This is a genomic window from Streptomyces sp. NBC_00385, from assembly GCF_035917155.1.
In the GTDB taxonomy this organism is placed as follows: Bacteria; Actinomycetota; Actinomycetes; order Streptomycetales; family Streptomycetaceae; genus Streptomyces; species Streptomyces poriferorum.
The window spans coordinates 4,200,258-4,315,600 of the sequence record NZ_CP107951.1 but is presented as its reverse complement, the minus strand read 5'-3'; the positions used below and the strand labels follow the sequence as shown (position 1 = coordinate 4,315,600).

Genomic DNA, 115,343 nt, shown 5'->3' with positions numbered 1-115,343 from the left:
ACAGCGCCGCCCAGAAGGCCGCGTTCGAGGGCCTCGGCAACAAGAAGGGCGCCGTCGCCGCCCTCGACCCGCAGACCGGCGCCATCCTGGCGCTCGCCAGCACGCCTTCGTACGACCCCTCCACCTTCGCGGGCAACTCCGACAAGGACTCCAAGGCCTGGCAGAAGCTCCAGAAGGACAAGGACAAGCCGATGCTCAACCGGGCATTGCGCGAGACCTACCCGCCCGGCTCGACCTTCAAGGTCGTCACCGCGGCAGCCGCTCTGGAGAACGGGCTCTACACCGACATCGACGCGGCCACGAAGTCGCCGCTGCCCTGGCGGCTTCCGCTGACCACCGGACAGCCCCTGGCCAACGAGGGCAACATCCCGTGCGAGAACGCCTCGCTCCGGGAGGCCCTGCGGATGTCCTGCAACACCGTCTTCGGCAAGATCAGCGATGACCTGGGCAACCAGAAGATGATCGACCAGGCCGACAAGTTCGGTTTCAACAAGGAGATCTTCACTCCGGTCCGCTCCGCCGCGAGCATCTACCCCAAGGACAACCGTCCGCAGAACGCCATGGCCGGCATCGGCCAGGCGTCCAACCGGACCACCCCGCTCCAGATGGCCATGGTGGCCTCGGCGGTCGCCAACGACGGCAAGCTGATGCAGCCGTACATGGTCGCCAAGCGGCAGTCGCCCAGCCTGGACGACATCTACACCCACGAGCCGGAGCAGCTCAGCCAGCCCATCTCGGGTGAGAACGCCCAGAAGCTCCAGCAGATGATGGAGACCGTCGTCAACTCCGGCACGGGCACGAACGCCAAGATCGCCGGCGCCACCGTCGGCGGCAAGACGGGCACCGCCCAGCACGGCCTCAACAACAGCGAGAAGCCGTACGCCTGGTTCATCTCCTACGCCAAGACCGATGACGGCTCCCCCGTCGCCGTGGCCGTGGTCGTCGAGGACGGCGAGGCCAACCGTGACGACATCTCCGGTGGCGGCCTGGCCGCTCCCATCGCGAAGGCGGTCATGAAGGCAGTCATCGACGGCAAGAAGTGACACCGCTCACACTCGACCCCAATTCCGCGCCCGCGGATACCGGTCGGATATCAGGTATTGCCTGCGGGCCGATCAGCTAGTGCGCGGCCGGTAGCGTATGCGCGAACAGCACACCGCCGGACCGCACACCGGTGCGGTCAGGACTGACGGAGAGGGCTGGAACAGTTATGGAAGAGCCGCGTCGCCTCGGCGGCCGGTACGAGCTGGGCTCGGTGCTCGGCCGTGGTGGCATGGCCGAGGTCTACCTCGCCCACGACACCCGGCTCGGCCGCACCGTAGCTGTGAAGACGCTCCGGGCGGACCTCGCCCGCGACCCGTCCTTCCAGGCCCGGTTCCGCCGTGAGGCCCAGTCCGCCGCCTCGCTCAACCACCCGGCGATCGTCGCGGTCTACGACACCGGTGAGGACTACGTCGACGGGGTCTCGATCCCGTACATCGTCATGGAGTACGTCGACGGGTCGACGCTCAGGGAACTGCTCCACTCCGGCCGCAGGCTGCTGCCCGAGCGCACCCTCGAGATGACCGTCGGGATCCTCCAGGCACTGGAGTACTCGCACCGCGCCCAGATCGTGCACCGCGACATCAAGCCGGCGAACGTCATGCTGACGCGCACCGGCCAGGTCAAGGTCATGGACTTCGGCATCGCCCGCGCCATGGGCGACTCCGGCATGACGATGACCCAGACCGCGGCCGTCATCGGCACCGCCCAGTACCTCTCCCCGGAGCAGGCCAAGGGCGAACAGGTCGACGCGCGCTCCGACCTGTACTCCACCGGCTGCCTGCTCTACGAGCTGCTGGCCGTCAGGCCGCCGTTCGTCGGGGACTCACCCGTCGCGGTGGCCTACCAGCACGTACGGGAAGAGCCTCAGCCGCCCAGCAACTTCGACCCCGAGATCACGCCCGAGATGGACGCGATCGTGCTGAAGGCCCTCACCAAGGACCCCGACTACCGCTACCAGTCGGCCGACGAGATGCGCGCCGACATCGAGGCCTGCCTCGACGGTCAGCCGGTCGCGGCGACCGCGGCGATGGGCGCGGCCGGTTACGGCGGCTACGGCGGTTACGACAACGACCAGCCGACCACCGCCCTGCGGGCCGCGGACCACAACGGCCCGCAGACGTCGATGCTGCCGCCGGTCAACCCGGACGACGGCGGCTACGGCTACGACGACCGCCCCGACCGCCGCCGGCAGAAGAAGGGCAACACCTCGACGATCCTGCTGGTCGTCGCGGGCATCCTGGTGCTGATCGGCGCGATCCTCATCGGCAAGTCCGTCTTCGGCGGCGACGGTGACAGCGGCGACGGCACGTTCGCCGCGCCGAACATGGTCGGTTCGACGGTCCAGGAAGCGAAGCTGCTCGCGGACAACACCAACACCGTCCTCAAGCAGGGCCCGAAGGAGGAGTGCGAGCAGCAGCCCGCGGGCAAGATCTGCCGGCAGACGCCCGCGAAGGGCGCGCAGGTCGAGGAGAACGACACCATCACGGTCTTCGTCTCCAGCGGTGCGCCGAAGGTCAAGGTGCCGGACGTCACGGAGAAGTCCGAGGAGAACGCCCGCAAGCTCCTTGAGGAAGAGGGCTTCACGGTCACGGTCAACTCTGTCGAGTCCTCCGACGCCGACCCGGGCACGGTCCTGGAACAGACGCCGACGGGCGGCGCCAAGGCCGAGAAGAACTCCGAGGTGAAGCTCTCCGTCGCCACGGAGAAGCTGATCTCGGTGCCTTCCGTGACCGGCCGGACGTGGGACCAGGCGGTGGCTCAGCTCACCCAGCTCGGCTTCACCAACATCGGCAAGTCCGAGGTCGACAACGAGAAGCCCGCGGGCGAGGTCGTCGAGCAGAACCCGGTGGCCGACGAGAAGGTGGGCAAGGACACCTCGATCATCCTCAAGGTGTCCAAGGGCCCGACGCAGCCTGCGACGGTCCCCGTGCCGGACGTCAGGATGAAGCCGGTGTCCCAGGCCAAGCAGGAACTCGCCGCGGCCGGCTTCACCAACATCCAGTTCGCGGAAGGCAACTCGGGTGACGACAACGCCATCGTGACCGGCAGCGACCCGCAGCCGAACACGCAGGCCGACCCGGCCGCCACCACCATCACGCTCACCACCATGGGCGGGAACGGGAACGGGAACGGCCTCCTCGGCGGCGGGAACGGCCGGTAGGTCACACCACGGTCCAGCAGCACAGGGCCCCGGTCACCTCAACGGTGACCGGGGCCCTCTGTCTGTCGTCGCCCGGATCAGAGCAGCTCCGCCGGCTTCGTACGGTCGTGGTCGACCTTCTCCGTACGCACCAGCTCGCCCCACACGATGTAGCGGTACTTCGACGTGAAGACGGGGGTGCACGTCGTCAGCGTGATGTAGCGGCCGGCCTTCTTGGCTCCGGAGCCCTTCGGAACGGACTGGAGCACGTCGACGTTGTACTTCGACGTCTCGGGAAGCTCCTTGAAGACCTTGTAGACGTACCAGGTGTCCTTGGTCTCGAAGACGATCGCGTCCCCGGTCCGCACCTTGTCGATGTTGTGGAACTTCGCCCCGTGACCGTCGCGGTGGGCGGCCAGGGTGAAGTTGCCCTCCTTGTCGGACGGGAGCGCCGACTTCACCGGATCGGTGTAGTAGCCGGCGATGCCGTCGTTGAGGGTCTCGGTGTCGGTGCCCTTCTTGACGAGCACCTCGCCGTTCTTCATCGACGGGACGTGCAGGAACCCGATGCCGTCCTTGGTGTCCAGCGCGCCCGGCCCGTCGGCCCAGCGGTCGCGGACGGTGTGGCCCTGCTTGGTGGCCTCGCGGTCGGCCAGGACGTTCGTCCACCACAGCGAGTAGACGACGAAGAGGCCGAGCACCAGGCCCGCGGTGATCAGCAGTTCGCCGAAGACGCTGACGGCGGTCGCGACGGGATGACGGCCCCTGGGCCGCACCGGGGGCGCGGACTCGCCGATCTGCTCTTCGTCCTCGGTCCTCGCTGCCACCGCACCGTCCCTGTCGTGATGTCGTTCGGCCCGCTCAGTCCAGGAGCGCGTCGGGCTTCCCCTCGCTGCGCGGCCGTTCGTCGACCATCTTGCCCCAGACGATCAAACGGTACGTACTCGTGAATTCGGGCGTACAGGTCGTCAGGGTGATGTAGCGGCCGGGCTTCTTGAACCCCGACTGCGGCGGCACCGCGCCGATGACCGACACGTTGGACGGCGAGGTCTGGGGAAGGACGCTCGTCATCTCGTACGTGTAGTAGGCGTCCTGCGTCTCGACCACGATCGGGTCACCCGGGGTCAGCCGGTTGACGTAGCGGAAGGGTTCGCCGTGGGTGTTGCGGTGGCCGGCCAGGGCGAAGTTGCCCTGCTTGTCCGAGGGCATCGCCGTGCGCAGCGGTTCCTCGCCGTAGTGCCCGACCATGCCGCGGTCGAGGACCTTCTCCTTGCTGATGCCTTCGGCGATGGGCGTGACCACGTCGAGTTTCGGGATGTGGATGATGGCGAAGCCCTCACCCGGTGCGAACACGCCGGGGCTGCGTTTGCCCTTGGCCCAGTCGTCCTGGATCTTGTGCGTCTCCTTGCCGGCTATCTGGTCGGCGCGCACGTTCGTCCACCACAGCTGGTACGTGACGAAGAGCAGCATCAGGACGCCCAGCGAGATGAACAGCTCGCCGACCACCCGGCTGACGACGACCGCGGGGCTGTCCTTCGCCGCCTTGGCCGCCCGTCGCGCCTCGACGCGCGACATCGGCTTCGGGGGCGTGGCGTCCGCGCCGCCGGCCCCCGCCGCCGTCCCCGTCTCCGGCTGCCCGTCGCCGCGCCTGCGCCCGCGGCCCTTCGCCGCCCGGCGCCGCTCGGCCCGTCCACCGGTGGCCGGAGCGGAGGCGTCCGTTCCGTCGGCGTCCCCGGGGCCGGCATCGCGATCGGGCTCCGGCTGCGGACGGATCGTCGTCACCGGCAGGACCGCGGTCACCGCCTGGTCGGCGACGACTATGCGCCGGGGTTCCGCCTTCCGCAGCGCGACGGTCTCGTCGTGGCGGGGCAGCGGCTCGGCAGGGGTGACGGGCGACACGGTCACGGGCGGGGCCTGCGCGGGCTCCTGGCGGCCGTACCAGTCCCGTTCATAGCCTTCGGGGTCGTACCACTCGCTCGGAGGCCCCTGGGCCGCCTGTGGCCCGTGTGGCGCCTGCACCGGCGTCGCCCCGTCCCCGTCCGCGGCCGCCTCCCCGGCGGGGGTGTTCTCCGCCCGGAACCACGGCGACGCGTGCCGCCCGGGCAGCGGGTCGTTCAACGGGTCCGCCAGGTGATCCACCGCCGCCTCGAACCCGCCCGGTTCGTACGGGCCGTCCTGTCCGGCGCCGGATCCATGGCGGGGTGGCGTCACGCGACGGCCTTGCCCACCACCGGCGCGAGTCCCGCCGACCTCTCGACGGCTCCGGCGTCACCGCACTGCGCCAGCCAGTTCGCCAGCATCAGATGGCCGTGCTCGGTGAGCACCGACTCCGGGTGGAACTGCACCCCTTCGACCGCCAGCTTTCGGTGGCGCAGCCCCATGATGATGCCGTCGGCCGTCCGCGCGGTGACCTCCAGCTCCTCGGGGACCGTGTCCGGTTCGGCGGCGAGCGAGTGGTAGCGGGTCGCGATGAAGGGCGAGGGCAGACCGGCGAAGACGCCCCTGCCCTCGTGGATCACCGGGGACGTCTTGCCGTGCAGCAGCTCCGGGGCGCGGTCCACCACGCCGCCGTACGCCACCGCCATCGACTGCATGCCCAGGCAGACGCCGAAGACCGGGACGCCGGTCGCCGCGCAGTGCCGCACCATGTCGATGCAGACGCCCGCGTGCTCGGGGGTGCCGGGACCGGGCGAGAGCAGGACGCCGTCGAAGCCGTCCTGGGCGTGGGCCGTGGTCACCTCGTCGTTGCGGAGCACCTCGCACTCGGCGCCCAGCTGGTAGAGGTACTGGACGAGGTTGAAGACGAAGCTGTCGTAGTTGTCGACGACGAGGATGCGGGCGCTCATCGGCCGGCCCCCATCGCGCTCGTGCCGTCGCCGTCCACCGTCACATCGCCGAACGGGAGCAGCGGCTCCGCCCACGGGAAGACGTACTGGAACAGGACGTAGACGACCGCCAGGGCGAGCACGAGCGAAATGAACCCACGCACCCACGCGTTGCCCGGCAGATGCCGCCAGATCCAGCCGTACATGCTGACCCCTCCATTCGGTACGGGACCAGACTAAAGGGCCGGGGCATCGCCGTGGGTCAGCTGTGGAAAGCTGCGGGCTTCCCGTCGGTGACGGGCTGTGTCGCGTCCAGGTGCGCCCAGGCGATCAGCCGGTGGCTGCTGCCCCACTCGGGCTCGCAGGTGGTCAGCGTCAGATAGCGGCCCGGTCCGTCGAAGCCGGATTTGCGGGGAACCGGGTCGATTACACCGACATCGCTCGGCACGGTCCGGTAGGGCTTCTTGTCGATGCGGTACGTGAACCACGTCGTCCCGTCCGTCACGATCACCGCGTCACCGGGCCGCAGCTTCGGGAAGTCCTTGAACGGATCGCCGTAGGTGCGCCGGTGCCCGGCCACCGCGAAGTTGCCGGTCGCACCTGCCGCCGCCGTGCCCCGGTAGTGCCCCAGCCCCTTCTGCAGGGTCTTGACCTCCGTGTTCTCCAGGACGGGCCACTCCCAGTCCTTCCCGAAGCGGGGTATGTAGAGCATCGCGAACGGCTTCCCGTCGCGGTACGCCTTCGGGGCCGCGGCCGGGGCCGTCGGCTTCGGGGGCTCCGGCTTCGGGGGCTCCGCGGGGGCCTGCGGGGCGGGTGCGGTCACCGCTCCGTGCGCCCACTGGTTCTGCAGGTCGTCGATCTGACCCTCGGTCGCGCCCGCCGCCTTCACTCCGGTCCAGAACAGGACGTAAACCACAAAGAGGATGATCAGGGCGCCGACGGTGATACACAGCTCGCTGAACGTCCTGACGATCAGTCGCACCGACACCGGTCGGCCTCCCCGCAGCTGCTCGCTACTTCACCGGCTCCGCATAGTGGAGATCCACTGTGCCCGAGTAGCCGGGAAGAGTCACCGCCTCGCGCTCGTCGACTTTCCAGCCGAGCCCGTACGCCTTGACGTACAGCAGGTAGTTCTGGATCGCCGGCGAGGCGTCGAGCGCCTGTTCCAGCTTTCCGGGATCACCGACAGCGGTGATCTTGTAGGGCGGCGAGTAGACCCGGCCCTGGAGGATCAGGGTGTTGCCGACGCAGCGCACGGCGCTGGTGGAGATCAGCCGCTGGTCCATGACCTGGATGCCACGGGCGCCGCCCTGCCACAGGGCGTTGACGACGGCCTGGAGGTCCTGCTGGTGGATGACCAGGTCATTGGGCTGCGGATCGGGGTAGCCGGGGCTCGCCGTGGCGTTCTGCGGGGCGTCGTTCAGCGTGACGGAGACGGCACGGCCGGAGAGCTTCGCGGTGCCGGCGGCCCGCTCCAGCGCCTTGAGCCTGGCGTCCTCCGCCTCGGTGCTGCCGCCGTCGCGCTGGGCGAGGGTGTCGATGTCGTCGCGCACGGCGGCCACGGACTCGTCCAGGACGGCGTTCTTCTCACTGCGTTGCTGAATGAGATCGGAGAGTTTCAGCAGCGAGGAGTCCGTACGGATATTGGTGCCCTTGGCGGTATTGGCACTGGTGACGAAGATGAGGCCCGCCAGGGCGAAAACGGCAGCCGTGAGCACTTTGGCCGGATGCCGGAAGGTGCGCCGGACCGGGCCTGGGGGAGAGTCGGCAGAATTGCTCAACGTACCCTTATCTCCTTCGGCGCCACGGAAGCACTACGCTAACGGACGCCCGGGGGAGGCAGCATTCCCCCTCGCGCCCAGCCCCGGCGCCAGCCACAGTTCCCTGCGCGGTCACGCAGCGCATCGACAGGAGAGTTCCTCGTGCCGAAGTCACGTATCCGCAAGAAGGCCGACTTCACGCCGCCTCCGGCGAAGCAGGCAACCAACATAAAGCTGACCAATCGCAGTTGGGTCGCGCCGGTGATGCTGGCGCTGTTCCTGATCGGACTGGCCTGGATCGTCGTTTTCTACGTGACCGACGGCGACCTGCCGATCGACTCGCTGGGGAACTGGAACATCGTCGTCGGCTTCGGCTTCATCGCCGGCGGCTTCGGCGTCTCGACCCAGTGGAAGTAGCTCCGCGGACCGCGTAGCACCACAGCGGACCCTGGTCACGCAACCCTTGCCCTGAGTTACCCACAGCGTTATCCACAGGCGGGGGAAAAGGTCAGACGATCTGTGGATAACTCCCCGGCCGTTGACGCCGGTGTGACTGCAGCCACCCCTCGACGCGAGTGGCACGCCCCTTGTCCTGGCTGGAAAAACCCAGCTCAGCGACAAGGGGCACAGCTGTACCCGCATCATGCACAAGATCAGGTACACACTGTGGACAACTTCGATCACAAACGGTCCATATCGGGCTGACCGTGCCCGCCTACGTCAGCGCGGCCGTTCTCGCCACCACGATCAGGACCACTGCGACCAGCACCGCGGCACAGGTGCCGAACTGCACGAGGTTCCGCCGCTCCCGTGGCGCGTGCACCATGCCGATCCCGATCAGCACGCCCGCGACGAGTCCGCCCACATGCGCCTGCCAGGCGATTCCGCCCCAGGGGTTGAAGGTGATCACCAGGTTGAGGGCGAGGATCATGAACACCGGGCGCATGTCGTAGTTCAGCCGGCGCATCAGGACGACCGTGGCGCCCAGCAGGCCGAAGATGGCGCCCGAGGCACCCAGCGAGGGCTGATTCTGCGGAGCGAGCCAATAGGTCAGGGCGCCGCCCGCGAGCCCGGAGATCAGATAGAGCGCCAGATAGCGGGCGCGGCCGAGCACCGCCTCCAGCGGTCCGCCCAGCCACCACAGCCCCAGCATGTTGAAGGTGAAGTGCCACACCGCCTCGTGCAGGAACATCGACGTGAACAGCCGGTACCACTGACCCTCCGCGACTCCCTGGACCGGGCCGTACGGGTAGTACGGAGCCTGCCCCAGCAGCGTCAGGTCGTTGATCAGCGCGTCGTTGGCCAGCACGGCGAGGAACACCGCGGCGTTGATCCCCAGCAGGATCTTGGTGATCAGCCGGGGGTCGGCCGCGACCGCACCGCCGGCGATCGTCCGCGGCCGGGCGGCGGCCGGGTGGTGTCCCGTACCCGACCCCTGGCGCACACAGTCCGGGCACTGGAAACCGACCGAGGCACTGACCATGCAGTCCGGGCAGATGGGCCGGTCGCAGCGGGTACAGCGGATCGCCGTCTCACGGCCGGGGTGGCGGTAACAGCTGACCGGGCCGCCGGCGGGCGGGGTCGGGCCCTGGCCGCCCGGCGGCTGCTGGTCCATCGGTCCCATGCGCGGTCCCCTCGGTCCTCGTCGTGGCGACAGCGCACACGGCACCGCCCTGCGCGTCCGCCCTCATATCAAGTACGGACGGACAGGGCGGTTGGTTCCCGACAGGAGGACCGGAGAGTGACCGGACGGTGACGTCAGGCGATCAGCGCTTCTCGACGACGACCGACTCGATGACCACGTCCTGCACCGGGCGGTCGGTGCGCGCGTTCGTCGCAGTGGCCGCGATGGCGTCCACCACCTTCTGGCTCGCCGGGTCCACCACCTCACCGAAGATGGTGTGCTTGCCCGTCAGCCAGGCGGTCGGCGACACCGTCACGAAGAACTGCGAGCCGTTGGTTCCCGGACCGGCGTTGGCCATCGCCAGCAGGTACGGCTTGGTGAAGGCCAGGTCGGGGTGGAACTCGTCGCCGAACTCGTACCCCGGGCCACCGGTCCCGTTGCCCAGCGGGTCGCCGCCCTGGATCATGAAGCCGCTGATGACCCGGTGGAAGACGGTGCCGTCGTACAGCCGGTCCTTGGACTTGGCGCCGGTCGCCGGGTGGGTCCACTCGCGCTCACCGGTGGCGAGCTCGACGAAGTTCTTGACCGTCTTGGGCGCGTGGTTCGGCAGAAGCCGGATCTCGATGTCGCCCTGATTGGTCTTCAAGGTGGCGTAAAGCTGCTCGGCCACGGTCTGCCTTCCGTAAGTCTGATCTGACGTCAGCCGATCCTCGCACGGACCACCCCGCCCGGCGCCCGGCCCGGCCGCGCCGCACCCGGCCCGCGCACCGTTGCGCCCCCTCACGGCCTCACCCCCGACCGGCAGCCGTGCGAGAACAAATGCGGCCAAGTGCGTGACGAACCAGCGCGGGGCGGACCGAACCGTGGCATTGTCGTCGGCAGGCTCCCCTTGCACCTGCTTGCCCCGGGGCATCCCTGATGGCCTGAATGACCCGGATGCCCGCTCCGCGTGCCGCACAGGTCCCCTGCAGGCATGATCTCGAACTGGGTGGATAGGCGGAGTACCTACCCGCCACCAAGGAGGAGGATCCCGTGACCCGCATCGACAGCGTGCGCGCCGCAACCGACTCGGCGAGGGACAGCGTGCAGCACGCCGCGGTAGTGGTGGCGCCCTACGCCGACTCGGCCAAGGAGCAGGCCGTTCACTATGCGCACGAGGCACGCACACTGCTCGCGCCGAAGGTGTCGAAGGCAGCTCAGCAGGCCCGTGTCCAGTACGACGCGCACCTTGCACCACGTCTCGAACTCGCCCTCACACACGTACCCCCCAAGGTCGACGAGGCGGCCCAGCGCGCGGCGCTGCGCACCCGTCAGGCCGCCCGGAGCGCCGCGGACTACACCGTCCCGCGCGTCGAGCACGCCATCGCCGCCGCCCAGCCCGTGGCCGAGGAGGCCACGGCCCGCAGCACGGCCGCACTGGCGGCACTGCGCGGACAGGTCACGCCGAAGGAGATCAGGAAGCTGACCCGGAAGCACGACCGGCGGGCCAAGTGCGGACGCGCGTTCAAGGGCCTGGCCGTGGCCGGCCTCCTGGCGGGCGCCGCCTACGCCGCCTGGCGGTGGTGGGACAAGCAGGCCAACCCCGACTGGTTGGTCGAGCCTCCCGCCCCCACCGAGGTCGACGACCGCGCCCCGCTGACCTCGGTCGACGGCAGCGATCCGGCGGTCCTGGACCCGGAGGTACAGGCCAAGCAGGCCGAGGCGGAGGGCACCCTGGACGGCCAGGACCCGGACGAGCGCCCCTGACCCGCGACCTGACCCGACCTGCCTGACGCCGACGGGCTCTCCCCGCGGCCGGACAGGACGACGAACGGGCGCCGGAAGACCTTGAGGTCTTCCGGCGCCCGTTCGTCGGATGGCCTGCGAGTTCCGTCTGCAGAACCGGGATGGACGCCCATCGTTTCCAGTCACCGGAGCCGTCCCCTCCAGCGTGGCCCCCGCAGTCGTCCGAGCCCACTCCTCGAGCCAGGCATCCATGCCCTCACCACCAGGATCCGGGGCGGAGACCGTCAGGAAGTGGTGACCCGCGTCGTACGGCTCGGCAAGGATCTCGGGGTACTCGAGCGAGAACATCCCGTCGTCCGCCCGCGCGGCCGCCCACTGGCCGAAGGCGGTGACAAGCAGCCGCACGTCCGAAACTGCCACCTCCCGCTTCTCGCGGGTGGCGCCTTCCTCAAGACGGTCGGCGAGCCCATCGCGCAGCTCACGTTCCTCTGTCTCCGGCTCCGCCCCGATCCGGATCGGAGCGGAGCGGCCGCGACCCCTCGTCCAGATCGACCGGCGCCTGGTGCAGATCCCAGCGGCCCCACTCGTACCGGGGGCTGTGCGCTCCGCCAAGGAGCCCGGCACACGCCGCCCGGCCGGTGGGCACTGCCAGATGCTCAGTGGGACGAGGGCAGGGACGCTGCCCACGCCCGGGCAGCGACCGGCCGAAGCCGAACACCGGCGCTCCCGTGCCGGCATGTCAGCACGGGAGAACGGGACAAAAAAGACCCCCCTGTCTGCATTACTGCAGTCCAGAGGGGTCTAACGATGTGGAGCCTAGGAGATTCGAACTCCTGACATCTGCCTTGCAAAGGCAGCGCTCTACCAACTGAGCTAAGGCCCCGAAAAACAGGCAGCACCCGACGCTTCGCGCCGTGGGCCACCGCCGCAGACCAGAGTACCGGGTGACCCCCTGAAACCTCCAAAAAGATAGGGACTCCCGGTAGGCGACCACTCTCCGTAAGATGCACGACGAGGTTCGCAGCAGCGAAGCCGCAGCGAAGGGGAGACGCCATGGATGCAGCGCAGCAAGAGGCAACGGCCAGAGCCAGGGATCTTCAGCGCAGCTGGTACGGGGAGCCGCTGGGTGCGCTCTTCCGACGGCTGATAGATGACCTCGGCCTGAACCAGGCCCGGCTCGCCGCGGTGCTCGGGCTGTCCGCCCCCATGCTCTCCCAGCTCATGAGCGGCCAGCGGGCGAAGATCGGCAACCCTGCGGTGGTCCAGCGCGTCCAGGCGCTCCAGGAACTGGCCAGTCAGGTGGCGGACGGCAGCGTCAGCGCGGGAGAGGCGACCGACCGCATGGAAGAGATCAAGAAGTCCCAGGGGGGTTCCGTGCTCACCGGCACCGGCCAGACCACGACGACCGGCGGCGCGCCCACCGTGCGCCGTGTGGTCCGCGAGATCCAGTCGCTGCTCCGGTCCGTCGCGGCGGCCGGTGAGATCATCGATGCCGCCGACTCCCTCGCCCCGGCCCACCCGGAACTGGCAGAGTTCCTCCGGGTGTACGGCGCAGGGCGCACCGCGGACGCGGTGGCGCACTACGAGGGCCACCAGAGCTAGACGGCCGGACAGGACCGGGCACCCGCCCGGCAACCGGAGGATCCGGGTCCGGGCGCAGGAGCAAGGACACGCACGGGCCGACACAGGAACGGGGAGCGGGCGCAGCGCAATGGGTGAGGTCTTCGCTGGTCGGTACGAACTGATCGATCCGATCGGACGTGGTGGGGTCGGTGCTGTCTGGCGTGCCTGGGATCACCGGCGCCGTCGTTACGTGGCGGCCAAGGTCCTCCAGCAGAGCGACGCGCACACGCTGCTGCGCTTCGTCCGCGAGCAGGCGCTGCGGATCGAGCACCCGCACGTGCTCGCCCCGGCGAGCTGGGCGGCCGACGACGACAAGGTCCTGTTCACCATGGACCTGGTCAGCGGCGGTTCGCTGGCCCATGTCATCGGTGACTACGGCCCGTTGCCCCCGAGGTTCGTCTGCACGCTGCTCGACCAGCTGCTGTCGGGGCTTTCGACGGTGCACGCCGAGGGGGTCGTGCACCGGGACATCAAGCCGGCCAACATCCTGATGGAGGCCACCGGCACCGGCCGGCCGCATCTGCGGCTGTCCGACTTCGGGATCTCCATGCGCAAGGGCGAGCCCCGCCTCACCGAGACGAACTACGTGGTGGGGACGCCGGGTTACTTCGCACCCGAGCAGATGATGGGCGCCGAGCCCGACTTCCCCGCGGACCTCTTCGCGGTCGGTCTCGTCGCCCTGTATCTGCTCCAGGGCCAGAAGCCCGACTCCCAGGCACTCGTGGAGCACTTCGCCTCGTACGGAACGCCCAGCGCGCCGCAGGGCATCCCCGAGCCGCTGTGGCAGGTCCTCGCGGGGCTGCTGCAGCCGGACCCGCAGGCCCGCTTCCGCACCGCCACGGGCGCGCGCAAGGCCCTGACGGCCGCCGTCGAGATGCTGCCCGAGCCCGGGATCGACGACGAGCCCGTTGAGGTCTTCGACCAGATCGGCCCGCTGCCCGCCGGATTCGGCCCCGCCGGTCCCGTAACGGACCAGCAGGCCCCACAGGCCCCGCAGGCCCCGCAGGCCGGACAGCCGACGACAGGGCAGCAGGCCACGGGACAGCCGCCGTACACAGCGCCCCCGGCCGCCATGTCGGAGACGGGCAGCTTCCACCTCCCGCCGCCCCCTCAGCCCACCGCGCCCACGCCCCGGGCCGCGCACCCTCTCGCCCCGCACCCGGCGACCCGCACGACGGCCCCCTTCCCCGCCGCCGTACCGGATCCCTCGCAGGCCCCCACCTCCGCGGTGCAGCACGAACAGCCGCTCACCCGCGCCTACACCGCCCAGCACCCGCAGGCTCCGGCGGCGCACCGCCCGCCCGCCCCGGCGCCCGCCCCGCACGCGCCGCGAACGCGTCCGGGACCGCCCCCGAAGGTGGCGGTCCCGGTCCTGCTGGTGGCGCTGATCTGCTTCGCCGTGGGCATCTGGGCGCTGACCCAGGCCTGAGCTACCAGGCCTGCGGCGGCCCTCCGTACGGAGGCTGACCGACGCCGTCGGTGGTGGTGGCCGCGCGGCGCCGCGCGAGCAGGGTCCACACGCCCAGCGCGAGGACCAGCACGGCGCCCGCGCCGATGCCGGCCGCGCCGACGAGCTTCATCGTGTTGCTCTCGCTCTCGGCCGCCTGCGGACCGCTCTGGCCGCTCCTGGCCAGGTCCTTGTCCTTGTCCGTGACCGCGAAGATCCCGGCGTCGCCCGCGTACGGAGTCCCTTCCGCCTTGCCTTCGACCTTGACGGACAGCGTCAGCGGGAACGGCTTGTCGCCGTAGGCCTCGGCGACCTTCGGGCTCAGCGTGACGGACAGGTAGTACCAGCCCGCGAAGCGCATGGCGCTGACGCTGCTGCCGGCGTCGAACCTGTTCCGGTAGGCGACCGGAGGCACCGGGTCCAGGGAGACGGAGGCCGGCTTGCCCGAGTACGCCATGGGCGACACGTTGCCGACATGGCCCAGGGCCGGGTTGTCCAGGGCCATCGCGAGCGCGCCGCTGATGTACTCGTCGGAAGCGGTGCTGTTGCCGAGGCCGGCCGTGGCGAAGATCTGCTGCCCCCAGTCCACCGGCACCCGGTAGAAGAGGGTCTGCCCCGGCGTGATCTCGTCCTTCCACTCACCCGTCTCCAGGCTCGTGGCGTCGTAGTAACCGGAGCCGCCCTGCCTGCGGTTGTCGGTGGCCGGCGTCGGCGGCGCGGGTGACGCCGACGGCCAGTCCTCCGGCGCCTCCGTGGGCATCGCGGCGTCATCGGCGAGTGCCGGCTCCGTCGCGTACCGCAGCTCCAGCTCCCAGTCCTCCGGTCCCGAGGTGGCCTTGCTCTCCCGCTCGACGAGGACGTTGTACGTACCCGGACCCTGGCAGGTGCCGCTGTCCTTCTCCACGACCCGGTAGGCGTACGCGGCGATCGGACGCGGGTACTCCGCGGACTCGAACCGGGCGTCCTCGGAGCTGCACCGCAGATCCGAGGAGTCCCTGACGCTCACCGTGATGCCGTCCCCGTAGGCGACCTTCCCGCCGCTCTTGGGTACGGCGACGGCCGAGACGTACGCGTTCGTCGTCGCGTCCAGGTTCAGCCGGTAGTACAGCTTCTCGCCCGCCTTGATCGAACTCCTGTAGACGGAACCCGCCTTGAGTGCCTTCGCGTCGGTGTTCACCACCGCGCCGGCCACCGCCTCGGCACCCGGGTCGAAGGTGTACGCAGCCGTCTCACCGTCCGCCCACGCCGGTCCCGGCAGCGCCGCCACCGCGCACATCGCCGCGACCGCGGCCAGCGTCACCCGGCCCCTGCTGCGCTGCCTCTTCACGCGCTTCCCCTCGTCGTCCGTGCGGCTGCCCCGCGGCGGCTGCGTACATATACGAACACGGCGACCAGCGCGGCCATGACGGCAGCCCCGGCAGCAGCCGCGATGCCGGTCCATCCTGCCCCTCCCGCACCACTGCTGTCTGCGGACGCGATCGAATCGCCCGCCTTGTCCCCATCCCGAGCGGCCTCTCCCTCGGCCACGGGGGCGCCGTGCTCCGGGCCGGCACGTTCGTCGCCGAGTACCGACACCCGCAGCACCAGACCGATCTGCGGGTTCTCCGCGATCTCGGCGGCCTGCCCGCCCAGCGTCACCGAGAGGTAGAAACCGCCCCCGGCATGCACCGGCCACACATCGGTCCGGTCCTCGTAGCGGTTGGTCCAGGCGACCGGCACTGCGCCCATCGCCACCGCGGCGGGGCGGCCGTTGTACATCGCGCTCGGATGGAACTCGCCACCGCCGGTGAGCGGGTGGCGGGCAGGCGTGTACAGCTCGGTCGCGCCGTACGAATAGGTGGCCGTGCCGCCGTCCACCGTGGGCTCGTTGGCGAACTCCACCTCGTATCGCACCTGCTGGCCCCAGCCCGCCGGAACCCTGTACCAGAGCGTCTGGGACGGCAGGATCCGGTCGCGCCAGACGCCCTCACCGATCGTCTCGGCGTCGTTGAACCCGGTGCCGCCGCTTACGTCACGGGGATCGCCCGCGGGCAGGGCGGCCTCCTTGCCGCCCCGGCCGTACTCCGTCTGCGACTGGGCGGGCGTCACACCCTTCGCCAGCGGCGCCTCGACCCCGTACACGAGCTCGAGGGGCCAGCGCGCGGCGTCGGAACCCCTCTTGCTCTCGCGCTCCACCACCAGCCGGTAGCGGCCGGCCCGGTCGCAGGTGCGGGTGCCCTCCTCCGAGCGGATCCGGGCGACCGCCGAAGTCAGCGGGACCGCACCCTCCTTCTGCAGGAAGCGCGCGGTGTGCGTCCCGCAGGAGCCGTGCTCGTCGTACTCGATCCTGGTGCTCAGCGCGTCGAACGTGTCCACGGCAGCCCCGGGCTGCGGCACCGCCGTCGCCGCGAAGTCCGCCGTGGACACGGCGTCCAGGTCGACCGCGTAGTACCGCTTCTCACCCGGCCCGATGGTGTCCAGGTACTGCCCGGGTACGAGCACGGGCGCCCGGTCGACGGTGGCCGCGCCCGCCACCCGCTCGCCCCGCAGGCGGTAGCCGTCGGCGGAGAGCCGGGAGGCGCGCTGGAGCTGACGGGCCAGCGCCTCGGCGTCCGGTGCGTCGTAGTAGCGGCCGTTGCCCGCGTTGGCGATGCACTCCAGCTGTTTGCGGGCCGCGCCCTTCACCTGGAAGCCGACGGTGTCGATGCGCAGCCCGACGCCCTCCTCGCCGAGCTGCTCGGCGACCTCGCACGGCGGCGGCGTACCGCAGTTGTCCTCACCGTCGGAGATCAGCAGGATCGTGCGCGTACCGATGGAGCCGCCCGCGGGTCGCGGCAGGTCCTGCGCCGCCTTCCGGAGCGACAGGCCGATGGGGGTGTCCCCCCGGGGCCGTACCGCCGCCACGGCCTGCTTCGTCGCGGCCCGGTCGAGGGGGCGCACCGGGCGTACGAGCCGGGTGTCCGTGCAGCCCTGCGGCCGGTCGGCGCCGTACACGCGCAGACCCGTCGGATAGCCGTCGGGGAGGCCGTCCACGACCGTGCCGACGGCCGTCCGGGCGCTCTCCATCCGGGTACGCCCCGTACCGTCGTCGTCCGCCATGGAGCCGGACGAGTCGAGCACCATGACCAGGCTGCCGCTCCCGTCGGACCGGGCCTCGGCCGGTGCGTCAGGGGCGGCCGGCGGGTCCGCCAGGGCCGGCAGCGCGCCTGCCACCAGGGCGAACAGCGCCCCGCCGATCAATGTCCCCACCCGCGCGGTGCGGTGGTGATTGCGTGCGTTCACCCGTGCCCCCTCGACCCGAACCCCGGTTCCTTTGCTTAAGCAAGTTATTGATTTGCTTAAGGGAACTCAAGGGCACAGGCGTCACGGTCCCGCAACAGCACGAAGCCCCGGCCGCATCTGCGACCGGGGCCCGCGACAGGCTGTTCTGTCTCACACACCCGAACCTGCGGGCACGGAGTCAGTCGCCTCCGTCCACAGATCCTGCTCGGCGCGATCCGCCTGGATCTGGCGGTACACGAGGAGCCCGCCGATGGCGGCCAGTGCGACCAGGAGAAGCTTCTTCACCGCGCGACCTCGTCTTTCCTTGGCATTGGGGAGTTCTGCTGCCCGACTATACACATCGGCCGATATCGACCGGTGACCTCCCCGCAACCCAACTGGCGCCTACGAAAGAGCGTTCATCGCCGGACTGTGCATCGACGGCCGGGGTGCCGACAGCACCCCGGCGCGACGCCTGGACACCTCATATCCCCACCGGTTGCACCATACGAGTGGTGTTCATCTGAAGAACGGCATATCGGTGGCGTCGCTCCCCGGAATCGCGAGCCGGATCCACATCATCAGAAAGGTAAGCAAACCGGACCACCCGAAAGTGAGGGGCCATGAGCACCTTCAAGGCCAAGAGCATCTGGACCGCCTTCATCACCGCGTTCTTCGCACTCCTCGCGGCGCTGGGCCTCGCAAGCTCCACCGCCGCGGCCACGGAAGCCACGGTCACGGAGCCGGCGACCACGAGCCACGAGCACAGCGCCCGGGCCGCCGCAACTCCGACCGCCCCGTCGGTGCGATGGACCCTCCCGCGTGACCGGGCGCTGCCGCCCACGATGAAGCAGCGCATCCGCGCCGAGGCCCACGGTTCCTCACCCTCCGCCCGGACGCTCGCCCCTGACACCCTGGACACCGCCCGCGCCCCGCACGGCACCCGCACCGCCCTCGGCAACGCCCAGGCCCAGGACGGCGTCCCCCTGCCACCCTGAGCGCGCCGCGCCTGACACACGCGAGGCCCCTGGACCGGGATCCCCGGCAGGGGCCTTCTTCATGCCCGCAGGCCGGTGTCACGCCCCGCAGGCCGCCCGCGGGGCCGGCGTCACAGAGCCCCGCGGATATCCCGCGGGCCGGTGTCACGCCACCGACGGGACCTTGGGCTTGCGCAGGGCCAGCACCAGGGCCACCACCCAGCCCAGGAACGTCGCGCCGAAGATGACGTTGATGACCAGAACCAGCCACCGGTTGTCCGTCCCCCGGTGGAAGGCGATCAGAGACGGCAGCAGATAGACCGCCAGGCCTATCAGGGAGAGCAGCCCCGTCATCACGTATTCCATGCGGTCCCCTGCACCTTGATCGATCGAGGCGCTCGACGTACCCGGCGGAGCCCCATGGCCGTACCCACGCAGAAGGCCGGTAGATCCTGAGATCTACCGGCCTTCTGACCTGCTACGTGCTGCTGTGGGGCTAACAGGATTTGAACCTGTGGCCTCATCCTTATCAGGGATGCGCTCTAACCAACTGAGCTATAGCCCCGCCGCGCTTTTGTGTCGCGCTGACGTGAAGAAGATTAGCGCACGTCGGGGCCAGTCCCAAAATCGATACCCGTACCGCTACTCGTCCTCGGCCAGTGTGAGCTCGACTCCGCCCACGAAGCCTGCCGACAGGTTGTAGATGAAGGAGCCCAGCGTCGCCAGCGCGGTCGCCAGCACCACGTCGATCACCGCGATGACCGAGGTGAAGATCAGCACGCGCGGCAGCGAGAGGAACGACTGCAGGTCGAAGCCGTTGCCCTCGTTGGAACCGGTCGCCTCGCTGATGGTGCCGCCGACGGTCTCGAAGACACCCATGGCGTCCATGACCATCCACAGCACCGCGGAGGCGACCACCGTGCAGATGCCGAGCGCGATGGACAGCAGGAAGCTGACCTTCATCACCGACCACGGATCCGCCTTGGCCACCCTCAGACGCGCCTTGCGGGTACGCGGAGTCGTCCGCGCGCCCGTGCGGGGTCTACGGGTCGCCTGAGCCGTTCCCGCGCCCTGCTGGCCCCCGTGGGACCGGCCGCCGCCCTGGGTCCCGCCCGGGGGCGAGGGGTAGGCCTGCGGCGGGTGGTACGGGCCCGCCTGGCCCGGTGCGGGTTCCCGCTCACCGGGCAACGGCCCGGTCGCGTAACCCTCGTACTGGGGCTGAGGGCCCCGGGTATCCGTCACAGTGCCCCCTTGGGAGTCCGTGGCAGAGCCACGGGCACCGTTCCCGCCGGCTCCTGAAGCGGCCGAACCTGCGCCCGTGGCTCCACTCACGCTCTACTCCTCGTGCTCCCCGGTCGAGGACGTGTTGCCCTCGACTGTGCCGTCGTCCGTGCTCTCGGCAGTCGCGTCGGCCGCGGTGGCCTCCGACACTGCCTCGGTCGTCCCGCCTTCGGCATCGGCGTCGACGGATCCGTCGACCTCTTCGGCCTCGCGACCTGCCTCGGCGTTGCGAGCGATACCGACAACGGCGTCTCGCTTGCCCAGATTGATCAGTTGGACGCCCATGGTGTCACGGCCCGTCTCCCTGACTTCATTGACTCGCGTACGAATCACACCACCGCCGAGCGTGATGGCGAGGATCTCGTCCGTCTCCTCGACCACCAGCGCGCCGACCAGCGAGCCCCGGTCCTCCACGATCTTGGCGGCCTTGATGCCGAGGCCGCCGCGACCCTGGACGCGGTACTCGTCGACAGGGGTCCGCTTCGCGTACCCGCCGTCAGTGGCAGTGAACACGAAAGTACCGGGCCTGACGACATTCATCGAGAGCAGTTCGTCTCCCTCGCGGAAACTCATGCCCTTGACACCCGAAGTGGCGCGGCCCATCGGGCGCAGCGCGTCGTCCGTAGCGGTGAACCTGATCGACTGGGCCTTCCTGCTGATGAGCAGCAGATCGTCCTCCGACGACACCAGCTCGGCGCCGATCAGCTCGTCGTCCGATCCGTCGGCCGTCTCGCGCAGGTTGATGGCGATGACGCCGCCGGAACGCGGCGAGTCGTAGTCCTTCAGCGCGGTCTTCTTCACCAGACCGCCCTTCGTGGCCAGGATCAGATACGGCGCCGCGTCGTAGTCACGGATCGCCAGGATCTGCGCGATCTGCTCGTCCGGCTGGAAGGCCAGCAGGTTCGCCACGTGCTGACCGCGGGCGTCGCGGCCGGCGTCAGGGAGCTCGTAGGCCTTCGCCCGGTAGACGCGGCCCTTGTTGGTGAAGAACAGCAGCCAGTGGTGCGTCGTCGACACGAAGAAGTGGTCGACGATGTCGTCTTCCTTGAGCTTCGTCCCGCGCACACCCTTGCCGCCGCGCTTCTGCGAGCGGTAGTCGTCCGTCTTCGTGCGCTTCACATAGCCGCTTCGGGAGATCGTGACGACGATGTCCTCCTCGGCGATCAGGTCCTCGATGGACATGTCACCGTCGAAGGGCACCAGCTTGGATCGCCGGTCGTCGCCGAACTTCTCGACGATCGCCGCCAGCTCCTCGCTGACGATCTGCCGCTGCCGCTCCGGCGAGGCGAGGATCGCGTTGTACTCGTTGATCTTCGCCTGGAGCTCGTCGTGCTCGGCGGTGATCTTCTGGTGCTCCAGCGCGGCCAGCCGGCGCAGCTGCATCTCCAGGATCGCGTTCGCCTGGATCTCGTCGATCTCCAGCAGGCCCATCAGGCCCTCGCGCGCGATCTCCACGGTGTTGCTGCGCCGGATGAGGGCGATGACCTCGTCGATGGCGTCCAGGGCCTTGAGCAGACCGCGCAGGATGTGCGCGCGCTCCTCGGCCTTGCGCAGCCGGAACCTCGTACGCCGGACGATGACCTCGATCTGGTGCGTCACCCAGTGGCGGATGAACGCGTCGATCGACAGGGTGCGCGGCACCCCGTCCACCAGCGCCAGCATGTTGGCGCCGAAGTTGGTCTGCAGATCGGTGTGCTTGTACAGGTTGTTCAGTACGACCTTGGCGACCGCGTCCCGCTTCAGCACGACGACCAGGCGCTGGCCCGTGCGCGACGAGGTCTCGTCACGGACGTCCGCGATGCCGCCGACCTTGCCGTCCTTCACCAGGTCGGCGATCTTCTGCGCGAGGTTGTCGGGGTTGGTCTGGTACGGAAGCTCCGTCACGACCAGACACTGGCGGTTCTGGATCTCCTCGACCGCCACGACCGCGCGCATCGTGATCGAGCCACGGCCCGTGCGGTACGCCTCCTCGATGCCCTTGCGGCCCACGACGAGCGCGCCCGTCGGGAAGTCCGGGCCCTTGATCCGCTCGAGGAGAGCGTCCAGCAGCTCCTCCTGCGTGGCCTCCGGGTGCTCCAGGTACCACTGGGCGCCGGACGCGACCTCGCGCAGGTTGTGCGGAGGGATGTTGGTCGCCATGCCGACCGCGATGCCCGCCGAACCGTTGATCAGCAGGTTCGGGAAGCGCGCCGGCAGAACCACCGGCTCCTGGTTGCGGCCGTCGTAGTTGTCCTTGAAGTCGACGGTCTCCTCGTCGATGTCACGGACCATCTCCATGGACAGCGGCATCATCTTGCACTCGGTGTACCGCATGGCGGCGGCCGGGTCGTTGCCCGGGGAACCGAAGTTGCCGTTGGAGTCCACCAGCGGCATGCGCATCGACCAGTGCTGCGCCAGGCGCACCAGGGCGTCGTAGATCGAGGAGTCGCCGTGCGGGTGGTACGTACCCATGACGTCACCGACGACGCGGGCGCACTTGTAGAAGCCCTTCTCGGGCCGGTATCCGCCGTCGTACATCGCGTACAGAACCCGGCGGTGGACGGGCTTGAGGCCGTCCCGCACGTCGGGCAGGGCGCGCGACACGATGACGGACATCGCGTAGTCGAGGTAGGAGCGCTGCATCTCCGTCTCGAGCCCGACGGGCTCGACACGCATGCCCACGCCCTCGACGGGCGGGACCTCTTCGGGCGTCACGGGGGCAGGGGTGTTCTCGTCGGCCATTGCTGGTCAAAGTCCTTTCGCGCTGCGGCTGCGGCTTGGAGGGTCGCCGGACCCTCCTCCTTGTACGGCCGACTCAGATGTCGAGGAAGCGGACGTCCTTGGCGTTGCGCTGGATGAACGAGCGCCGCGCCTCGACGTCCTCACCCATCAGCACCGAGAACAGGTCGTCGGCCTGCGCCGCGTCGTCGAGCGTGACCTGGCCGAGCACACGGTGGTCGACGTCCATCGTGGTGACACGCAGCTCCTCGGCGTTCATCTCGCCGAGGCCCTTGAAGCGCTGGATCGAGTCTTCCTTGATCCGCTTGCCGTTCTCCTTGCCGAGCACCACGAGGGCGTCGCGCTCGCGGTCCGAGTACGCGTACTCGAAGTCGTCCCGGCCCCACTTGATCTTGTAGAGCGGCGGGCGCGACAGGTAGACATGCCCGGCCTCCACCAGCGGCCGCATGAAGCGGAAGAGGAACGTCAGCAGCAGGGTGTTGATGTGCTGACCGTCGACGTCGGCGTCCGCCATCAGAATGATCTTGTGATAGCGGAGCTTCTCGATGTCGAAGTCCTCGTGGACCCCGGTGCCGAAGGCCGAGATCAGCGCCTGGACCTCGGTGTTCTGCAGGATCTTGTCGATCCGGGCCTTCTCGACGTTAAGGATCTTGCCGCGGATCGGCAGGATGGCCTGGTACATCGGGTTACGGCCGGACTTCGCCGAACCGCCGGCGGAGTCACCCTCGACGATGAAGATCTCGCACTTCGTCGGGTCGTTGGACTGGCAGTCGCTCAGCTTGCCCGGCAGCGAGGCGCTCTCCAGGAGCCCCTTGCGGCGGGTCAGATCACGCGCCTTGCGGGCCGCCACACGGGCGGTCGAGGCGGCGATGCCCTTGCGGATGATGTCGGCGGCCTCGTTGGGGTTCCGGTCGAACCAGTCCGTCAGCTGCTCGTGGACGACCTTCTGCACGAAGGTCTTGGCCTCCGTGTTGCCCAGCTTGGTCTTCGTCTGCCCCTCGAACTGCGGCTCGCCCAGCTTCACCGAGATGATCGCCGTCAGACCCTCGCGGACGTCCTCACCGGTGAGGTTGTCGTCCTTCTCGCGCAGCAGCTTCTTGTCGCGCGCGTACCGGTTGACCAGCGAGGTCAGCGCCGCACGGAAGCCCTCCTCGTGCGCACCGCCCTCATGCGTGTGGATCGCGTTGGCGAAGGAGTAGACACCCTCGCTGTACTGCGTGTTCCACTGCATGGCGATCTCGGCCGAGAGGAGACGCTCCTTGTCCTCGGCCTCGATGTCGATCACCGACTGGTGAATGACGTCGCCCTTGCGGGAGTTGAGGTACTTGACGAAGTCGACGATGCCGTTCTCGTAGTGGTAGGTGACCGTGCGGGTCGTCTCCTCCTCGGGGACGTCCACCGCCTCCGCGCTGTCCGCACCGGCCGTCGCCTTCGCCGACTCGCGCTCGTCGGTCAGCTTGAGGGTGAGGCCCTTGTTGAGGAAGGCCATCTCCTGGAAGCGCCGCGCGAGGGTCTCGAAGGAGTACTCGGTCGTCTCGAAGATGTCGCCGTCGGCCCAGAAGGTGACCGTCGTGCCCGTCTCCTCGGTGGCCTCGTTCTGCGCCAGCGGGGCCGTCGGAACGCCGAACTTGTAGTCCTGGGTCCAGCGGTAGCCGTCCGTCCTGACCTCGACGGCCACCCGCGTGGACAGGGCGTTGACCACGGAGACACCGACGCCGTGCAGACCACCGGAGACGGCGTAACCGCCGCCGCCGAACTTTCCGCCCGCGTGCAGGACGGTGAGGACGACCTCGACGGCCGGCTTGCCCTCGGAGGGGACGATGCCGACCGGGATGCCGCGGCCGTTGTCGATCACACGGACCCCGCCGTCGGCGAGGATCGTGACGTCGATGGTGTCCGCGTGCCCGGCCATGGCCTCGTCGACCGAGTTGTCGACGACCTCCTGCACGAGGTGGTGGAGACCGCGCTCACCGGTCGAGCCGATGTACATGCCAGGTCGCTTGCGGACCGCGTCCAGACCCTCGAGCACGGTGATCGCGTTGGCGTCGTACGAGGCTTTCACCTCACCCGAAGCCTTCACCTCGGCCGGGGCGGGAGCAACGCTGCTCTCACCGGGGGTGGACGGAATGTTCTCGTTGGGGTTGCCGGAATCGGCCACGAAGCGCCCTTTCTGGCACAGCACAGGCCGTTCTCCGGGCAGGCGGGAGCGGCTGCGTCGTTCGGCTTGTATCGACGAATCCCGCAAGGACGCGGGATTGTCCACCAGTCTACCGGTAGCGCCGACCCGAATGGGGGTTTGCCGGTACCTGAGTCCGCATGTGCCGCCCTGAATGAGCGCCTGACGACTCCCCATATCCGGGAAGGGGCCTCAAGAGGCTCACACGGGCATTGAGCGCTTCGGCCTGTCAGCCTCCCGCTACGGTGAGGGACGCCCGCTGCCCGCCGTACGGTTTCAACCACCGCACACCCTCACAACACGGGTACCCCGGTCATCGGCGGCAACAGGGGCATACCCCGCACCCGGGCCCTCGCGCACAGCGCCGGAACCCTCGTGAATCAGGGGAGAAAGACCTGGTCAGTGCCGGTCATCCATAGGTGTCGCCCGGGCCCGTGCTGCCCGGCGCGCGCAGCGGACCGTATCTCCGCGCGGGCCCTCCCGGCCCCAGGACCTTGATCATCCGGACGGTGCCGTGCCCCAGATCCGCGTTCAGCCGGGCCACCAGCTGCGGCGCCAGCAGCCTCAGCTGCGTCGCCCACGCCGTGGAGTCGCACTGCACCGTCAGCACCCGCTCGTCGGGGTCCTCGTCGTAACGCAACGGCACACAGTGATTCGCCAGATCGTCACCCACGATCTGCGGCCAGCGGCCCATCACACCGCCCACCGCGGCCGGCGTCTCCCAGCCGCGCTCGGTGATCAGACGGTTGATCGCGGCGCCCAGCGGCAGCGGATCCCGGCCGTCGGCGCGCGCACCGGAGCGCAGCCCGCCGCCCCGCCGGGCCTGCTTCTTCTGCTGGGCGGCCGCACCGCGCGCCTTCGCCTGCTCCTTCGCCGCGCGCAGGGCCACCCGCGCCAGGTCCACGCCCGAGGGCTCCGGCTGCTTCGCCGCGTCCCCGGCCGGGTCCTTGCCGTCTCCGTCGCCGCTCACAGCCGGTCCACCTCACCGGCGGACACCGCGTACCGCGTCCCCGCGAGCACCCCGGGGACGTCGTCGTCCACCGCGGCCGTCACCAGCACCTGCTCACCGGGAGCCACCAGCTCGGCCAGCCGCTCCCGGCGCCGTGCGTCCAGTTCGGCGAAGACGTCGTCCAGGACCAGCACCGGCTCATTGCCCTCGGATCGCAGCAGATCGTACGAGGCCAGCCGCAGGGCCAGCGCGTACGACCAGGACTCCCCATGGCTGGCGTACCCCTTGGCCGGCATGGAGCGCAGGCCCAGCACCAGGTCGTCGCGGTGCGGGCCGACCAGCGTCACACCGCGCTCGATCTCCTGCTTGCGCACGTCGGCGAGCGCCGCGATCAGCTGCCCGTACAACTCCTCGCGCGTGCGCGCGGGCTCCACCTCGGCGCCCACCGAGCTCCGGTACTCGAGCGTCACCGGACCGCCGCCGGGCGCCACGTCCGCGTACGCCTTGTCGGCCAGCGGCTGCAGCGTCGCGATCAGATCCAGCCGCTGCGCCAGCAGCTCGGCGCCCACGCGGCCCAGATGCTGGTCCCATACGTCGAGCGTCGACAGGTCCATGGACCGTCCGCCGTGGCGGCGCGCCATCGCCGCGGACTTCAGCAGCGTGTTGCGCTGTTTCAGCACCCGCTCGTAGTCGGAGCGCACCCCGGCCATGCGCGGCGAACGCGCCGTGACCAGCTCGTCGAGGAACCGCCGGCGCTCACCGGGGTCGCCCTTGACCAGCGCGAGATCCTCCGGCGCGAACAGCACCGTGCGCACTATCCCCAGCACATCGCGGGGTCTGACCTGCGACGATCTATTGATCCGGGCGCGATTGGCCTTGCCCGGGTTCAGCTCCAGCTCGACCAGCTGGGACCGCTCGCCCTGGGTGACGGCCGCCCTGATGACGGCCCGGTCGGCACCCATCCGCACCAGGGGGGCGTCGGAGGAGACGCGGTGGCTGCCGAGCGTCGCGAGGTAGCCGACGGCCTCTACGAGGTTGGTCTTGCCCTGCCCGTTGGCGCCCACGAACGCGGTGACGCCCGGGTCGAGAGGGACCTCGACCCGGGCGTACGAGCGGAAGTCGGCCAGCGACAGATGCGTGACATGCATGGTGTACGCCGACCTTTCCGGCTTTCCGCTCCGTGCTCTGTGCTTCGTTGCGGCTACTGCTTGTTCTCGACCGCTACTTCTTGTTCTCGACCGCGTGGCCGCCGAACTGGTTGCGCAGCGCGGCGATCATCTTCATCTGCGGGGAGTCGTCCTGGCGCGAGGCGAAGCGCGCGAAGAGCGACGCGGTGATCGCGGGCAGCGGGACGGCGTTGTCGATGGCCGCCTCCACCGTCCAGCGGCCCTCGCCCGAGTCGGCGGCGAAGCCACGGAGCTGGTCCAGGTGCTCGTCGTCGTCCAGCGCGTTGACCGCCAGGTCGAGCAGCCAGGAACGGATGACCGTGCCCTCCTGCCAGGAGCGGAAGACCTCGCGCACGTCCGTGACGGAGTCGACCTTCTCCAGGAGCTCCCAGCCCTCGGCGTAGGCCTGCATCATGGCGTACTCGATGCCGTTGTGAACCATCTTCGCGAAGTGGCCGGCGCCGACCTTGCCCGCGTGGACGGAGCCGAAGTCGCCCTCGGGCTTCAGGGCGTCGAAGACCGGCTGGACCTTCGCGACGTGCTCGACGTCGCCGCCGTACATCAGCGCGTAGCCGTTCTCCAGGCCCCAGACGCCGCCGGAGACTCCGCAGTCGACGAAGCCGATGCCCTTGATGCCCAGCTCGACCGCGTGCTTCTCGTCGTCGGTCCAGCGGGAGTTCCCGCCGTCCACGACGATGTCGCCGGGCGAGAGGAGCTCGGCCAGCTCGTCGATCGTCGACTGGGTCGCGGCACCGGCCGGGACCATGACCCACACGACGCGGGGGCCCTTCAGCTTGCCCACAAGCTCTTCGAGGCTGTGGACATCGGCGACGTCCGGGTTGCGGTCGTAACCGATGACGGTGTGGCCAGCGCGGCGGATGCGCTCGCGCATGTTGCCGCCCATCTTGCCGAGGCCGACGAGACCGAGCTCCATCAGAGATTCCTTAAGCGTTGTGCCGATTCGTACCCAGGACCGAGCCTACGCCCGGCGGGGGACAGGACGCCGGGCATGCTCGGCGCTGAACATGCCCGTCGGGTCCTGCCGCGATTCCTTGAACGACGGCAGGACCGGTGACCGGGTCAGCCGGAGAGGCGCACCGGCATGATCAGGTACTTGTACGCATCGTCCGCCTCGGCGTCCACGGCGGGCCGGCCGCTGAGCAGCGCGGGCTTGGTGGACGTCGTGAAGGAGAGCTGGGCGACCGGCGAGTCGATGGCGCTCAGGCCGTCGAGCAGGAAGGTCGGGTTGAAGGCGATCGAGATGTCGTCGCCCTCCAGCACGGAGTCGACGCGCTCCACAGCCTGTGCGTCGTCGCTGGAACCCGCTTCGAGGATCAGGACACCCTGCTCGAAGCTGAGCCGCACCGGGGTGTTGCGCTCGGCCACCAGCGCCACGCGCTTGACGGCCTCGACGAACGGGGCCGTCTCGATGACCGCGACCGAGTTGAACTCGGTGGGGAAGAGCGTGCGGTACTTCGGCAGGTCGCCTTCGAGCAGTCGGGTGGTCGTCCGCCGGCCCGCGCCCTCGAAGCCGATGAGGCCTTCACCCGCGCCGGAGCCCGACAGGGCGAGCGTCACGGTGTCACCGCTGGTCAGCGCCTTGGCCGTGTCGAGCAGCGTCTTGGCGGGGACGAGCGCGACGGCGGAGGCGTCGGCGTTCTCCGGCTTCCAGAGGAACTCGCGGACCGCGAAGCGGTAGCGGTCGGTGGAGGCGAGGGTGACGGTGTCGCCCTCGATCTCGATGCGCACACCGGTGAGCACGGGCAGCGTGTCGTCGCGGCCCGCGGCGATGGCGACCTGGGCGGCGGCGGAGGCGAAGACCTCGCCGGGCACGGTGCCGGTGGCGGTCGGCATCTGCGGAAGGGCGGGGTACTCCTCCACAGGAAGGGTGTGGAGAGTGAACCGCGAGGATCCGCAGGCGACCGTCGCCCGTACACCGTCTGTGGAAATCTCCACCGGCCGGTTGGGCAGGGCGCGGCAGATGTCGGCAAGCAGCCGGCCGGAGACGAGCACCGTGCCGTCCTCCTCGATCTCGGCATCCACCGAGACCCGGGCCGAGACCTCGTAGTCGAAGCTCGAGAAGCTGAGGGCTCCGTCCTCAGCCTTCAGCAGAAGGCCCGCAAGAACGGGCGCCGGCGGACGGGCCGGGAGGCTACGGGCCACCCAGGCCACAGCCTCCGCGAGTACATCGCGCTCCACCCGGATCTTCACCGGAACCGCCTCCTGCTGTTGCTCGCTCGCCCTGCTGGCCTTCGTCGTCTGGTCGGGTCGCTCCACCGATGCCGGGGGGAGGACGCCGGGGACCAGTCTGACGTACGGCACCGACACTCGGTGCTGCTCGGGGTCAAGTCGCGACGAGAGGTTCGGAGAGCTCCGGCACCGAGTTGTGCACAGGCCCCACTTCGAAGCGGATTCCGGGCTAACTATAGGTGGCAGTAGTAGTAGGGCCTGTGGAAACGGTGGATAACGTCGTTTTCGCAGGTCAGGCCCAGTTTTTTGTCCACCGACCCTGTGGGTGGAACCGGTGGACAACCCGGTGTTTCTGTGGACACCCGAAAGTTGTGCACATCCGATACACAGGGCAGGGGGGTTTCTCCCCAGGGCTGTCCCCAGCTTTACCCACGTTCCCCACAGCCCAATCGACCCTCTCGGTGTGACGCCTTTCACTCGGGGCGGTGAAAGCGGGTGTTGCGTTGCCGAACAGTGGACAGCGGTGTGGAGAAGCCCGTCCTTCCTGGGGAAAACGGCCGCCGTCCTGTGGGCCGACGGTGGACAACATCGAAGGCCCCCTGTGGACGAAAAACTTGTCCACAGGCTGTGGATCATTGTTGACCACAAATCCCCAGGCCCCTGAGCTGGCCTGATGGAGTATCGGCTGCCTCGCCTGTGGAAGCAGTATGGACAACTTTTGGATCCCCAGGCTGTGGAGGGAAAATTCTCCCCAGATCTGTGGAGAACACCCGTGTCCTGGCAGGTATTCGAACAGCGAGGCCGGGCGGAAGCGCTCGTGATCGTCGTGACGACGGCCTGTGGGCGCCTCGCCGGCGCCGCCGACCGGGGTTGCCTGGCGTTCCACGGGGAACGGAGAAGGGCGCTGTGCGGACTCCTGACGAGTCCGCACAGCGCCCTTCGGTCGCGTGCGTGGGCCGACTGCGGGAGGGCCGTCAGCCGTTCTTGATGCGGTTGGTGAGCTCGGTGACCTGGTTGTAGATGGAGCGCCGCTCCGCCATCAGCGCGCGGATCTTGCGGTCGGCGTGCATCACCGTCGTATGGTCCCGGCCGCCGAACTGCGCACCGATCTTGGGCAGTGACAGGTCCGTCAGCTCGCGGCACAGATACATGGCGATCTGGCGCGCCGTCACCAGCACGCGGCTGCGCGAGGATCCGCAGAGATCCTCCACCGTCAGACCGAAGTAGTCCGCGGTCGCCGCCATGATGGCCGTCGCCGTGATCTCCGGAGCGGAGTCCTCGCCGCCGGGGATCAGGTCCTTCAGCACGATCTCGGTCAGCCCGAGGTCCACCGGCTGACGGTTGAGGCTGGCGAAGGCCGTCACCCGGATGAGAGCGCCCTCCAGCTCACGGATGTTGCGGGAGATACGGGAGGCAATGAACTCCAGGACCTCCGGAGGGGCGTTGAGCTGCTCCTGTACCGCCTTCTTGCGCAGGATCGCGATGCGCGTCTCCAGCTCCGGAGGCTGCACGTCGGTGGTCAGACCCCACTCGAAACGATTCCGCAGCCGGTCCTCCAGGGTCACCAGCTGCTTGGGCGGGCGGTCCGAGGACAGCACGATCTGCTTGTTGGCGTTGTGGAGCGTATTGAAGGTGTGGAAGAACTCCTCCTGCGTCGACTCCTTGCTCGCCAGGAACTGGATGTCGTCGACCAGCAGGATGTCCACGTCGCGGTACCGCTTGCGGAAGGTGTCGCCCTTGCCGTCACGGATCGAGTTGATGAACTCGTTGGTGAACTCCTCGGAGCTCACGTACCGCACGCGGGTGCCCGGGTAGAGGCTGCGGGCGTAGTGCCCGATGGCATGCAGCAGGTGGGTCTTGCCGAGCCCCGACTCCCCGTAGATGAAGAGCGGGTTGTACGCCTTCGCGGGCGCTTCGGCCACCGCGACGGCCGCGGCGTGCGCGAACCGGTTCGAGGCCCCGATGACGAAGGTGTCGAAGAGGTACTTCGGGTTCAGCCGCGCGTGCGGTTCACCGGGGCCGGGCGCCGGTGCGGGCTGGGCGCCCATGGGGCCGGTGCCGCCGCCGGGCCGTCCGGTGCCGCCGCCCTGCCGGTGCTGGGGCTCCTGCATGTCGTGGCGCTCGGGGCGCTGGGACTCGTACCCCTGGCGCTCGGGCGGTTGCGGACGGTAGTCGTGCTGCGGCTGCTGCTGGGGGCGGCCGGCTCCGTACGGCTCGCGCCACTGCTCGGGGGACGGTTCGCGGTCCTGGAACCCGCCGAGCCGGGGCTGCTGCCAGGAGAGGTCCTCCTGGGTGCGCGGCCAGGCGCCCGGTTCGGGGCGCTGCTGCTGATAGTCGGGGTAGGCGGGCCGGGCCGTCGGCATGCCGTCGTCCGAGGGGCGGTGGCCGTATCCGTCGTAGCCGTCGTTGTGCTGCCGCTCGTCGTGCTGGGGTCCCTGGTAGCGGTGCTGCTGAGGCTGCTGGGACTGGTGCATGGGGGGCGCCGGAGGATTCGGGGGTTCGCCCGCGGAGTCGTCGACCGTGATCGCGATCCGGATCGGCCGCCCGCACTCGCGGCTCAGGGTCTCGCTGATGAGCGGGGCGAGCCGGCCCTCCAGGACGCGCTTGCCCCATTCATTGGGGACGGCGAGCAGCGCGGTGTCGGCGACCAGGGCGAGCGGCTGGCAGCGCTCGATCCACTGCTTGTCCTTCGGCTCGATGCCCTGCTGGCCCTCCCCGAGGAGTTGCTCCAGCACGCGTGGCCACACTGCGGCAAGATCGGCAGGTACGTCAGCCACAAGGCACGCTCTCTCGCTGGTCCCACGAATGTGTGGTTCTCGGGACGTATGGGTCGGGATGGGTGAGGACCGGCAGGCGGGAAGAAAAAGAACCGGAGTTCAGCCACGGTAGGCGGGCCGACCCATGCGGTTCAAGTCGTTGTCCACAGGCTGTGCACAATGGGGGGTCCGACAGGGTCGGTTTGACCGGATGGCGTAGCCGCGCGTACCGTGACCAGGTCGAGTTGTCGATGGCTGCTGCCGCCTGCCTCCGATGGGCAAAGATCACGATCTGTGATTGTGAAGCGGTGCAACTAGGGCGTTTACGCGAGTCTCTCGTGGGCGCACGGTGACAGCCAGGCGATGTCCCGCCAACAAACGATCATTACTGGAGCCCCCGAGTGAGCAAGCGCACCTTCCAGCCGAACAACCGTCGTCGCGCGAAGACCCACGGTTTCCGTCTGCGTATGCGGACCCGTGCCGGCCGCGCGATCCTCGCGTCCCGCCGTGGCAAGGGCCGCGCCAGCCTGTCCGCCTGATCGCGTACAGGTCGTCATGACGTGCTGCCTACCGAGAATCGGCTGAGGCGGCGCGAGGACTTCGCGACCGCGGTACGACGAGGACGCAGGGCAGGCCGCCCGCTACTCGTCGTTCATCTACGCAGCGGTGCAACGGACCCGCACGTGACTGGGGAGACTGCTCCCCCGCCGCGTGCGGGTTTCGTTGTCAGCAAAGCAGTGGGTGGCGCGGTCGTCCGCACAGCGGTGAAGCGAAGGCTTCGCCATCTGGTCCGTGAACGGCTGGCCCTGCTGCCCCCCGGTAGCCTGGTTGTCGTACGCGCGTTGCCCGGTTCGGGTGACGCCGACCATGAACAGCTGGCCCGAGACCTGGATGCCGCTCTCCAGCGGCTGCTGGGAGGGGGCGCGCGATGAAGTACCCGCTGCTGGCTCTCATCAAGCTGTACCAGTGGACGATCAGCCCACTACTCGGGCCTGTCTGCCGTTACTACCCGTCGTGTTCCCACTATGGATATACGGCGATCGACCGGCACGGAGCGATCAAGGGCACGGCGCTGACAGCCTGGCGCATCCTGCGATGCAATCCGTGGTCACCCGGCGGCGTGGATCACGTTCCACCACGCAAACGTCCGCGTTGGCACGAACTGCTGCGTAGTGCCGTACGCGGCAGCAAGGGCGGGGACTCCGCCGCTGATGTGCCTTCCGGGAAGTCGGCCACCGACCTCCCGGGCCCGGCCGCAGAGACTTCGCCCAATGCTCAAGGAGCCTGATTAGTGGACACGATTGCCAGTCTGTTCAGCTTCATCACGTGGCCCGTTTCCTGGGTCATCGTCCAGTTCCACAAGTTGTACGGGGCGATCTTCGGCCCCGACACGGGATGGGCCTGGGGTCTTTCCATCGTGTCCCTCGTGGTGCTGATCCGTATCTGTCTGATCCCGCTGTTCGTCAAGCAGATCAAGTCGACGCGGAACATGCAGGTGCTCCAGCCGAAGATGAAGGCGATCCAGGAGCGCTACAAGAGCGACAAGCAGCGTCAGTCCGAAGAGATGATGAAGCTGTACAAGGAGACGGGTACCAACCCGCTCTCCTCGTGCCTTCCCATCCTGGCGCAGTCGCCGTTCTTCTTCGCCCTGTACCACGTGCTCTCGGCCATCGCGTCGAACAAGAAGATCGGTGTCATCGACCAGTCGCTGCTCGACAGCGCTCGTCAGGCACACATCTTCGGTGCTCCGCTGGCCGCCAAGTTCATGGACAGCGCCGAGAAGGTCGAGGCGCTCGGCGCCTCGCTGACCGATGTCCGGGTCGTCACCGCGGTCATGATCGTGATGATGTCGGCCTCGCAGTTCTTCACCCAGCGCCAGCTGATGACGAAGAACGTCGACCTCACGGTCAAGACGCCGTACATGCAGCAGCAGAAGATGCTCATGTACATCTTCCCGCTGATCTTCGCCGTCATGGGTATCAACTTCCCCGTCGGTGTCCTCGTCTACTGGCTCACCACGAACGTCTGGACCATGGGTCAGCAGATGTACGTGATCAATCAGAACCCCACCCCGGGCAGCAAGGCGCAGGAGCAGTACCTCGGGCGTCTCCTGAAGAGCGTCACCTCGCACGGTGAGGTGAAGGGCCGCACCCGGCGCAACACGGTCAAGCGCATCGTGGCCAAGGGCACGGACCGCAACGACATCGAGCGGAAGTTCGTGACGGGCCTGGCCAAGCTCGGCCTCGCTCCCCAGGAGGACGGCACGGTGGCCAAGAGCGACACCGCCGTCGCCGAGGCCGAGGGTGGAGCCGCACAGCGGCGCCAGCAGCCCAAGCGTCAGACGAAGGCGAAGCGCCAGACCACCGCGGGCCACCCGGGCGGGGCCAAGGATGCCGAGGCCGGCGAGTCCGAGTCGGATTCGAAGACCTCCCTGCAGAAGAGCGCACCGCAGGACGACAAGCCCAAGCCGGCGGGCAAGCCCGCGTCCGGCTCCTCACGCCAAGCCAAGTCCGGACAGCGCAAGGGCCCGCAGCGGCCCAAGCACCCGTCCAAGAAGTAAGAAGGAGTCCATCCGTGACGGAAGGCACCACCACCACGGCCGCTGAGGGCAGCGACACCTTGACCCGCCTTGAGCAGGAAGGGGAGATCGCAGCGGACTACCTTGAGGGCCTGCTCGACATCGCCGACCTGGACGGCGACATCGACATGGACGTCGAGGCGGACCGGGCCGCGGTCTCGATCATCAGTGAATCGGCACGTGAACTGCAGAAGCTCGTGGGCCGCGACGGTGAGGTGCTGGAGGCACTCCAGGAGCTGACGCGGCTGGCCGTGCACCGGGAGACCGGTGACCGCAGCCGTCTGATGCTCGACATCGCCGGATTCCGGGCCAAGAAGCGCACGGAACTCGCCGAGCTGGGTGCCAAGGCCGCGGACGAGGTCAAGAGCACCGGCGAGCCGGTGAAGCTCGACCCGATGACGCCCTTCGAGCGCAAGGTTGTGCACGACGCGGTCGCGGCCGCGGGTCTGCGCAGCGAATCGGAGGGCGAGGAGCCGCAGCGCTTCGTCGTCGTCCTTCCGGCCTGACCGGATCCTCTCGTGTCGGCCCCGTCTGTTCGCAGACGGGGCCGATCTTTGTCAGCCTGATAGTCAGCCACCCATGGTGCGGTAATGCGGTATGGAAGGACGGTTCCCGTGACGGAGGAAGTAGCGCTTCCCCAGGCGCCCGACGAGGCCCGGGAGGTGTTCGGTGAATGCTTTCCCGAGGCCGTCCGGTACGCGGAACTGCTGGCCGATGCAGGGGTCAAGCGTGGGCTGATCGGTCCGCGCGAGGTTCCGCGGCTGTGGGAGAGGCACCTGCTGAACTGTGCGGTGCTCTCCGAGGTCGTCCCTGACGGCGTCACGGTCTGCGATGTGGGCTCCGGTGCTGGCCTTCCGGGGATTCCTCTGGCGCTGGTGCGTCCGGATCTGAAGATCACTCTGCTGGAACCGTTGCTGCGGCGTACGAACTTCCTCCAGGAGGTCGTCGAACTGCTGGGGCTCGATCATGTGACGGTCGTCCGTGGCCGGGCTGAGGAGGTTCTGGGCACGCTTCAGCCGGTGCATGTGGTGACGGCTCGGGCGGTCGCACCGCTGGATCGCCTGGCGGGCTGGGGAGTGCCCCTGCTGCGCCCGTACGGGGAGATGCTGGCGCTCAAGGGTGACACCGCCGAGGAGGAGATCAACGGAGCGCGAGCGGCCCTCAGCAAGCTTGGCGTCGTGGAGACGGAGGTGCTCCACGTAGGTGAAGGCGTCGTTGACCCGATGTCCACCGTGGTGCGTGTGGTGGTGGGCGAGAGTCCTGGCGGTGTGAGGTTCGCCGCAAAGCGCGCCAAGGCCGCGCGGGTCAGCCGGACCCGTCGTCGCCGCTGAGCGCAGCTGTACGTACCCCGCGCGGAGTGTCGTGCCCCTGTAGCTACGCTGCAGGGGCATCGTGTTTCACGTGAAACGTCGCTCTCTGCTGCATGGAATCATCGGCCGTGGTCGTGCGGCCGCCACCCCTCGCCATCGCAGGCCCGTTAGGGCTACGGAGTTGTCCACAGAAGTGGATTCATCCACAGAAGAGCGGGCCTCGCTGGTTCGCGACCCCGAAACCATGGCAGGCTCTGCTCATTGCGAGCCTGAAGTCGAGGAGAGTGAATCCTTGCGGTCCGACGCCAACATCGCGGGACCGATGACCGATCCGGTCCCCGGTCCCCGAACCGAATCGGCGGGGGACGGTGTTTCACGTGAAACACCGCCGCCGATGGATGACACACCCATCGGCCGTGCGGCCCAGCTGGCGGTGGAGGCCCTCGGCCGTGCCGGCGAGGGGCTGCCGCGGCCTGACCAGACACGGGTCATGGTGGTGGCCAACCAGAAGGGCGGGGTAGGTAAGACCACCTCGACGGTCAACCTTGCCGCCTCGCTTGCGCTTCACGGCGCACGTGTTCTGGTGGTCGACCTCGACCCACAGGGGAACGCCTCTACGGCTCTGGGGATCGACCACCATGCCGAAGTCCCCTCCATCTATGACGTCCTGGTGGAGAGCAAACCGCTCTCTGACGTGGTCCAGCCGGTTCCGGACGTCGAAGGTCTGTTCTGTGCCCCGGCCACCATCGATCTTGCCGGTGCGGAGATCGAGCTGGTGTCGCTGGTGGCGCGGGAGAGCCGGCTGCAGCGAGCGATCCAGGCGTACGAGCAGCCGCTCGACTACATCCTGATCGACTGCCCGCCCTCGCTCGGCCTGCTGACGGTCAATGCTCTGGTAGCCGGTGCGGAGGTGCTGATCCCGATTCAGTGCGAGTACTACGCGCTGGAAGGGCTGGGACAGCTGCTGCGCAACGTCGACCTGGTGCGGGGGCACCTCAACCCCGATCTCCATGTGTCGACGATCCTGCTCACCATGTACGACGGCCGGACCAGGCTCGCGTCACAGGTCGCGGAGGAGGTGCGCAGTCACTTCGGCAAGGAGGTGTTGCGGACCAGCATTCCCCGGTCGGTGCGGATCTCGGAAGCGCCGAGCTACGGGCAGACCGTGCTCACGTACGACCCCGGTTCGAGCGGGTCCCTGTCCTACCTCGAAGCAGCCCGTGAGATCGCGTTGCGCGGGGTCGGGGTCCAGTACGAGGCCCAGCACGCCCAGACGGGCAGCCGGAACAGCCAGCAGAATACTTCGGAGGGGATCCAGTGAGTGAGCGTCGCAGAGGTTTGGGGCGAGGGCTAGGCGCCCTGATCCCCGCCGCTCCGCAGGAGAAGCAGGTGCCGCCCGCCGGGATGGGTACGTCCTCGCCCGGGACGATGCCGGTGCTGACGTCCGAGCGGGGTGTGGCCGTCGCAAAGGTGACCACGCTTGGCTCGGGTGGCCCTGTGGTGCCGGAGCCGAGCTCACCGGTCTCGGTGTCCGACGGTACGGCCGGTCCGGCAGAGGTGGCCGGGGCGTACTTTGCCGAGCTTCCCATCGACTCGATCACGCCGAACCCTCGTCAGCCGCGTGAGGTGTTCGACGAGGACGCGCTCGCGGAGCTGGTCACCTCCATCAAGGAGGTGGGTCTTCTCCAGCCCGTCGTCGTACGGAAAGCGGCATCCGGGCGCTTCGAGCTCATCATGGGCGAGCGGCGCTGGAGGGCCTGCCGTGAGGCCGATCTGAAGCAGATCCCGGCGATCGTCCGGGCGACTGACGACGAGAAGCTCCTACTGGACGCGCTTCTGGAGAACCTTCACCGGGCTCAGCTGAACCCCTTGGAGGAGGCGGCTGCGTACGACCAGCTGCTCAAGGACTTCAAGTGCACCCATGACCAGCTGGCCGACCGGATCGGGCGTTCCCGGCCGCAGGTGTCCAACACCCTGCGTCTGTTGCGGCTGTCTCCGCCGGTTCAGCGCCGGGTCGCGGCCGGGGTGCTGTCGGCAGGACACGCACGGGCGTTGCTGTCGGTGGACGACTCCGAGGAGCAGGACAAGCTGGCGCATCGCATCGTGGCCGAAGGGCTCTCCGTGCGCGCGGTCGAAGAGATCGTGACGCTCATGAGCTCCAGGCCCACGAGCACGGCGCGGTCGAAGGGGCCTCGAGCCGGGGGCCGGCTGTCGCCGGCACTGACCGACCTGGCGTCCCGGCTGTCCGACCGGTTCGAGACCAGGGTGAAGGTCGACCTCGGGCAGAAGAAGGGAAAGATCGTCGTCGAGTTCGCCTCGATGGAGGATCTGGACCGCATCCTCGGCAGCCTTGCGCCCGGAGAGGGGCGTGTCCTGGACCGCACGACCGCGGAGGAGACGGCCGAGGACGACGAGAGCTGACGTTCTTGCGTGGTGAGTGGCGGGCTGTGCTCCGGCGGATGACGGAGCACAGCCCGCTTTTCGTTTTCCGTAGGTGACGGACTGCCCTTTGCTTTTTCACGGTGTCGGCGTGATCCCTCGGTGGATACGATGCGTTCTGGTAGGGCGCATCCATTTGATCCACCTCCGCGAGCGGAGTGCACCGGCCGTCGCATGATGCGGTGGGTGAGGGAAGTGAGGAACAGCCTTCATGGGGCGTCGGCTCGTACCGCTCACGCTGGACAACCTGCCTGATCTCCCCCAGCGCTGCCGCTCGTGTGTGTTCTGGGAGCTCGATCCGGTCAGGGGAGACGCTGCGGTCAAGGGTGGCAGAGCCGAACGGGAGAAGGAGTCCTGGATCTCCGCCGTTCTGCTGGAGTGGGGATCCTGCGGCCGCGTGGTCTATGTCGACGACGTTGCGGCCGGCTTCGTCCTCTACGCTCCGCCCGCCTACGTGCCGAGAGCGACTGCCTTTCCGACGAGTCCTGTCTCCCCCGACGCGGTTCAGCTGATGACCGCCCTGATCCTGCCCGGATACCAGGGCCAGGGACTGGGCCGGGTCATGGTGCAGACGGTGGCCAAGGACCTGATCCGCCGGGGGTTCAAGGCCATCGAGGCCTTCGGGGACGCTCGCTGGAAGGAACCCGCCTGTGTGCTGCCCGCAGATCATCTGCTGTCAGTGGGCTTCAAGACCGTACGGCCCCACCCGGTGCACCCGCGGTTGCGACTGGAGCTCCGCACGACGTTGTCATGGAAGGAAGACGTAGAGATGGCCTTGGACCGGTTGCTGGGGGCCGTGCAGAAGGAGCCCGCGCTGCGGCCTCTGTGAGCAGAAACGTGAAACGGGCCCATCCCTCCGGGATGGGCCCGTTTCACGTGAAACAGCGGGACTGCTGTCCGGCTCTACTCGGTGATGAAGCCTTCGAGGTCGCGGAGGATCGCGGCCTTCGGCTTGGCACCGACGATGGTCTTGGCGACCTCGCCACCCTGGTAGACGTTCAGCGTCGGGATGGACATGACGCCGTACTTGGCAGCGGTGGCCGGGTTCTCGTCGATGTTGAGCTTGACGATCTCGATCTCACCGTGCTCGGCCGCGATTGCCTCCAGGGAGGGGGCGATCTGACGGCACGGACCGCACCAGGCAGCCCAGAAGTCCACCAGCACGGGCTTGTCGCTCTTCAGGACGACCTCGTCGAAGGAGTCGTCGGTCACGTTCTTCAGGGCGCCGGCCACGGCGGCCTCCTTAACTTCGCGGGGGTGTGGGTGAGGCGTGGATCAGACGGTGGCTGCGGCGGCCTTCTCGTCGTCGGCGAGCGCGGCCAGGAAGCGTTCGGCGTCGAGGGCGGCGGAGCAGCCTGTGCCGGCAGCGGTGATGGCCTGCCGGTAGGTGTGGTCGACGACATCGCCGGCGCCGAAGACACCGGTGAGGTTGGTGCGCGTCGAGGGAGCGGCGACCTTGAGGTAGCCCTCGTCGTCGAGGTCGAGCTGGCCCTTGAAGAGCTCCGTGCGCGGGTCGTGGCCGACGGCGATGAACAGGCCGGTCACGGGGAGCTCGGACGTCTCGCCGGTCTTCGTGTTGCGCAGGGTCAGCCCGGAGAGCTTCTGCTCGCCGTGGACACCGGCGACCTCGCTGTCCCAGGCGAACTTGATCTTCGGGTCGGCGAAGGCGCGGTCCTGCATGGCCTTGGAGGCACGCAGGGAGTCGCGGCGGTGGACGATGGTGACCGACTTGGCGAAGCGGGAGAGGAACGTGGCCTCTTCCATCGCGGTGTCACCGCCGCCGACCACGGCGATGTCCTGGTCCTTGAAGAAGAAGCCGTCGCAGGTCGCGCACCAGGAGACGCCGCGTCCGGAGAGGGCGTCCTCGTTGGGCAGACCGAGCTTGCGGTGCTGCGAACCGGTGGTGACGATGACGGCCTTGGCACGGTGCACCGTGCCGGCGGTGTCGGTGACCGTCTTGATGTCACCCGTGAGGTCCACGGAGATCACGTCGTCCGGGATGAGCTCGGCGCCGAAGCGCTCAGCCTGGGCGCGCATGTTGTCCATGAGCTCCGGGCCCATGATCCCGTCCTGGAAACCGGGGAAGTTCTCCACGTCGGTGGTGTTCATCAACGCGCCACCGGCGGTGACGGCGCCCTCGAACACCAGCGGCTTCAGCGAGGCACGCGCGGTGTACAGGGCGGCTGTATAGCCCGCGGGGCCGGAGCCGATGATGATCACATTACGCACGTCGCTCACGGGTTTCTTCCTCGTCTCTGCAGACTGCCTACTGTCCACGCCTACTGGGGTCGGTTCAACGACTCTCACCCCACCCAACGGATCCTACGGGGGATGCATTCCCGACGTGCCGGGGCAGCATCCGGCGTGATTCTCAGGGGCGCGCGTAGACGTGCGTCAGCAGGAGTTTCCCCTTGACCGCAGGCTCGGCGCCGACGCATGCCGCATCGACGACGTAGGCCTGAACCCTGGCGGAGTCCGTGGGGTGCGGCAGCACGACGAGGAAGGCGTCGGAACCTTCGTAGGTGCCCCGCTCGATGGCGAGGGCGGCGGTGTTCCGGCCGGTGCCCTGCTCGATGCAGGGGGGGACGGTCACGGAGGGAGCGCGGAGCGGGGTTTGAGGTGACGCGGAGGTGGGCGACGTGGATTCCGTCGAAGACTTCGTGTCGGCGGAAGGATCCTGCTTTTCGCCGCTGGATTCCTGCGGGCCGACGGTGTCCGTGCGGGAGCCCAGAAGGCTGTGAACCCGCTCTTCCAGAGTGGACTGCGAGAACGACTGTGATCCGTCCCTCGAAGCGCTGACGCCTTGGTCGGCTGCCTTGAGTCCGTCGGAGCTCCCGGACGAGGTGACGTTCTGCAGAAGCAGGACGCTCACGCTGACGACAGCGGCGCCGAGTGCGGCACCGAGCACGGCGTTTCGGCGCCGCCGGCGGACGGCACGGCGGCCGGGACCGGTTGCGGCACGTGAGCGCCCTGCGGGGCGGTCCGCGAGCTCCTTCGTCGTGCCAGCGGGCTCTGTTTCACGTGAAACATCTGCCGTGGAGGCAGGCGATTCGAAGGGAGCGCGCCCTCGTGCTTCGTCCGCGAGTGCGGCGTCTATGCGGTCAGCGACATCGGCGGGCATGGGTACAGCGGCGGGCAGAGTGCCCAGGAGACCACGGATCTCCTCCAGTGAGGCGAGGACGTCGGAGCAGATCCCGCAGTCGGCCAGATGGCTTCGGACACCCTCGGCACGGGACGGGGAGAGCAGGTCCTCGGTGAGGTCGGAGATCTCCGAGACTTCCGGGTGCCGGGTCGCGTCGGTCGTTGATGTCATGTGCGTCCACCTCCGCCCTTCGCTGCCGCTGGATCACTCGTGTCCGCGTCCCTTGGTCCCGCCGCCGGTGGGACGGATGCTCTCGGCGTCCGGTTCCCTTCCGTTCGTGGTCCCTCACTGTCGCCGGTCCCGCTGCGGAGATGGGTGAGCTGAGGGGCCAGCCTGGCGCGTCCGCGCGCGCAGCGGCTCTTCACGGTACCGACCGGCACATCGAGGATGCGGGCCGCTTCCGCCACCGGGTACCCCTGCATGTCGACGAGGACGAGGGCGGCACGTTGTTCGGCGGGAAGCGTGGCCAGCGCCGCGAACAGCTCGCGCTGGAGGTCCTGGCGCTCGGCCGGCGCCTCGGCGGACTCGTGGGGCTCCATGAGCTGGTCGAGCCGCTCCGCGTCGTCGACCGGCGCGGTCTTCCGGGAGGAGGCCTTCCGGACCCGGTCGAGACAGGCGTTGACCGTGATCCGGTGCAGCCAGGTCGTGACGGCGGACTGGCCACGGAAGGTGTGGGCGGCGCGGAAGGCGGAGATCAGGGCGTCCTGCACGGCATCGGCCGCTTCCTCGCGGTCGCCCAGGGTCCGCAGCGCCACGGCCCACAGCCGGTCGCGATGACGTCGTACGAGCTCACCGAAGGCGTCCGCGTCGCCTGCTACATGGCGAGCGAGGAGGTCTGAGTCGCTGAGTGGTCCGGACGGCTCGGCGGCCACCTCCCCCTCCCTCCCTCTGTGAATCAAGGTCCGTCTGTCTATCACGGTTGAGGCAGGCAAGGGGAGGGGCGGTCAGCCGAGAACGGAGATCTCTGAAATTCCTCCGCGGAATCCGCTGCCCGTGTCGTCCTGAGGAAGCTCCGTGATGTGGATCAGGATGTAGCGGGTCCGCACCGGTTTGGCGAGGGATTCCTTGAGACTGCTTCCTGCCGTTCCCAACTGGGTGAGGTGCTGTGGGAAGTCGGAGAGGGACGAGGGTGCGGAAGCGTTCTCGTCGGCCGCCAGAACCTCCGCCTTCTGCCCGCTGCGGTACATGGTGACGTCGACGCCCGAGACGTCCTGCACGCTCCCCAGATCCACGACTACCCCGCTGCCGTCCTTGCGGGCATCGATGTTGCCGAAGTTCGGGAAGCCTCGGTACTGCGGGGTGATCCAGGAGGTACCCGGTTTGCCGTCGACCGTGTTGGGAGCCTCGTCCTGGCTGATGCCTGACCCGCTGGGCGTGAACTCCGTGGCACCGGCGATTTTCAGGGGTACGGCAGGCCGAGGCTTCGGCTCGTCGCCGTTCTCCGGGTTGGTCTGCGTCGTGCCCGGGTCGTCGGAGCCCTTGTCGCGGTCCAGGAGCGTCTCCGCCAGCTGCCAGCTGCCCAGACCGAGCGCGGCGATGAGCAGCGCGGACACGGCCCACTTGAGCGCCTTCCCGGTGCGGCTCTGGAGCGGGGCGGGAGGTACGACGACGGGCGGGGTGACGACGCCGTTGCCGGGTCCGGCCGGGCGCCCGTAGGTGCCCTGCTGGTACGTGGTCCGCTGGTACTCCGGCGGGGCGGTGAACGTGGGCTCGGGCGGGCGGATGCGCGGCATCGCCGCGACGGCCTTGGCGAGCTCGTCCGGGGTGGTGCACGGCTGCTCCTGGCGGGAGGCCGTGGCTCCGTCGTTGGCGAGCGCCCGCATGGCGATCTCGGAGAGGCCGCGGTGGACTCCTGCCCGCACCTGGTCGGGTGCGATCAGCCCGACGCCCTTGGGGAGCCCGGTGAGGCCGTAGGCATCGCTCTCATAGGGCCAGCGCCGGGTCAGCGCCGCGTACAGCAGGGCCCCGATCGCCTCGGTGTCAGCACGCTGGGGACCGTCGGAGGTGATCCCCCGCAGCGCGGCGTTCACGGCGAGGCCGCGGATGCGGTACTGGCCGGAGGAACTGCGCAGCACCGCCCCGGGCGTGAGCCTCAGATGGGCCAGGCCCTCGCGGTGTGCGGCAGCCATCGCCTGGGACAGCTGACTGACGAGCTGGTAGGCGTCATGGGCGTCCATCGGCCCCGCGCCCAGGAGGGCCGTCAGCTCGGTGGCGTCCGGAAGCCACTCATGGACGACGTAGACGAGATCGTTCTCCTCCACGGCGTCGAGGACCTGCACGAAGCGGGGGTCGCCGAGCAGGGCGGACGACCGGGCCGCGGCCAGCACGGAGCGGGCCCGTGGGTGGTCGGCGGGCAGGAGATGCACTCCCACCGCGCGGCGCAGTTTCTCGTCGACAGCGCGCCAGCTGCTGAACCCGTCCAGACGGGTGACGCACTCCTCGAGCCGGTAGCGCCCGGCAAGCTTGTGACCGCTGTGCAGATCAGGGGTCGGCACGGTGGTTCCGGAGCCGCCCGGCTCGCTCTCCGCGTCCTGAGGGCTTGTACCCGTTGAATCCTGAGCTTCTGCCGTACCGTCGCTCGTGGCCTCGTCCGCCTTCGCGGCCAGCGGCTTGTCGCCACTGTTGTCGGCCACGTCGACGGCAGCCGTGCTACGTTCCGCCACCGTCGTTCCTGCCTCCCCATCCGTTGGGCGATGCCAGCCAGCCCCGCACAGTCACGCCAATTGTGCCCACACTCCGGCACCATGCACGACACGCGGGAACCGACGATGGTTGTGCGGGCCGGTGATCCTCAGCGACCGAGCCTTCCCCTGATCATGCCGACCATGCCGTTGATCTCTTCGATCCGCATCCGCTTCGCCGCGACGACGAAGACTCCCAGCAGCACGATCCCGCCGCATAGCAGGGCCAGGAGCGAGCCAGAGGCGCCGTCGCCGAGCACGTGGAGAAGGCCGAACCCCACCCCGCCGGCGATCACTGCCGCAGGGATCGCCGCGAGGCACAGGCGGGCGTAGGTACGCAGGACGTGTGCACCGTCCAGGTCGCCGCCCAGACGGTTGCGGAGCCGGCGCCACGCGATGCCGACGCCGACGGCGTAGGCCAGCCCGTAGGAGGCGGCCATGCCGACCACGGCCCACTGGGCGGGCAGCACGACGTAGCAGATGGCCGAGGCAGCCGCGTTGACGAGGGCGACGATGACGGTGTTGTAGAAGGGCGTCCGGGTGTCCTCGTACGCGTAGAACCCGCGCAGCACCACGTACTGCACGGAGTAGGGAATCAGTCCGAGGCCGAAGGCCATCAGGATGAATCCCATGGAGCGGGCGGCCTCGGGGCCGCTGGAAGCATAGAGCAGGGTGCACATCGGTACGCCCAGGGCGAGGAAGCCGAAAGCGACGGGGACGATGGCCACCGCCGAGTTGCGCAGGCCCTGCGAGATGTCGTCGCGGACCGCGCCCGGGTCGTTGTCGTGGGCGGCACGGGAGATGCGCGGCAGCAGAGCGGCCATGACCGACACGGTGATGATCGCCTGCGGCATGCCCCAGATCAGCTGAGCGTTGGAGTACGCGAGGAAGCCCGCCCCGTTCTGGCCGGACGCCTTGCCCGCAGAGGTCGCGAGCTGGGTGACGACCAGCACACCGGCCTGGTTGGCGAGGACGAACAGCACCGTCCACTTGGCCAGCTTGACCGTCTTGCCGAGCCCGTGGCCCCTCCAGTCGAAGCGAGGACGGAAGCGGAACCCGGCCTCACGCAGATACGGGATCATGGCCAGGGCCTGGACGACGAGGCCGAGCAGGGTGCCGATGCCCAGCAGCCGGACGCCCTCCGGCGGGATCGTCGTGACACCCATCTGGGACTCGTGCGAAGTGCCGTACACCCAGATGAACAGGCCGAACGTGACGATCATGACGATGTTGTTGAGGACCGGGGTCCACATCATCGCGCCGAACTTTCCGCGGGCGTTGAGGATCTGCCCCATGACGACGTGCACACCCATGAAGAAGATGGTGGGCAGGCAGTACCGGGCGAACGTGGTGGCCACGTTGTTGGCCGCGGGATCGCCGGCGATCGTCGAGGACATCAGGCGGATGAGGAAGGGCGCGGCGAACACCGCCACGGCGACGATCAGCGCGAGCGCCACCATCACCAGGGTCAGCAGTCGGTTGGCATAGGCCTCGCCGCCGTCCTCGTCGTCCTTCATCGAGCGGACGAGCTGTGGGACGAAGACGGAGTTGAGGCCGCCGCCCACGGTGAGGATGTAGATCATCGTCGGCAGCGTGTACGCGATGGTGAAGCTGTCGCCGAGCAGGGCCGCGCCGAGCGCGGCGGTGATCACGAGGCTGCGGACGAAGCCGGTGAGCCGTGAGACGAGGGTGCCGGCGGCCATGACCGCGCTGGACTTCAGGAGGCTGGACGCCCGCCCGCCGCCCGACTTCGGCGGTGCGGGTGCGGGGACCGGCTCGGGGCGGTCCGGGGCCGGGGTCCCTGCCGGGCCCTCCTGGTCCCTGAAGAGGTGCGCGAAAGCGTCCGGCTCCTCGCGGTTCGTCGACGCCTGGGTGACGAGATCGTCGATGCCCACGAACTGGGTGGTCGCGGCATCGTCCCCGTACGGCAGGTGGCGCGACGGGCCGTCCGGCTCGGGGGGCGGGGTCTGCGCCCAGATCCGCGGATCGGGCGGGTACTGGGCGGCCGGCGGCTGCTGGTACAGCGGCTGCGCCTGCTGATAGGTCCCAGGGGGCGGCGGCGGGTGCGCGGCGCGGTCGTACAGCGCCTCGCTCACCGGGTCCTGGGCGGAGAGATCCTGGGACCGGTAGGGGTCGTAGTCATACGCGTCCTGCAGATACGGGTCCGGGGCCGGGGGTACCTGCTCCGGTCCCGGGGGCACGGGCGGCCCCCCGGGATACCCAGCTCCGCCCGTACCCTGACCGCGGTCACCGTCGTACGGCGCGTTCATCGAAACCCCACCTCATCGTCCCCGGCCGACCGGCCACGACAGACATCGCTCAACGGTCCACTTTCTCACCCGTGCCCGACGGCTCCGTGCTTTCGGGACCGGTGTCCGGCGTCGGGTCACTCGGCTGCTCGGGTTCACTGCCGTCGTCACCCGCCGCGCCGCCCGCGTTGGCACGCTTGCGATGTGCATACATCCGGATGCCGGCGAGGACCAGGAGCAGGAGGCCACCGGCGATCACGAGCAGCACGGTGGGGGTGAGCTCGGACACCTTCACGGTGAACGCCATCTCCGCGCCGTACGGCCTGCCGTCATCCGTGTAGAGCTGCGCGGTCATCTGTACCTGACCGTTGATGTTGGCCGCGGCATCGAACTTCACGGACTGGCTGTGGCCGGCGCCGATCTGGATCGGCTGCTCCGCCACGGCGCCGCCGTCGTTCAGCTCAAGGCGCGTCGCGTTCTCCGACTTCAGCCGGAGCACCAGATGATCGACGTCCTGGAGAAGCCTGTTCTGCACCGTCACGGGAATCGTGGCGCTGCGGCCGGACAGGGTGACGTCCGACTTCGAGATGAGCTGGACCTCGTTGATGAGGCCCTGGAGGTAGGTGCGCACCGAGTCGCGGTACTGCTGGGCCTCCAGAGGCTTGCCCCGCCACGACGTGGACATGGACCGGTTGACGGCGTTACCGAAGGGGGTCACCACCCGCTCGGGCTGGGTGAGGATGACCTGGAAGTTGTCGAGGGAGGCCTGGGTGGACTTGATGTCCTGAAAGGCCTGGGTGGGCAGCTCCTGGCTGCGCAGCTTCTTCGGGTACTGCGATGTCCGGGGGACCGTGGTGGTCGCCTCGGCGTCAGGCTTCGCCGCCGCTGCCTCGATCAGGCTCTGGGACTCGGTCCAGCGCCCGTCGTCGAGGGCGTGAAGCGCGCGGGCCATCGACTGGGCCTGGGCGATGGTCGGCATCCGCTGGGGAGCCACGACGATGCTTCGGTCCTTGTCCGTGTCCTGCTCGGACAGCGCGAGCGTGAGGGCGAGGAACTTCTGCACGGCGAGCGTGGAGTCCCCGGCCTTCGCCATGTCGCCCTGGAAGGCCTTGGAGAGCCGGGCGTCGGACACCACCGCGGTGGTGCCGCCGCCGATGGGCCGCGCGGCAGTCGGTGTGTACGAGAGGCCGGCGGTCTCCTGGAGGCTGTCGCTGCGGGCGATCACGTTGTGGGCACCCGTCGAGGTGGCGACATCCACGATGGACGGATCGATCGCACCGTCGACGGGCCAGGCGAAGTCGGTCGACGGCTTCAGATGGAGGATCGTCTCCACCGTCACCCCGGCGACCTCGCTGGCCGTCTGGAGGTGGCTGAGCGTGCCCGATACGTTCTTGCCGCGGTGTGCGATGGAAGCCAGATCGGGGTCCCCGAAGGGCAGCGCGACGACCTTGCCGTCGGCCACGGCAGCTTCCAGCGAGCTGAGCCACTTCTTGGCCACTGCCTGGTTCGTCCCGGCGACCGTGGTGTCACCCGACTTGACGCGATAGCTCTTGGTCATGGCGTCGACGCTGGCGAGCAGGTCCGGGTCGATGACCCAGGTCACGGGCAACTGGCTGCCGAGCGACACCATCCGTTCGAGGCGGCCGCCCGGTGCGATCTCGGCGGCCAGGTCGTCATCGGCGAACACCGGGGTCTGCTGCTCGTCGGAGCCGGTCTCCGCGGTGAGATGCGCCGACGCGATCAGCGGCCACAGGTAGCTGATGCCGGTCTTGGAGTCACTGTCCTTGTTCTGCCAGGGCAGGAACGTCCGCTGGATGCCGAGCACGTGGTCGTACTGAGCGCCGGCCGTCTGACCCGACAACGAGACGCCCAGCTGATAGACCCCGTCGTCGCCGAGGTCCAGCTTGCTGACCGGCACGGACAGCGTGAAGTCCTGGCTGATGCCCGAAGGCAGCTTGGCGATCTTGACCGTGTACTTGCCGCCGACCGGGTACGGATCCGCCCCCGGGACGTACCCCGTGCGCTGAGCAGCCGCGTCGATCGAGGTCCTGTTGTAGAGCCGCGGGCCCACGCGCAGATCGACCTGCGCGTCGGTGACGGTTTCCTTGCCCCGGTTGACCAGGGTGCCGGAGACGGTGAGCGTGTCCCCCTTCACCGGGGCGCTCGGCGTCAGGGTGTCCAGGGACACCGAGACGGTGCTGGAGCCCGTGGGAGCCTTGCTCGTCCCGCCGGCCTGCGCCTGCGGAGCGGCCACCCCGGCCAGCAGAGCGGCAACGAGTGGGGCCCCGGCGAGCACGGCGGCTGTGCGCCGCAGCCACCGACGGGCAGGAGAGGGACTCGTCCCCTGGTTGTCTGCCGCCTCGGCCACGCGTATCCGTCCCTCGTCGTCGTCAGCTGCTGTCGATCGTTGTCTCCGTCGCTGCGTCCCCGCATGGTAACGATCTGCGCCGCGGTCAAGTGCCAGGGAGTGGGTCACATGAGTGGGAGCGTCTCGCAGGGTGAACGGAAACCATGACGCCCGGGCCGGTCCGGGCACGTACCCTTTTCTGTTGTGCCGAACGCCAATGAAGACAACTCCAGCGCCCTGACCCAGGTGCAGCTCCGCGCAGTCAGCGAACTGCTGCGGGTGTCCCCGGTCGCCGACGATCTCGCCCGCCGATTCCAGGATGCCGGATTCGGTCTCGCCCTGGTCGGCGGGTCGGTCCGGGACGCGCTCCTCGGCCGGCTGGGGAACGACCTGGACTTCACGACCGACGCGCGTCCCGAGGACGTGCTGAAGATCGTCAGGCCCTGGGCGGACTCGGTGTGGGAGGTCGGGATCGCCTTCGGCACGGTGGGCGCGCAGAAGGACGGCTACCAGATCGAAGTCACCACATACCGGTCCGAGGCGTACGACAGGACCTCGCGGAAGCCCGAGGTCTCCTACGGTGACTCGATCGAGCAGGACCTCGTCCGCCGCGATTTCACGGTGAACGCGATGGCCGTCGCGCTGCCGCAGAAGGAGTTCGTCGATCCGTACGGTGGCCTCGATGACTTGGCGGAGCGAGTGCTGCGCACCCCGGGGACGCCTGAGGACTCCTTCTCGGACGACCCGCTGCGCATGCTCCGCGCCGCGCGCTTCGCCGCGCAGCTCGACTTCGAGGTGGCCCCGGACGTCGTCGCCGCGATGACGGAGATGGCGGGCCGCATCGAGATCGTCTCTGCCGAGAGGGTCCGGGAGGAGCTCAACAAGCTGCTGCTCTCCTCGCACCCCCGTGAGGGGCTCGCGCTCCTCGTCGACACGGGACTGGCCGACCAGGTCCTTCCCGAGCTCCCCGCGCTCCGGCTGGAACGTGACGAGCATCACCGTCACAAGGATGTGTACGAGCACTCCCTGACCGTCCTGGAGCAGGCGATCGACCTGGAGCAGGACGGCCCGGATCTCGTTCTGCGCCTTGCCGCTCTCCTCCATGACATCGGCAAGCCGAGGACCCGGCGGTTCGAGAAGGACGGGCGGGTCTCGTTCCATCACCACGAAGTGGTGGGCGCCAAGATGGTCAAGAAGCGCATGACCGATCTCAAGTACTCCAACGACATGGTCAAGGACGTTGCCAAGCTGGTGGAGCTGCACCTGCGCTTCCACGGGTACGGCGACGGGGAGTGGACCGACTCGGCGGTCCGCCGCTATGTGCGTGATGCGGGCCCCTTGCTGGAGCGGCTGCACAAGCTGACCCGCTCGGACTGCACCACGCGCAACAAGCGCAAGGCCAGTGCTCTCTCGCGGACCTATGACGGACTTGAGGAGCGCATCGCTCAGTTGCAGGACCAGGAGGAGCTGGACTCGATCCGGCCGGACCTGGACGGCAACGAGATCATGCGGATCCTGGACGTCGGACCGGGGCCGGTCATCGGCAAGGCGTATGCGTTCCTGCTTGAACTGCGTCTGGAGAACGGGCCGATGGAGCACGACACGGCAGTCGCAGAGCTCAAGAAGTGGTGGGCGGCACAGAGCTGAAGTCGCGACGATCCGGTCCGCGGGCTGCTGGTCATGTTTCACGTGAAACATGACCAGCAGCGGACGCGTCGAGGGCGCTGTTTCACGTGAAACAGCGCCCTCAGTCGAATCAGCGCCCTCGGCCGGTCCTGCTCCATCGCCACAGCATCGCGGCCACGAGGGCGTAGAGCAGAGCGACCCCGATCACCACCGTTGCCGATCTCCCGTCTATGGGCAGCAGGAGCGCAGAGGCTGCTGCTGCGCCCACGAAGGCCACGTTGAACAGCACGTCATAGAGCGAGAAGATCCTGCCGCGGAACGAGTCGTCCACCGTCGTCTGCACCACGGTGTCCGTCGCGATCTTCGCTCCCTGGGTCACCAGGCCGAGGACGAACGCTGCGACGAGCATCGGGGCGGGCCTGAACCAGAGGCCCAGGGCCGGTTCAAGGACAGCTGCCGCCGCAGCACACACCATCATCCAGCGGAACCTTCCCAGTCGGCCGGCGGCCCAGGGAGTCAGTACGGCGGCCGCGAAGAAGCCCGCACCGGACACCCCGACCGCCAGGCCGAGCAGTGCCAGCCCGTCGGAATCGTTGTCGGTCCAGGCGTACCGGCACAGCATCAGGACCATGACTGTCAGCGCCCCGTAACAGAAGCGGATCACTGTCATGGCGGCCAGGGCCCGAGCAGCGTTCCTTCGCTCTGCCAGATGGTGCAACCCGTGGCGCAGACCACGTGCGGTGGTGGTCAGCGCCGCACGCAGACGAAGGTGGCTTTCGCTCCGGTCCGGACCCAGCAGGCCGGAAGCAAGGCTCAGGGACGCCAGCGCCGAGGCGAGGTAGAGCCCGGCGCCCAGGAGTACCACCGCAGCGTCCGAGTCCGAGAGGACCAGACGGACGGCGAAGGCGAGACCGCCGCCTGCCGTGGCGGCGAGGGTGCCCGCGGTCGGTGACAGCGAGTTGGCCAGCACCAGCAGGTCCCGGTCGACGACGCGCGGCAGCGCGGCGGAGAGGCCGGCCAGGACGAAGCGGTTGACCGCGGTCACGCAGAGCGCCGAGGCGTAGAAGAGCCAGTCGGGGGCTGAGCCGAGGATCAGGAGGGCTGTGCAGCAGGCGAGCGCGGCGCGCAGCAGATTGCCATAGAGGAAGACCTGCCTGCGTGGCCAGCGGTCCAGCAGTACACCGGCGAACGGGCCGATGAGCGAGTAGGGCAGCAGGAGTACGGCCATCGCGGAGGCGATCGCACCGGCGGAGGCCTGCTTCTCCGGGGAGAAGACGACATGTGCGGCGAGGGCCACCTGATAGACGCCGTCGGCGGACTGGGACAGGATCCGCACGGCCAGCAAGCGGCGGAAGTTCCGAAGGCGCAGGAGTACGCGCAGGTCACGCACGACGGGCATGGGAGCAAGGGTCACATACGTTGAGGGTCCCCGGGCGGATTGCCCGGGGACCCTCAAGGGTGCGTGAGTCAAGAAGCGTTGCCGCTCCTCACTGCGCCGCGCCGATGCACCGTGTCAGGTGACGTTACTGGGAGACCTCACCGCGGATGAACTTCTCGACGTTCTCGCGGGCCTCGTCGTCGAAGTACTGAACCGGCGGCGACTTCATGAAGTACGAGGACGCGGAGAGGATCGGGCCGCCGATGCCGCGGTCCTTCGCGATCTTCGCAGCGCGGACGGCGTCGATGATGACACCGGCCGAGTTCGGGGAGTCCCAGACCTCGAGCTTGTACTCCAGGTTCAGCGGAACGTCGCCGAACGCGCGGCCCTCGAGGCGCACGTACGCCCACTTGCGGTCGTCCAGCCACGCCACGTAGTCCGACGGACCGATGTGGACGTTGTCCGCACCGAGCTCACGGTCGCGGATCTGCGAGGTCACGGCCTGGGTCTTCGAGATCTTCTTGGACTCAAGGCGCTCACGCTCGAGCATGTTCTTGAAGTCCATGTTGCCGCCGACGTTCAGCTGCATCGTGCGGTCCAGGACGACGCCCCGGTCCTCGAACAGCTTCGCCATCACGCGGTGCGTGATGGTGGCGCCGACCTGCGACTTGATGTCGTCGCCGACGATCGGGACACCGGCCTCGGTGAACTTGTCCGCCCACTCCTTGGTGCCGGCGATGAAGACCGGGAGAGCGTTGACGAACGCGACCTTGGCGTCGATGGCGCACTGCGCGTAGAACTTCGCAGCGACCTCGGAACCGACCGGCAGGTAGCAGACGAGGACGTCGACCTTGCGGTCCTTGAGGATCTGGACGATGTCGACCGGGGCCTCGGCCGACTCCTCGATGGTCTCGCGGTAGTACTTGCCCAGGCCGTCGTGGGTGTGGCCGCGCTGGACGGTCACGCCGGCGCTCGGCACGTCGCAGAGCTTGATGGTGTTGTTCTCGCTGGCGCCGATGGCGTCCGAGAGGTCGAGGCCGACCTTCTTCGCGTCGACGTCGAAGGCGGCGACGAACTCGACGTCGCTGACGTGGTACTCGCCGAACTGGACGTGCATCAGACCGGGCACCTTGCCGGCCGGATCGGCGTCCTTGTAGTACTCGACGCCCTGGACCAGCGAGGCGGCGCAGTTGCCCACGCCGACGATGGCTACGCGAACCGAACCCATTCCGGTTGCTCCCTGTGTGTAATGGATGTTCCTGATGAGGCCCCCGCGGATCTGCGGGGAACTCACTTGGCGGTGTCGCCGGACGGATCCGGCGGGTTGTTACCCCGCCGGGGCAGGCCGTCCGGCTCTCCTGCGGTGTTCTGCTGAGCTGAGCCCTCGGGCGAGGATCGTCGCTGATCCCGTCCCGACCGCTCGCTCTCGATGAGCTCGTTCAGCCAGCGCACTTCGCGCTCCACGGACTCCATGCCGTGTCGCTGAAGCTCAAGTGTGTAATCGTCGAGGCGCTCGCGGGTGCGGGCCAGAGAGGCGCTCATCTTCTCGAGGCGCTCCTCCAGCCGGCTGCGACGGCCTTCCAGCACCCGCAACCGCACGTCGTGCTCCGTCTGACCGAAGAAGGCGAAACGAGCAGCGAAGTGCTCGTCCTCCCAGGAGTCGGGGCCCGTGTGCGAGAGCAGTTCCTCGAAGTGCTCCTTACCTTCTGCCGTCAACCGGTAGACGATCTTGGCGCGGCGCCCTGCCAGTGAAGAGGCGGGGGCGACCGCACGGCCGGCGCCGGGCGGAAGGTCTGCCGGAACATTCCCCGGCTCCTCGATCAACCAGCCATTGGCGACCAGCGTCTTGAGGCAGGGGTAAAGGGTTCCGTAGCTGAAGGCACGGAAGATCCCCAACGAGGTGTTGAGGCGCTTGCGCAGCTCGTAGCCATGCATCGGGGACTCGCGGAGCAGTCCGAGAACGGCGAACTCGAGGATGCCTGAGCGTCTGCTCAACCTCGCCTCCCCCTTCTCCTGGTGCTCTCACGTGACCCTGGGCCGAGCCGATGTACCGAGTCGATGTACCGAGCTGATGTATCGACTCGATACATCAGCACGATAGATCGGAGTCGGGGCTGCGACAAGGGGGGCCTTAGTGAGCGGCGTCACATCGCTAATTCGTAGCAACCGACTTGCGTAATTTGGGGTGAAGTTCGGCTCCAGGAGGGTTTTGACCGTGCGTAGTCTGTGCGGCATGCAGACCACCGGGAACCGTGTGACGTCCGAACGCGTCAGTTTTCGCGGACTGACCGGATGCACTGCGGATGAGCCTGTCGCAGGGCTGGTCCGTAATTCGGGGGGACCGGATCTCAACTGCCGCTTCCAGGCGATCTCGCCTGCCCGAGGAGTAGTCGTTCGATGAGCGAGCACCGTCGCAAGATGCCGCAACCGCAAGGTGGCGGGCGTGCCGCGGCCAGACGAGCCGCCCAGCAGTCCCCTGGACGCCGCTCGGCACCGTCACGCGGAGTAACGTCCGAATCACCTTCCGGTTCCTACGGCGAGGATTCCCCGTACGGCGGGCGCGCCGCAGCCAGACGGGCCGCACAGCGCGGCGGCGGTGGCCGCGGCGGCTCCGACGGCGGGGGCGGCGGCCGACGTCGCGGAGGCGGGGACGGTGGCCACGAGGGGCCCGGCCGCGGGCGTGGACGCGGAAGCCAGCGTCCGGCCAAGAAGCGCTTCATCGACTACCCACGCGCCGGCAGGTACGGCGTGCGGCGCTGGATGCCGTCGTGGAAGCTGGTCTCCGGGCTGTGCATCGCCTTTCTCGGCCTTCTGATGGGGCTCGCCGGCCTTGCGTACGCGATGGTCGCCAAACCGGAGGTCCAGGCGGCCGCGAAGGCGGAGAACAACGTCTACTTCTGGAAAGACGGCTCGCAGATGGTGGCCACCGGCGGTGATGTCAACCGCCAGATCATCGACTACGCCCAGATCCCGGAAGCGATGCGCAACGCCGTCATCTCGGCGGAGAACAAGACCTTCGACACCGACCACGGCATCGACCCGATGGGTATCGCCCGGGCCGTGTTCAACATGGCCAAGGGCGGCCAGACCCAGGGTGGATCAACGATCACCCAGCAGTACGTGAAGAACTCTCGGCTCTCCCAGGACCAGACCCTGAGCCGCAAGTTCGAAGAACTCTTCATCACGCTGAAGGTCGGCAGCGAGATGGACAAGAAAGAAATCATGGCGGGGTACCTCAACGTCTCGTACTACGGACGTGGTGCCTCCGGTATCCAGGCGGCGGCCCGTACTTACTACGGCAAGGACGCCAAGGCGCTGAATCCGAGCCAGTGCGCCTTCCTGGCCACCCTGCTCAAGGGGGCCAGCTACTACGACCCCGCAGGTGCCACGGAGGTCGACCCGGTCGAGGCGACCCCGGCGAAGAACACGGAACGGGCGATCAAGCGCTGGAAGTGGATCCTTGACGAGGAGGTCAAGGACGGCCGCCTGGAGCAGTCGGAACGCGACAAGTACACCGAGTTCCCGATGCCCGACAAGCCGAAGAAGGACGCTCAGCTGGGCGGCCAGATCGGCTACCTCGTCGCGATGGCCCGGTCCAACTTCCTCAACAACTACGACATCACCCGCGACCAGCTCGACCAGGGTGGCTACGAGATCCACACGACCTTCGACAAGAAGAAGGTCGACCAGCTCAGCAAGGCCGTCAAGAAGGTCTACGACGAGAAGATCGACCCCAAGAAGCGCCCCAAGACGGACACCCACGTCCAGTTCGGCGGCTCGTCGGTGAACCCGAAGACCGGTGCCATCGAGGCGATCTACGGCGGTGTGGACGCGACGAAGCACTACACCAGCAACGCGGATCCCACCGGCGCCGCGGTCGGCTCGACCTTCAAGCCGTTCGTGCTGGCGGCCGCGATGGAGTACGGCAAGCGGAACCCCTCGGGCGGCCCTGAGCAGGACGAGTCGCAGCGTACGAAGGTCTCGCCGAAGAGCATCTACAACGGCGACAACAAGTTGAAGATCAAGAAGTACAACGGCGACGTCTGGACTGACGAGAACGGCAAGGAGTGGCTCCAGGTCAACGACGGGGACGACTCGCTGGGCAACGTCACCCTGCGCGAGGCGATGCGGGTGTCCGCCAACTCCCCCTACGTGCAGCTGGGCATGGACGTCGGCACCGACAAGGTGAAGGACGTGGCCATCGCGGCCGGCCTGAAGGACGATGAGTACATGGCGAACGCGAGCGTTCCGTCGTTCTCCATCGGCACCTCCTCGCCCAGTACGACCCGCATGGCCGGGGCGTACGCCACCTTCGCGGCCAGTGGCCAGCAGCGTGAGCCCTTCTCGGTGACCGAGGTGAAGAAGGGCGGCGAGGTGGTCTACCAGCACAAGGAGGTCGCCAAGAGCGCCTTCTCCAACATCATCGCCGACAACGTCACCGACGTGCTCAAGAACGTCGTCGACAAGGGAACCGGCACGCCCGCCAAGCTTCCCGGACGGGACGTCGCGGGCAAGACGGGTACGACGGACGACAACCTGTCCGCCTGGTTCGTGGGCTACACCCCGCAGTTGTCGACCGCGATCAGCATGTACCGGCTGGACGACAACGAGAAGAACAAGGACCGCAAGTTCCTGAAGATGTACGGCACCGGTAATGAGACGTCGATCCACGGTGCGTCGTTCCCCGCGCAGATCTGGCACGACTACATGGCCGACGCGTTGGAGGGCCAGGAGAAGCTGTCCTTCCCGAAGCCGGAGCCGATCGGGGAGAAGGTCTACGGCGGCGGCGCGAGCCCCAAGCCGACGCCCACGCCCACGCCGACGCCCACGCCGACGCCGAGTGACACGGCGACCGTCACACCGTCGCCGACCACTCCCGAGGTCCCGACACCCGACCCGACCGACACCTGCGGTACGTGGGACCTGAACTGCCAGAACAACAACGGCGGAAACTCCACCGGCTGGACCGACGGGGGCACCGACGCCGGGACGACCGAAGGCGGCACCACCGGTACGGACGGTGGGACCACCACCGGGACCACGGGCGAGACCGACGGGGGCGTCAGCCCGTCACCCGACACAGGTGGCAACGGGAACGGGAACGGAAACGGCTGGATCGGCGGCGGCGGGTAACGCCCTGCCCGTACACCCCGCGCGTCCCATCAGGGCCCGCGCGAGGTGATCCGAGCAGCATGACGAGGGCCGCCGCACCCCAGGGTGTGGCGGCCCTCACCGTTTCCACAGCCCGGTACGGCAGGATGTGCGGCATGCCAAGCGCAGAGGACACGAGCGTGCACCAGGAACGGTCCGTCGTACGGCCCACGCACCAGGACGAGATCGCCGCGGCCGGCAGCGAGCTGATCGGTGGAAGGTCGGGGCGCTGGACCCGGCTCGGCAGCACCGCGCTCACCCCCGTGGGAGCCGTCGCCCTGGTGGCGATCGGGATGTTCGCGCTCGGCATGGTGCAGAAGCTGCCCTGCTACAACTGGGCGTGGTTCAGGGGCGCGGGCTCGCAGTACACCCATGCCTGCTACTCCGACATCCCGCACCTGTACTCCGGACGCGGCTTCGCCGAGGGCCTGGTGCCGTACTTCGACCGGCTGCCCGGCGACATGCAGTTCCTGGAGTACCCGGTCCTCACCGGCGTGTTCATGCAGATCGCGGCCTGGTTCACCCCGGGCGGATCCATCCAGGAACAGGAACAGGCCTACTGGCTCGTCAACGCGGGCATGCTGATGATCTGCACCGCCGTCCTCGCCGTGTGTGTCGCACGCACGCACCGCCGCCGCCCCTGGGACGGCCTGCTGGTGGCGCTGGCGCCCGCGTTCGCCCTCACGGCCACCATCAACTGGGACCTGCTGGCTGTCGCCCTCACGGCCGCGGCGATGCTCATGTGGTCCCGGAGCCGCCCCCTCGCGTTCGGCATCCTGATCGGTCTTGCCACGGCCGCCAAGCTCTACCCCGTGTTCCTGCTGGGCCCGGCCTTCGTGCTGTGCTGGCGGGCCGGAAAGTGGCGGGAGTTCTCGGTGGCGACGCTCGGCGCGGCCGCCTCCTGGCTGGTGGTCAACCTGCCGGTGATGGTGTTCGCGCCCGAGGGCTGGAAGAAGTTCTACACCTTCAGCCAGGAGCGCTCGATCGACTTCGGCTCCTTCTGGCTGGTCATCACCCAGCGCACCGGCGAATCCATCGAGGTCTCCACGGTCAACACCGTCTCCACGCTGGCGACGGTAGGCCTGTGCGCCGCGATCGGGGCGCTGACGCTGACAGCACCGCGCCGGCCGCGCTTCGCCCAGCTCGCGTTCCTGGTTGTCGCGGTGTTCATCCTCGTCAACAAGGTCTACTCACCGCAGTACGTGCTGTGGCTGATCCCGCTCGCCGTGCTGGCCAGGCCGCGCTGGCGGGACTTCCTGATCTGGCAGGCGTGCGAGGTCATGTACTTCCTGGGCATCTGGATGTACCTCGCCTACACGACGAGCGGGGACAAGCACCAGGGACTGCCCACGGAGGGCTATCAGCTGGCGATCGTCCTGCACCTGCTGGGCACGCTCTACCTCTGCGCCGTGGTCGTACGGGACATCCTGATGCCGGAGCGCGACGTGGTGCGGCGTGACGGCTCGGACGACCCGTCGGGCGGGGTTCTCGACGGGGCCGAGGACGTCTTCGTCCTCGGGCACGCGGCGGCGCATCCGCCGCGCCATGCCGCGTTCGCCGAGACGGGTCCGCGGGTGGAGTGGGGCACGACGGGCTCACCGGTCGCCGACTGAGCGACCGGCGGCCCGGGGCCTCAGCGGTCGACGAGCCGGTCGAACTGGGTCGTCGTGTGACGCAGATGCGCCACCAGTTCGTCGCCCACCCGCGGCTCCTCCGCGTCCGAGGGGACGAACAGGATCGACACCTGCATGTGCGGCGGCTCGGCGAACCAGCGCTGCTTGCCCGCCCAGACGAACGGCGACAGGTTGCGGTTGACGGTGGCGAGACCCGCCCGGGCCACCCCCTTGGCGCGCGGCATCACACCGTGCAGCGCCTTCGGGGCCTCCAGGCCCACGCCGTGCGACGTACCGCCCGCGACGACGACCAGCCAGCCGTCGGACGCGGCCTTCTGCTGCCGGTAGCCGAACCGGTCGCCCTTGACGACGCGCGTGACGTCGAGCACCGCGCCCCGGTACTCCGTCGCCTCGTGGTCGCCCAGCCACAGCCGGGTACCGATGCGGGCACGGAAGCGGGTCTGCGGGAACTGCTGCTGCAGCCGTCCCAGCTCCTCGGCGCGCAGATGGCTCACGAACATCGTGTGCAGGGGCAGCCGGGCGGCCCGGAGACGGTCCATCCAGGCGATGACCTCTTCGACCGCGTCCGAGCCGTCCGTGCGGTCCAGCGGCAGGTGCAGGGCGAACCCCTCGAGGCGTACGTCCTCGATGGCGGCGTGCAGCTGCCCGAGCTCCTCCTCCTTGACGCCGTGGCGCTTCATCGAGCTCATGCACTCGATGACGACACGGGCGCCCACCAGGGCGTGCACACCGTCCACGGAGGAGACGGAGCGGATGACCCGGTCGGGCAGCGGAACCGGCTCCTCGCCCCGCCGGAACGGCGTGAGCACCAGCAGATCACCGCTGAACCAGTCCTTGATGCGGGCCGCTTCGTAGGTGGTGCCGACCGCGAGGATGTCGGAGCCGAAACGGATCGCCTCGTCGGCCAGCCGCTCGTGGCCGAAGCCGTACCCGTTGCCCTTGCAGACCGGTACGAGGCCGGGGAACTGGTCGAGCACGGATTTCTGGTGCGCCCGCCAGCGCGCGGTGTCGACGTACAGGGAGAGCGCCATGGCCGGTCCGGAACCTTTCTGGTGGCTGCGGTGGTATCGGTGGTGTGCGGTGCTCCGGAAGTGCCTTCTCAGGTCCTGCCGGAAGAGCCCATTGAAACGAATAAAGCCGGTTTCGTCAGCCTTGCCCGGCGGATCAGCGGCGTGACATGTAGATGTCGAGAGCCTTGTGCAGCAGCTTGTTGAGCGGGAAGTCCCACTCGCCGAGGTACTCCGCGGCCTGGCCGCCGGTGCCCACCTTGAACTGGATCAGGCCGAAGAGGTGATCGGTCTCGTCCAGCGAATCGGAGATGCCGCGCAGGTCGTAGACGGTGGCGCCCATCGCGTACGCGTCGCGCAGCATCCGCCACTGCATCGCGTTCGAGGGACGGACCTCGCGCTTGTGGTTGGCCGAGGCGCCGTACGAGTACCAGACGTGCCCGCCCACGATCAGCATGGTCGCTGCCGCGACGTTCTCGCCCTCGTGACGGGCGAAGTAGAGCCGCATCCGGTTGGGGTCCTCGTTGTTGAGGGCCGTCCACATGCGCTGGAAGTAGCCGAGCGGACGCGGGCGGAAGTGGTCGCGTTCCGCCGTGATCTCGTAGAGACGCTGCCACTCGGCGAGCTCCGCGTAGCTGCCCTGGACGACCTCGACACCGGCCTTCTCGGCCTTCTTGATGTTGCGCCGCCAGAGCTGGTTGAAGCCCTTGTGCACGTCTTCGAGGGAGCGGTTGGCCAGCGGCACCTGGAAGATGTAGCGAGGCTGTACGTCACCGAATCCGGCGCCGCCGTCCTCGCCCTGCTGCCAGCCCATCTTCCGCAGCCGGTCCGCGACTTCGAAGGCACGCGGCTCGATGTGGGTGGCCTCGACGTCGCGCAGACGCTTCACGTCCGGGTCCTGGATGCCGGCCTTGATGGCTGCGGCGTCCCAGCGGCGGATGACGACCGGCGGGCCCATCTTCACGGAGAAGGCGCCCTGCTGCTTGAGATGCGCCAGCATCGGCTGCAGCCAGTCGTTGAGATTGGGGGCGTACCAGTTGATGACCGGGCCCTCGGGCAGATACGCGAGGTATCGCTTGATCTTGGGCAACTGCCGGTAGAGCACCAGACCGGCGCCGACGAGCTGGCCGCCCTTGTCGAACCAGCCCAGGCTCTCCGAGCGCCACTCGGCCTTCACATCCGCCCATGCCGGGACCTGCATGTGACTGGCCGCGGGCAGACTCTGGATGTACGCCAGATGCTGCTCTCGGCTGATGGTCCTCAGGGTCAGGCTCATGCGGGGCGCTCCTCGGCAGGTGTGTCCCCATGGGTCAGGGGCTCCGGCTCTCGCGCCGAAGCCTACTGTGACCGGGAAGCGCGCGGTCTGGCCCCGTCGTACCCATGCGGTCCCGGTACGGCGTACAGGGCGGCCCCGTCCGTGGACGGCGCCGCCCCGCAGGCTGCCGGGACGCTGCTGCCCCGCGGTCAGCTGATCACGCCGCCGAAGAGTCCGCCGTGGGCCATACCCAGGAAGAACCCGAGGCCGGCCGCACCCATGCCGACCAGCAGCGGGAACCTCTCCCGCGTGGTGGCGGAGATGTACAGCCCGTATCCGCCTGTGATGATGCCGACGAGTCCGGCCCACGAGCTGATCAGATGCAGGCTGTGGAACATCGCCGTCACGAACGCGAGGGCGCCGAGGGCCACCGTCACAGCCACCAGGGTGTCCTGGAGCGGATGGGGCTTGCCGTCCGTCGCGAAGAGGGAGACGGAGGAGCGGGGGCGGGATCGCATTGCTTGTGCCATGGAGTACCTCCTGGCCGAAAGGCGGCGCGTCGTGGCGCCGCTCACACCCGATGTGTACAGATTGCGTCTCCTGACCACCGGATTTCAACCGGAAGCCTGTCTGCGGGTACTCTGTACGGTCTGCACCCGTGTCTGCCCAGGCCAGCACAGTCAGCCCCTTCTCGAAGGAGGGCGTTGTCAGTGGCGGCTGTTTTACTCGGAGACACTGTTGCTTACGCATCACGACCCTCCTGCCACGGAACGACCGTGGCCGCTGAGTCCAAAGGAGGTGGGTTCCACATGCGTCACTACGAGGTGATGGTCATCCTCGACCCCGATCTCGAGGAGCGAGCAGTCTCCCCGCTGATCGAGAACTTCCTTTCCGTCGTCCGTGAGGGCGAAGGAAAGGTTGAGAAGGTCGACACCTGGGGCCGTCGTCGGCTCGCTTACGAGATCAAGAAGAAGCCCGAGGGCATCTACTCGGTCATCGACCTGCAGGCCCAGCCTGCGGTCGTCAAGGAGCTCGACCGCCAGATGAACCTGAACGAGTCGGTCCTCCGGACCAAGGTCCTCCGTCCCGAGATCCACTGAGCTTCTAGCTCAGTGGTCATCGGGTTCGAGTAGCAGCAAGCAGCCAGAAGCAATCCCCGCCGAGAGGTTCATCCATGGCAGGCGAGACCGTCATCACGGTCGTCGGCAATCTCGTCGACGACCCCGAGCTGCGCTTCACCCCGTCCGGTGCGGCGGTCGCGAAGTTCCGCGTCGCGTCCACACCCCGCATCTTCGACCGGCAGACCAATGAGTGGAAGGACGGCGAAGGCCTGTTCCTCACCTGCTCGGTCTGGCGTCAGGCGGCGGAGAACGTCGCCGAGTCGCTCACGCGAGGCATGCGCGTTGTCGTGCAGGGCCGGCTGAAGCAGCGGTCGTACGAAGACCGCGAGGGCGTCAAGCGCACGGTCTACGAGCTGGACGTCGAGGAAGTCGGCCCCAGTCTCAAGAGCGCGACTGCCAAGGTCACCAAGACCACCGGTCGCGGTGGCCAGGGCGGCGGCCAGGGTGGATACGGCGGCGGTCAGCAGGGTGGCGGTAACTGGGGCGGCGGTCCCGGTGCTGGTGGCCAGCAGGGTGGTGGCGGTGCTCCCGCCGACGACCCGTGGGCCACGAGCGCGCCGGCCGGCGGCCAGCAGGGCGGGGGCCAGCAGAGCGGCGGAGGCGGTTGGGGCGGAAGCTCCGGCGGTTCCGGCGGTTCTGGCGGCGGCTACTCGGACGAGCCTCCCTTCTAGGGCAGCTCGTACCCCCACTTCTTGATCACACAGGAGAAACACCATGGCGAAGCCGCCTGTGCGCAAGCCTAAGAAGAAGGTCTGCGCGTTCTGCAAGGACAAGACCCAGTACGTGGACTACAAGGACACGAACATGCTGCGGAAGTTCATTTCCGACCGCGGCAAGATCCGTGCCCGCCGCGTCACCGGCAACTGCACTCAGCACCAGCGTGACGTCGCCACAGCTGTCAAGAACAGCCGTGAGATGGCGCTGCTGCCCTACACGTCCACCGCGCGATAAGGGAAGGGTGACCGAATCATGAAGATCATCCTCACCCACGAGGTCTCCGGCCTCGGTGCTGCTGGCGACGTCGTTGACGTCAAGGACGGGTACGCCCGTAACTACCTGGTTCCGCGTGGCTTTGCCATCCGCTGGACCAAGGGTGGCGAGAAGGACGTGGCGCAGATCCGCCGCGCCCGCAAGATCCACGAGATCGCCACGATCGAGCAGGCCAACGAGATCAAGTCCAAGCTCGAGGCCGTGAAGGTCCGTCTGGCCGTTCGCTCCGGCGACGCCGGCCGTCTCTTCGGCTCTGTCACCCCGGCCGACATCGCTGCGGCGATCAAGGCTGCCGGTGGCCCGGATGTCGACAAGCGTCGCGTCGAGCTCGGCTCGCCGATCAAGACGCTCGGCGGACACCAGGTGTCCGTGCGTCTGCACCCCGAGGTCGCTGCGAAGCTCGGCGTCGAGGTTGTTGCTGCCTGATTGGGCCGCACCTCAGCAGAACAGTGAAGGGCCGCACCCCCAGGGTGCGGCCCTTCGCCGTTGCCGGGCGACTTCGTTTCACGTGAAACGGGACGGTCTTTACGAAATCAGGACGGCTCTCCACGTGAAACAAGTCCGGCGTGGTGGGCTCAGCGGGTGGCGCCCGTGACCATCCATCTGCCGGAGCGGGCGCGAAGCCAGAGCGTCGCCATGCGCACGAGCATCATGAGGGCCATCGCACACCACAGTGCGGTCAGACCGCCCCCGAGGGCGGGAACCAGCAGGGCCGCCGGGGCGAAGACCGCCAGGGTGACGAGCATGGCCCAGGCCAGATAGGTCCCGTCTCCGGCGCCCATCAGGACGCCGTCCAGGACGAAGACGACTCCGGCGACCGGCTGGGTCAGCGCAACCACCAGCAGGGCGGGGAGCAGCGTGTCCTGCACGGACTGGTCGCTGGTGAAGAGCGGGACGAACAGCGGACGCGCAAGAACGATCAGGGCTCCGAACACGACACCGGAGACGATGCCCCACTCCACCATGCGGCGGCAGGCCTCACGGGCGCCCTTGGTGTCACCGGCCCCCAGATACCGCCCGATGATGGCCTGGCCCGCGATGGCGATGGCGTCCAGCGCGAAGGCCATCAGGCTCCACAGCGACAGGATGATCTGGTGCGCGGCGATGTCGGTGTCGCCGAGCCGGGCGGCGACGGCGGTGGCGATGAGCAGGACGGCGCGGAGCGACAGCGTACGCACCAGAAGGGGCACGCCCGCCCGGGCGCTGGCCTTGATGCCGGCGGCATCAGGGCGCAGTGAGGCCCCGTGGCGCCGGGCACCACGGACCACGACCACGAGATAGGCGACCGCCATGCCGACCTGGGCGAGGACCGTGCCCCAGGCCGATCCTGCGATGCCGAGTCCGGCGCCGTAGACGAGAACTGCGTTGAGGGCCCCGTTGGCGGCGAATCCGCCGATGGCGACGTAGAGCGGGGTGCGGGTGTTCTGCAGGCCACGGAGCACCCCGGTGGCGGCCATCACCACCAGCATCGCGGGGATGCCGAGGCTGGAGATCCGGAGGTAGGTGGTCGCGTAGGGGGCCGCGGTGTCGGAGGCGCCGAACACCTCGACGAGCCAGGGGGCCAGGGGGAGCGCCAGGGCGATGACGGCGATGCCGAGCAGGATCGCCAGCCAGATGCCGTCCATGCCCTGGCGGATGGCGGACGGCAGATCGCCGGCGCCGACCCGTCGTGCGACGGCTGCGGTGGTGGCGTAGGCGAGGAAGACGAAGACGCTCACGGCGGTCGTCAGCAAGGCCGCGGCGACGGCCAGACCGGCCAGCTGAGGAGTCCCGAGATGGCCGACGATGGCACTGTCGACCATCACGAAAAGGGGCTCGGCCACGAGGGCGCCGAAGGCGGGGACGGCGAGCGCGATGATCTCGCGGTCGTGTCGCCTGCGACGGGACGGCGGGGTCGCCGGTGCCTGGATCATGGGAGTCAATCTAATCTTCCACAGGTAATGGATGCAAGCGGTTTGCGATCCTTACAAATACCGCGGAGTGACGTTCTGGCATGTGCCGGTTGCCGCGATCTTGCGCCGACTCGGAAAGTTTTTCTCCCCCACAGCCCGTGGATGGAGAAAGTGCAGGTCAAGCCGCTGATGGTGGCGTGGTTATGAGTTTGTCCACAGTGCTGTCCCCCGGTCCGTGCACAGGTTCTGCGGACTTCTCCACAGCATCTGGTCCGTCGTCCACATGCCCTGTGGATAACCAGATTGGCTGACGGTGCCCAGGCGCCTACCGTGGTCCGGCGCCCCCACCTCGTTTCGGCCCTGGAAACCCGCAGAACCCGACACACCGGAACCGGAGTCGGGCGTCTTGTTTGTCGGTGCCGTGCCGTAAGAAAGAGTGGCACGGCTAGGTCCGCGGAGCGGACGGGAGGAGGTGGCCGGATGAGCATTCCCGAGCCTTTGGACGACCCCTGGGCCGACACCGGTCCCAGCGACCGGCTGCCCGTTTCCCGCCAGCGTCGAGGTGAGAGCAGGGACCGCGGCGAGCAGCACGAGCGAGGCCGGGAGAGCAGTGGCTGGGAGGGTGGTTCCCCCGGGTTCGAGCGGGTCCCGCCCCAGGACCTCGACGCGGAACAGTCCGTTCTCGGCGGCATGCTCCTGTCCAAGGACGCCATCGCCGATGTCGTGGAGATCATCAAGGGCCACGACTTCTACCGGCCCGCGCACGAGACCGTCTACCAGGCGATCCTCGACCTCTATGCCAAGGGCGAGCCGGCCGACCCGATCACGGTGGCGGCCGAACTGGTCAAGCGCGGCGAGATCACCAAGGTGGGTGGAGCCCCGTATCTGCACACCCTGGTCCAGTCGGTGCCGACCGCGGCCAACGCTTCGTACTACGCGGAGATCGTCCATGAGCGCGCCGTCCTGAGACGGCTCGTCGAGGCCGGCACGAAGATCACGCAGATGGGATACGCGGCCGACGGCGATGTCGACGACATCGTCAACTCCGCCCAGGCCGAGATCTACGCCGTCACCGAGCAGCGCACCAGCGAGGACTACCTGCCGCTGGGCGACATCATGGAGGGCGCGCTCGACGAGATCGAGGCGATCGGCTCACGCAGTGGCGAGATGACCGGTGTGCCGACCGGTTTCACCGACCTCGACGCCCTGACCAACGGCCTTCACCCGGGCCAGATGGTCGTCATCGCGGCCCGCCCGGCCATGGGTAAGTCCACGCTCGCCCTGGACTTCGCCCGCGCCTGCTCGATCAAGAGCAATCTGCCCAGTGTGATCTTCTCCCTCGAAATGGGGCGAAACGAGATCGCGATGCGTCTCCTCTCCGCCGAGGCGAGGGTGGCGCTGCACCACATGCGCTCGGGCACCATGACGGACGAGGACTGGACGCGGCTGGCTCGGCGGATGCCCGACGTCTCCGCGGCCCCGCTCTACATCGACGACTCCCCGAACCTCTCCATGATGGAGATCCGGGCCAAGTGCCGTCGTCTGAAGCAGCGCAACGACCTCAAACTGGTGGTCATCGACTATCTGCAGCTGATGCAGTCCGGTGGCTCCAAGCGTGCCGAGAGCCGTCAGCAGGAAGTCTCGGACATGTCCCGAAACCTCAAGCTGCTGGCCAAGGAACTCCAACTCCCGGTCATCGCGCTTTCCCAGCTGAACCGTGGCCCCGAGCAGCGCACCGACAAGAAGCCGATGGTCTCCGACCTTCGTGAGTCCGGATCGATCGAGCAGGACGCCGACATGGTGATCCTGCTGCACCGTGAGGACGCCTACGAGAAGGAGTCACCGCGGGCGGGCGAGGCGGACCTGATCGTGGCCAAGCACCGTAACGGTCCGACGGCTACGATCACCGTCGCCTTCCAGGGGCACTACTCGCGCTTCGTGGACATGGCGCAGACCTGACCGGCCTTGTACGCGTGGACTTCTCAGCGCCTCGTCTCGTACCTGTTCAGGATCACGCCGCCGGGAAGCGTCCGCGTCTCCACCAGGTTCAGGTTCACCCAGTTGTCCAGCGCGGCGAAGAAAGGCGTTCCACCGCCCACCAGGACCGGCGCGGTGGCCAGCACGTACTCGTCGATCAGCCCGGCCCGCATGGCCGCCCCGGCCAGCGTCGCGCCGCCGATGTCCATCGGGCCGCCGTCCTCGGCCTTGAGCCGGGTGATCTCGGCGACGGCGTCGCCAGTGACCAGGCGAGCGTTCCAGCCGACCTTGTCGATCGTCGAGGAGAACACGACCTTCGACATGTCCCGCCAGCGGCGCGCGAACTCGATCTGCGCGGGGGTGACGTCGGGCTGTTGGTCGCCGGTCGGCCAGTACGAGCTCATCGTCTGCCACAGCTTGCGCCCGTACAGTGTCAGGTCCGTCGCCTGCAACTGGTCTGACCAGAACTGGAACAGCTCGTCGCTCGGTACGCTCCACCCGATGTCGTCGCCGGGCGCTGCGATGTAGCCGTCCAGGGTCAGGTTCATGCCGTAGATCAGTTTCCGCATGGCGCCAGCCTTCCGCGAGTCGGTCTCACGCCTCCAGACCAACACGGCCCGGGAAACTCATCGGTGCGCGATCCGAGCTCGGATGCAGTACTCCTGCTAGGTGGCCCTTCCGCAGACGCGGGGCGCGGTGGCCGCCGGGAATGAGGTCGCCAAGGGTCTGTGCGGAAGGTAGTTGTTGACGATGACTTCTTCTGACGAACAGTTGCTGCCGACTACCCGGCGCGCCTTGCTGCACCGCATCGCCACCGCCCAGGCCGAGGGCCGCTCGCCTTCTCTGGCCGCTGCCGTGCAGCGGCAGGGCCAGGTTGTCTGGAACGGTTCTCGCACCTGTGTCGACGGGCAGGCCCCGGATGCCGATACACAGTTCAGGATCGGTTCCCTCACCAAGACGTTCACCGCCGTGCTGGTCCTGCGCCTGCGGGACGAAGGTCTGCTGGATCTGGCCGACCCGCTGGAGAAGCACCTGCCCGGTACGGGTGCGGGTGACGTCACCATTCATCAGCTGCTCGGCCACAGTGCGGGGCTCGGTGCAGAGTCGCCCGCACCCTGGTGGGAGCGGACTCCCGGAAGCCTGCGTCCCGGACTCGAGGACGTGCTCGGCGAGCAGAGCCGGGTGCATCCCGCCGGCCGTCGGCATCACTACTCCAACCCCGGCTACACACTGCTCGGTGCCCTGGTCGAAGCGGCACGTGGAGCGTCGTGGGCGGAGGTGCTGCGGAACGAGATCCTGGAGCCTCTGGGCATGCACCGTACGAGCCCGCAGGCACAGGCCCCGCACGCAGGCGGCTGGGCCGTGCACCCGTGGGCGGACGTCATGCTGTCCGAACCGGCCGAGGACCTCGGTCTGATGGCGCCGGCCGGGCAGCTCTGGTCCACCACTGCCGATCTTCTCCGGTTCGCCGCGTTCCTTGCCGAGGGAGACGACCGGGTGCTCGCGGCCGCGTCCGTGGCAGAGATGAGGGCGCCGGCCGCGCCGTCCGAGCCGGGGGACTGGGACGGCCACTACGGCCTGGGCCTTCAGGTGGTCCGGAGGAAGGGCCGCACGCTCATCGGGCACACGGGGTCACTGCCCGGCTTCGTGGCAGCGCTCTGGTTCAGCACCGAGGATGATGTGGCCGCCGTCGCGTTCGCCAATGTCACGTCCGGGGTGCTGGTGGGAGAGGTGGCTGCGGAACTCGTGGACATCGTCGCCGAGTCGGAGCCTCGTATCCCGGATCCGTGGCGCCCGCTGCCCGAGGTGGACGACGAGCTTCTGGCGCTGACCGGCCCTTGGTACTGGGGCGCGCGTCCGAACATTCTGCGGCTGACCCCCGGCCGTGGGCTCGAACTGCAGCCGCTGAACGGCCAGGGTCGCGGTGCCCGTTTCACCGCCCGCCCGGACGGTACCTGGATCGGGCTGGACGGCTACTACGCGGGGGAGACCCTTCGGGTGGTGCGGAATGACGACGGCAGCGTGAACCATCTGGATCTCGGGTCGTTCGTCTTCACCCGCGAGCCGTACGATCCCGCAGCGGCCGTTCCGGGGGGTGTGGACGAGGACGGGTGGCGCGGCCTGGGGAGTTGAGCAGCCTGAGGAGTTGAGCGGCGGCGTGGGGAGTTGACGGCCTGACCGGCCCCTCGCGCCGTTTCACGTGAAACGGCGCGAGGGGCCGGTCAGGCCGTCAACTCCCTTTCCAGCGGCGTGCGGAAGCGCGGTGTGATCCGGACCTCGCCGACCCAGTGCCCCAGCCTGGATGCCTCCGCCTCGATCGCAGTGGAGGCATCCCGGCCGACGTCGGTGAGCAGCCGCCAGACCGGCTCGCCGTCGGCGCGCAGAGCCCATCCGCCCACGATCCGGCCGTTCCACCACACGGTGGGGCCGATGTTGCCGGAGCGGTCGAAGAGCGCCGCCCGGTGTTCGGCGGGGAGGTGGAATCCTCGATCGGCCCAACCCATGGCGCTGGGGTCGAGCGCCGGCAGCAGGGCGGCCCAGGGCTCGGGTGCCGGCTCGGGCCCCTGGTCCTCGGGTGCGATCCAGGCCGTGGCGCCGTTGTCGAGCCGTACCTCTTCCGCCCCCGCCTCGGCCAGCGCCCTGCGGACCTGGCCGAGTCCCCAGCCAGTCCACCACTTGAGGTCTCCCTCGGACGCGGGGCCGTACGAACGGAGCCAGCGCAGGGCCAACTCCGCCTGCGCCCAGTCGGTTTCGAGTCCGGAACGTGGCTCGGAAGCGGTCCACCGGAACTGGCTGGAGGTCCAGGATCCTCGCGGCCGGTCCCGCCGGATCCTTCCTTCGGCGGCCAGCACGCGGATGACCCGTGAGGCCACGCCCTGTACCGCCTCCTGCTTCTTCCCGGGGAAGATCGTGATCTTGGTGCGCAGGGCGGGTACGGCGGCGGAGAGCTCGCTGCCCGTGGCGGAGCCGCGGGCAGCGAGAGCCGCGAGGACGGACTCCTCGGTGGCGGCCAGCCATCGTTCCTCCAGTCCGTTGCCATCCTCCGTCAGGTGTTTCAGGAGGGTCCGGCGTTCCTTGGCGGCGACGGCGCGCGCGTTCGACGCCTCGACCAGAGGCGCCATCTCCTCCGACACGACGAAGAGGGTGTTGCGCATGGAGAGCAGCCGGACCAGCGAGACGTCCTCTTAGAGGTGCTTCTCCACGGCGGCGACCTCAGGGGCCCTCAGCCGAGCGCACACGGACAGGAACACGGTGGCTGCGTCGGTGGCGTGCAGGGCGACGAGCGCGTCGGCCACGGCGACGGGGGACTCCGGCCGCATCGGCGGGGCCAGGAGGTGGCGTCGACCGAGTCTGATGCGGCGTTGCTCGTCGCTGATGCGGTGCACAGTCGCTCCCTTGGATGCCGGGCTGCGGTCAGAGGGTGAGCTTGAAGCCCACATGGCTGGCCACGAAGCCGAGCCGTTCGTAGAAGCGATGCGCGTCGGCCCGGGTCGCATCGGATGTCAGCTGCACCAACTGGCAGTCCTGGCGCCGTGATTCATCCACGGCCCACTGGATCAGCTGCGTGCCGAGACCGCTGCCACGCTCGTCCGCGTGGACACGGACGCCCTCGATCACCGACCGGGTGGAGCCGCGCCGGGAGAGACCGGGGATCACGGTCAGCTGGAGCGTTCCGACGACGCGGTCCGCCCGCACGGCGACCATCACATGCTGGTGGGGATCGTGGGCCAGCCGCCGGAAGGCCGCGAGATACGGGGTGAGGTCGTCCGGGGACTCACGCCGGGCGCCCAGCGGATCGTCGGCGAGCATGGTCACGATCTCTGCGAGATCGCCGACGGCCGCGGGGCGGATTTCCAGATCGCTCATGATCGGCAGCCTACGCCGCGCCCCGGGCCGGGTCCTCTATACGGGGACCTTCAGCTCCTCGACCGCACGGACGAGCGGGGCCAGTTCGGGGTTCTCGGCAGCCTCGTCCAGGGCGGCCCGCAGAGCGGTGTCGTTGGTCGGCCGGGCCTCGGAGAGAAGCGCGAGACCGGCTTCGGTGACATCGGTGTAAATGCCCCTCCGGTCGGTGTCGCAGAGGTACCGGGTCAGCAGGCCCCGGTCTTCGAGGCGGGTGACCAGACGGGTGGTCGCGCTCTGGCTGAGCACGACGGCGTCGGCCACCTGCTTCATCTGAAGGTGTCCGCCGGGTCCGTTGTGCTGTCGGCTCAGGACGTCCAGCAGGGAGTACTCCCTGACGCTGAGGCCGTGCCCGGCCTGCAGAGCCCGCTCGATACGGGCCTCGATCTGCCCGTGGAGCAGGGAGAGCGCGCACCAGCCCTGGGAGAGGGCGGTCAGTGCCGGATCGGTCGCTGTCATGGGTCTCTCCTCCGTGCCGGAGCTGCTTGCGTCCAGGATAGGCGACGGACGCAATAGCCCGCGCTTGCAATTAACCAGCGTCTGCAATTATTGTCGACGCTTGTAAGGCGCAGACGCAATCTCCAGGGAAGGTGAAACCCATGCCGCTCGCGCTCCTCGCCCTCGCCATCGGGGCATTCGGCATCGGAACGACCGAGTTCGTGATCATGGGGCTGCTGCCCGAGGTGGCCGCGGACTTCCAGGTCTCGATTCCGGCCGCAGGCTTCCTCGTCACCGGGTACGCGCTCGGTGTCGTCATCGGAGCGCCTCTGATGACCCTCCTCGGCACCAGGGTCAGCCGCAAGCGCATGCTGATGATCCTGATGGCCCTGTTCGTCATCGGCAACGTGGTCTCCGCGACCGCCCCCGTGTTCGGAGTGATGCTCGCGGGCCGGGTGGTCGCCTCGCTCGCCCACGGTGCCTTCTTCGGCATCGGTTCGGTGGTGGCAGCCGATCTGGTCGCCCCGCACAAGAAGGCCGGCGCGATCGCCATGATGTTCACGGGCCTCACCGTCGCTAACGTCGTCGGTGTGCCGCTGGGCACCTACATCGGCCAGAGCGTCGGCTGGCGGAGCACGTTCTTCGTCGTCGCAGCGCTCGGTGTCATCGGTCTGCTCGGTGTGGCCAGGCTCGTTCCGGACCGGCCCCGCCCGGAAGGCGTCCGGCTCCGTCACGAGCTCGCCGCGTTCCGCAACGTGCAGGTGCTGCTCGCCATGGCGATGACCGTGCTGGGCTTCGGCGGGGTCTTCGCCGCGATCACGTACATCACACCGATGATGACCGAGATCGCCGGCTACTCGGCCTCGTCCGTCACCTGGCTGCTGGTCCTCTTCGGCCTCGGAATGGTCGGAGGCAATCTGCTCGGCGGCACGTTCGCCGACCGCCGTCTGATGCCCCTGCTGTACGTGTCGCTGGGCGGCCTCGCCGTCGTCCTGTCGCTGTTCACGCTCACCGCCCACAACAAGATCGCGGCAGCCGTCACCATCTTCCTGATCGGCGGCCTGGGCTTCGCGACAGTCCCCCCGCTGCAGAAGCGGGTGCTCGACCAGGCGGCCGGCGCCCCGACGCTCGCCTCCGCGGTGAACATCGGCGCCTTCAACCTCGGCAACGCCCTGTCCGCGTGGCTCGGCGGCATGGTCATCGCCGCCGGTCTCGGCTACACCGCGCCCAACTGGGTCGGCGCGGCGCTCGCCGCCTCAGCCCTGGTGCTCGCCGTCGTCTCCAGCACGCTGGAGCGCCGCACGACCGCCCGGAGCCGTCTCGTGGCCACGCACGTTCCGGAGCCGGCCGCCGCACCCGCGATCCGGCACTGACCACCCCTGATCCCCCCACACCCATTCCACCGCACCACATCAAGGAGCCCCCCATGAGCACCCTCTCCGCCGTAGCCCCGCTGACCACGCAGGACGCGGAAGCGCTGATCGAAGCGGCCCGTTCCGCCGCCGAGACCGCGGACGTCGCGGCAGCCGTCACGGTGCTGGACGCTGGCGGTCACCTGCTGGCCTTCCGCCGCGACGACCGGGCTGTCCTCATTGCCGGCGAAACCAGTACCCGCAAGGCGTACACAGCGCTGCAGCTCAACACCCCCACGGCCGACCTCGTCGACGCGGTGCAGCCGGGTGGCCTCTTCCATACCCTGCCGACCGCGCTGGACAGGCCGCTGCTCTTCATCGCCGGCGGGGTCCCGGTCCACCGCGACGGCCGGCTGATCGGCGCGATAGGGGTCGGTGGCGGTGCTCCCGAGCAGGACCACGGGTTCGCGTCGGCTGCCGTCGCCGGTCTCCTCTGAGCTCTCATCTGCCCTGCGCACAGAAGTAATTCATTGGTGTCGGCTCCCATCCGGCCGGAGAATCTCCGCACATGGGAGCTGACATCCACGGGTTCATCGAATGCCGACCGCGATGGGCGGATACGGAGCACGCCTGGTCGGCGGCAGTCGATCTCGACCTGCTGTACCTGGGCCGGGACTACGACGCGTTCGGGTGCCTGTTCGGCGTGCGCAATCACGCGGGCTTCATTCCTCTCGCCCCGGAACGAGGGCTGCCCGAGAGGATCTCCGACGCAGCGCGCGCGGAGTTCGACGACTGGGGCTCCGACGCGCACAGCCACAGCTGGATCTCCTGGAGCGAACTGAAACGCGTGGACTGGGACGAGCACGCCGAGACCGCGGACCGGCGGATCCATGAGTACGAAGTGGTGAACGGTGCGTGGGCCCTCGTCGGCAAGGCGGGCTGGAGCGCCCGTTTCGCCCGGGCTGCGGGGCTCTCGGCCGATCCCGCGGCGGGTTACGGCAGCCACGACTGGGCGGAAGGCACCGAGTGGCGGGACGGCGACCGTCTCTACCGGGTGGAGCGGATGACCCGACGCGAGGCAGTGCCTGCAGAGGGCGAGTGGAAGCCGGTCTGGTCCGTGATGGCAGTCCTCGCCGCCCTACACGGTGACGAGAACGTTCGGCTCACCGTGTGGTTCGACAACTGAGCAGGATGCCCGCCCGGAGCGGTGTGACCCCGGAGACCCGGATCGTCCTGCCGTCTCTCAGCCCGTCGCCACGCTCAGCGGCGCGAAGCGGTGTTTCCAGTCCCCCGGCTGTTCCGGGTTCCCGAGGCTCATCACCGTGGTCGCCGGTCCGGACCCCAGCCCGCACTCCCTGAACCAGTGCAGCAACTCCTCGTGGCGGGCGTCGATGTCCGCACGCAGCGGCCGGTCCGTCGCCGCGGCCAGTGAGGTCACGAGCAGCTTCGCGGTGGCGGTGTCCCGCGCGATCAGCGGACCGACCACATGGCTCTCCGAGCTGGGCCACAGCGCGGCGTAGCCGACCAGCTCCCCGTCTTCCTCGGCCACCCGCAGATGGTCGGCGAAGGCCGGGAGGCGGACCAGGATGTGCGTCCGGTCGAGGCCGAAGGCTCCCGCGTCCAAGCGGAGTATGGCTTGCAGATCTCCCGCCGAGGCCGGGCGAACCGTCAGCCTCGCACCGGCTGCCGTACCCGGGTGCCCCGCCATGTCGGAACGGCCCTGCTCCGCGACGGGCCGGAAGGGCCCGCTCACCCGCTCGGTCCGTCCCACGGCAAGGAACCCGAGCTCTTCGTAGAGCGGCCGGCCCGCATCCGTCGCGTGGAGGCTGAGGGGAACGCCCCCGGTCGACTCGACCACCTGCTGCATCAGGTACCGCCCGACCCCCTGCCGGGCGTAGCGTCCGGCGACCAGCAGCATGCCGATGGCGGCCATGCGGGGGCCGTACGCGGTCACCACGCACGTCGCCATCAGGCCCTTGCTCTCCGGATCGTCGATGCCGTAGGCCGTGCCCGCGGCCAGCAGCAGGCCCCACCGGTGTTCATCGCGGGGCCAGCCGCGGTCCTCGCTGAGGTCGGCGCACGGGACCAGATCGTCCCGGGTAAGACGCCGTAGGGGCAGATCGGCGAGCGGGAGGGGCAGTGAGCGGGACATAGGGGTCAGGCTGTCCGACGCAGTGATCGCTCGTCCACCGCTTTAACGGATCTGGCTGAGACGCGCAGCCGTCGGCCCCGCCGGGTCGGCCCCCATGGCTTCAGCACGGAGATCGCGGTCATGAAGAGATAGGCCGCCGAGGCGACCGAGGGAGCGACGATCAGGCTGATGTCGACGGCTCCCCGTTCCGCGGCTTCGTTGATGCCGGGGCGCAAGGAGAAGACCGACAGTCCGGTCGTCACCAGGGTGAGCCAGAACTTCGTCCAGACCCAGCGGTGCCTGGCCAGCCCCCAGCGGGTGCCGAGGGACAGGATCAGGCCGCTGAGCAGGGTGGCCGACGCGACCGGGATGACCAGCCAGTCGCCGAAGACCTTCATGGCCCGGGTGGCGGCCCGGGCGGTCGCGGGATCTCCGGTCGAGAAGGCGGTAATGCCGAGTGCCAGCAGACCGACGGTGAGACCGAGCCAGCTGACGGATACCGATACATGGGCAACCAGGAGGCCTCTGCGGGTGTGGCGCTTGAGTGGTTTCACGTGAAACACGCTGCCGGGAACCGCGTGGCAGGTCATCTGACGAGGGGAGTATCCCCATGTACTGACCTCGGCGTACGCGCGGCCTGTGCCCACGACGTGGCACAGGCCGCAGGTCCTGGACCGGCAGGGGTCAGCCCAGGTCGGGCGCGTGCATCGCCCGGACGCCTTCGATGTTGCCGTCCAGGTAGTGCCTCAGTGACAGCGGCACGAGGTGCACGGCAGCGATTCCGACCCGGCTGAAGGGCACCCGGACGACGTCGTACTCCCCGCAGGGGTCATCGATCTCGGGGCCGTGGCGCAGGGACAGGTCCATGGATTCGAGACGGCAGACGAAGAAGTGCTGGACCTTGACGCCCTTCACGCCGCCACCCTCGATGTGTTCCACGGTGTCGACGAAGCAGGGCACCACATCGGTGATCTTGGCGCCGAGTTCCTCGTCCAGTTCACGATGCAGGGCGTCGACGACGGTCGCGTCCTCGGGCTCGACCCCGCCGCCGGGCGTGAGCCAGTACGGATCCACCCCGGGTTTGGTGCGCTTGATGAGGATCAGGTCGTTGCCGTCGAGCAGGACGGCGCGTGCGGTGCGCTTGACCACAGGACGTTCGGTCATGGCAAGAGAGTGGCCCGCAGAACAGGTTCTGAAACACCTGGCGGCTTCCGGCCTCTCCTGCGGTCACCAGGCGACCGCTGCACGCAGCAGTACCTCGTGTGCCCGTGCGAGATGCGGCAGTGCGAGCGTGCCGGTCCGCGCGGCCAGGAAGTACGTGCGCAGAGGAGGCACCGGTGGATCGAGGAGCGCCACCAGCTCTCCCCGCTCCAGCGCGTCCTCGCACAGATACCGGGGCAGCACGGCCAGCCCCGCCCCGGCCACCGCGCATTCCAGGACCGCCCGCAGATCAGGTGTGATGACGGCCCCTGCCGCCGCGGGCCGGCTGTCGAAGACCGACGCCCAGTACCGGGAGACCAGGGGCAGGCTCTCGTGCACCTCCACCACCGGCAGCTGTTCCAGGACCACGGGGCCGTTGCGCCGCAGCGTTCCCGGGCCCAGGCGCCCCGCCCAGCGCGGTGCTGCGACCAGGACGTGCTCCTCGTCGCAGAGCGGGGCCGCGGTCAGCAGGCCGCCGCGCGGCCGGGCCGTCACGATGGCCAGGTCGTGGTGGCCGGCGGCCAGACCGTCGAGCGTCTCGTCGGTGTCGGCGCAGAACGAGCTGCGCAGGGCGAGCCCCTGGGTGATGAGCGGGGTGAGCGCGGGCAGGGCCCGCAGCGAGGTGAACTCCGGCGGACCCGCCAGATGGAGCGTCCGTACGCCCGACTCCTCGTCGAGTTCCGTCTCGGTGATCTCGACCAGTGCGTCCAGGTGGGGAGCGGCCCGGTGTGCGAGTTCGTCGCCGATGGTGGTGGGTGTCACGCCGCGGGCCCGGCGGAGGAAGAGCGGGCGTCCCAGCTGCCGTTCCAGGGTGCGGATCTGCGAGGTCACGGCGGGCTGGGAGAGGCCGAGGAGCGCGGCGGCGCGGGTGAACGAGCCCGCGCGGTGCACGGTGACGAAGGTGCGCAGCAGGGCCAGGTCCATGTCCGTTCCCTCTCACCGTGCGGCCCGTCGGACTCCGGCAACTATAAATATGTCGATAGGTCGCTGCCGCTACTGTGATTGGACACTGACGCAGAGTCAACTAGCCTTGTCGAGGCGGTTCTTCGCGAGGAGAAGGCGGGAACCGGGACGGTCCGAGCCACGAGGGGGGAGGCTCGGACCGTCCGTACCGCACCGGTGCGGGCCCTCAGCTCCCGGTGACGGCCTCGGTCAGCGCGCGCTCCACGTCGGCTACCAGGTCCGCGGCGTTCTCGGCGCCGACGGAGAAGCGGATGAAGCCCTCCGGCACGGCGTCGCCGCCCCAGCGGGCCCGGCGTTCGGCGGTGGAACGCACGCCGCCGAAGCTCGTGGCGTCCTCGGCGAGACGAAGCGCAGACAGGAACCGCTCGGCGGTGCCGCGGTCCGCCAGCACGAACGACACGACGGATCCGAAGCGCCGCATCTGCCGCACCGCGTTCGGATACGAGGCGTCGGCCGGCAGCCCGGGGTAGCGCAGCCCGCTCACCTCGGGGTGCTTGGCGAGGGTCTCGGCCAGCAGCAGGGCGTTCGCGCACTGCCGCTCGATACGCAGCTCCAGGGTGGCCAGGGAGCGGTGGGCGAGCCAGGCCTCCATGGGCCCCGGGATGGCACCCACGACCTTGCGCCAGCGCCGCACCCCCGCTGCCAGCTCGGAATCCCGGCAGGTCACATGGCCGAGCAGGATGTCGCCGTGGCCGGTCATGCCCTTGGTGTCGCTGGCCACCGAGAAGTCGGCGCCGAGCTCCAGCGGGCGCTGGCCGAGCGGGGTGGCGAGGGTGTTGTCGACGGCGACGAGCGTGCCGCCCGCGTGCGCCGCCTCGACGAGCCGGCGCACGTCACAGACGTCGAGCCCGGGGTTCGACGGGGTTTCGATCCACAGCAGCCGCGCCCCCTCCAGAAGGGCCAGCTGGGCATCGCCCCCGGTCGGGGCGGTGCGCACCTCGACGCCGTAGGCCTCCAACTGCGCACGTACCAGCGGGAGGGCCTGGTAGCCGTCGTCGGGCAGCACGACGACGTCGCCGGTGCGTACCTGGGACAGCAGGACCGCCGAGATGGCCGCCATACCGGACGCGAAGACCGTGGTCTCGACGTTCTCGCCCGGCGCTTCGAGCTCGCCGATGGCCCGCTCCAGGTGGGTCCAGGTCGGGTTGGTGTCACGGCCGTAGGTGTACGGCCCGGTCGGCTCGCCGGACAGGTGGAAGTGCGCGGCGAAGACCGGACCGGGGAGAGTGGGCTCGTACTGCTGCGGTTCCGGCAGACCGGCACGTACCGCCCGGGTTCCGTCGCCCATGGTGCTCATCTTCGTGTCCTCGCTTCTCTCTCCGGTCTGTCACCGGTCCTGCCGTCACTGTCTCAGGCACCAGGTGGTCAGTCCTCGTCGGGCAGGACGACGTTCAGTGCCCAGGACACGATCGAAATGATCAGGCCGCCGAGGACAGCGGTCCAGAAGCCGTCGACATGGAAACTCAGATCCAGCACATCGGCCAGCCACGAGGTCAGCAGCAGCATCAGGGCGTTCACCACGAGGGTGATCAGCCCCAGGGTGAGGATGAAGAGCGGCAGCGTGAGCAGCTTCACCACCGGCTTGACCAGGAAGTTGACCAGACCGAAGATCAGCGCGACCACGATCAGGGTCAGTATCTTGCGGCCGGTGCTGCCACCGGTCAGCGTGATGTCGTGGAGCAGCCAGATGGCTACGGCCAGCGCACCCGCGTTGGCGATCGTCTTGACTACGAAATTCTTCATGTGTCTGATCGTGGCAGACATGATCGGTGGCTGACACCGGCTGGACAGAGGCAAGGGGCGGACGGGCCATGAAGGCATTCAGACTGGACGAACTGGAGGCGGAACGGGCCGCCAACGACGGTGCCTATCTCCAGTTCGTCCGCGAACGGAACATGTCTGTCGGTCTGTACGCACTGGACGCCGGTGAGCTCGACCCACAGCAGCCGCACCAACAGGACGAGGTCTACTTCGTCGTCAGCGGGCGCGCTTCGATCACCGTGGGCATGGAAACGACGCAGGTGGGCAGAGGGAGTGTCGTGTATGTACCTGCCGGCACCGCCCACAAGTTCCATCACATCACGGAGGACCTGCGCGTGATGGTGGTCTTCTCGCCGCCCGAGGGCTGAGCCGCACTCGACGAGGGCAGGGGCAGGGAAGCGTCTCGGGGATCCCTAGGGGATCGATCAGGGGAGTTCAAGGGATCGGAGCCCCCGCAGCCGGTCCCGACACCTCTAGCATCGAAGCAGGAACTCACAGAGACGAGGTATGGACGATGGCCGTGCGGGAGATATTCGCGGGAATGCCCTGGTGGGTGAAGTGGATCGCGGTGCCCGTCATCGCGATCGTCGTGTTCGGCGGTCTGATCGCCAGCATCGTCGGCTTCGTGATCGGTCTGCTGTTCAAGGTCCTGCTCTTCGTGATCCTGATCGGTGGGCTCGTCTTCGTCGTGCGGAAGTTCATGTCGTCCTCCTCCTCGCGAGGCGACTGGTAACCGCACGGGCGGCCGGGCGATTAGCCCAGCTGAGCTAAGCGGAAGGCGAAACGGCACTCGGCCCGGATGCTCCCGATACAGTGGCAGTCCGCTGCCGCCACCTGGGAAAACACCGTCAGTCACCACCCTGACCAGTGGTTTGTACGGCATCCGGCCTTCTGGACCCCAGGCCTGCGGCAGATCTGTGGGGGCGGCCCCCACAGGCGGGCTGACCGCCCGTCACCATGCCTGGGGGTGACCGTTGACCACGGCATCGAGTACAGCCGTTCCGACGCTGATCGGATCGGTGCAGCGGGCGCTGAGGCTGCTGGAGGCTGTGGGCACCCATCGCGACGGGGCACCGGCCAAACAGCTCGCACGGGAAGCGGGGCTTCCCCTTCCCACCGCCTACCACCTGCTGCGCACACTGACCCATGAGGGATATCTGCGCCGGGAGAACGGCGTCTTCCTCTTCGGCGCCGCCGCGGAGCGGCTGGTGGACGACGGAGCGCTGCAGAATCGTCGCAGCAGAATGACGCAGTCCCTGGGGCGATGGCGGGACATCATCGGTGCCCCGGTGTACTGCGCCGTCTACCGCGACGGCGAGATCGAGCTCGTCGCGGTCGCGGACACCCCGGCGGCGCCGGCGGTGGAGGAGTGGGCGGCGTTCGGTGAGACGGGGCATGCCCACGCGATCGGTCAGTGTCTGCTGAGCCAGCTCGACGAGCAAGCCCGCGAGGATCACCTGGACCGGCATCCGGTGCGCCCGCTGACGCGCTACTCCGTGCGCGATCGGCCGGCACTTCTCGAGCGGCTGCGGTCGATCGAGCGTACGGAACCTGTCATCGAACGGCAGGAGTACGCGCTCGGAACGGTCTGCGCGGCCATCCCGATCGCGGCCGGATTCACGGCCGCCGCGATGGCCATTTCGGTCCCTCTCGACCAGGAAGAACGGTTGCTCCCCGCAGTCGAACGACTACGTGGCGAAGTGGCCAGCCTCTTGCGTTCGTTCGTGTTCTCTATCAGTATCTGAAAAATCACTCCTTGTGATCTGCTATCGCGTGCACCACGATGGCGTCAATAGGGCCATGGGGGATCATTCCTGGCCAGATTCATCTACTGCGGGGTTGAACGATGCGCGAGTCGGTTCAAGCTGAGGTCATGATGAGCTTCCTCGTCTCCGAGGAGCTCTCTTTCCGTATCCCGGTGGAGCTCCGGTACGAAGTGTGCGATCCGTACGCGATCCGGATGACCTTCCATCTGCCCGGCGACGCCCCCGTCACCTGGGCTTTTGGCCGCGAGCTGCTGCTCGACGGTCTCAACAGCCCCAGTGGTGACGGCGATGTGCACATCGGGCCGACCGAGCCCGAAGGGCTGTCCGATGTCCACATCCGGCTCCAGGTGGGGGCTGACCGTGCGCTCTTCCGGGCCGGTACGGCGCCTCTCGTGGCGTTCCTCGACCGGACGGACAAGCTCGTGCCGCTCGGGCAGGAGTGCACGCTGGGTGACTTCGAGGGCAATCTGGAAGAGGCGCTGGGGCGGATTCTGGCCGAGGAACAGAACGCCGGCTGACGAAGCCCGTGTCCCTGGCCTGCATGGCGGTCGAACAGCACACCTGCCGAACGGGTGAATCGCTCTCCGTGTCCGGGCACTCAGGACTTCGCCCGACGACGGCGTCCCCTGCCGCTGCGTACGAGGGCCGGAGTTTCGGTATCCGGGGCGGGCCCGGCGCGGTCGGCGGAGACGACCAGTGCCGCGAGCGCGGTGGTCACCGGCACCGAGGCGACCAGTCCGATCGAGCCGATCAGAGTGCGCACGATCTCCTCCGCCACCAGTTCGCTGTTGGCCACCGTCCCCACGCTGCTCTGGGCGATCGAGAACAGCAGCAGCAAGGGAAGTGCGGCACCCGCATAGGCGAGGACCAGGGTGTTGACCACCGAGGCGATGTGGTCGCGTCCGATCCTGATCCCTGCCCGGTAGAGCTTCTTCGCGCTCATCGTCGGGTCCGCCTGGTGCAGTTCCCAGACCGCCGAGGTCTGGGTGACCGTCACATCGTCGAGTACCCCGAGGGAGCCGATGATGACGCCGGCCAGCAGCAGCCCGCTCATGTCGATGTGCGGATACAGGCCGTGGATGAGGCCGGTGTTGTCGTCGGTGTTCCCGCTCAGACTCGCCCAGCCGACGAAGAGCGAGCCGAGCAGCCCGATCAGCAGCAGTGAGATCAGGGTGCCGATGACCGCGACCGAGGTGCGGGCCGTCAGCCCGTGGCAGATGTAGAGCGCGATCAGCATGATGGCGCTCGCCCCGACGACCGCGACGACCAGCGGGTTCGAGCCCTGCAGGATGGCCGGAAGGATGAACAGGGTCAGGACGGCGAAGGACAGGGCGAGCGCGACCAGGGCCATCACCCCGCGCATTCTGCCCACGGCCACCACCACCAGGGCGAAGATCCCGGCCAGCAGCATCAGCGGGAACTTCCGGTTCACGTCGGTCACGGAGTACTGGAGGTCATGAGGGGCGTCGGGGGCGTACGCGACGACCACCCCCTGCCCCTCCCGCAGTTGCCGCGGTGCACCGGGCTGGACGACCTCGACGAACTTCCGGCCCTTGTCCTGACCGCTCGTGATCTCGATGGTGGCCTTCCCGCAGAGGTCGGACCCGTCGTCCTTCTCGGCCTGCTCGCCGGTGGGCGGCGTGCTCCCGCCGCTGACGGGCAGCTGGGAGGCGTTCACGTCCTTGCAGTCGACCTTGTCGATGTTCACCACCTTTGCCTGTTGGGTCTGCCGGTCGAATCCGACGCCGGTGCGCTCGTGCGCCGGCGCACCACCGGGCCAGAGGACCACGAGGCCGACGACGACCGCGGCCGCGAACGGGATCAGCACGGCGGCGATCACCTTGCGCAGATGGCCGGAGACGGGTGCGGCTGGGCCGTGGCTGTGGGAGTGCCCGTGCTGATGGCCCTGCGGTTCGGGGTCGTTATGGGGGGACGTCACCGGCCGATCATCGCAAGAAGAGGAGGGCCCTCTGTTCAGTTCGTCGGCCGGGGCGCTAGCGTGGTGGCACCTTTGCACACGCGGGAGCTCGGAGCACCGGGCTGAGAGGGCGCTGATCTCCGTACGTCCGTACGGGACACGCTGCGCCGACCGCCGAACCTGTTACCGGGTAATGCCGGCGTAGGGAGTAGGTCTCATGACCACATCGGACACACGCATGCCTGCCTCGAACCAGAGCGACGAGGCCGGGAAGTCCATCGGCTGGCACAAGGGTTATGTCCAGGGCTCACGTCCGGACCTTCGGGTGCCGGTCCGTCAGGTGCACCTCACCAACGGCAACGACGTGACGCTGTACGACACGTCGGGGCCGTACACCGACCCCACCACCGAGACCGACGTCCGTCGCGGACTGGCACCTCTGCGGGAGAACTGGATCATCGCCCGCGGCGACACCGAGGAGTACACGGGACGTCCCGGGCGCCCCGAGGACGACGGGCTCAAGCACACCTCACCGCGCGGTGGGCTGCGCAACCTGGACGCGGTCTTCCCCGGCCGCCCCCGCCAGCCGCGGCGCAGCCGGAACGGCCGCCCCGTCACCCAGCTCGCGTACGCCCGCCGGGGCGAGGTCACACCCGAGATGGAGTACGTGGCGATCCGGGAGAACGTCGATCCGGAGGTGGTGCGCGAGGAGATCGCCGCCGGCCGGGCCGTGCTGCCGGCGAACGTGAACCACCCGGAGATCGAGCCGATGATCATCGGCAAGCGGTTCCTGGTGAAGGTGAACGCCAACATCGGCAACTCCGCGGTCTCGTCCTCCATCGAGGAGGAGGTGGACAAGATGACCTGGGCGACCAAGTGGGGCGCCGACACCGTCATGGATCTGTCCACCGGCCGCAACATCCACACCACCCGTGAGTGGGTTCTTCGCAACTCCCCCGTGCCGATCGGCACCGTGCCGCTCTACCAGGCCCTGGAGAAGGTCGACGGCAGGGCCGAGGAGCTGACCTGGGAGGTCTACAAGGACACGGTCATCGAACAGGCCGAGCAGGGCGTCGACTACATGACGGTGCACGCCGGCGTACGCCTGCCGTACGTGCCGCTGACGGCCCGCCGCAAGACCGGCATCGTCTCCCGGGGCGGCTCGATCATGGCGGCGTGGTGCCTCGCGCACCACAAGGAGTCGTTCCTCTACGAGAACTTCGAGGAGCTCTGCGAGATCCTCGCCTCGTACGACGTGACGTACTCCCTGGGCGACGGGCTGCGCCCCGGGTCGATCGCGGACGCCAACGACGAGGCCCAGTTCGCCGAGCTGCGTACGCTCGGCGAACTGAACACGATCGCCAAGCGGTTCGGGGTCCAGACCATGATCGAGGGGCCGGGCCACGTCCCGATGCACAAGATCAAGGAGAACATCGACCTCCAGCAGGAGATCTGCGAGGAGGCGCCGTTCTACACGCTCGGGCCGCTGACGACCGATGTGGCGCCCGCCTACGACCACATCACCTCGGGCATCGGCGCCGCGATGATCGCCTGGTGGGGAACGGCGATGCTCTGCTACGTGACGCCCAAGGAGCACCTCGGCCTGCCCAACCGGGACGATGTGAAGACCGGGGTCATCACGTACAAGATCGCGGCCCATGCGGCGGACCTCGCCAAGGGGCACCCGGGGGCGCAGGAATGGGACGACGCGCTGTCGGACGCCCGGTTCGAGTTCCGCTGGGAGGATCAGTTCAATCTGGCCCTCGACCCGGACACGGCGCGGGAGTTCCACGACGAGACGCTGCCCGCCGAACCGGCGAAGACGGCCCACTTCTGCTCGATGTGCGGACCGAAGTTCTGCTCGATGAAGATCTCCCAGAAGATCCGTGACGAGCACGGCGACGGGGCCACGGCCGTCCACACCGAGTTCGACGCGGAGGCGCTGGCCGGCATGGCGGTGAAGTCCGAGGAGTTCGCCGCCCGGGGCAACCGGGTGTACCTCCCGCTGACGGACTGACGCCCGGCTGAGCAGGCGCTGTTCCGGACGGGCCGGGGGCCGTCCGGAACAGCGCTCGGGCGCCTGGAGAAATGATCCGACGGCACGTCAAGATGTGTGCATGGCAAACGAATCGGTCACCCCGCGCAGCATCGCCGACCGCCACCTCGATCAGGTGGCCGCACATGACCCGATGACCTCCGCATGGCTGGGCCTGAACCCGGGCGACGACCGGCAGCCGGACCTCTCCCCGGACGGTTTCGAGGCCCACGCCGAGCTGGCCCGGCGCAGTCTCACCGCGCTCGATGCCGCTCCTGTGCCCGGCGACCCCGCCGAGCAGGCGTGCGCCCGGCTGCTGCGGGAACGGCTGACCGCCGAGCTCGCGATGCACGACACCGGCGAGAACTACCGACAGCTGCGCACGGTGGGCGCGCACGTCGAGCAGGTGCGGTCGATCTTCACCCTCATGCCCACGGCCACCGACGAGGACTGGGCGGCGGTGGCCGGCCGGCTGCGCAACCTTCCCGGGGCACTGGACGGTTATCGGAGCACCCTCACCGAGGGCATATCCCGTGGCCTGCTCGCCGCTCCCCGGCAGGTTGCCGGCGTCATCGGCCAGCTCGCCGACTGGACCGGGGAGTCCGCCGGCCAGGGCACGGGCAGGGGCGCGGGCTGGTTCGCCGGCTTCGTCGCGGACGGCACCGAGCGGATGCGGCCCGAGCTGGACGCCGCCGCACTGCGGGCCACCCGTGCCGTCTCCGAGTTCCGTGAGTGGCTGCGTGACACCTACCTACCCGCTGCGGCGGGCACTCCGGACGCGGTGGGCCGGGAGCGCTATCTGCGGGCCGCCCGGCACAACACCGGCGCGGAACTCGACCTGGACGAGGCCTACAGCTGGGCCTGGGACGAGTTCCACCGGACGCTCGCCGAGATGCGCGTCGAAGCCGAACGCATCCTGCCCGGCGCCGGCCTCCTCGAGACCATGCACCACCTGGAGGAGCACGGCCACGCGGTCAAGGGCGACGAGGCCGCCCGCGACTGGTTGCAGCAGCTGATGGACGAGGCGATCAGCACGCTCGACGGCAGCCACTTCGACCTCTCCGGTCCGCTCCGCAAGGTCGAGTCCCGCATCGCGCCGGCCGGCAGCGCCTCCGGGCCCTACTACCAGGGCCCGAGCCTCGACTTCAGCCGCCCGGGACGTACCTTCCTGCCGGCTCTGGAGCAGGGCAGCTACCCGACCTGGCAGCTCGTCAGCATCTGGTACCACGAGGGCGTCCCCGGCCACCACCTCCAGTTCGCCCAGTGGGTCACGGTCGCCGACCGCCTCAGCCGCTACCAGGTCACCGAGGGCATGGTCAGCGCCAACATCGAAGGCTGGGCGCTGTATGCCGAACGCTTCATGGACGATCTGGGCTGCTTCTCCGAACCCGAGCGCCGGCTCGGCTTCCTGGACGGGCAGATGCTGCGCACCATCCGGGTGATCGTCGACATCGGCATGCACCTCGGACTCGCCGTCCCCGCCGACTCGGGCTTCCACCCGGGCGAACGCTGGACGGGTGCCCTCGCAGCGGAGTTCATGGCCACCTACAACGGCAGCCCGGCTGCCCGCCGTGACGCGGAGATCGACCGCTACCTCGGCTGGCCCGGTCAGGCCATCGGCTACAAGCTCGGCGAACGCGCCTGGCTCCAGGGCCGCGCGGAGGCGAAGCGGCGCCAAGGTGCGGCCTTCGACCTCAAGGCCTGGCACATGAAGGCACTGTCCCAGGGCTCGTTGGGCCTCGATGACCTGGTCGGCAGTCTGGCGGCGCTGTAGGTCCGGAAACGGCCGGGCCCACGCCCCGGGGATCTGTCGCGGATCTTCGGGGAACCGGCGCCCGGTGAGCGGACCTCCCGAGCACCGGCCCCTGTCATTCCAGTTCGTGCTCGGGCCCGCCGAAGTCGGGGCTGGTGAAGTCCGGGCTCGTGAACGTCGGGCGGGGCGCGGCGGCCGGGCCGTCGTCCGGGCTGGTGAAGTCGGGCCTGCTGTAGCCGATCTTCGGGATGCGGTTGGGCGAGCGCTGCGGGATGCGCGCGGCCGGGGCGGCCCCGGGGTCGGCGAGGGCGTCCCGCAGGAACGGCAGGATGCCGCGCTCCAGCAGGGCGTGGCGCCAGGCCTCTCTGGCGCGGGCCACGTCCTCCGGGAACTCCTCGCCATGTTCCTCGGCGGGCACCGATGTCGAGCCGTTGCGCAGAGCCGTGACCAGCAGGCCGACGGCGGCCACGAGGATGGCGGCCGCCATAGCCGCCGCGAAGAACCAGCCCGCTCCGACCATCGTGCGCGCGAACGACGGGGGCGGGTCGAGTGCCTTCAGGATGTAGCCGATGAGCAGGAAGATCACCGCGGCGGTGCCTGCCAGCACCGGTGCCAGGACGGTGATGACGACTCCCACGCCGGCGCCCGACTGGCGGGGGCCGAACGCGCCGGGGTCGGCGTCCTCGTCCGGTCCGGAGGCCGCGGCGGCGCGGATCTCCTCGCGGGCCTTCACGTAGTGCTCGTACTCGGTGGCCGCCGCGGCGGTGATCAGCGCGGTGGCCGCCATCGCCATGGTGCGCAGCTGCACCGGATTGAGCCGTTCGCCGACAGCGGCCAGATCCGGTCGTTCATGGGCGTGACGCAGTGCGTCGTCGAGGATCCGCTCGTACTCGGGCCGGTCCTCGGTCAGCAGGTGCGGAGCGCTGTTCATGTGCATCCCCCGATGCTCCGTAGGGCCTGTTTTGCCCGCTCGAAGCGGGCAGTCGGGCGGAAACGGAGGAGAGCCTGCTACTGATACGCCGATGGTAGAGCGCCCACGGCACGGGGTGACAGGGGGTTTCCGGAAATAGGCCCAGTGGTCCGCGTGTTCAGGTCGGGGTGCGTCTTCCCCGAAGAACGTCAGTCATGCAGCGGGAGCTGAACGACCAGTAGCTTTCCGGCCATGGTCACTCCGCCGTCCATGGCGATGGCGAGCCCGTCCGCGTACACGTGCGGACCGTCCACCAGCGGTCCCGACCTGTCCTCGCCGTCCTCGGAGCCGACCTCGCCGAGAAGGTAGGGAATGGGGCTGTGACCATGGACGACGCGTCGGCCGCCGTAGGCCGCCATGAGCTCCTGCACGGCCTGCGGACCCGACTCGTCGCGGAAGGCGAACCGCTTGGTCAGCTTGCGGAAGAGGTCCCAGCACTCATCGGCGTCGTTCCGCGTGAGAATGGCGTGCACTGTGTCGTTGACGTCCTCGATGGTGGACCCGTAATCGAGGTACGCCGTCGTGTCCGAGTGCATCAGGAGGTGCTCGTCCTCCTCGACGACGGCGTCGAGCCGGGACATCCACTGGAGGTGGACGTCCTGGAGCCGCTCCATGTCCGTCTTCTGGCCGCCGTTCAGCAGCCAGGCGGCCTGGAAGGTCGCGGTGCCGGCGCCGGAGTTGACGGGGGTGTCACCGAAGCGCTTGGCGCCGATGAGCAGCAGTTCGTGGTTGCCCATCAGGGCCTTGCAGTAGCCACCGGCGGCCGCGGCCTCGGCGGAGAGCCGCATCACGAGGTCGATGACGCCGATTCCGTCGGGTCCCCGGTCGGTGAAGTCGCCGAGGAACCAGAGCCGCGCGTTGCCCGCGGACCAGCTGCCCTCGGAGTCGACGAGGTCCTGCTCGGTGAGGGCGGCGAGGAGCTCGTCGAGATAGCCGTGGACGTCACCGACGACGTACAGCGGGCCGAGCCCCGACTCCTGTGCGGGACGCGGCTCGGGCACGGCCCGTACCTGGACGGTGTCCTCGCGAGTGATCACGGGGAGGTCGCGCGCGGTCGGGGTGTACCCCTCCGGCGGCTCGCCCCCCGGGAATCCGTTGCCCGGGTGCGGTGGGGCGGGCGGCGCAGGGGACTGCGCATAGGGCGGTACGCGGAAGTCGCGCAACGTCGCCGTCCGCACCACGGGTTCCTGACCGGCCCCCTGTGTCATCCGACCCCTCCACCACCGTCGCGCCGCCGTACACCTGACGGGCCCTGCTGGTCGGGGTGGTCCGCGGTGTCGTGCGCCCATCATAGGAATGAGGATCGTGCTCTGTGACGCACCAGGGGTGGTGAATCCTTGCGCACGCCAGGTTCGTCGGTCGATTGGTCCCAATTCGCCTGATCAATCCCCTGCCGGGGAGCGCGGCGCACTGACCGTGGTGCGTGGTGGACGGCGTTGCGAGGAGGTCCGGACGATGAGTTCCGTAGGTATGACCTGCTCCACCGGTCCGTCCTGGTCGACGCCTTCGATGGCGTCGATGAGCAACTGGACGACCGCGGTGCCGATGCGGCGCGGTTTCAGCGAGAGCGTCGTGATGGGCGGCTCGGTCGTCGCGTACACGGTGGACTCGCTGCAGCAGACCAGCAGCAGGTCCTCCGGGACGCGCAGGCCGTACCGGCGGGCGGCCGCCAGCAGATCGGTGCCGTTGGGGTCGAAGAGGCCGTACACGGCGTCAGGGCGGTCCGGGCGGGCCAGCAGGCGGTCGGCTGCCACTGCGCCCGCACACGGGTCGTGGGCGGGGTACGACTCGTACACCGGGTCCTGGCCGACGCGCTCGCACCAGTGGAGGTACGCGGTGGTCGAGAGCCGCGTGTACGTGTCGGTGGTGGTGCCGGTGAGCAGCCCGATGCGGCGCGCCCCGGCGGCGGCGAGATGGTCGAGGAGGTCGAGGACGGCGGCCCGGTGGTCGTTGTCCACCCAGGCGGTGACCGGAAGGGTCCCGGCCGGCCGGCCGTCGGACACGACGGGCAGCCCCTGGCGTACGAGTTCGGTGACGACCGGGTCCTGGTCGGAGGGGTCGATGACGACGGTGCCGTCGAGCGCGACGTTCGACCAGACGTCATGGCGTGAGGTGGCGGGGAGGATGACGAGGGCGTAGCCGCGGGCGAGTGCGGCGGAGGTGGCGGCCCGGGCCATCTCGGCGAAGTACGCGAATTCGGTGAAGGTGAAAGGTTCATCCCCGTAGGTCGTCACGGTCAGGCCGATGAGGCCGGACTTTCCGGTACGGAGGGTTCGGGCCGCGGCGGACGGGCGGTAGCCCAGACGCTCGGCGACCTCGCGGACATGGCGGCGGGTGGCGTCCGGGAGCCTGCCCTTGCCGTTGAGCGCGTCGGAGACGGTCGTGATGGAGACCCCGGCGGCGGCGGCCACGTCCCGGATTCCTGCTCGTCCCTGCCGGCCGCGCCGGGGGGTCTCCGTCCGGCTCACCTGGTGCTTCCCTGCTGCTGTCATGGCGAGCCGATAGTAGGGCTCGGGCGGGCACTTGGCCCGGTCGCATATTCACTCGTTGACAGGCACGTTTCTGCATGGTTATCGATGATCAATCGCCTTGCTAATCAAGGGTGTTACGGGGTCGGGCCATCATGTGTCACGCGTCGGGCCGGATGGGCCTGGCGATAGGTGGATGTCTCGAAGAGGTCTCAACTCACCTCTTCGGGGGACGCGCGCCACGGAGTGAGCCACCGGCGCGCGCCACGGTGCGGAGCGCTCCCCCTCATTCCGGGGCTCATCCGGCGAATCCACGGCCTGCCATTCGCAGCGGCGCCCAATCCTCATAAGGTGAGCAGTATTGATGTGTACGGACGGTCGAGGAGGACCTGCGGTGAGCGAGACGAGCCCCAAGCTGCGTGCCGAACTGGATGGCGTTCCCGCATATGTGCCGGGCAAGCCGGCCGCGGCGGACGGACCGGTCGCGTTCAAGTTGTCCTCCAACGAGAACCCGTATCCGCCGCTGCCCGGGGTGATGGAGTCCGCGCTGGCCGCGGCCGCTCACTTCAACCGCTACCCGGACATGGCCTGCACCGCTCTGATGAACGAGCTGTCGGACCGTTTCGGTGTGCCGCTCTCGCACCTGGCCACCGGCACCGGTTCGGTCGGCGTGGCCCAGCAGCTGCTGCAGGCCACGTCGGGCCCGGGTGACGAGGTCATCTACGCGTGGCGTTCCTTCGAGGCGTACCCGATCATCACCCAGGTCAGCGGTGCCACGTCGGTGAAGGTGCCGCTGACCGACGGTGAGGTGCACGATCTGGACGCGATGGCGGCCGCGATCACCGACCGGACCCGGATGATCTTCGTCTGCAACCCGAACAACCCGACCGGCACCGTGGTGCGCCGGGCGGAGCTGGAGCGGTTCCTGGACCGGGTGCCGGGCGATGTGCTCGTGGTGCTCGACGAGGCGTACAAGGAGTTCATCCGCGACCCCGAGGTGCCTGACGGCATCGAGATCTACCGGGACCGGCCCAATGTGGCGGTGCTGCGGACGTTCTCCAAGGCCTACGGCCTGGCGGGGCTGCGGGTCGGTTTCGCCGTGGCGCATGAGCCGGTGGCCGCCGCGCTGCGCAAGACGGCGGTGCCCTTCGGCGTCAGCCAGCTCGCCCAGGACGCGGCGGTGGCTTCGCTCCGGGCCGAGGACGAACTCCTGGGCCGGGTGGGTTCCTTGGTGTGCGAGCGGCAGCGGGTGCATGAGGCGCTGGTGCGACAGGGGTGGACGGTGCCCGAGTCCCAGGCGAACTTCGTCTGGCTGCGTCTGGGAGACCGTACCGCCGACTTCGCCGCTGTCTGCGAGAAGGCCGGTGTGGTGGTCAGGCCGTTCGCGGGCGAGGGCGTGCGGGTCTCCATCGGCGAGGACGAGGCGAACGACCTGTTCCTGAAGGTCACGGAGTCGTACCGCAAGGATCTGTAGCGCCACGAGCTCCGGCCGGCGGCCCCGTATCTCGTTCGCGAGGTACGGGGCCGTTCGCGTGGCCGGGAGATGTCTGCTTCGGGGGGAATGATCGCTACGTCCCGGAGGGGTACCCCGGTCGCGTCTCCCGAATGCCTGTGCGCCATAATTGCTTGTGAATGTGAACGCGTTCACAAGCGTGTCCTGCTTCCTCCCGTGATCGGTCGGATTTAAAGGACAAACTGCCGGTGTATCGGCGGCGACGTAAGGAGAAGACGACGTGGAGCTGGCTCTGGCGCCGGAGACCCTGGCGCGATGGCAGTTCGGAACGACGACCGTCTACCACTTCCTGTTCGTTCCCCTGACGATCTCTCTCGCCGCGCTCACCGCCGGCCTGCAGACCGCCTGGGTGCGGACCAACAAGGAGAAGTACCTCAGGGCCACCAAGTTCTGGGGAAAGCTCTTCCTGATCAACATCGCGATGGGTGTCGTCACGGGCATCGTCCAGGAGTTCCAGTTCGGAATGAACTGGTCCGACTACTCACGGTTCGTCGGCGACATCTTCGGTGCCCCGCTCGCGTTCGAGGCGCTGATCGCGTTCTTCTTCGAGTCCACGTTCATCGGTCTGTGGATCTTCGGCTGGGACAAGCTGCCCAAGAAGATCCATCTCGCCTGCATCTGGATGGTCTCGATCGGCACCATCCTCTCCGCGTATTTCATCCTGGCTGCCAACTCCTGGATGCAGCACCCGGTCGGCTACCGCATCAACAAGGAACGCGGACGCGCCGAGCTCACCGACTTCTGGCACGTGCTCACGCAGAACACCGCGCTCGCCCAGTTCTTCCACACCATCACGGCGGCCTTCCTGGTCGGCGGCGCGTTCATGGTCGGCATCGCGGCCTTCCACCTCGCGCGCAAGAAGCACATCCCGGTGATGCGGACCTCGCTGCGGCTGGGCCTGATCACCATCGTGATCTCGGGGCTGCTCACCGCCGTCAGCGGAGACCAGCTCGGCAAGGTGATGTTCAAGCAGCAGCCGATGAAGATGGCGGCGGCCGAGGCGCTGTGGGACGGGCAGAACTCCGCGCCGTTCTCGATCTTCGCGTACGGAGACGTCAGCAAGGGGCACAACTCCGTCGAGATCTCGATCCCCGGGATACTGTCCTTCCTCGCCGACGACAACTTCAACTCGTACGTTCCCGGCATCAACGACATCAACAAGGCCGAGCAGGAGCGGTTCGGTCCAGGCGACTACCGGCCCAACATCCCCGTCGCCTTCTGGAGCTTCCGGTGGATGATCGGCTTCGGCATGGCGTCCTTCGGTCTCGGGATCCTCGGCCTGTGGCTGACCCGGAAGAAGTTCATGCTGCCGCCGGGGATGCGCACCGGTGAGGACGAGGTGCCGCATCTGGTCCTGTTCAAGAACAAGGCGCTCAGCCCGAAGCTCGCCAAGTGCTACTGGATCGTCGCGCTCTGGACCCTTCTCTTCCCGCTGATCGCCAACTCCTGGGGCTGGATCTTCACCGAGATGGGGCGTCAGCCCTGGGTCGTCTACGGAGTCCTGCAGACCCGTGACGCGGTCTCCCCCGGCGTCTCCCAGGGCGAGGTGCTCACCTCGATGATCCTGTTCACGGTGCTGTACGCCGTGCTCGCCGTGATCGAGGTCAAGCTGCTCGTGAAGTACATCAAGGCCGGACCGCCGGAGCTGACCGACGCCGACCTCAACCCGCCCACCAGGATCGGCGGCGACCACGACGACGCCGACCGGCCCATGGCCTTCTCCTACTGAGAGCACAGGGAGCCGAGAGATGGAACTCCACGACGTCTGGTTCGTGTTCATCGCCGTTCTCTGGACCGGCTACTTCTTCCTGGAGGGATTCGACTTCGGGATCGGTGTCCTGACCAAGTTGCTGGCGCGGGACCGCAAGGAACGGCGGGTCCTGATCAACACGATCGGGCCCGTCTGGGACGGCAACGAGGTCTGGCTGCTCAGCGCCGGCGGAGCGACCTTCGCCGCGTTTCCCGAGTGGTACGCCACGCTGTTCTCCGGCTTCTACCTGCCGCTGCTGATCATCCTGCTCTGCCTGATCGTGCGGGGCGTCGCCTTCGAATACCGGGCGAAGCGGTCCGAGGCGAAGTGGCAGACCAACTGGGAACACGCGATCTTCTGGACCTCGCTGATCCCGGCCCTGCTCTGGGGCGTGGCCTTCGGCAACATCGTCCGCGGCGTGAAGATCGACGCGGACATGGAGTACGTGGGCAACTTCTGGGACCTGCTCAACCCGTACGCGATCCTCGGCGGACTGGTCACGCTCACCCTCTTCACCTTCCACGGTGCGGTGTTCGCCGGCCTCAAGACGGTCGGGGACATCCGGGCCCGGGCGCGCAGGCTGGCGCTCAAGCTGGGCGCGGTCACCGCGGTCCTCGCGCTGGGGTTCCTGATCTGGACCCAGATCGACCACGGGGACGGCTGGAGCCTGATCGCGATGATCATCGCCGTGGTGGCCCTGGTCGCCGCGATCGGCACCATCGCGGCCGGGCGCGAGGGCTGGTCCTTCGCCTTCTCCGGAGTGACCATCGCGGCCGCGGTCGCCATGTTGTTCCTGACGCTCTTCCCGAACGTCATGCCGTCCTCGCTGAACGATGCCTGGAGCCTCACGGTCACCAACGCCTCGTCCAGTCCGTACACGCTGAAGATCATGACCTGGTGCGCGGGGATCGCCACCCCTGTCGTTCTGCTCTACCAGGGCTGGACGTACTGGGTGTTCCGCAAGCGGATCGGTACGCAGCACATCGCCGACGCGCACTGAACGCAGTGAGTGCCTTGACCGAGCCGAGCCCCGTGGGGTGTTTCACGTGAAACCGATCGATCCGCGTCTGCTCCACCACGCCCGTGCAACCCGCCTGTTCCTGGCAGCAGTGGTGGTACTCGGAGTGGCCGGAGCGGCGCTGGTCATCGCCCAGGCCATGCTCGTCGCCGAAGTGGTGGTGGGCGGTTTCGAGGACGGGCTCACGGGCGGGGGCCTGCGCACTCCGCTCCTGCTGCTCGCCGCGGTCGCGCTCGGCCGGGCCCTGGTCGCGTGGCTCACCGAACTGGCCGCCTACCGGGCCGGCGCGGCCGTCAAGTCCGAGCTGCGCGGGCGCCTTCTCGGCCGGGCGGCAGAGCTGGGGCCGGACTGGCTGAGCGGGCAGCGCACGGGCTCACTGGTAGCTCTCGCCACGCGGGGAATCGACGCGCTCGACGACTACTTCGCGCGCTACCTTCCGCAGCTCGGACTGGCGGTCGTGGTTCCGGTGGCCGTGCTGGCCAGAGTCGTCACCGAGGACTGGGTCTCGGCCGCGATCATCGTCGTCACGCTGCCGCTCATCCCGCTGTTCATGATTCTGATCGGCTGGGCCACCCAGTCGCGGATGGACCGGCAGTGGCGTCTGCTCTCCCGGCTCTCGGGGCACTTCCTCGACGTGGTCGCGGGACTGCCGACGCTGAAGGTCTTCGGCCGGGCCAAGGCCCAGGCCGAGTCCATCCGCACCATCACCTCGCAGTACCGGCAGGCCACGCTGAAGACCCTGCGGATCGCGTTCCTGTCGTCCTTCGCCCTGGAACTCCTGGCGACGCTTTCGGTGGCTCTCGTCGCGGTCACCATCGGCATGCGGCTCGTGCACGGGGAGCTCGACCTCTACACCGGTCTGGTCGTGCTGATTCTCGCCCCCGAGGCCTACCTGCCGATCCGGCAGGTAGGCGCGCAGTACCACGCGGCGGCCGAGGGGCTCTCGGCCGCGGAGGAGATCTTCGCCGTCCTGGAGACCGAACCGCGCACGAGCGGTACGCGGGACGTCCCCGGCTCGTTGCGGCTGGAAGTGGAAGAAGTGACCGTCCGGCACGCGGGGCGCGCCGAACCCTCGCTCGCCGCGGCCTCACTGGTGGTGGAGGAGGGGGAGACCGTCGCGCTGGTCGGTCCGAGCGGCGTCGGCAAGTCCACCCTCCTGAACGTGGTGCTGGGGTTCGTGGCACCCGACGAGGGGCGGGTGCGGGTCGGCGGGACTGATCTGGCGGCCCTCTCCCCCGAGGGCTGGCGCGAGCGGATCGCCTGGGTGCCGCAGCGCCCGCACCTCTTCGCGGGCAGCATCGCGGAGAACGTCCGGCTGGCCAGGCCGGGGGCGGACGACAGCGCGGTGACGGCCGCGCTGCGCGAGGCCGGGGCGTACGACTTCGTGGCCGCGCTGCCGGACGGTGCCGGCACGCTCCTCGGCGAGGACGGCGCGGGGCTCTCCGCAGGACAGCGCCAGCGGCTCGCACTCGCCCGCGCGTTTCTCGCCGATCGGCCGGTCCTGCTGCTCGACGAGCCGACCGCGAGCCTGGACGGCGAGACGGAGGCGGGCATCGTCGAGGCGGTACGACGGCTGGCGGTGGGCCGGACCGTGCTGCTGGTCGTCCACCGGCCGGCGCTTCTGTCCGTGGCAGACCGGGTGGTGACCCTGTCACCTGACGGAGTGGCCTCGCCGGCATCTGCGGCGGCCGAGCGGGCGGGGGCGCGGACAGCCGCTGTGGTGCCGGAGCCGGTGGAGGCCCGGGCAGCGGTCGTCGCGAGCGATACGCCGAAGGAATCCAGCACGCTGCGGGACACGACGGCGTGGACCGGACATGTGCTCGCCCGGGTGAGGGAGGCCGCCGGAGCCCAGCGCGGCCGGCTGCTGCTGGCTCTGCTGCTGGGAAGCCTCGCACTGGGCTCGGCCGTCGGCCTCATGGCCGTCTCCGGCTGGCTGATCTCCCGTGCTTCCGAACAGCCCCCGGTGCTCTATCTCATGGTGGCGGTGACGGCGACCCGCGCGTTCGGGATCGGCCGGGCGGTCTTCCGCTACGCCGAGCGCCTCGTCTCGCACGACGCTGTGCTCCGGATGCTGGCGGAACTTCGCGTGGGCGTCTACCGGAGCCTGGAGCGCATCGCGCCCGCGGGCCTGCGCCGGACCCGGCGGGGGGACCTGCTCTCGCGGCTCGTCGCCGATGTGGACGCCCTCCAGGACTACTGGCTGCGATGGCTGCTGCCCGCCTGCACCGCGGTCGTCGTGGGCGCGGGCGCCGCCGGCTTCACCGCGTGGCTGCTGCCCGAGGCAGGCGTCGTGCTGGCTGTCGGACTGCTGCTGGCCGGGGTCGGGGTTCCGCTCGTCAGCGGAGCCTGTGCCCGGCACGCGGAGCGCCGTCTGGCGCCCGCGCGGGCCGATCTGGCCACCGGGATCACCGATCTGCTCGGCGGGACCGCCGAACTGACCGTCGCCGGCGCGCTTCCGGCCCGCCTGGCCCGGACCCGGGAGGCCGACGGAGTGCTGACCCGGATCGCCGCCCGGGCGGCTACGGCCACCGCGCTCGGCGGCGGTCTCGGCGCCCTGATCGCCGGCCTCACCGTGGTCGCCGCCGCCCTCGTCGCCCTTCCCGCAGCGGCCGACGGCCGGCTGGCCGGGGTGGAACTCGCCGTGGTCGTCCTCACCCCGCTGGCCGCCTTCGAAGCCGTGACCGGTCTGCCGCTCGCCGTGCAGTACCGGCAGCGGGTCAAGCGGAGTGCGGAGCGGGTGTTCGAGGTGCTGGACGCCCCGGTTCCGGTGCGGGAACCCGCCGTCCCCGCCGAGGCTCCCGCGTCGCCGTTCCCGCTGGAGGTACGGGGCCTGTCGGCCCGTTACGCGGGAGCCGGGCACGATGCGCTGGACTCGTTCGACCTCACGTTGGAGGCGGGCCGCCGCATCGCGGTCGTGGGCCGGTCCGGTTCCGGGAAGACCACGCTGGCCCAGGTCCTGCTCCGCTTCCTGGACGCGCGGACGGGCACGTACCGGATCGGCGGGGTGGACGCGTCCGCGCTGGACGGGGACGCGGTCCGGCGGTTCGTCGGCCTCTGTGCGCAGAACGCCCATGTCTTCGACAGTTCCATCCGGGAGAACCTGCGGCTGGCCCGTACCGGTGCGACGGACGCGGAACTGCGCGACGCCCTCGGCCGGGCCAGGCTGCTCGACTGGGCGCTGGCGCTGCCGGACGGTCTGGACACGCTCGTCGGTGAGCACGGGGCCCGTCTTTCCGGCGGCCAGCGCCAGCGGCTCGCCCTGGCCCGGGCACTGCTTGCGGACTTCCCCGTGCTGGTCCTGGACGAGCCGGCCGAGCATCTCGACCTGCCGACGGCCGATGCACTGACCGCGGACCTGCTGGCGGCGACTCAGGGGCGTACCACCGTCCTGATCACCCACCGGCTCGAAGGGCTGGACGCCGTGGACGAGGTGGTGGTCCTGGAGGAGGGCGCCGTCGTACAGCGTGGCCCGTACAGCGCCCTCGCAACGGCGGACGGGCCGCTGAGCCGGATGCTGAAGCGTGAGCAGGAGACCACGGCCGGTTCCGGCGAGCCGGTGGGCGCGCGTGTCTGAGAGGTGTGGACCGCCTCCAGGTCTCGACTTTCCCCCGTAAAAAGGACTAACTACGCTCTGGGGTATGTCAGAGCAGGACCCGAACCACCCGGAGCATGCGCATCATTCGGATCAACCACGGACGCCGCCGAAGGCACCGAAGCCCCTGAAACCGCAGGATTCACTGGACTCGCTCGACGCCGCGACGGAGGCGACCCGCAGCCTGCGGGGTCTGTCCACCGAACTCACCGCCCGCGTTCCGCGGCTGCTGGAAGCCATGAGGTCGGTGGGCACGGGCCTGGAACTCCACTCCACGCTCGACCGGATCTGCGAGACGGCTGCCGAGCTGGCGCACGCCTACTATGCCGCCATCGGTGTCGTGGACGAGGAGGGCAAAGGGCTGTCCGACTTCGTCACGTACGGGGTCTCCGAGACCGTGGCGCGCGGCATCGGGCGCCGGCCTGACGGGCAGCGGGGACTGCTCGGCGCCCTCATCCACGAACCGCACCCCCTGCGGCTGGCCGACCTGACGTCCGACCCGAGGTTCGCCGGCTTCCCGCCGGGCCACCCGCCGATGCGCACGTTCCTCGGCGTCCCGATCCGGGTCCAGGGCGAGATCTTCGGCAACCTGTATCTGGCGGAGAAGGCCGACGGCGGCGAGTTCAACGACTACGACCTGCACATGGTCCGTGTGCTGGCCACCGAGGCAGGCATCGCCATCGGTAACGCCCGGCTGTACGAGGCGGCCAGGCAGCGCGAGCGCTGGATCGACGGGTCGGTGGCCGTGACCACCGCTCTGCTGTCCGGCGGAGACGCCGACGACGCGCTCTCCGTCGTTGCCGAACAGGCCCGTCATCTCGCGGGTTCCGCGGCCGGCATCGTGCTGCTGCCGGCCGAGGACGGGGGACTGGAGATCGTCGCCGTCTCCGCGGAAGACCCGTCCGCCTCGCTCGGGGTGATCATTCCCGCGCACAGCCCCGTGGTGGCGAGGCTGTTGAACGGGGAGGCGGTCTTCGTCGACGACTCGGCCACCGACTCCCGCATGATCACCAGGCTGGCGGACCGTTTCGGCCCGAGCATGATGCTCCCGCTGCACAGCGGGGGCCGGGTGCTCGGAGCGCTCGCCACACCACGTGCCAGGGGCGGGCGGCCGTTCACGGAGACGGAGCGGACCCTCGCCACCCAGTTCGCCTCGCAGGCAGCCCTGGCGCTGATGATGGCCGAGGCGCAGCGGGACCGGGAGCGGCTCGCGGTCTACGAGGACCGCGACCGTATCGCCCGCGACCTGCACGACCTGGTCATTCAGCGGCTGTTCGCCACCGGGATGATGCTGGAGAGCGCGCAGCGCCGGTCGGACGTGCCGGAGGTGCAGACCGGGGTCGGCAGGGCGGTCGACGAACTCGACGTGACCATTCAGGAGATCCGTACCGCGATCTTCGCGCTGCAGCAGGAGCCGGCCGAGGCGCCCTCCGGGCTGCGCACCCGTGTGCTGCGCGAGATCAACATGGCCGCGGTCCCGCTGGGCTTCAAACCGTCCCACCGCTTCCTCGGTCCGGTCGACTCCCTGGTCGGTGAGCTGACCGGGAAGAACCTGATCGCGGCGCTCCGGGAGGCCCTGTCCAACGCCTTCCGGCACGCCGACGCGGCGCGGATCGATGTGGTCGTCGACGCGACCGCGACGCTGCCCGACGGACGGGACGCGGTCCGGCTGTCGGTCGCCGACGACGGGGTGGGCATCCCGGCGGGCGGCCGGCGCAGCGGGCTGCGGAACCTGGCCCGCCGGGCGGAGTCACTCGGCGGGGCCAGTTGGTTCGGACCCGGGATCGGGGAGGACGGCGCGGGCACGACGGTGGTGTGGCAGGCGCCTCTCTGAGCCGCCGGTGCCGGACCGGAACGGGCCGGTTCCCTCGGTTCAGTGCTCCACGCGGAGGCGGGCGCGTTCGGCGATGATCCGCTCGATGACGACCGCGACGCCGTCCTCGTTGTTGGTGACCGTACGGCCGGAGGCAGCGGCCAGAGCGGCCGGGTGCGCGTTGCCCATCGCGTACGAACTGCCCGCCCAGCTCAGCATCTCCACGTCGTTCGGCATGTCGCCGAAGGCGACGACCTCGGCGGCGGAGATGCCGCGCTCGGCACAGCACAGTTCCAGCGTGCTGGCCTTGGAGACACCGGGTCCGCTGACCTCCAGGAGTGCCGTGGGGCTGGACCGGGTGAAGGACGCCCGGTCACCGGCGACGCCACGCGCCAGGGCGAGGAATGCGTCCGGGGCCATGTCGCCGTGGTGGGCCAGGACCTTCAGCACGGGGGCACCGGCACCCGGCGTCTCCTCGTGGAGCAGCTTCTCGGCGATGGCCACCGTCGCGCCCGGGTCGAGGTGGAAGGGCGGGTAGGCCGGTTCGTAGTGGATACCAGTGGCCAGCTCGACGGCGAACGACGTGCCGGGGGCGGCCGCGCGCAGCATGTGCACGACATCGAGGGCGATCGGCCGCTCCAGCCCCCGCACCTTCAGCAGCCTGCCGCCATCGTGCAGGTCGGCGACCGCGGCTCCGTTGGCACAGATCGCCAGACCATGGCCGTGTACGTGATCGCTGACGACGTCCATCCAGCGGGCGGGGCGTCCGGTGACGAAGAAGACCTCGATCCCGGCCTCCTCGGCAGCGGCGAGCGCCGCGACCGTGCGGTCCGAGACGGTCTTGTCGTCGCGCAGGAGGGTGCCGTCCAGGTCGGTGGCGATCAGCCGGGGAGCGGCAGGAACGGGCTGTTCGGTAGCTGAGGTCACCGGTCCATTCTCGCGCACGTAGGTGCACGGGCGTGCGCAGGGGCGCACATCTGAGTACGCACGCCGCTGAACAGGAGAACATTCCCCCGGCATATGACTGAGGATCCTCCGAGGATTCTCTGCGGATCCCACCTGCCGGTGGCCCCGGTGGCGTCCGGTAGGGAGGGCTGCGGGAAAGGGGTGGGGCCGGGCGGCCCACCGTAAACTCTGGGCATGAGCACCCCCCTGCGCCTCAGCACCGTGATCCTGCCCGTCCGTCGCTGGCACGAGGGCGGCCGGACGCAGTGGCAGCGCGCCGAGGAACTGGGTCTGCACGCCGCGTACACCTACGACCACCTGGCCTGGCGGGCTTTCCGTGACCGGCCGTGGTTCGGCGCCCTCCCCACCCTGACGGCGGCAGCCTGCGCCACCTCGCGGCTGCGGCTGGGGACGCTCGTGACCTCACCGAACTTCCGGCATCCGGTGACCCTCGCCAAGGAGCTCATCTCGCTCGACGACATCTCGGACGGCCGTGTCACGCTGGGTATCGGGGCCGGTGGCAACGGGTTCGACGCGACGACGCTCCTGCGGAGTGACGAGTCGCCGTGGACCCCGCGCGAGCGGGCGGACCGGTTCGGCGAGTTCGTGGCGCTGCTGGACGGACTGCTCCGAGAGCCGGCCGGGCTGACGCGTGAGGGCGCGTTCTACACGGCCACCGAGGCCCGGAACATTCCGGGCTGTGCGCAGCAGCCGCGGCTGCCGTTCGCCGTCGCCGCGACGGGACCGCGGGGGCTCGCGCTGGCCGCGCGGTACGGACAGGCGTGGGTGACCACCGGTGATCCGAAGATGTACGAGGCGGGCAGCGCGGCAGAGTCGATCGACGCCGTCCGAGGTCAGGTCGCCAGGCTGGGCAGGGCCTGTGCCGAGAGCGGCCGGGACGCGGACGAGCTCGACAAGATCCTGCTCACCGGCTTCACGCCGGAGTTCAATCCGGATCTCGTCGGGGGGCGGGTCGGACCGTTCGCTTCCGTGGACGCGTTCGTGGACTTCGCGGGCAGGTATGCGGAGCTTGGCTTCACCGAGATCGTGATCCACGCACCGGTGCCCGACGGCAGCCCCGAGTTCCCCGCTGCGGTGGCGGACGAGAAGCTCTTCGAGCGGATCGTGACACAGGGGCTGGACCAGCTCGCGGGCTAGCGAGCGGTGCCGGGGCAGCGCCCGCACGGACGCGGCGGGCGCTCCGTCAGCCGGGCAGGCGCAGGAATTCCGGGGGTACGGCGGCGGTGAGCCAGACCCCGTTGGCGCTGACGCAGAAGACGTGTCCGGCCCGGTGCATGGCACCCGCGTCCACTGACAGGACGACAGGGCGGCCGCGCCGGGCTCCGACGCGGGTCGCCGTCTCACGGTCGGGCGAGAGGTGGACGTGTGTGCGATTCATCGGACGCAGCCCCTCGCCGCGGATCGCGTCCAGGGACCGGGCGACGGTGCCGTGGTAGAGGTACGCGGGCGGCTCGGCCGGGGGCAGGTCCAGGTCCACCTCGACGGTGTGGCCCTGGCTTGCCCGGATGCGGTCGCCCTCGACAGCGAAGCGCTGCTTGTCGTTGGACGCGACGACATGGTCGAGTTCGGCTCGGGTGAGCGGGAAGTGGTGACGGGCAACGGCCCGTAGCAGCTCGTCGATCGCTACCCAGCCGTTGGCGTCCAGTGTGAGACCGATCCGTTCGGGCTGGTGCCGGAGGTGTTTCGAGAGGTATTTGGACACCTTGACGGTGCGTCTTTCATCCATCCGGACAGCCTGCCCGCGAGGCCCTCTCCGGCGCATCCGGATTTGGCTCCGGAATTCACTGAGTAATCTTCCCCCCACAGGTTTGATCCACAGCCAACTCCGGTTATCCACAGGTAATTTGGCGATTCTGTGGACAAGTAACCTGCGAATTAACCCATTTGATCAACTGTGGGGGAATTAGTCGGAGATGGGGCAAGTGCATCCAATGTCCTTGTCTGTACCTCTCGTTCGGCGGCAGCGGCAATGAAGGCCGCGGCCTTCTCCCGCCCAACAAGACGCTCCACAGCGGTGATCGTTCCGATCGGCAGCGCGACCGGCAGCGGCGGCGCAGTGACGGGCTGGGAGGTGTAGGGGGCATCGGCGGAGAGGTGGTGCTCCAGATGCCTCGTAGCGAACGTCCGCATGGCCCTGGCGAGTTCGGCGTCGACCGTCTGCTGTGCCAGTGGACGCAGACGCCGCACCATCGAAGCCGCCTCGGCCGCATCCGCGTCGGTCGGGGGCCGATGGCCGAGATATCGGGCGAAGACATGCTCCGTCGTGAACTCCAGGAAACGGGACGCTATCTGCTCTACCTGGCCGCGAAGCTCCCGCAGATGTCCGGAGATTGCGTTCAGCGGTACTCCGGCGGCGTACAACTCCACGGCCACCGCGAGCTCTTGCGGGCTCGGGACCAGGAACTCGTCGTCGCGCCCCGGAATGCGTTCGAGTACTCCCAGCTCCACGGCTTCGGCGATCGCCTCGTCGTCGGGGTGCCCGCCGAACCTCACTTGCAGGTCCGCGCGGGTGATGCGGTCGGCCCGCTCGTCCGTCCACGGTCCGTGCACCTCGGCGACGAGCCCCAGCACGCCGCCCAGGCCGCGACCCGTGTCCCAGGCCTCCAGCAACTCCTTGATGCTGGCCAGGGTGTAGCCCCGGTCCAGCAGGTCCGCTATCTGCCGCAGTCGGGCGAGATGGGTGTCCCGGTACACATTGGCCCGGCCGCGCCGCTCCGGGGTCGGCAGCAGCCCCCGGTCCTGATAGGCGCGGATGGTCCGGACCGTGGCGCCACTGGCGTGCGCGAGGTCCTCGATCCGGTACTCGGCGACTGTCCGGCCGGCCGCCGGCGGCCCGGCGGCGCTCACAGCGGAGGCTTCAGCCGGGCGACCGCGCGCAGCGCTCCCGGGCTGAGCCGGGACAGGAACCGGGCGGCATGGGACTCGGGCGTCACCGGGACGACTGCCTGGTTGCGAACGACCGCCCTGAGGATCGCGTCGGCGACCTTCTCCGGCGGATAGTTGCGCATCCCGTACAGCTTGGTCGTCCGCTTCCGCAGCCGCTGCTCCTCGGCCGCGTCCGCTCCGGCGAAGCGCGTGGTGGCGGTGATGTTCGTGTTCACGATCCCGGGGCAGATGGCGCTCACCCCGATTGACTTCTCCGCGAGTTCTGCACGCAGGCACTCGCTGAGCATCAGCACAGCGGCCTTCGACGTGCTGTACGCGGGCAGCGCGCGGGACGGCTGATACGCCGCGGCCGAAGCCGTGTTGACGATATGGCCGCCCTGCCCGCGTTCGGCCATCTGCTTGCCGAAGAGCCGGCAGCCATGGATGACGCCCCAGAGGTTCACGTCGAGGACGCGTCGCCACTCCTCGGCGCTCGTCTCCAGGAACGAACCGGAGATCCCGATACCGGCGTTGTTGACCAGCACATCGACGATGCCGTACTCGGCGGCGACCTTCTCGGCGAGCTTCTCCATGGCCTGTTCGTCGCTGACGTCCACGGTTTCTGCCCAGGCGGCCGGGGCGCCGATCAGCCGGGCCAGTTCCGCGGTCCGGCTCGCACCCTCAGCGTCCCGGTCCACGGCCACCACGCGCGCACCGGCCTCGGCGAAGGCGAAGGCCGTGGCCCGCCCGATCCCGCCGGCCGCACCCGTCACCAGGACCAGCTGCCCGCCGAACCGGTCCGCGTACGCACCCTGCGGCGCGGTGTCCCGTACAGGAACACCGTCCCGCAGAGCCGCTTCGTTGACCGCCGCGAACTCGCCGATCCAGGAGGCGAGCTGGTCCGGCCTGGTCCGCGGCACCCAGTGCTTGGCCGGTAGTGAGCGCCGCGTCAACTGCGGTACCCATGCGTCGAGTCCGTCGTAGAGCTGTTCCGAGAGGAATATGTCGCCGGTCGGGGTGATCAGCTGGACGGGGACGTGTGCGAACGCGTCGGCGCGCGGACGGCGCAGCCGGGAACGGACGTTGTCCCGGTAGAGCCAGGCCCCGTGGGCCGCATCGTCGGGCAGGGACGGCGTCGGGTAGTCACCCGGAGGCACCTTCTCCAGCCGTTCCAGGATGCGCGGCCACCGTTTGCCGAGCGGTCCGCGCCAGGCGAGCTCAGGCAGCACGGGAGTGTGCAGCATGTACACGTACCAGGACTTGGCGCCCTGCCCCAGCAGCTGGCCGACCCGGCGCGGGGTGGGACGGGCCATCCGCTGCTTGATCCAGTGCCCGAAGTGGTCCAGCGACGGGCCGGACATCGAGGTGAAGGAGGCGATCCGTCCCTCGGTGCGGCTGACCGTGGCGAACTCCCAGGCCTGCACCGAACCCCAGTCGTGCCCGACCACGTGCACCGGCCGGTCCGGACTCACCGCGTCGGCGACGGCCAGGAAGTCGTCGGTCAGCTTCTCCAGCGTGAACCCGCCGCGCAGCGGCACCGGAGCCGTCGACCTGCCGTGGCCCCGTACGTCGTACAGCACGACATGCCACTGCTCGGCCAGCTGCCGGGCGACCTGCGTCCAGACCTCCTTGCTGTCCGGGTAGCCGTGCACCAGCACGATCGTTGGCCGGGCCGCGTCACCCAGCTCGACGACACACAGCTCGATACCGCCCGTGGCCACCCGGCGCTCACGCGCCCCCGGCAGATCTCGCAGACTCACGCCGCCACCCTCTCCTCGGCCCAGCGCCGCACATGCGGCAGGTCATCGTCCAGCCAGAAGGCGCTCTGCTCGGGATCCCGTGAGTCGGTGACGACCAGGATCTCCTCGAACTTCGCGCCCGTGCCCCGGAATCCGAGGTGTGGCTCGACCGCCCACAAACCCGGTTGCGGGGGATGGTCGGAGAAGCGGTACGGACTCCAGAGCGGCGACCAGCCGTCCCGGTGCCCGTGCACCGCATCGCTCAGCAGCCCCTTGAGTGACTGCGTTCCGAACCCGAACACATGGGGCGACCAACGCCGTTCGGCGACCCGGTCGACCTTGTGGGCGATGACCCCGAACGGGTAGGCGCGGTGCCGGTTGGCGTACCCCTGCCTGATCATGAGGCGTTCGACGTCCTCGTAGATCTCGCGCAGCGGGCGCCGCTCCCGCACCTCGCTCAGGATCAGCCCGCGGTGCGCCTCCAGATCGGCCAGCAGCCGGTCATGGAGTGGGTGGAGACCGAGGCAGCCGGAGTACCCGATATCTGCTGTGAACCCCTTGTACACCGGGGCCATGTCGAGGATGAACGGCATCCCCGGCTCCAGCCGCCGGTCGGTCGGGAAGAACTGCAGCGGCACCTTGAACCCGGCGAACGCCGTACGGTCCCCGAACCAGGCGAACGGGAGATGGAACCAGTCGCGCACCCCGCGCTCACGCAGCCACTCGCGCTGCATCCGGGCCGCCTCTCGCTCCGTCACCCCCGGTTTCAGGCGGGCCGCGACCGCTTCCGCGCAGTCGTACGCGAGACGTTGCACTTCCCTGAACCCCTGGAGCTCAGGGGCCCGTTCGTCGTTGACGCGCGAGACCATGCCACCGTCCGTTCCCTGCCGTGTGCGGTACGTGCCCGTAACGTGACACTGATGAATGTGACAATGTCCGGCGGCTACGTCAAGGGGTGTGCCTGGCCTGTGGACAACTCCCCAGCCGGTCGCTCCGAGCACGACGCAGCCGACGGATCGGGACACCACGCAACCGAACGACCGACGGATCCGGACACCACGCAACCGACCGACCGGACACGACGCCCGGTGGCGGACCGGGCCCTGTGACGGGCGGTCCTCCTTCGAGGGGTCCCCCTACGGGTCCGTACATCTGGAGTCTGACGGGAATCCAGCCGTCAGGTCTGACGACCGGTGTGGCCCGCGCCACTAACGTCGATGACGTGACTGTCATTGCGACCGAAGGCCTGAGCAAGCGGTTCCCACGGGTGACCGCGCTTGACCGGCTCTCGTTGGACATCGGCCCCGGTGTGACCGGGCTGGTGGGCGCCAACGGAGCCGGCAAGTCCACGTTGATCAAGATCCTGCTGGGTCTGTCCCCCGCGACCGAGGGCCGGGCCGCAGTGCTCGGGCTCGACGTCTCGACCAGCGGCGCCGCCATCCGGGAACGGGTCGGCTACATGCCCGAACACGACTGCCTGCCGCCCGACATCTCGGCCACCGAGTTCGTCGTCCACATGGCGCGGATGTCCGGGCTCCCGCCGACCGCGGCCCGTGAACGCACCGCGGACACGCTGCGGCACGTCGGTCTGTACGAGGAGCGCTACCGGCCCATCGGTGGCTACTCGACCGGTATGAAGCAGCGGGTGAAACTGGCCCAGGCGCTGGTCCACGACCCGCAGCTGGTCCTCCTCGACGAGCCGACCAACGGTCTGGACCCGGTGGGCCGAGACGAGATGCTCGGCCTGATCCGGCGGATCCACACCGACTTCGGCATCTCGGTCCTCGTCACCTCGCACCTCCTGGGCGAACTGGAGCGCACCTGCGACCACGTCGTCGTCATCGACGGCGGAGCGCTGCTGCGCTCCAGCTCCACCAGCGACTTCACCCAGACCACCACGACACTCGCGGTCGAGGTCACCGACAGCGACACCCACCCCGACGGGACCGACGCGCTGCGCAAGGTCCTCACCGGTGCGGGGATCAAGCTGGTGGGGCTCAACGGACTCGACGCCGAGGGGCTGCCCGGAGCGGGCCACATCCTGCTGATCGATGCGGCCGGCGAGGAGACGTACGACCTCGTCCGCGACAGCGTGGCCGGTCTCGGCCTCGGCCTCGTCCGGATGGAACAGCGTCGCCACCACATCTCCGAGGTCTTCCGTACCGAAGAGGCACCGGCGGCACACCCCGAGGCGCGGTCCGCGCCCGTGACCGCCGGAGCCGTACAGCAGAAGGGGAGCGGTCGCGATGAGCACTGAGACCGGCGCCGCGACCGGGAGCGAGACCTCCCGGATCCACAACATCGGCTACCGCGCCTACGACGGCCCGCGCCTCGGCCGCGCCTACGCCCGCCGCTCGCTCTACTCGCAGTCCCTGCGCGGTTCCTTCGGGCTCGGCCGTTCGACCAAGTCCAAGGTGCTGCCCATGCTGCTGTTCGGCGTGATGTGCCTGGTCGCGGCGGTGCTCGTGGCAGTCGCCGTCGCCACCCCCAACACGACGCAGCTGCCGATCAAGTACACCCGGTTCGCGATCTATCTGCAGGCGGTCATCGGTCTGTTCATCGCCGCGCAGGCACCGCAGTCGGTCTCCAGGGACCTCCGGTTCAAGAGCATCCCGCTCTACTTCTCCCGGCCGATCGAGCGAGGCGACTACGTCCTCGCGAAGTTCGCCGCCATGGCATCCGCGCTCTTCGTCCTCACCGCGGCGCCGCTCGTCATCCTGTACGCGGGCGCTCTGCTGGGGAAGTTCGACTTCGCCGACCAGACCAAGTGGTTCGCTCAGGGGATGGTGTCGGTGGCGCTGCTGTCCGTGCTCTTCGCAGGTCTCGGCCTCGTGATGGCCGCACTCACACCGCGGCGCGGATTCGGCGTCGCAGCGGTGATCGCCGTGCTGACGATCACGTACGGCGCGGTCAGCACGATCCAGGGCATCGCCTGGGACACGGGGTCCACCGGTGCCGTGCCCTGGCTGGGGCTCTTCTCCCCGATCACGCTCATCGACGGTGTGCAGACCGCGTTCCTCGGAGCGGACTCCGCCTTCCCCGGAGGGGAAGGCCCGGGGGCCGGGGCCGGTGTGGTCTATCTGATCGTTGTTCTCGCGCTCGTCGCCGGCTCGTACGCCGTACTGATGCGCCGCTACCGGAGGGTCGGGCTGTGACCACCATCGAGATCGACCACACCTCCCGCTGGTTCGGCAACGTGGTCGCCGTCAACGACGTGAGCATGACCGTGGGCCCCGGCGTCACCGGTCTGCTGGGGCCCAATGGCGCCGGCAAGTCCACGCTCATCAACATGATGGCCGGATTCCTCGCACCGTCGACGGGCACGGTCACCCTCGACGGCTCGCCGATCTGGCGCAACGAGGCCGTCTACCGGCAGATCGGCATCGTGCCGGAGCGGGAGGGGATGTACGACTTCCTGACCGGCCGCGAATTCGTCGTGGCCAACGCCGAACTGCAGGGCCTCGGCGACGCGGAGGCGGCTGCCGCGCTGGCCACGGTCCAGATGGAGTACGCGCAGGACCGCAAGATCTCCACGTACAGCAAGGGCATGCGCCAGCGCGTGAAGATGGCGTCCGCGCTGGTCCACAATCCGTCCGTGCTGCTGCTCGACGAGCCGTTCAACGGAATGGACCCGCGCCAGCGGATGCAGCTGATGGAACTGCTGCGACGGATGGGGGCCGAGGGCCGCACGGTTCTCTTCTCCTCCCACATCCTCGAAGAGGTCGAGCAGCTCGCCTCGCACATCGAGGTGATCGTGGCGGGGCGGCACGCCGCGTCCGGTGACTTCCGCAGGATCCGCCGCCTGATGACGGACCGGCCGCACCGCTATCTCGTACGGTCCAGCGACGACCGCGCCCTCGCGGCCGCGCTCATCGCCGACCCGTCGACGGCCGGTATCGAGGTCGACCTCGGCGAGAACGCGCTGCGCATCCAGGCCGTCGACTTCGCACGCTTCACCACGCTGCTGCCGAAGGTGGCGCGTGATCAGGGCATTCGGCTGCTGACCGTTTCGCCGTCCGACGAGTCCCTCGAATCGGTCTTTTCCTATCTCGTAGCGGCCTGAGTAGTGGCCTGAAAGGAGCTGTGACGTCATGTACGACCCCACAGTCGCCCGGCTCACCTACCGGGCCCTGCTCGGCCGGCGCCGGGCCGCCATCCTCTTCGTCCTGCCGGCGCTCCTGATCGTCATCGCGGTGGCGGTACGGATGTTCGCCGGGGCGGACGACCAGGTGGCTTCGGACGTGCTGGGCGGATTCGCCATCGCCACCATGGTGCCGCTGATCGGTGTGATCGCCGGTACGGGAGCGATCGGGCCCGAGATCGACGACGGCTCGATCGTCTATCTGCTGGCCAAGCCGGTGAAGCGGCCGAGGATCATCTTCACCAAGCTGATCGTGGCGATCGCGGTGACGATGGTGTTCTCGGCGGTGCCGACCCTGATCGCCGGTCTGATCCTCAACGGGAACGGCCAGCAGATCGCGGTGGCGTACACGATTGCCGCGCTGGTCGCCTCGATCGCCTACAGCGCGCTGTTCCTGCTGCTGGGCACGGTCAGCCGGCACGCGGTGGTCCTCGGCCTCGTCTACGCGCTCGTGTGGGAGGCCCTCTTCGGCAGCCTCGTACCCGGTGCGCGCACGCTCAGCGTGCAGCAGTGGTCCCTGGCTCTGGCGGAGAAGGTGGGCGGCGGCGGCGCGATCACCTCCGACGTCGGCCTGCCGGTCGCGACGGTACTGCTGGTGGTGGTCACCGTGATGGCGACCTGGTACGCAGGTCAGAAGCTGCGGACGCTGAAGCTGGCCGGCGAGGAGTGAGCACAGGCGGCTCGCGATGACGCCAACCCCCGTCCGATGGACGGGGGTTGTCGCATATCGGACAGTCTTACGCGTAACTGTACGGTTATCGGCTCGTTGTCCACTCTGCGTGGAGGCAACTGGAGTCTGTGGCGTCGAGCTTTCGTGAAATCCGGATAGCCGATGCGGCGAGGAATCACCCGCTGGTCGGTCCTTGAGTGAGTGGCAACCGTGAGCGTCCTCCGCCCCTGAAGCCCGGGGAGAGGGCTGTCCTGCCGGGCACCGGACAGTCCGGCATCGGATTCCATGAACGGAAGGCACGCTCATGCCCACGGAAGTCGCCCTGCTCGAATCACGCGCGTTGCGCGTCGAACAGATGGGGCGCGTCGACGTCCTGGACAAGGTGAAGAGCCTTGTCATGCTCCCGGACGGAGTTCACGTTCGCACCGAGGACGTGGCCCGCTATTTCGAAGTATCCACAAGTGCTGTCAAAAGGCTGACCGATCGCCATCAGGACGAGCTCACGCAGAATGGGATGCGGGTGCTCCGTGGCTCTGAACTGCGGACATTCCATAGCGACATGGTGTCGCTATGGGGTGACGAGGGTGCCGAAAGTTATCCACAGGCAGCAACTCAGCTCCGCCTCTACACCCGCAGGACCGTCCTCGACGTCGCCATGCTGCTTCGCGACAGCGACATCGCCCGATGCGTCCGTACGTATCTCCTCGACGCCGAGCAGGACCTGCGCGCGGGATACACCTCGCTCGAACACCGCGTCACCCGGGTCGAAAGCTGCCTGGCCGGAGTCGGCAGCGCCCTTCAGGAACTCGGGCCGGTCCTCAACCGGATGTCGCACCGCCTCGACAGCCTCGACCGCAGGATGGAGGTCACGCATCAAGTGGTCGGTGCCATGAGCGTGCGGCTGGGCGGAGTGTCCGAGGACATCGTGCGGCTGGACGGGCGCATGGACGAACTCGCGCGGAATCTGAAGGACCTGAGCCGCCGCAACAGGAACCGCTGACGAAGGTCCTGACGAAGTCCCGTTGCCCGGCGTCGCCGTAATTGAGTGGCACCGGGCGACGGGACCACGGCACAGTGGGCGATACGGCACCCGCCGGGATCGGCACCACAGACCGGGAGAGGAGCGCGGCGATGACCGAGAGTCCGAGTCCGTCGAGCTCCCATCAGGGCGTGCCCGAGCCGGCACCGGAGTAGTCAGCGACTGCTCCGCCGCCGCTCCGAGCAGCACGCCCGGGCGGCCGTTGCTGCGCACCGCGCGCGGCCGCCTCCCGGAGGATTGGCCGAGTGGTAAGGCAGCGGCTTGCTAAGCCGTCGTCGGGGTCCTGAGCCCCGCGCGCGTTCGATCCGCGCATCCTCCGCCTCGCAGAAGGCCCAGCCTTGACGTCCAGCTTTGACGTTCAGCTTTGACGTCCAGCCTTGATGTCTGGACCGACGTTCAGCCCCGAGGCCCAGCCCCGAGCTAGAGCAACTGCTCCAGCACCACGGCGATCCCGTCGTTCTCGTTCGACGCCGTGATTTCCTGGGCCACGGCCTTCAGGTCCTCGTGCGCGTTGGCCATGGCCACACCGTGCCGCGCCCAGGCGAACATCGGGATGTCGTTCGGCATGTCACCGAAGGCGATCGTGTCCGCCGCCTTCACACCCAGCCGACGCGCGGCCAGCGAGAGACCGGTGGCCTTGCTGAGCCCCAGCGGCAGGATCTCCACCACGCCCGGACCCGCCATGACCACGTCCACCAGGTTGCCGACCGCGGCCCGCGCGGCCTTCGCCAGCGCGTCGTCGTCCAGCTCCGGATGCTGTATGTAGACCTTGTTCAGCGGGGCGGACCACAACTCGGCCGGGTCCTCGACCAGGACGGCCGGCAGCGGGCCTTCCTGTACGCGGTACCCGGGGCCGACCAGCACTTCGCCGTCGAGCCCGTCGCGGCTCGCGGCCAGTGCCAGCGGACCGACCTCGGCCTCGACCTTGGAGAGCGCGAGGCCGGCGAGCTGCCGGTCCAGCGTCAGCGACGTCAGCAGCTTGTGCTCGCCGGCGTGGTAGACCTGCGCGCCCTGGCCGCAGACCGCGAGGCCCTCGTAGCCCAGGTCGTCCAGGATGTGCCGGGTCCACGGGACGGCGCGGCCGGTGACGATGATGTGCGCCGCACCGGCCGCGGTGACCGCGGCCAGTGCCTCGCGCGTGCGCCCGGAGACCGTGTCGTCGTCACGCAGCAGCGTGCCGTCGAGGTCGGTCGCGACGAGCTTGTAGGGGAAGGTCACTTGGCGACCGGCTCCAGCAGCTCGCGCCCGCCCAGGTACGGGCGGAGCACCTCGGGCACCCGCACCGAACCGTCGGGGAGCTGGTGGTTCTCCAGGATCGCCACGATCGTCCGCGGTACGGCGCAGAGCGTGCCGTTCAGCGTGGCCAGCGGCTTCAGGACCTTCTTGCCGTCGCGGTTGTCCCGCATCCGGACGGACAGCCGGCGTGCCTGGAAGCCGTCGCAGTTGGACGCGGAGGTCAGCTCGCGGTACTTGCCCTGGGTCGGGATCCACGCCTCGCAGTCGAACTTCCTGGAAGCGGAGGAGCCCAGGTCGCCGGTGGCGACGTCGATCACCTGGAAGGGCAGCCCGAGCGCGGTGAGCCACTGCTTCTCCCAGTCCAGGAGCCGCTGGTGCTCGGCCTCGGCGTCCGCCGGGTCGACGTACGAGAACATCTCGACCTTGTCGAACTGGTGGACCCGGAAGATGCCGCGGGTGTCCTTGCCGTACGTACCCGCCTCACGGCGGAAGCACGGCGAGAAGCCCGCGTACCGCAGGGGCAGCTTGTCCGCGTCGATGATCTCGTCCATGTGGTACGCGGCGAGCGGTACCTCGGAGGTGCCGACCAGATAGAAGTCGTCCTTCTCCAGGTGGTACACGTTCTCCGCGGCCTGGCCGAGGAAGCCGGTGCCCTCCATGGCGCGCGGACGGACCAGCGCCGGGGTGAGCATCGGGATGAAGCCGGCCTCGGTGGCCTGGGCGATCGCCGCGTTGACGAGAGCGAGTTCCAGGAGCGCGCCGACGCCCGTCAGGTAGTAGAAACGCGAACCGGACACCTTGGCGCCGCGCTCCATGTCGATCGCGCCGAGCGCCTCGCCGAGCTCCAGGTGGTCCTTGGGGTCGAAGCCCTCGGCGCCGAAGTCACGGATGGTGCCGTGCGTCTCCAGGACGACGAAGTCCTCCTCGCCGCCGACCGGCACGTCCGTGTGGACGATGTTGCCGAGCCGCAGCAGCAGGCTCTTGGTCTCCTCGTCGGCCTCGTCCTGCGCCGCGTCGGCGGCCTTGACGTCGGCCTTGAGCTGCTCGGCCTTCTTCAGGAGTTCGGCGCGCTCCTCCGGGGAGGCCTTGGGAATGAGCTTGCCGAGCGATTTCTGCTCGGAACGGAGTTCGTCGAACCGGACCCCGGACGACCTGCGCCGTTCGTCGGCGGAGAGCAGGGCGTCGACGAGGGCGACGTCCTCTCCACGGGCGCGCTGGGAGGCGCGAACACGGTCGGGGTCCTCACGAAGCAGGCGAAGGTCAATCACCCCTCCAGGCTACCGGTGTCGGCTTCGGTAGTCCGAACCGATATTGCCAAGCGTGTCACTTTGCCCGAATTGCCGGTATTGGTAATGCTGGGGGCGGAATCTGCGGGGGTGCGAGGTGGCGGGATCAAGGAAAGGTGCCCTATTCCCCTAAATGGGGCAGAAGGGTTATGGGCCTTGACGCATCAGCCTTGCGTGAGCGGGGAGTTGAGTGTCACTTGTCCACAGGAATGCATGGTCGGTCAAAGTTATCCACAGGCTGTGAGGAAGTTCTGTGGACACGGAGGAGATCATTCCGAAAGCCGCATGCCGACTTGTGGATTCACGGTTCAAACCCACTTCAGACGCTCGTTCGGGTGGGAATTGCTCGCCCTAAAGAGTTGATCACTGGAATTGAGCTGACAACGCACGACCCGTCGACCTGTGGACCGATCTGACTGACGTGGGCAGATTTGTCGACCATGTCGCGTTGCGGTGTCGACTTGTCCCCAGGTCGAGAGGGGTGCCTGTGGATAACTTTTCCGTCGATGACAATCGGCTGATCGCACCGGCCCTACGGGCAGGTGCGACGGCCTACGGGCGGGCGGGGCGGCGACGGGCGGGGCGGAGTGGACGACGGACGACCGGCGGTGGTCAGGCCCGCCCGTCCTGGTTCCGGGCCAGCCAGTCGGAGGCCTCGGTGAAGTCCGCGTCCGATGTGCCCGCCCGCAGGGGCCGTACGTCCGCCGTGGTCACGCCGGCCCGCGGATACGAGCCGAGGAAGCGGACGTTCGGGCAGATCCGCTTCAGCCCCATCAGCGCCTCGCCGACCCGGCGGTCGGCGATATGGCCTTCGGCGTCCAGCGCGAAGCAGTAGTTCCCGATCCCCGCACCCGTCGGACGGGACTGGATCAGCATCAGGTTCACCCCGCGCACCGCGAACTCCTGGAGCAGTTCGAGCAGCGCACCGGGGTGATCGTCCCCGAGCCAGATGACCACGGAGGTCTTGTCCGCACCGGTCGGCGCCGACGGGCGGGCCGGACGGCCCACCAGCACGAAGCGGGTCTGGGCGTTCTCCGCGTCGTGGATCTCGGTCACCAGCGGTTCGAGTCCGTAGGTCGCCGCCGCGAACTCCCCGGCGAAGGCGGCGTCGTAGCGCCCCTCCTGCACGAGTCGGGCACCGTCCGCGTTGGACGCCGCCGACTCCCATACGGCCTGGGGGAGATGGTCCGCCATCCAGTTGCGTACCTGCGGCTGCGCGGCCGGGTGCGCGGTGACCGTCTTGACGTCGGACAGCTTGGTGCCGGGACGTACGAGCAGGGCGAAGGTGATGGAGAGCAGCACTTCGCGGTAGATCATCAGCGGTTCGCCGCTGGTCAGCTGGTCGAGCGTGGTGGTGATGCCGCCCTCGACGGAGTTCTCGATCGGTACGAGCGCCGCGGCGGCCGTGCCGTTGCGCACCGCGTCCAGTGCCGCCGGTACGGAGACCATCGGGACGAGTTCGCGGGTGGCGGCCTCCGGGAGCGTACGGAGGGCGACCTCGGTGAAGGTGCCTTCGGGGCCGAGATAGGCGTAGCGCGTGGCGGACATACCGTCACCCTAGTGCGCCGGGTCGTCACGGCGTCCCCGTACGTGCCGCTCCGTCCGGCAGCGGATGCGGTCCAGGCACGTGCGCCCACCCCGCACCGGATTACGACTCCAGGAGCCGCTGCCCCACGTACTCCCCCTGCGCCGCACCGCCCGGCACCGCGAACAGCCCGCTCGCCTCGTGGAGGAGGAAGGGAGACAGCGCGTCGCCCCGGTCGAGTTTGCGCTGCACGGGGACGAAGCCGCGCAGGGGGTCGGCCTGCCAGCAGATGAACAGCAGCCCGGCGTCCGGGCTGCCGTCCGATGAGATGCCGTCGTGGTACGAGAACGGGCGCCGCAGCATGGCGGCACCGCTGTTGCGCTCGGGGGAGGAGATGCGGGCGTGCGCGTTGTCGGGGATCAGCAGCTTGCCGTCCGGGCCCGCCTTGTCGAGGTCCATCTCGGTGGTCTCGGTGCCGCCGCTGAGCGGGGCGCCGTCCGCCTTGCGCCGCCCGATGACCCGTTCCTGACGGTCCACCGGGAGCTTCTCCCAGTCGTCCAGCAGCATCCTGATCCGTCGGACGACCGCGTACGAGCCACCCGCCAGCCAGTCGTACGCGGCGTCCTCGGCGCCCGCCGCGACGAAGACACGCTGGTCGAAGTCGCTGTCGGCCGGCTTCGGGTTGCCGGTGCCGTCGATCTGGCCCATGAGGTTGCGGGCGGTCATCGGTTTCGCGGTGGCGCCGGGGGTGCGGTTGAAGCCGTCCATCTGCCAGCGGACGGTGGCCGTCGCAGCGGCCTCCTTCTGTACGGCCCGCAACGCGTGGAAGGCGACGAGTGCGTCGTCGGCCCCGATCTGCACCCAGAGGTCGCCGTTGGACCGGCCGGTGTCGAGGTGGTCGGCGGAGAACGGCGGCAGTGGATCGAGTCCGGGCGGACGGTGACCCTTCAGGCCTGTCCGTTCGAAGAAGGTGGCGCCGAAGCCGAAGGTGACGGTCAGCGAGGACGGTCCGGCGTCCAGCGCGATGCCGGTGTCGTGCCCGGTGCCGTCCGCCGAGCCGCCGGTGACGGGTTCACCGGCCATCAGCCGCTCGGCCGTGGCCGACCAGCGGCGC

At 68.9% G+C, this 115,343-nt stretch carries 101 protein-coding genes, 3 tRNA genes and 1 pseudogene (2 of these 105 cut by a window edge); 46 read left to right on the top strand and 59 right to left on the bottom strand.

Annotated elements, in window-relative coordinates:
• Together OG959_RS19210 and pknB are read left to right on the top strand one after the other, a co-directional pair.
• Positions 1-1,043 carry the 3' portion of a peptidoglycan D,D-transpeptidase FtsI family protein gene (locus OG959_RS19210; protein WP_326660035.1) on the top strand. 421 nt of this gene lie to the left of the window's left edge, so only the last 1,043 of its 1,464 coding nucleotides appear in the window; its start codon lies off the left edge, out of view; it ends in the stop codon at positions 1,041-1,043.
• A 167-nt stretch (positions 1,044-1,210) separates the two neighbouring features.
• On the top strand, positions 1,211-3,205 hold the full coding sequence (gene pknB / locus OG959_RS19205) for a Stk1 family PASTA domain-containing Ser/Thr kinase (RefSeq protein WP_326660033.1): 1,995 nt from the start codon (positions 1,211-1,213) through the stop codon (positions 3,203-3,205).
• A 77-nt stretch (positions 3,206-3,282) separates the two neighbouring features.
• Here pknB and OG959_RS19200 read toward each other — a convergent pair whose 3' ends face one another.
• Genes OG959_RS19200 through OG959_RS19175 form a run of 6 tightly spaced genes read right to left on the bottom strand, consistent with a single transcriptional unit; the run spans position 3,283 to position 7,790 of the window.
• A complete protein-coding gene (locus OG959_RS19200; RefSeq protein ID WP_326660031.1) occupies positions 3,283-4,011 on the bottom strand; it encodes a class E sortase in 729 nt (242 codons plus the stop codon).
• A gap of 34 nt (positions 4,012-4,045) precedes the next feature.
• Entirely contained in the window at positions 4,046-5,395 is a 1,350-nt protein-coding gene (locus OG959_RS19195) for a class E sortase (protein WP_326660029.1), read from the bottom strand.
• The gene (locus tag OG959_RS19190; protein ID WP_306070826.1) at positions 5,392-6,030 is read right to left on the bottom strand and encodes an aminodeoxychorismate/anthranilate synthase component II; all 639 of its coding nucleotides are present in this window, start codon (positions 6,028-6,030) and stop codon (positions 5,392-5,394) included. Before OG959_RS19190 ends, OG959_RS19195 begins: the two co-directional genes overlap by 4 nt.
• The gene (locus OG959_RS19185; protein WP_148019760.1) at positions 6,027-6,215 is read right to left on the bottom strand and encodes a hypothetical protein; all 189 of its coding nucleotides are present in this window, start codon (positions 6,213-6,215) and stop codon (positions 6,027-6,029) included. Before OG959_RS19185 ends, OG959_RS19190 begins: the two co-directional genes overlap by 4 nt.
• A gap of 56 nt (positions 6,216-6,271) precedes the next feature.
• Complete coding sequence (locus OG959_RS19180) at positions 6,272-6,997, bottom strand: class E sortase (protein ID WP_326660026.1); 726 nt, start codon at positions 6,995-6,997, stop codon at positions 6,272-6,274.
• Between the two features lie 25 nt (positions 6,998-7,022).
• A complete protein-coding gene (locus OG959_RS19175) occupies positions 7,023-7,790 on the bottom strand; it encodes a DUF881 domain-containing protein (protein ID WP_326660024.1) in 768 nt (255 codons plus the stop codon).
• Between the two features lie 141 nt (positions 7,791-7,931).
• On the opposite strand from OG959_RS19175, the gene crgA reads away from it, so the two are divergent.
• Positions 7,932-8,186, top strand: coding sequence for a cell division protein CrgA (gene crgA / locus OG959_RS19170; RefSeq protein WP_136326732.1), 255 nt, complete (start codon positions 7,932-7,934; stop codon positions 8,184-8,186).
• A gap of 298 nt (positions 8,187-8,484) precedes the next feature.
• Here the strand turns inward: crgA and OG959_RS19165 are convergent, their stop codons facing one another.
• Complete coding sequence (locus OG959_RS19165; protein ID WP_326666475.1) at positions 8,485-9,384, bottom strand: rhomboid family intramembrane serine protease; 900 nt, start codon at positions 9,382-9,384, stop codon at positions 8,485-8,487.
• A gap of 151 nt (positions 9,385-9,535) precedes the next feature.
• The gene (locus OG959_RS19160; protein ID WP_326660020.1) at positions 9,536-10,063 is read right to left on the bottom strand and encodes a peptidylprolyl isomerase; all 528 of its coding nucleotides are present in this window, start codon (positions 10,061-10,063) and stop codon (positions 9,536-9,538) included.
• Between the two features lie 362 nt (positions 10,064-10,425).
• Between OG959_RS19160 and OG959_RS19155 the strand changes: the two genes are divergently transcribed.
• A complete protein-coding gene (locus tag OG959_RS19155) occupies positions 10,426-11,139 on the top strand; it encodes a DUF5324 family protein (RefSeq protein ID WP_326660018.1) in 714 nt (237 codons plus the stop codon).
• Between the two features lie 789 nt (positions 11,140-11,928).
• Here OG959_RS19155 and OG959_RS19150 read toward each other — a convergent pair.
• Positions 11,929-12,001 (bottom strand) — tRNA-Ala (locus OG959_RS19150).
• A gap of 170 nt (positions 12,002-12,171) precedes the next feature.
• Between OG959_RS19150 and OG959_RS19145 the strand changes: the two genes are divergently transcribed.
• Positions 12,172-12,720 carry a helix-turn-helix domain-containing protein gene (locus OG959_RS19145; protein WP_219571613.1) on the top strand — a complete coding sequence of 183 codons (549 nt, stop codon included), beginning with the start codon at positions 12,172-12,174 and terminating at the stop codon, positions 12,718-12,720.
• A 109-nt stretch (positions 12,721-12,829) separates the two neighbouring features.
• Entirely contained in the window at positions 12,830-14,170 is a 1,341-nt protein-coding gene (locus tag OG959_RS19140; protein WP_326660016.1) for a serine/threonine-protein kinase, read from the top strand.
• 1 nt (position 14,171) lies between these two features.
• Here OG959_RS19140 and OG959_RS19135 read toward each other — a convergent pair whose 3' ends face one another.
• From OG959_RS19135 to OG959_RS19125, 3 genes are all read right to left on the bottom strand, one after another.
• Entirely contained in the window at positions 14,172-15,515 is a 1,344-nt protein-coding gene (locus tag OG959_RS19135; RefSeq protein WP_326660013.1) for a hypothetical protein, read from the bottom strand.
• On the bottom strand, positions 15,512-17,449 hold the full coding sequence (locus OG959_RS19130) for a vWA domain-containing protein (RefSeq protein WP_442805595.1): 1,938 nt from the start codon (positions 17,447-17,449) through the stop codon (positions 15,512-15,514). The genes OG959_RS19135 and OG959_RS19130 overlap by 4 nt, the downstream gene beginning before the upstream one ends.
• A gap of 150 nt (positions 17,450-17,599) precedes the next feature.
• A complete protein-coding gene (locus OG959_RS19125) occupies positions 17,600-17,734 on the bottom strand; it encodes a DLW-39 family protein (protein ID WP_003958712.1) in 135 nt (44 codons plus the stop codon).
• 317 nt (positions 17,735-18,051) lie between these two features.
• Between OG959_RS19125 and OG959_RS19120 the strand changes: the two genes are divergently transcribed.
• Positions 18,052-18,426, top strand: a complete 375-nt coding sequence (locus OG959_RS19120; protein WP_326660011.1) for a DUF6344 domain-containing protein — start codon at positions 18,052-18,054, stop codon at positions 18,424-18,426.
• Between the two features lie 144 nt (positions 18,427-18,570).
• Here OG959_RS19120 and OG959_RS19115 read toward each other — a convergent pair whose 3' ends face one another.
• The 10 genes from OG959_RS19115 to dnaA all read right to left on the bottom strand — a co-directional run bounded on the left by OG959_RS19115 (position 18,571) and on the right by dnaA (position 31,662).
• A complete protein-coding gene (locus OG959_RS19115) occupies positions 18,571-18,771 on the bottom strand; it encodes a superinfection immunity protein (RefSeq protein ID WP_326660009.1) in 201 nt (66 codons plus the stop codon).
• 125 nt (positions 18,772-18,896) lie between these two features.
• A tRNA-Ile gene (locus OG959_RS19110) sits at positions 18,897-18,970 on the bottom strand.
• A gap of 77 nt (positions 18,971-19,047) precedes the next feature.
• The gene (locus OG959_RS19105; protein WP_326660007.1) at positions 19,048-19,647 is read right to left on the bottom strand and encodes a DUF3566 domain-containing protein; all 600 of its coding nucleotides are present in this window, start codon (positions 19,645-19,647) and stop codon (positions 19,048-19,050) included.
• 93 nt (positions 19,648-19,740) lie between these two features.
• Positions 19,741-22,407, bottom strand: coding sequence for a DNA gyrase subunit A (gyrA, locus tag OG959_RS19100; RefSeq protein ID WP_326660005.1), 2,667 nt, complete (start codon positions 22,405-22,407; stop codon positions 19,741-19,743).
• Between the two features lie 73 nt (positions 22,408-22,480).
• A complete protein-coding gene (gene gyrB / locus OG959_RS19095; RefSeq protein ID WP_326660003.1) occupies positions 22,481-24,586 on the bottom strand; it encodes a DNA topoisomerase (ATP-hydrolyzing) subunit B in 2,106 nt (701 codons plus the stop codon).
• Positions 24,587-24,989: 403 nt separating this feature from the next.
• Complete coding sequence (locus OG959_RS19090) at positions 24,990-25,550, bottom strand: DUF721 domain-containing protein (RefSeq protein WP_326660001.1); 561 nt, start codon at positions 25,548-25,550, stop codon at positions 24,990-24,992.
• Positions 25,547-26,677, bottom strand: coding sequence for a DNA replication/repair protein RecF (gene recF / locus OG959_RS19085; protein WP_326659999.1), 1,131 nt, complete (start codon positions 26,675-26,677; stop codon positions 25,547-25,549). Before recF ends, OG959_RS19090 begins: the two co-directional genes overlap by 4 nt.
• A 73-nt stretch (positions 26,678-26,750) precedes the next feature.
• The gene (gnd, locus tag OG959_RS19080; protein ID WP_326659998.1) at positions 26,751-27,629 is read right to left on the bottom strand and encodes a phosphogluconate dehydrogenase (NAD(+)-dependent, decarboxylating); all 879 of its coding nucleotides are present in this window, start codon (positions 27,627-27,629) and stop codon (positions 26,751-26,753) included.
• Positions 27,630-27,775: 146 nt separating this feature from the next.
• Positions 27,776-28,906: a DNA polymerase III subunit beta gene (dnaN, locus tag OG959_RS19075; RefSeq protein ID WP_148022051.1), complete on the bottom strand. Its 1,131-nt coding sequence runs from the start codon at positions 28,904-28,906 to the stop codon at positions 27,776-27,778.
• Between the two features lie 953 nt (positions 28,907-29,859).
• Entirely contained in the window at positions 29,860-31,662 is a 1,803-nt protein-coding gene (gene dnaA, locus OG959_RS19070; protein ID WP_326659996.1) for a chromosomal replication initiator protein DnaA, read from the bottom strand.
• Positions 31,663-32,042: 380 nt separating this feature from the next.
• Here dnaA and rpmH point away from each other — a divergent pair, with 380 nt between their 5' ends.
• The 9 genes from rpmH (at position 32,043) to OG959_RS19025 (ending at position 38,797) form a co-directional block, all read left to right on the top strand.
• Complete coding sequence (gene rpmH, locus OG959_RS19065) at positions 32,043-32,180, top strand: 50S ribosomal protein L34 (RefSeq protein WP_010985740.1); 138 nt, start codon at positions 32,043-32,045, stop codon at positions 32,178-32,180.
• Positions 32,181-32,201: 21 nt separating this feature from the next.
• On the top strand, positions 32,202-32,573 hold the full coding sequence (gene rnpA / locus OG959_RS19060; RefSeq protein WP_148019659.1) for a ribonuclease P protein component: 372 nt from the start codon (positions 32,202-32,204) through the stop codon (positions 32,571-32,573).
• On the top strand, positions 32,570-32,929 hold the full coding sequence (gene yidD, locus OG959_RS19055; RefSeq protein ID WP_219569142.1) for a membrane protein insertion efficiency factor YidD: 360 nt from the start codon (positions 32,570-32,572) through the stop codon (positions 32,927-32,929). Before rnpA ends, yidD begins: the two co-directional genes overlap by 4 nt.
• A 3-nt stretch (positions 32,930-32,932) precedes the next feature.
• A complete protein-coding gene (gene yidC, locus OG959_RS19050; RefSeq protein WP_326659988.1) occupies positions 32,933-34,201 on the top strand; it encodes a membrane protein insertase YidC in 1,269 nt (422 codons plus the stop codon).
• 14 nt (positions 34,202-34,215) lie between these two features.
• Positions 34,216-34,725, top strand: a complete 510-nt coding sequence (locus OG959_RS19045; protein WP_326659986.1) for a Jag family protein — start codon at positions 34,216-34,218, stop codon at positions 34,723-34,725.
• An 84-nt stretch (positions 34,726-34,809) separates the two neighbouring features.
• Positions 34,810-35,550 (top strand): 16S rRNA (guanine(527)-N(7))-methyltransferase RsmG, encoded by a 741-nt coding sequence (gene rsmG, locus OG959_RS19040; RefSeq protein ID WP_389057157.1) that lies wholly within the window; start codon positions 34,810-34,812, stop codon positions 35,548-35,550.
• Between the two features lie 223 nt (positions 35,551-35,773).
• Positions 35,774-36,850, top strand: coding sequence for a ParA family protein (locus OG959_RS19035; RefSeq protein WP_326666470.1), 1,077 nt, complete (start codon positions 35,774-35,776; stop codon positions 36,848-36,850).
• Complete coding sequence (locus OG959_RS19030) at positions 36,847-37,950, top strand: ParB/RepB/Spo0J family partition protein (RefSeq protein ID WP_326659984.1); 1,104 nt, start codon at positions 36,847-36,849, stop codon at positions 37,948-37,950. The genes OG959_RS19035 and OG959_RS19030 overlap by 4 nt, the downstream gene beginning before the upstream one ends.
• A 229-nt stretch (positions 37,951-38,179) precedes the next feature.
• The gene (locus OG959_RS19025; RefSeq protein WP_326659982.1) at positions 38,180-38,797 is read left to right on the top strand and encodes a GNAT family N-acetyltransferase; all 618 of its coding nucleotides are present in this window, start codon (positions 38,180-38,182) and stop codon (positions 38,795-38,797) included.
• Positions 38,798-38,871: 74 nt separating this feature from the next.
• Here the strand turns inward: OG959_RS19025 and trxA are convergent, their stop codons facing one another.
• The 7 genes from trxA to OG959_RS18990 all read right to left on the bottom strand — a co-directional run bounded on the left by trxA (position 38,872) and on the right by OG959_RS18990 (position 48,408).
• A complete protein-coding gene (gene trxA / locus OG959_RS19020) occupies positions 38,872-39,201 on the bottom strand; it encodes a thioredoxin (RefSeq protein WP_219569130.1) in 330 nt (109 codons plus the stop codon).
• 42 nt (positions 39,202-39,243) lie between these two features.
• Positions 39,244-40,206 carry a thioredoxin-disulfide reductase gene (gene trxB, locus OG959_RS19015; protein ID WP_148019650.1) on the bottom strand — a complete coding sequence of 321 codons (963 nt, stop codon included), beginning with the start codon at positions 40,204-40,206 and terminating at the stop codon, positions 39,244-39,246.
• A gap of 133 nt (positions 40,207-40,339) precedes the next feature.
• A complete protein-coding gene (locus OG959_RS19010; protein ID WP_326659979.1) occupies positions 40,340-41,281 on the bottom strand; it encodes an anti-sigma factor family protein in 942 nt (313 codons plus the stop codon).
• Entirely contained in the window at positions 41,278-41,982 is a 705-nt protein-coding gene (gene sigM, locus OG959_RS19005; protein WP_326659977.1) for an RNA polymerase sigma factor SigM, read from the bottom strand. The genes OG959_RS19010 and sigM overlap by 4 nt, the downstream gene beginning before the upstream one ends.
• Positions 41,983-42,054: 72 nt before the next feature.
• A complete protein-coding gene (locus OG959_RS19000; RefSeq protein WP_326659975.1) occupies positions 42,055-43,773 on the bottom strand; it encodes a protein kinase family protein in 1,719 nt (572 codons plus the stop codon).
• A 128-nt stretch (positions 43,774-43,901) separates the two neighbouring features.
• The gene (gene murJ / locus OG959_RS18995; RefSeq protein ID WP_326659973.1) at positions 43,902-46,061 is read right to left on the bottom strand and encodes a murein biosynthesis integral membrane protein MurJ; all 2,160 of its coding nucleotides are present in this window, start codon (positions 46,059-46,061) and stop codon (positions 43,902-43,904) included.
• 49 nt (positions 46,062-46,110) lie between these two features.
• A complete protein-coding gene (locus OG959_RS18990) occupies positions 46,111-48,408 on the bottom strand; it encodes a DUF6049 family protein (protein ID WP_326659971.1) in 2,298 nt (765 codons plus the stop codon).
• 183 nt (positions 48,409-48,591) lie between these two features.
• On the opposite strand from OG959_RS18990, the gene OG959_RS18985 reads away from it, so the two are divergent.
• Entirely contained in the window at positions 48,592-50,034 is a 1,443-nt protein-coding gene (locus tag OG959_RS18985) for a CCA tRNA nucleotidyltransferase (RefSeq protein ID WP_326659969.1), read from the top strand.
• A gap of 109 nt (positions 50,035-50,143) precedes the next feature.
• Here the strand turns inward: OG959_RS18985 and OG959_RS18980 are convergent, their stop codons facing one another.
• From OG959_RS18980 to OG959_RS18970, 3 genes are all read right to left on the bottom strand, one after another.
• Positions 50,144-51,412 (bottom strand): MFS transporter, encoded by a 1,269-nt coding sequence (locus tag OG959_RS18980; protein ID WP_326659967.1) that lies wholly within the window; start codon positions 51,410-51,412, stop codon positions 50,144-50,146.
• Positions 51,413-51,536: 124 nt separating this feature from the next.
• Entirely contained in the window at positions 51,537-52,619 is a 1,083-nt protein-coding gene (locus OG959_RS18975) for an inositol-3-phosphate synthase (protein WP_326659966.1), read from the bottom strand.
• Positions 52,620-52,681: 62 nt separating this feature from the next.
• A complete protein-coding gene (locus OG959_RS18970; protein WP_326659964.1) occupies positions 52,682-53,386 on the bottom strand; it encodes a PadR family transcriptional regulator in 705 nt (234 codons plus the stop codon).
• Positions 53,387-53,788: 402 nt separating this feature from the next.
• On the opposite strand from OG959_RS18970, the gene OG959_RS18965 reads away from it, so the two are divergent.
• On the top strand, positions 53,789-56,524 hold the full coding sequence (locus tag OG959_RS18965; RefSeq protein ID WP_326659962.1) for a transglycosylase domain-containing protein: 2,736 nt from the start codon (positions 53,789-53,791) through the stop codon (positions 56,522-56,524).
• Between the two features lie 134 nt (positions 56,525-56,658).
• Positions 56,659-58,155 (top strand): glycosyltransferase family 87 protein, encoded by a 1,497-nt coding sequence (locus tag OG959_RS18960; RefSeq protein WP_326659960.1) that lies wholly within the window; start codon positions 56,659-56,661, stop codon positions 58,153-58,155.
• Positions 58,156-58,175: 20 nt separating this feature from the next.
• Here OG959_RS18960 and OG959_RS18955 read toward each other — a convergent pair whose 3' ends face one another.
• The 3 genes from OG959_RS18955 to OG959_RS18945 form a co-directional block, all read right to left on the bottom strand.
• On the bottom strand, positions 58,176-59,207 hold the full coding sequence (locus tag OG959_RS18955) for an alanine racemase (RefSeq protein ID WP_136330867.1): 1,032 nt from the start codon (positions 59,205-59,207) through the stop codon (positions 58,176-58,178).
• A gap of 133 nt (positions 59,208-59,340) precedes the next feature.
• On the bottom strand, positions 59,341-60,459 hold the full coding sequence (locus OG959_RS18950; protein WP_219569104.1) for a lipid II:glycine glycyltransferase FemX: 1,119 nt from the start codon (positions 60,457-60,459) through the stop codon (positions 59,341-59,343).
• 188 nt (positions 60,460-60,647) lie between these two features.
• Positions 60,648-60,968 (bottom strand): hypothetical protein, encoded by a 321-nt coding sequence (locus tag OG959_RS18945; RefSeq protein ID WP_219569102.1) that lies wholly within the window; start codon positions 60,966-60,968, stop codon positions 60,648-60,650.
• Positions 60,969-61,247: 279 nt separating this feature from the next.
• Here OG959_RS18945 and rpsF point away from each other — a divergent pair, with 279 nt between their 5' ends.
• The 4 genes from rpsF to rplI all read left to right on the top strand — a co-directional run bounded on the left by rpsF (position 61,248) and on the right by rplI (position 62,975).
• Complete coding sequence (gene rpsF / locus OG959_RS18940; RefSeq protein WP_148019639.1) at positions 61,248-61,538, top strand: 30S ribosomal protein S6; 291 nt, start codon at positions 61,248-61,250, stop codon at positions 61,536-61,538.
• Positions 61,539-61,612: 74 nt separating this feature from the next.
• A complete protein-coding gene (locus OG959_RS18935) occupies positions 61,613-62,230 on the top strand; it encodes a single-stranded DNA-binding protein (protein ID WP_148019638.1) in 618 nt (205 codons plus the stop codon).
• A gap of 43 nt (positions 62,231-62,273) precedes the next feature.
• Positions 62,274-62,510: a 30S ribosomal protein S18 gene (rpsR, locus tag OG959_RS18930; protein ID WP_003967857.1), complete on the top strand. Its 237-nt coding sequence runs from the start codon at positions 62,274-62,276 to the stop codon at positions 62,508-62,510.
• A gap of 18 nt (positions 62,511-62,528) precedes the next feature.
• Positions 62,529-62,975: a 50S ribosomal protein L9 gene (gene rplI / locus OG959_RS18925; protein WP_326659951.1), complete on the top strand. Its 447-nt coding sequence runs from the start codon at positions 62,529-62,531 to the stop codon at positions 62,973-62,975.
• 149 nt (positions 62,976-63,124) lie between these two features.
• On the opposite strand, the gene OG959_RS18920 is transcribed toward rplI, so the two are convergent.
• Positions 63,125-64,462, bottom strand: coding sequence for an MATE family efflux transporter (locus tag OG959_RS18920; protein WP_326659949.1), 1,338 nt, complete (start codon positions 64,460-64,462; stop codon positions 63,125-63,127).
• A 459-nt stretch (positions 64,463-64,921) separates the two neighbouring features.
• Between OG959_RS18920 and dnaB the strand changes: the two genes are divergently transcribed.
• Positions 64,922-66,400 (top strand): replicative DNA helicase, encoded by a 1,479-nt coding sequence (gene dnaB, locus OG959_RS18915; protein WP_148019636.1) that lies wholly within the window; start codon positions 64,922-64,924, stop codon positions 66,398-66,400.
• 23 nt (positions 66,401-66,423) lie between these two features.
• Here dnaB and OG959_RS18910 read toward each other — a convergent pair whose 3' ends face one another.
• On the bottom strand, positions 66,424-66,987 hold the full coding sequence (locus tag OG959_RS18910; protein WP_326659946.1) for a dihydrofolate reductase family protein: 564 nt from the start codon (positions 66,985-66,987) through the stop codon (positions 66,424-66,426).
• Positions 66,988-67,168: 181 nt separating this feature from the next.
• Here OG959_RS18910 and OG959_RS18905 point away from each other — a divergent pair, with 181 nt between their 5' ends.
• Positions 67,169-68,551 carry a serine hydrolase domain-containing protein gene (locus OG959_RS18905; RefSeq protein ID WP_326659944.1) on the top strand — a complete coding sequence of 461 codons (1,383 nt, stop codon included), beginning with the start codon at positions 67,169-67,171 and terminating at the stop codon, positions 68,549-68,551.
• A gap of 89 nt (positions 68,552-68,640) precedes the next feature.
• On the opposite strand, the pseudogene OG959_RS18900 reads toward OG959_RS18905, so the two are convergent.
• The 3 genes and pseudogenes from OG959_RS18900 to OG959_RS18890 all read right to left on the bottom strand — a co-directional run bounded on the left by OG959_RS18900 (position 68,641) and on the right by OG959_RS18890 (position 70,780).
• Positions 68,641-69,804 (bottom strand): annotated as a pseudogene (locus OG959_RS18900) (winged helix DNA-binding domain-containing protein).
• A gap of 28 nt (positions 69,805-69,832) precedes the next feature.
• Positions 69,833-70,285, bottom strand: a complete 453-nt coding sequence (locus OG959_RS18895; protein ID WP_326659942.1) for a GNAT family N-acetyltransferase — start codon at positions 70,283-70,285, stop codon at positions 69,833-69,835.
• A gap of 36 nt (positions 70,286-70,321) precedes the next feature.
• The gene (locus OG959_RS18890) at positions 70,322-70,780 is read right to left on the bottom strand and encodes a MarR family winged helix-turn-helix transcriptional regulator (RefSeq protein WP_326659940.1); all 459 of its coding nucleotides are present in this window, start codon (positions 70,778-70,780) and stop codon (positions 70,322-70,324) included.
• A gap of 140 nt (positions 70,781-70,920) precedes the next feature.
• Here OG959_RS18890 and OG959_RS18885 point away from each other — a divergent pair, with 140 nt between their 5' ends.
• From OG959_RS18885 to OG959_RS18875, 3 genes are all read left to right on the top strand, one after another.
• Positions 70,921-72,132: an MFS transporter gene (locus OG959_RS18885; protein WP_326659938.1), complete on the top strand. Its 1,212-nt coding sequence runs from the start codon at positions 70,921-70,923 to the stop codon at positions 72,130-72,132.
• 53 nt (positions 72,133-72,185) lie between these two features.
• Positions 72,186-72,608, top strand: a complete 423-nt coding sequence (locus OG959_RS18880) for a GlcG/HbpS family heme-binding protein (protein WP_326659937.1) — start codon at positions 72,186-72,188, stop codon at positions 72,606-72,608.
• Between the two features lie 71 nt (positions 72,609-72,679).
• Entirely contained in the window at positions 72,680-73,297 is a 618-nt protein-coding gene (locus tag OG959_RS18875) for a hypothetical protein (protein ID WP_326659936.1), read from the top strand.
• A gap of 57 nt (positions 73,298-73,354) precedes the next feature.
• Here the strand turns inward: OG959_RS18875 and OG959_RS18870 are convergent, their stop codons facing one another.
• The 6 genes from OG959_RS18870 to OG959_RS18845 all read right to left on the bottom strand — a co-directional run bounded on the left by OG959_RS18870 (position 73,355) and on the right by OG959_RS18845 (position 78,148).
• Positions 73,355-74,263: a GNAT family N-acetyltransferase gene (locus OG959_RS18870; RefSeq protein WP_326659935.1), complete on the bottom strand. Its 909-nt coding sequence runs from the start codon at positions 74,261-74,263 to the stop codon at positions 73,355-73,357.
• 5 nt (positions 74,264-74,268) lie between these two features.
• Positions 74,269-74,796, bottom strand: a complete 528-nt coding sequence (locus OG959_RS18865) for a DUF2269 domain-containing protein (RefSeq protein ID WP_326659934.1) — start codon at positions 74,794-74,796, stop codon at positions 74,269-74,271.
• Between the two features lie 130 nt (positions 74,797-74,926).
• Entirely contained in the window at positions 74,927-75,406 is a 480-nt protein-coding gene (locus tag OG959_RS18860; RefSeq protein ID WP_148019625.1) for an NUDIX domain-containing protein, read from the bottom strand.
• Between the two features lie 63 nt (positions 75,407-75,469).
• Entirely contained in the window at positions 75,470-76,366 is an 897-nt protein-coding gene (locus tag OG959_RS18855) for a LysR family transcriptional regulator (protein WP_326659932.1), read from the bottom strand.
• 205 nt (positions 76,367-76,571) lie between these two features.
• Positions 76,572-77,702, bottom strand: coding sequence for a cystathionine gamma-lyase (locus tag OG959_RS18850; protein ID WP_326659930.1), 1,131 nt, complete (start codon positions 77,700-77,702; stop codon positions 76,572-76,574).
• A gap of 68 nt (positions 77,703-77,770) precedes the next feature.
• Positions 77,771-78,148 (bottom strand): phage holin family protein, encoded by a 378-nt coding sequence (locus OG959_RS18845; RefSeq protein ID WP_326659928.1) that lies wholly within the window; start codon positions 78,146-78,148, stop codon positions 77,771-77,773.
• Positions 78,149-78,216: 68 nt separating this feature from the next.
• On the opposite strand from OG959_RS18845, the gene OG959_RS18840 reads away from it, so the two are divergent.
• The 4 genes from OG959_RS18840 (at position 78,217) to OG959_RS18825 (ending at position 80,450) form a co-directional block, all read left to right on the top strand.
• Positions 78,217-78,534, top strand: a complete 318-nt coding sequence (locus OG959_RS18840; RefSeq protein WP_311311360.1) for a cupin domain-containing protein — start codon at positions 78,217-78,219, stop codon at positions 78,532-78,534.
• Between the two features lie 152 nt (positions 78,535-78,686).
• Complete coding sequence (locus OG959_RS18835) at positions 78,687-78,899, top strand: DUF5326 family protein (protein WP_326666468.1); 213 nt, start codon at positions 78,687-78,689, stop codon at positions 78,897-78,899.
• Positions 78,900-79,140: 241 nt separating this feature from the next.
• Entirely contained in the window at positions 79,141-79,911 is a 771-nt protein-coding gene (locus OG959_RS18830) for an IclR family transcriptional regulator (protein ID WP_326659923.1), read from the top strand.
• A 101-nt stretch (positions 79,912-80,012) separates the two neighbouring features.
• Positions 80,013-80,450 (top strand): SsgA family sporulation/cell division regulator, encoded by a 438-nt coding sequence (locus tag OG959_RS18825; RefSeq protein WP_114245561.1) that lies wholly within the window; start codon positions 80,013-80,015, stop codon positions 80,448-80,450.
• A gap of 80 nt (positions 80,451-80,530) precedes the next feature.
• On the opposite strand, the gene OG959_RS18820 is transcribed toward OG959_RS18825, so the two are convergent.
• Positions 80,531-81,871, bottom strand: coding sequence for a YibE/F family protein (locus OG959_RS18820; protein ID WP_326659917.1), 1,341 nt, complete (start codon positions 81,869-81,871; stop codon positions 80,531-80,533).
• A gap of 196 nt (positions 81,872-82,067) precedes the next feature.
• Here OG959_RS18820 and thiC point away from each other — a divergent pair, with 196 nt between their 5' ends.
• Together thiC and OG959_RS18810 are read left to right on the top strand one after the other, a co-directional pair.
• A complete protein-coding gene (gene thiC / locus OG959_RS18815; protein WP_326659915.1) occupies positions 82,068-83,867 on the top strand; it encodes a phosphomethylpyrimidine synthase ThiC in 1,800 nt (599 codons plus the stop codon).
• A 100-nt stretch (positions 83,868-83,967) separates the two neighbouring features.
• Positions 83,968-85,659, top strand: a complete 1,692-nt coding sequence (locus OG959_RS18810) for a DUF885 domain-containing protein (RefSeq protein WP_326659913.1) — start codon at positions 83,968-83,970, stop codon at positions 85,657-85,659.
• 94 nt (positions 85,660-85,753) lie between these two features.
• On the opposite strand, the gene OG959_RS18805 is transcribed toward OG959_RS18810, so the two are convergent.
• The 3 genes from OG959_RS18805 to OG959_RS18795 form a co-directional block, all read right to left on the bottom strand.
• Positions 85,754-86,575 (bottom strand): hypothetical protein, encoded by an 822-nt coding sequence (locus OG959_RS18805; protein ID WP_326659911.1) that lies wholly within the window; start codon positions 86,573-86,575, stop codon positions 85,754-85,756.
• Between the two features lie 182 nt (positions 86,576-86,757).
• Positions 86,758-87,816 carry a metallophosphoesterase gene (locus OG959_RS18800; RefSeq protein ID WP_326659909.1) on the bottom strand — a complete coding sequence of 353 codons (1,059 nt, stop codon included), beginning with the start codon at positions 87,814-87,816 and terminating at the stop codon, positions 86,758-86,760.
• Between the two features lie 174 nt (positions 87,817-87,990).
• Positions 87,991-89,100 carry a LacI family DNA-binding transcriptional regulator gene (locus OG959_RS18795; RefSeq protein ID WP_326659907.1) on the bottom strand — a complete coding sequence of 370 codons (1,110 nt, stop codon included), beginning with the start codon at positions 89,098-89,100 and terminating at the stop codon, positions 87,991-87,993.
• A 370-nt stretch (positions 89,101-89,470) separates the two neighbouring features.
• On the opposite strand from OG959_RS18795, the gene hisC reads away from it, so the two are divergent.
• From hisC to OG959_RS18770, 5 genes are all read left to right on the top strand, one after another.
• Positions 89,471-90,550, top strand: coding sequence for a histidinol-phosphate transaminase (gene hisC / locus OG959_RS18790; protein ID WP_326659906.1), 1,080 nt, complete (start codon positions 89,471-89,473; stop codon positions 90,548-90,550).
• A gap of 259 nt (positions 90,551-90,809) precedes the next feature.
• On the top strand, positions 90,810-92,318 hold the full coding sequence (locus OG959_RS18785; RefSeq protein ID WP_326659905.1) for a cytochrome ubiquinol oxidase subunit I: 1,509 nt from the start codon (positions 90,810-90,812) through the stop codon (positions 92,316-92,318).
• 19 nt (positions 92,319-92,337) lie between these two features.
• The gene (cydB, locus tag OG959_RS18780; RefSeq protein WP_326659904.1) at positions 92,338-93,339 is read left to right on the top strand and encodes a cytochrome d ubiquinol oxidase subunit II; all 1,002 of its coding nucleotides are present in this window, start codon (positions 92,338-92,340) and stop codon (positions 93,337-93,339) included.
• Positions 93,340-93,385: 46 nt separating this feature from the next.
• On the top strand, positions 93,386-96,931 hold the full coding sequence (cydD, locus tag OG959_RS18775; protein WP_326659903.1) for a thiol reductant ABC exporter subunit CydD: 3,546 nt from the start codon (positions 93,386-93,388) through the stop codon (positions 96,929-96,931).
• Positions 96,932-96,995: 64 nt separating this feature from the next.
• Positions 96,996-98,783 carry a sensor histidine kinase gene (locus OG959_RS18770; RefSeq protein WP_326659901.1) on the top strand — a complete coding sequence of 596 codons (1,788 nt, stop codon included), beginning with the start codon at positions 96,996-96,998 and terminating at the stop codon, positions 98,781-98,783.
• Between the two features lie 39 nt (positions 98,784-98,822).
• Here the strand turns inward: OG959_RS18770 and OG959_RS18765 are convergent, their stop codons facing one another.
• Complete coding sequence (locus OG959_RS18765) at positions 98,823-99,689, bottom strand: HAD hydrolase family protein (RefSeq protein ID WP_326659899.1); 867 nt, start codon at positions 99,687-99,689, stop codon at positions 98,823-98,825.
• 213 nt (positions 99,690-99,902) lie between these two features.
• Between OG959_RS18765 and OG959_RS18760 the strand changes: the two genes are divergently transcribed.
• A complete protein-coding gene (locus tag OG959_RS18760; protein WP_326659897.1) occupies positions 99,903-100,865 on the top strand; it encodes an LLM class flavin-dependent oxidoreductase in 963 nt (320 codons plus the stop codon).
• Positions 100,866-100,911: 46 nt separating this feature from the next.
• Here the strand turns inward: OG959_RS18760 and OG959_RS18755 are convergent, their stop codons facing one another.
• The 4 genes from OG959_RS18755 to OG959_RS18740 form a co-directional block, all read right to left on the bottom strand.
• Positions 100,912-101,454 (bottom strand): RNA 2'-phosphotransferase, encoded by a 543-nt coding sequence (locus OG959_RS18755; RefSeq protein ID WP_326659895.1) that lies wholly within the window; start codon positions 101,452-101,454, stop codon positions 100,912-100,914.
• A 149-nt stretch (positions 101,455-101,603) separates the two neighbouring features.
• Positions 101,604-102,575: a MerR family transcriptional regulator gene (locus OG959_RS18750; protein ID WP_326659893.1), complete on the bottom strand. Its 972-nt coding sequence runs from the start codon at positions 102,573-102,575 to the stop codon at positions 101,604-101,606.
• Positions 102,572-104,353, bottom strand: a complete 1,782-nt coding sequence (locus tag OG959_RS18745; protein WP_326659891.1) for an SDR family oxidoreductase — start codon at positions 104,351-104,353, stop codon at positions 102,572-102,574. Before OG959_RS18745 ends, OG959_RS18750 begins: the two co-directional genes overlap by 4 nt.
• Positions 104,350-105,201 carry a M24 family metallopeptidase gene (locus OG959_RS18740; RefSeq protein ID WP_326659889.1) on the bottom strand — a complete coding sequence of 284 codons (852 nt, stop codon included), beginning with the start codon at positions 105,199-105,201 and terminating at the stop codon, positions 104,350-104,352. The genes OG959_RS18745 and OG959_RS18740 overlap by 4 nt, the downstream gene beginning before the upstream one ends.
• 353 nt (positions 105,202-105,554) lie before the next feature.
• On the opposite strand from OG959_RS18740, the gene OG959_RS18735 reads away from it, so the two are divergent.
• From OG959_RS18735 to OG959_RS18710, 6 genes are all read left to right on the top strand, one after another.
• The gene (locus OG959_RS18735) at positions 105,555-106,589 is read left to right on the top strand and encodes an ABC transporter ATP-binding protein (RefSeq protein WP_326659887.1); all 1,035 of its coding nucleotides are present in this window, start codon (positions 105,555-105,557) and stop codon (positions 106,587-106,589) included.
• The gene (locus OG959_RS18730; RefSeq protein WP_326659885.1) at positions 106,579-107,487 is read left to right on the top strand and encodes an ABC transporter permease; all 909 of its coding nucleotides are present in this window, start codon (positions 106,579-106,581) and stop codon (positions 107,485-107,487) included. Before OG959_RS18735 ends, OG959_RS18730 begins: the two co-directional genes overlap by 11 nt.
• The gene (locus OG959_RS18725) at positions 107,484-108,395 is read left to right on the top strand and encodes an ABC transporter ATP-binding protein (RefSeq protein ID WP_326659883.1); all 912 of its coding nucleotides are present in this window, start codon (positions 107,484-107,486) and stop codon (positions 108,393-108,395) included. Before OG959_RS18730 ends, OG959_RS18725 begins: the two co-directional genes overlap by 4 nt.
• A gap of 28 nt (positions 108,396-108,423) precedes the next feature.
• On the top strand, positions 108,424-109,143 hold the full coding sequence (locus OG959_RS18720) for an ABC transporter permease (protein WP_326659881.1): 720 nt from the start codon (positions 108,424-108,426) through the stop codon (positions 109,141-109,143).
• Positions 109,144-109,447: 304 nt separating this feature from the next.
• Positions 109,448-110,143 carry a hypothetical protein gene (locus OG959_RS18715; protein ID WP_326659880.1) on the top strand — a complete coding sequence of 232 codons (696 nt, stop codon included), beginning with the start codon at positions 109,448-109,450 and terminating at the stop codon, positions 110,141-110,143.
• A gap of 270 nt (positions 110,144-110,413) precedes the next feature.
• Positions 110,414-110,501: transfer RNA gene (locus OG959_RS18710), tRNA-Ser, on the top strand.
• Positions 110,502-110,602: 101 nt separating this feature from the next.
• On the opposite strand, the gene OG959_RS18705 is transcribed toward OG959_RS18710, so the two are convergent.
• The 4 genes from OG959_RS18705 to efeB form a co-directional block, all read right to left on the bottom strand.
• On the bottom strand, positions 110,603-111,400 hold the full coding sequence (locus tag OG959_RS18705) for an HAD family hydrolase (protein WP_326659879.1): 798 nt from the start codon (positions 111,398-111,400) through the stop codon (positions 110,603-110,605).
• Positions 111,397-112,686, bottom strand: coding sequence for a serine--tRNA ligase (serS, locus tag OG959_RS18700; protein ID WP_326659877.1), 1,290 nt, complete (start codon positions 112,684-112,686; stop codon positions 111,397-111,399). Before serS ends, OG959_RS18705 begins: the two co-directional genes overlap by 4 nt.
• Before the next feature lie 630 nt (positions 112,687-113,316).
• Positions 113,317-114,252: a prephenate dehydratase gene (pheA, locus tag OG959_RS18695; protein ID WP_326659875.1), complete on the bottom strand. Its 936-nt coding sequence runs from the start codon at positions 114,250-114,252 to the stop codon at positions 113,317-113,319.
• A 100-nt stretch (positions 114,253-114,352) separates the two neighbouring features.
• Positions 114,353-115,343, bottom strand: the 3' portion of a protein-coding gene (efeB, locus tag OG959_RS18690) for an iron uptake transporter deferrochelatase/peroxidase subunit (RefSeq protein ID WP_326666467.1). It continues 257 nt past the right edge of the window; only the last 991 of its 1,248 coding nucleotides appear in the window; its start codon lies beyond the right edge, outside the window; the stop codon is at positions 114,353-114,355.

Coding starts and splice junctions, on each gene's coding strand:
- pknB (WP_326660033.1), top strand. CDS start 1,211: ATGGAAGAGCCGCGTCGCCTCGGCGGCCGGTACGAGCTGGGCTCGGTG.
- OG959_RS19190 (WP_306070826.1), bottom strand. CDS start 6,030: ATGAGCGCCCGCATCCTCGTCGTCGACAACTACGACAGCTTCGTCTTC.
- OG959_RS19185 (WP_148019760.1), bottom strand. CDS start 6,215: ATGTACGGCTGGATCTGGCGGCATCTGCCGGGCAACGCGTGGGTGCGT.
- OG959_RS19165 (WP_326666475.1), bottom strand. CDS start 9,384: ATGGACCAGCAGCCGCCGGGCGGCCAGGGCCCGACCCCGCCCGCCGGC.
- OG959_RS19145 (WP_219571613.1), top strand. CDS start 12,172: ATGGATGCAGCGCAGCAAGAGGCAACGGCCAGAGCCAGGGATCTTCAG.
- OG959_RS19140 (WP_326660016.1), top strand. CDS start 12,830: ATGGGTGAGGTCTTCGCTGGTCGGTACGAACTGATCGATCCGATCGGA.
- OG959_RS19120 (WP_326660011.1), top strand. CDS start 18,052: ATGAGCACCTTCAAGGCCAAGAGCATCTGGACCGCCTTCATCACCGCG.
- OG959_RS19115 (WP_326660009.1), bottom strand. CDS start 18,771: ATGGAATACGTGATGACGGGGCTGCTCTCCCTGATAGGCCTGGCGGTC.
- gyrA (WP_326660005.1), bottom strand. CDS start 22,407: ATGGCCGACGAGAACACCCCTGCCCCCGTGACGCCCGAAGAGGTCCCG.
- recF (WP_326659999.1), bottom strand. CDS start 26,677: ATGCATGTCACGCATCTGTCGCTGGCCGACTTCCGCTCGTACGCCCGG.
- gnd (WP_326659998.1), bottom strand. CDS start 27,629: ATGGAGCTCGGTCTCGTCGGCCTCGGCAAGATGGGCGGCAACATGCGC.
- yidD (WP_219569142.1), top strand. CDS start 32,570: ATGAAGTACCCGCTGCTGGCTCTCATCAAGCTGTACCAGTGGACGATC.
- rsmG (WP_389057157.1), top strand. CDS start 34,810: ATGCGGTATGGAAGGACGGTTCCCGTGACGGAGGAAGTAGCGCTTCCC.
- OG959_RS19035 (WP_326666470.1), top strand. CDS start 35,774: ATGGCAGGCTCTGCTCATTGCGAGCCTGAAGTCGAGGAGAGTGAATCC.
- OG959_RS19025 (WP_326659982.1), top strand. CDS start 38,180: ATGGGGCGTCGGCTCGTACCGCTCACGCTGGACAACCTGCCTGATCTC.
- OG959_RS19010 (WP_326659979.1), bottom strand. CDS start 41,281: ATGACATCAACGACCGACGCGACCCGGCACCCGGAAGTCTCGGAGATC.
- murJ (WP_326659973.1), bottom strand. CDS start 46,061: ATGAACGCGCCGTACGACGGTGACCGCGGTCAGGGTACGGGCGGAGCT.
- OG959_RS18980 (WP_326659967.1), bottom strand. CDS start 51,412: ATGCCCGTCGTGCGTGACCTGCGCGTACTCCTGCGCCTTCGGAACTTC.
- OG959_RS18975 (WP_326659966.1), bottom strand. CDS start 52,619: ATGGGTTCGGTTCGCGTAGCCATCGTCGGCGTGGGCAACTGCGCCGCC.
- OG959_RS18965 (WP_326659962.1), top strand. CDS start 53,789: ATGAGCGAGCACCGTCGCAAGATGCCGCAACCGCAAGGTGGCGGGCGT.
- OG959_RS18960 (WP_326659960.1), top strand. CDS start 56,659: ATGCCAAGCGCAGAGGACACGAGCGTGCACCAGGAACGGTCCGTCGTA.
- OG959_RS18955 (WP_136330867.1), bottom strand. CDS start 59,207: ATGGCGCTCTCCCTGTACGTCGACACCGCGCGCTGGCGGGCGCACCAG.
- OG959_RS18950 (WP_219569104.1), bottom strand. CDS start 60,459: ATGAGCCTGACCCTGAGGACCATCAGCCGAGAGCAGCATCTGGCGTAC.
- OG959_RS18945 (WP_219569102.1), bottom strand. CDS start 60,968: ATGGCACAAGCAATGCGATCCCGCCCCCGCTCCTCCGTCTCCCTCTTC.
- rpsF (WP_148019639.1), top strand. CDS start 61,248: ATGCGTCACTACGAGGTGATGGTCATCCTCGACCCCGATCTCGAGGAG.
- OG959_RS18935 (WP_148019638.1), top strand. CDS start 61,613: ATGGCAGGCGAGACCGTCATCACGGTCGTCGGCAATCTCGTCGACGAC.
- rpsR (WP_003967857.1), top strand. CDS start 62,274: ATGGCGAAGCCGCCTGTGCGCAAGCCTAAGAAGAAGGTCTGCGCGTTC.
- rplI (WP_326659951.1), top strand. CDS start 62,529: ATGAAGATCATCCTCACCCACGAGGTCTCCGGCCTCGGTGCTGCTGGC.
- OG959_RS18920 (WP_326659949.1), bottom strand. CDS start 64,462: ATGATCCAGGCACCGGCGACCCCGCCGTCCCGTCGCAGGCGACACGAC.
- dnaB (WP_148019636.1), top strand. CDS start 64,922: ATGAGCATTCCCGAGCCTTTGGACGACCCCTGGGCCGACACCGGTCCC.
- OG959_RS18910 (WP_326659946.1), bottom strand. CDS start 66,987: ATGCGGAAACTGATCTACGGCATGAACCTGACCCTGGACGGCTACATC.
- OG959_RS18905 (WP_326659944.1), top strand. CDS start 67,169: ATGACTTCTTCTGACGAACAGTTGCTGCCGACTACCCGGCGCGCCTTG.
- OG959_RS18895 (WP_326659942.1), bottom strand. CDS start 70,285: ATGAGCGATCTGGAAATCCGCCCCGCGGCCGTCGGCGATCTCGCAGAG.
- OG959_RS18890 (WP_326659940.1), bottom strand. CDS start 70,780: ATGACAGCGACCGATCCGGCACTGACCGCCCTCTCCCAGGGCTGGTGC.
- OG959_RS18885 (WP_326659938.1), top strand. CDS start 70,921: ATGCCGCTCGCGCTCCTCGCCCTCGCCATCGGGGCATTCGGCATCGGA.
- OG959_RS18880 (WP_326659937.1), top strand. CDS start 72,186: ATGAGCACCCTCTCCGCCGTAGCCCCGCTGACCACGCAGGACGCGGAA.
- OG959_RS18875 (WP_326659936.1), top strand. CDS start 72,680: ATGGGAGCTGACATCCACGGGTTCATCGAATGCCGACCGCGATGGGCG.
- OG959_RS18870 (WP_326659935.1), bottom strand. CDS start 74,263: ATGTCCCGCTCACTGCCCCTCCCGCTCGCCGATCTGCCCCTACGGCGT.
- OG959_RS18860 (WP_148019625.1), bottom strand. CDS start 75,406: ATGACCGAACGTCCTGTGGTCAAGCGCACCGCACGCGCCGTCCTGCTC.
- OG959_RS18855 (WP_326659932.1), bottom strand. CDS start 76,366: ATGGACCTGGCCCTGCTGCGCACCTTCGTCACCGTGCACCGCGCGGGC.
- OG959_RS18850 (WP_326659930.1), bottom strand. CDS start 77,702: ATGAGCACCATGGGCGACGGAACCCGGGCGGTACGTGCCGGTCTGCCG.
- OG959_RS18845 (WP_326659928.1), bottom strand. CDS start 78,148: ATGAAGAATTTCGTAGTCAAGACGATCGCCAACGCGGGTGCGCTGGCC.
- OG959_RS18840 (WP_311311360.1), top strand. CDS start 78,217: ATGAAGGCATTCAGACTGGACGAACTGGAGGCGGAACGGGCCGCCAAC.
- OG959_RS18825 (WP_114245561.1), top strand. CDS start 80,013: ATGCGCGAGTCGGTTCAAGCTGAGGTCATGATGAGCTTCCTCGTCTCC.
- thiC (WP_326659915.1), top strand. CDS start 82,068: ATGACCACATCGGACACACGCATGCCTGCCTCGAACCAGAGCGACGAG.
- OG959_RS18810 (WP_326659913.1), top strand. CDS start 83,968: ATGGCAAACGAATCGGTCACCCCGCGCAGCATCGCCGACCGCCACCTC.
- OG959_RS18805 (WP_326659911.1), bottom strand. CDS start 86,575: ATGCACATGAACAGCGCTCCGCACCTGCTGACCGAGGACCGGCCCGAG.
- OG959_RS18800 (WP_326659909.1), bottom strand. CDS start 87,816: ATGACACAGGGGGCCGGTCAGGAACCCGTGGTGCGGACGGCGACGTTG.
- OG959_RS18795 (WP_326659907.1), bottom strand. CDS start 89,100: ATGACAGCAGCAGGGAAGCACCAGGTGAGCCGGACGGAGACCCCCCGG.
- cydB (WP_326659904.1), top strand. CDS start 92,338: ATGGAACTCCACGACGTCTGGTTCGTGTTCATCGCCGTTCTCTGGACC.
- OG959_RS18770 (WP_326659901.1), top strand. CDS start 96,996: ATGTCAGAGCAGGACCCGAACCACCCGGAGCATGCGCATCATTCGGAT.
- OG959_RS18760 (WP_326659897.1), top strand. CDS start 99,903: ATGAGCACCCCCCTGCGCCTCAGCACCGTGATCCTGCCCGTCCGTCGC.
- OG959_RS18755 (WP_326659895.1), bottom strand. CDS start 101,454: ATGGATGAAAGACGCACCGTCAAGGTGTCCAAATACCTCTCGAAACAC.
- OG959_RS18740 (WP_326659889.1), bottom strand. CDS start 105,201: ATGGTCTCGCGCGTCAACGACGAACGGGCCCCTGAGCTCCAGGGGTTC.
- OG959_RS18730 (WP_326659885.1), top strand. CDS start 106,579: ATGAGCACTGAGACCGGCGCCGCGACCGGGAGCGAGACCTCCCGGATC.
- OG959_RS18720 (WP_326659881.1), top strand. CDS start 108,424: ATGTACGACCCCACAGTCGCCCGGCTCACCTACCGGGCCCTGCTCGGC.
- OG959_RS18715 (WP_326659880.1), top strand. CDS start 109,448: ATGCCCACGGAAGTCGCCCTGCTCGAATCACGCGCGTTGCGCGTCGAA.
- pheA (WP_326659875.1), bottom strand. CDS start 114,252: ATGTCCGCCACGCGCTACGCCTATCTCGGCCCCGAAGGCACCTTCACC.